The organism is Micromonospora sp. NPDC050397, from assembly GCF_044901685.1.
GTDB lineage: Bacteria > Actinomycetota > Actinomycetes > Mycobacteriales > Micromonosporaceae > Micromonospora_G.
Map to the genome: position 1 here is coordinate 1 of NZ_JBJDPS010000005.1, position 113526 is coordinate 113526.

At 70.5% G+C, this 113526-nt stretch carries 108 protein-coding genes, 3 tRNA genes, 1 rRNA gene, 2 pseudogenes and 1 riboswitch (1 of these 115 only partly in view); of the genes and pseudogenes, 69 read left to right on the forward strand and 45 right to left on the reverse strand.

The window, feature by feature from the left end:
- The 3 genes from ACI2K4_RS18840 to ACI2K4_RS18850 all read right to left on the reverse strand — a co-directional run.
- A 16S ribosomal RNA gene (locus tag ACI2K4_RS18840) occupies positions 1–1396 on the reverse strand; the annotation flags it as partial.
- A gap of 469 nt (positions 1397–1865) precedes the next feature.
- Complete coding sequence (locus ACI2K4_RS18845; RefSeq protein WP_404512993.1) at positions 1866–2165, reverse strand: SCO4848 family membrane protein; 300 nt, start codon at positions 2163–2165, stop codon at positions 1866–1868.
- Between the two features lie 105 nt (positions 2166–2270).
- The gene (locus ACI2K4_RS18850; protein ID WP_404512994.1) at positions 2271–2741 is read right to left on the reverse strand and encodes a hypothetical protein; all 471 of its coding nucleotides are present in this window, start codon (positions 2739–2741) and stop codon (positions 2271–2273) included.
- 251 nt (positions 2742–2992) lie between these two features.
- Here ACI2K4_RS18850 and rfbB point away from each other — a divergent pair, with 251 nt between their 5' ends.
- The 4 genes from rfbB (at position 2993) to ACI2K4_RS18870 (ending at position 7588) form a co-directional block, all read left to right on the forward strand.
- Complete coding sequence (gene rfbB, locus ACI2K4_RS18855) at positions 2993–3985, forward strand: dTDP-glucose 4,6-dehydratase (protein ID WP_404512995.1); 993 nt, start codon at positions 2993–2995, stop codon at positions 3983–3985.
- Between the two features lie 190 nt (positions 3986–4175).
- Entirely contained in the window at positions 4176–4379 is a 204-nt protein-coding gene (locus tag ACI2K4_RS18860) for a heavy-metal-associated domain-containing protein (protein WP_404512996.1), read from the forward strand.
- Positions 4380–4385: 6 nt separating this feature from the next.
- Positions 4386–5321 (forward strand): hypothetical protein, encoded by a 936-nt coding sequence (locus tag ACI2K4_RS18865; RefSeq protein ID WP_404512997.1) that lies wholly within the window; start codon positions 4386–4388, stop codon positions 5319–5321.
- Between the two features lie 11 nt (positions 5322–5332).
- Entirely contained in the window at positions 5333–7588 is a 2256-nt protein-coding gene (locus ACI2K4_RS18870) for a heavy metal translocating P-type ATPase (protein WP_404512998.1), read from the forward strand.
- A gap of 52 nt (positions 7589–7640) precedes the next feature.
- Here the strand turns inward: ACI2K4_RS18870 and ACI2K4_RS18875 are convergent, their stop codons facing one another.
- The 3 genes from ACI2K4_RS18875 to ACI2K4_RS18885 form a co-directional block, all read right to left on the reverse strand.
- Entirely contained in the window at positions 7641–9650 is a 2010-nt protein-coding gene (locus tag ACI2K4_RS18875) for a prolyl oligopeptidase family protein (protein WP_404512999.1), read from the reverse strand.
- A gap of 62 nt (positions 9651–9712) precedes the next feature.
- Positions 9713–11068 carry an FAD-dependent oxidoreductase gene (locus ACI2K4_RS18880; protein ID WP_404513000.1) on the reverse strand — a complete coding sequence of 452 codons (1356 nt, stop codon included), beginning with the start codon at positions 11066–11068 and terminating at the stop codon, positions 9713–9715.
- 7 nt (positions 11069–11075) lie between these two features.
- Positions 11076–11444: a TcmI family type II polyketide cyclase gene (locus ACI2K4_RS18885; protein WP_404513001.1), complete on the reverse strand. Its 369-nt coding sequence runs from the start codon at positions 11442–11444 to the stop codon at positions 11076–11078.
- Between the two features lie 505 nt (positions 11445–11949).
- Here ACI2K4_RS18885 and ACI2K4_RS18890 point away from each other — a divergent pair.
- Positions 11950–13170 carry a multidrug effflux MFS transporter gene (locus ACI2K4_RS18890; RefSeq protein WP_404513392.1) on the forward strand — a complete coding sequence of 407 codons (1221 nt, stop codon included), beginning with the start codon at positions 11950–11952 and terminating at the stop codon, positions 13168–13170.
- Positions 13171–13240: 70 nt separating this feature from the next.
- Here ACI2K4_RS18890 and ACI2K4_RS18895 read toward each other — a convergent pair whose 3' ends face one another.
- The 3 genes from ACI2K4_RS18895 to ACI2K4_RS18905 form a co-directional block, all read right to left on the reverse strand.
- Positions 13241–13855 (reverse strand): FMN reductase, encoded by a 615-nt coding sequence (locus ACI2K4_RS18895; protein WP_404513002.1) that lies wholly within the window; start codon positions 13853–13855, stop codon positions 13241–13243.
- Positions 13852–15045, reverse strand: coding sequence for an LLM class flavin-dependent oxidoreductase (locus ACI2K4_RS18900; protein WP_404513003.1), 1194 nt, complete (start codon positions 15043–15045; stop codon positions 13852–13854). Before ACI2K4_RS18900 ends, ACI2K4_RS18895 begins: the two co-directional genes overlap by 4 nt.
- A gap of 112 nt (positions 15046–15157) precedes the next feature.
- A complete protein-coding gene (locus tag ACI2K4_RS18905; RefSeq protein ID WP_404513004.1) occupies positions 15158–16120 on the reverse strand; it encodes an EamA family transporter in 963 nt (320 codons plus the stop codon).
- A gap of 30 nt (positions 16121–16150) precedes the next feature.
- Between ACI2K4_RS18905 and ACI2K4_RS18910 the strand changes: the two genes are divergently transcribed.
- Positions 16151–17119, forward strand: coding sequence for a LysR family transcriptional regulator (locus tag ACI2K4_RS18910; protein ID WP_404513005.1), 969 nt, complete (start codon positions 16151–16153; stop codon positions 17117–17119).
- Here the strand turns inward: ACI2K4_RS18910 and ACI2K4_RS18915 are convergent.
- Positions 17083–18018 (reverse strand): DUF6282 family protein, encoded by a 936-nt coding sequence (locus tag ACI2K4_RS18915; protein WP_404513006.1) that lies wholly within the window; start codon positions 18016–18018, stop codon positions 17083–17085. The two genes, ACI2K4_RS18910 and ACI2K4_RS18915, sit on opposite strands and share 37 nt — an antisense overlap.
- A 206-nt stretch (positions 18019–18224) precedes the next feature.
- Here ACI2K4_RS18915 and ACI2K4_RS18920 point away from each other — a divergent pair, with 206 nt between their 5' ends.
- From ACI2K4_RS18920 to ACI2K4_RS18935, 4 genes and pseudogenes are all read left to right on the forward strand, one after another.
- Positions 18225–19244, forward strand: coding sequence for an ABC transporter substrate-binding protein (locus ACI2K4_RS18920; protein ID WP_404513007.1), 1020 nt, complete (start codon positions 18225–18227; stop codon positions 19242–19244).
- 25 nt (positions 19245–19269) lie between these two features.
- Entirely contained in the window at positions 19270–20052 is a 783-nt protein-coding gene (locus ACI2K4_RS18925) for an ABC transporter permease (RefSeq protein WP_404513008.1), read from the forward strand.
- A 477-nt stretch (positions 20053–20529) separates the two neighbouring features.
- Positions 20530–21747 (forward strand): annotated as a pseudogene (gene rho, locus ACI2K4_RS18930) (transcription termination factor Rho); the annotation flags it as partial.
- Between the two features lie 135 nt (positions 21748–21882).
- Positions 21883–23097 carry a hypothetical protein gene (locus ACI2K4_RS18935; protein ID WP_404513009.1) on the forward strand — a complete coding sequence of 405 codons (1215 nt, stop codon included), beginning with the start codon at positions 21883–21885 and terminating at the stop codon, positions 23095–23097.
- Here ACI2K4_RS18935 and ACI2K4_RS18940 read toward each other — a convergent pair.
- The gene (locus tag ACI2K4_RS18940) at positions 23072–24106 is read right to left on the reverse strand and encodes a D-cysteine desulfhydrase family protein (RefSeq protein ID WP_404513010.1); all 1035 of its coding nucleotides are present in this window, start codon (positions 24104–24106) and stop codon (positions 23072–23074) included. The two genes, ACI2K4_RS18935 and ACI2K4_RS18940, sit on opposite strands and share 26 nt — an antisense overlap.
- 301 nt (positions 24107–24407) lie before the next feature.
- Here ACI2K4_RS18940 and ACI2K4_RS18945 point away from each other — a divergent pair, with 301 nt between their 5' ends.
- A complete protein-coding gene (locus tag ACI2K4_RS18945; protein ID WP_404513011.1) occupies positions 24408–25802 on the forward strand; it encodes a hypothetical protein in 1395 nt (464 codons plus the stop codon).
- Between the two features lie 39 nt (positions 25803–25841).
- Positions 25842–25985 carry a hypothetical protein gene (locus ACI2K4_RS18950; RefSeq protein ID WP_404513012.1) on the forward strand — a complete coding sequence of 48 codons (144 nt, stop codon included), beginning with the start codon at positions 25842–25844 and terminating at the stop codon, positions 25983–25985.
- A gap of 30 nt (positions 25986–26015) precedes the next feature.
- On the opposite strand, the gene ACI2K4_RS18955 is transcribed toward ACI2K4_RS18950, so the two are convergent.
- Positions 26016–26088 (reverse strand) — tRNA-Arg (locus ACI2K4_RS18955).
- 35 nt (positions 26089–26123) lie between these two features.
- Positions 26124–26214, reverse strand: a tRNA-Ser gene (locus ACI2K4_RS18960).
- A 170-nt stretch (positions 26215–26384) separates the two neighbouring features.
- On the opposite strand from ACI2K4_RS18960, the gene ACI2K4_RS18965 reads away from it, so the two are divergent.
- Complete coding sequence (locus tag ACI2K4_RS18965; protein ID WP_404513013.1) at positions 26385–27455, forward strand: hypothetical protein; 1071 nt, start codon at positions 26385–26387, stop codon at positions 27453–27455.
- Between the two features lie 5 nt (positions 27456–27460).
- Here ACI2K4_RS18965 and ACI2K4_RS18970 read toward each other — a convergent pair whose 3' ends face one another.
- Positions 27461–28231: a CPBP family intramembrane glutamic endopeptidase gene (locus ACI2K4_RS18970; protein ID WP_404513014.1), complete on the reverse strand. Its 771-nt coding sequence runs from the start codon at positions 28229–28231 to the stop codon at positions 27461–27463.
- 223 nt (positions 28232–28454) lie between these two features.
- Here ACI2K4_RS18970 and ACI2K4_RS18975 point away from each other — a divergent pair, with 223 nt between their 5' ends.
- Positions 28455–29570: a globin domain-containing protein gene (locus ACI2K4_RS18975; protein ID WP_404513015.1), complete on the forward strand. Its 1116-nt coding sequence runs from the start codon at positions 28455–28457 to the stop codon at positions 29568–29570.
- A 95-nt stretch (positions 29571–29665) separates the two neighbouring features.
- Here the strand turns inward: ACI2K4_RS18975 and ACI2K4_RS18980 are convergent, their stop codons facing one another.
- Positions 29666–31183 (reverse strand): peptide deformylase, encoded by a 1518-nt coding sequence (locus ACI2K4_RS18980; RefSeq protein ID WP_404513016.1) that lies wholly within the window; start codon positions 31181–31183, stop codon positions 29666–29668.
- 459 nt (positions 31184–31642) lie between these two features.
- Here ACI2K4_RS18980 and ACI2K4_RS18985 point away from each other — a divergent pair, with 459 nt between their 5' ends.
- Entirely contained in the window at positions 31643–32425 is a 783-nt protein-coding gene (locus ACI2K4_RS18985) for a hypothetical protein (protein WP_404513393.1), read from the forward strand.
- Between the two features lie 68 nt (positions 32426–32493).
- On the opposite strand, the gene ACI2K4_RS18990 is transcribed toward ACI2K4_RS18985, so the two are convergent.
- The gene (locus ACI2K4_RS18990; RefSeq protein ID WP_404513017.1) at positions 32494–34446 is read right to left on the reverse strand and encodes a hypothetical protein; all 1953 of its coding nucleotides are present in this window, start codon (positions 34444–34446) and stop codon (positions 32494–32496) included.
- Positions 34447–34662: 216 nt separating this feature from the next.
- On the opposite strand from ACI2K4_RS18990, the gene ACI2K4_RS18995 reads away from it, so the two are divergent.
- Positions 34663–35391, forward strand: coding sequence for a class I SAM-dependent methyltransferase (locus tag ACI2K4_RS18995; RefSeq protein ID WP_404513018.1), 729 nt, complete (start codon positions 34663–34665; stop codon positions 35389–35391).
- A gap of 147 nt (positions 35392–35538) precedes the next feature.
- Here ACI2K4_RS18995 and ACI2K4_RS19000 read toward each other — a convergent pair whose 3' ends face one another.
- The gene (locus tag ACI2K4_RS19000; RefSeq protein WP_404513019.1) at positions 35539–36078 is read right to left on the reverse strand and encodes a YbhB/YbcL family Raf kinase inhibitor-like protein; all 540 of its coding nucleotides are present in this window, start codon (positions 36076–36078) and stop codon (positions 35539–35541) included.
- Between the two features lie 481 nt (positions 36079–36559).
- Positions 36560–36699: riboswitch (cyclic di-AMP (ydaO/yuaA leader) on the forward strand.
- A 408-nt stretch (positions 36700–37107) separates the two neighbouring features.
- Between ACI2K4_RS19000 and ACI2K4_RS19005 the strand changes: the two genes are divergently transcribed.
- Together ACI2K4_RS19005 and ACI2K4_RS19010 are read left to right on the forward strand one after the other, a co-directional pair.
- Entirely contained in the window at positions 37108–37953 is an 846-nt protein-coding gene (locus tag ACI2K4_RS19005; RefSeq protein WP_404513020.1) for a C39 family peptidase, read from the forward strand.
- A 275-nt stretch (positions 37954–38228) separates the two neighbouring features.
- Positions 38229–38456, forward strand: a complete 228-nt coding sequence (locus ACI2K4_RS19010; protein WP_404513021.1) for a hypothetical protein — start codon at positions 38229–38231, stop codon at positions 38454–38456.
- A 42-nt stretch (positions 38457–38498) separates the two neighbouring features.
- On the opposite strand, the gene ACI2K4_RS19015 is transcribed toward ACI2K4_RS19010, so the two are convergent.
- Positions 38499–39698, reverse strand: a complete 1200-nt coding sequence (locus tag ACI2K4_RS19015; protein WP_404513022.1) for a serine hydrolase domain-containing protein — start codon at positions 39696–39698, stop codon at positions 38499–38501.
- 158 nt (positions 39699–39856) lie between these two features.
- Here ACI2K4_RS19015 and ACI2K4_RS19020 point away from each other — a divergent pair, with 158 nt between their 5' ends.
- Complete coding sequence (locus ACI2K4_RS19020) at positions 39857–40426, forward strand: hypothetical protein (protein WP_404513023.1); 570 nt, start codon at positions 39857–39859, stop codon at positions 40424–40426.
- 50 nt (positions 40427–40476) lie between these two features.
- Here ACI2K4_RS19020 and ACI2K4_RS19025 read toward each other — a convergent pair whose 3' ends face one another.
- Both ACI2K4_RS19025 and ACI2K4_RS19030 read right to left on the reverse strand, forming a co-directional pair.
- Positions 40477–41253 carry a GntR family transcriptional regulator gene (locus ACI2K4_RS19025; protein WP_404513024.1) on the reverse strand — a complete coding sequence of 259 codons (777 nt, stop codon included), beginning with the start codon at positions 41251–41253 and terminating at the stop codon, positions 40477–40479.
- Between the two features lie 913 nt (positions 41254–42166).
- Positions 42167–42255, reverse strand: a tRNA-Ser gene (locus tag ACI2K4_RS19030).
- A gap of 180 nt (positions 42256–42435) precedes the next feature.
- On the opposite strand from ACI2K4_RS19030, the gene ACI2K4_RS19035 reads away from it, so the two are divergent.
- The gene (locus ACI2K4_RS19035; RefSeq protein ID WP_404513025.1) at positions 42436–43413 is read left to right on the forward strand and encodes an NAD(P)H-quinone oxidoreductase; all 978 of its coding nucleotides are present in this window, start codon (positions 42436–42438) and stop codon (positions 43411–43413) included.
- A 4-nt stretch (positions 43414–43417) separates the two neighbouring features.
- Here ACI2K4_RS19035 and soxR read toward each other — a convergent pair whose 3' ends face one another.
- Positions 43418–43867, reverse strand: coding sequence for a redox-sensitive transcriptional activator SoxR (gene soxR, locus ACI2K4_RS19040; RefSeq protein ID WP_404513026.1), 450 nt, complete (start codon positions 43865–43867; stop codon positions 43418–43420).
- Between the two features lie 149 nt (positions 43868–44016).
- On the reverse strand, positions 44017–44724 hold the full coding sequence (locus ACI2K4_RS19045; protein WP_404513027.1) for a glycosyltransferase family 2 protein: 708 nt from the start codon (positions 44722–44724) through the stop codon (positions 44017–44019).
- 122 nt (positions 44725–44846) lie between these two features.
- Here ACI2K4_RS19045 and ACI2K4_RS19050 point away from each other — a divergent pair, with 122 nt between their 5' ends.
- Positions 44847–47189 (forward strand): hypothetical protein, encoded by a 2343-nt coding sequence (locus ACI2K4_RS19050; protein WP_404513028.1) that lies wholly within the window; start codon positions 44847–44849, stop codon positions 47187–47189.
- 126 nt (positions 47190–47315) lie between these two features.
- Here the strand turns inward: ACI2K4_RS19050 and ACI2K4_RS19055 are convergent, their stop codons facing one another.
- Both ACI2K4_RS19055 and ACI2K4_RS19060 read right to left on the reverse strand, forming a co-directional pair.
- Positions 47316–47813, reverse strand: coding sequence for a hypothetical protein (locus ACI2K4_RS19055; protein ID WP_404513029.1), 498 nt, complete (start codon positions 47811–47813; stop codon positions 47316–47318).
- A gap of 109 nt (positions 47814–47922) precedes the next feature.
- Positions 47923–49143 (reverse strand): thiolase family protein, encoded by a 1221-nt coding sequence (locus ACI2K4_RS19060; RefSeq protein WP_404513030.1) that lies wholly within the window; start codon positions 49141–49143, stop codon positions 47923–47925.
- An 85-nt stretch (positions 49144–49228) separates the two neighbouring features.
- Here ACI2K4_RS19060 and ACI2K4_RS19065 point away from each other — a divergent pair, with 85 nt between their 5' ends.
- Entirely contained in the window at positions 49229–49714 is a 486-nt protein-coding gene (locus ACI2K4_RS19065) for a PH domain-containing protein (protein ID WP_404513031.1), read from the forward strand.
- Positions 49715–49799: 85 nt separating this feature from the next.
- Here ACI2K4_RS19065 and ACI2K4_RS19070 read toward each other — a convergent pair whose 3' ends face one another.
- On the reverse strand, positions 49800–50717 hold the full coding sequence (locus ACI2K4_RS19070; protein ID WP_404513032.1) for a rhomboid family intramembrane serine protease: 918 nt from the start codon (positions 50715–50717) through the stop codon (positions 49800–49802).
- A 92-nt stretch (positions 50718–50809) separates the two neighbouring features.
- The gene (locus ACI2K4_RS19075; RefSeq protein ID WP_404513033.1) at positions 50810–51340 is read right to left on the reverse strand and encodes a peptidylprolyl isomerase; all 531 of its coding nucleotides are present in this window, start codon (positions 51338–51340) and stop codon (positions 50810–50812) included.
- Between the two features lie 162 nt (positions 51341–51502).
- On the opposite strand from ACI2K4_RS19075, the gene ACI2K4_RS19080 reads away from it, so the two are divergent.
- Positions 51503–52258 (forward strand): hypothetical protein, encoded by a 756-nt coding sequence (locus ACI2K4_RS19080; RefSeq protein WP_404513034.1) that lies wholly within the window; start codon positions 51503–51505, stop codon positions 52256–52258.
- Positions 52259–52288: 30 nt separating this feature from the next.
- Here ACI2K4_RS19080 and corA read toward each other — a convergent pair whose 3' ends face one another.
- Entirely contained in the window at positions 52289–53449 is a 1161-nt protein-coding gene (corA, locus tag ACI2K4_RS19085) for a magnesium/cobalt transporter CorA (RefSeq protein WP_404513035.1), read from the reverse strand.
- A gap of 366 nt (positions 53450–53815) precedes the next feature.
- Positions 53816–54916, reverse strand: coding sequence for a PLP-dependent aminotransferase family protein (locus ACI2K4_RS19090; RefSeq protein WP_404513036.1), 1101 nt, complete (start codon positions 54914–54916; stop codon positions 53816–53818).
- A gap of 223 nt (positions 54917–55139) precedes the next feature.
- On the opposite strand from ACI2K4_RS19090, the gene ACI2K4_RS19095 reads away from it, so the two are divergent.
- The 4 genes from ACI2K4_RS19095 to ACI2K4_RS19110 all read left to right on the forward strand — a co-directional run bounded on the left by ACI2K4_RS19095 (position 55140) and on the right by ACI2K4_RS19110 (position 58234).
- Complete coding sequence (locus ACI2K4_RS19095; protein WP_404513037.1) at positions 55140–55589, forward strand: NUDIX hydrolase; 450 nt, start codon at positions 55140–55142, stop codon at positions 55587–55589.
- 94 nt (positions 55590–55683) lie between these two features.
- Positions 55684–56457: a sugar phosphate nucleotidyltransferase gene (locus ACI2K4_RS19100; protein WP_404513038.1), complete on the forward strand. Its 774-nt coding sequence runs from the start codon at positions 55684–55686 to the stop codon at positions 56455–56457.
- A 9-nt stretch (positions 56458–56466) separates the two neighbouring features.
- Positions 56467–57534: an iron-containing alcohol dehydrogenase family protein gene (locus tag ACI2K4_RS19105; RefSeq protein ID WP_404513039.1), complete on the forward strand. Its 1068-nt coding sequence runs from the start codon at positions 56467–56469 to the stop codon at positions 57532–57534.
- Positions 57509–58234: a CDP-alcohol phosphatidyltransferase family protein gene (locus ACI2K4_RS19110; RefSeq protein ID WP_404513040.1), complete on the forward strand. Its 726-nt coding sequence runs from the start codon at positions 57509–57511 to the stop codon at positions 58232–58234. Before ACI2K4_RS19105 ends, ACI2K4_RS19110 begins: the two co-directional genes overlap by 26 nt.
- A gap of 52 nt (positions 58235–58286) precedes the next feature.
- On the opposite strand, the gene ACI2K4_RS19115 is transcribed toward ACI2K4_RS19110, so the two are convergent.
- Positions 58287–59459, reverse strand: coding sequence for a glycosyltransferase family 4 protein (locus ACI2K4_RS19115; protein WP_404513041.1), 1173 nt, complete (start codon positions 59457–59459; stop codon positions 58287–58289).
- Positions 59460–59484: 25 nt separating this feature from the next.
- Here ACI2K4_RS19115 and ACI2K4_RS19120 point away from each other — a divergent pair, with 25 nt between their 5' ends.
- The 3 genes from ACI2K4_RS19120 (at position 59485) to ACI2K4_RS19130 (ending at position 63148) form a co-directional block, all read left to right on the forward strand.
- Entirely contained in the window at positions 59485–60345 is an 861-nt protein-coding gene (locus ACI2K4_RS19120) for an Fpg/Nei family DNA glycosylase (protein WP_404513042.1), read from the forward strand.
- A 271-nt stretch (positions 60346–60616) separates the two neighbouring features.
- The gene (locus tag ACI2K4_RS19125) at positions 60617–62179 is read left to right on the forward strand and encodes a sugar transferase (RefSeq protein ID WP_404513043.1); all 1563 of its coding nucleotides are present in this window, start codon (positions 60617–60619) and stop codon (positions 62177–62179) included.
- Between the two features lie 54 nt (positions 62180–62233).
- Positions 62234–63148, forward strand: a complete 915-nt coding sequence (locus tag ACI2K4_RS19130; protein ID WP_404513044.1) for a LysR family transcriptional regulator — start codon at positions 62234–62236, stop codon at positions 63146–63148.
- Here the strand turns inward: ACI2K4_RS19130 and ACI2K4_RS19135 are convergent.
- Positions 63135–63887 carry an SDR family NAD(P)-dependent oxidoreductase gene (locus ACI2K4_RS19135; protein WP_404513045.1) on the reverse strand — a complete coding sequence of 251 codons (753 nt, stop codon included), beginning with the start codon at positions 63885–63887 and terminating at the stop codon, positions 63135–63137. The genes ACI2K4_RS19130 and ACI2K4_RS19135 overlap by 14 nt on opposite strands.
- Before the next feature lie 182 nt (positions 63888–64069).
- Between ACI2K4_RS19135 and ACI2K4_RS19140 the strand changes: the two genes are divergently transcribed.
- The 5 genes from ACI2K4_RS19140 to ACI2K4_RS19160 all read left to right on the forward strand — a co-directional run bounded on the left by ACI2K4_RS19140 (position 64070) and on the right by ACI2K4_RS19160 (position 68497).
- The gene (locus tag ACI2K4_RS19140) at positions 64070–65287 is read left to right on the forward strand and encodes a sensor histidine kinase (protein ID WP_404513046.1); all 1218 of its coding nucleotides are present in this window, start codon (positions 64070–64072) and stop codon (positions 65285–65287) included.
- A gap of 23 nt (positions 65288–65310) precedes the next feature.
- A complete protein-coding gene (locus ACI2K4_RS19145; protein WP_404513047.1) occupies positions 65311–66066 on the forward strand; it encodes a LytR/AlgR family response regulator transcription factor in 756 nt (251 codons plus the stop codon).
- An 11-nt stretch (positions 66067–66077) separates the two neighbouring features.
- A complete protein-coding gene (locus ACI2K4_RS19150) occupies positions 66078–66617 on the forward strand; it encodes a GNAT family N-acetyltransferase (protein WP_404513048.1) in 540 nt (179 codons plus the stop codon).
- A gap of 114 nt (positions 66618–66731) precedes the next feature.
- Entirely contained in the window at positions 66732–67409 is a 678-nt protein-coding gene (locus ACI2K4_RS19155) for a response regulator transcription factor (protein WP_404513049.1), read from the forward strand.
- The gene (locus ACI2K4_RS19160) at positions 67406–68497 is read left to right on the forward strand and encodes an ATP-binding protein (RefSeq protein ID WP_404513050.1); all 1092 of its coding nucleotides are present in this window, start codon (positions 67406–67408) and stop codon (positions 68495–68497) included. The genes ACI2K4_RS19155 and ACI2K4_RS19160 overlap by 4 nt, the downstream gene beginning before the upstream one ends.
- 163 nt (positions 68498–68660) lie before the next feature.
- On the opposite strand, the gene ACI2K4_RS19165 is transcribed toward ACI2K4_RS19160, so the two are convergent.
- Positions 68661–68867, reverse strand: a complete 207-nt coding sequence (locus ACI2K4_RS19165) for a hypothetical protein (RefSeq protein ID WP_404513051.1) — start codon at positions 68865–68867, stop codon at positions 68661–68663.
- A gap of 104 nt (positions 68868–68971) precedes the next feature.
- Here ACI2K4_RS19165 and ACI2K4_RS19170 point away from each other — a divergent pair, with 104 nt between their 5' ends.
- The 18 genes and pseudogenes from ACI2K4_RS19170 to ACI2K4_RS19255 all read left to right on the forward strand — a co-directional run bounded on the left by ACI2K4_RS19170 (position 68972) and on the right by ACI2K4_RS19255 (position 89081).
- Positions 68972–70822: a DUF4153 domain-containing protein gene (locus ACI2K4_RS19170; RefSeq protein ID WP_404513052.1), complete on the forward strand. Its 1851-nt coding sequence runs from the start codon at positions 68972–68974 to the stop codon at positions 70820–70822.
- A gap of 141 nt (positions 70823–70963) precedes the next feature.
- Positions 70964–71335, forward strand: a complete 372-nt coding sequence (locus tag ACI2K4_RS19175; protein ID WP_404513394.1) for a hypothetical protein — start codon at positions 70964–70966, stop codon at positions 71333–71335.
- Entirely contained in the window at positions 71336–72976 is a 1641-nt protein-coding gene (locus ACI2K4_RS19180) for a cation acetate symporter (protein ID WP_404513053.1), read from the forward strand.
- Between the two features lie 123 nt (positions 72977–73099).
- The gene (locus ACI2K4_RS19185; protein ID WP_404513054.1) at positions 73100–74110 is read left to right on the forward strand and encodes a hypothetical protein; all 1011 of its coding nucleotides are present in this window, start codon (positions 73100–73102) and stop codon (positions 74108–74110) included.
- A gap of 160 nt (positions 74111–74270) precedes the next feature.
- A complete protein-coding gene (locus ACI2K4_RS19190; RefSeq protein WP_404513395.1) occupies positions 74271–75029 on the forward strand; it encodes an ABC transporter ATP-binding protein in 759 nt (252 codons plus the stop codon).
- The gene (locus ACI2K4_RS19195; RefSeq protein WP_404513055.1) at positions 75020–76705 is read left to right on the forward strand and encodes an ABC transporter permease; all 1686 of its coding nucleotides are present in this window, start codon (positions 75020–75022) and stop codon (positions 76703–76705) included. Before ACI2K4_RS19190 ends, ACI2K4_RS19195 begins: the two co-directional genes overlap by 10 nt.
- Positions 76706–76754: 49 nt before the next feature.
- Positions 76755–77354, forward strand: a pseudogene (locus ACI2K4_RS19200) (flavin reductase family protein); the annotation flags it as partial.
- Positions 77355–77534: 180 nt separating this feature from the next.
- Entirely contained in the window at positions 77535–77894 is a 360-nt protein-coding gene (locus ACI2K4_RS19205; RefSeq protein WP_404513056.1) for a DUF485 domain-containing protein, read from the forward strand.
- Entirely contained in the window at positions 77894–79570 is a 1677-nt protein-coding gene (locus ACI2K4_RS19210) for a cation acetate symporter (RefSeq protein WP_404513057.1), read from the forward strand. Before ACI2K4_RS19205 ends, ACI2K4_RS19210 begins: the two co-directional genes overlap by 1 nt.
- 206 nt (positions 79571–79776) lie before the next feature.
- Positions 79777–80754, forward strand: a complete 978-nt coding sequence (locus ACI2K4_RS19215) for an NAD-dependent epimerase/dehydratase family protein (RefSeq protein ID WP_404513058.1) — start codon at positions 79777–79779, stop codon at positions 80752–80754.
- A 92-nt stretch (positions 80755–80846) separates the two neighbouring features.
- Positions 80847–82079 carry an LCP family protein gene (locus ACI2K4_RS19220; protein WP_404513059.1) on the forward strand — a complete coding sequence of 411 codons (1233 nt, stop codon included), beginning with the start codon at positions 80847–80849 and terminating at the stop codon, positions 82077–82079.
- Positions 82080–82436: 357 nt separating this feature from the next.
- Complete coding sequence (locus ACI2K4_RS19225) at positions 82437–83645, forward strand: LCP family protein (protein WP_404513060.1); 1209 nt, start codon at positions 82437–82439, stop codon at positions 83643–83645.
- A 290-nt stretch (positions 83646–83935) separates the two neighbouring features.
- Entirely contained in the window at positions 83936–84883 is a 948-nt protein-coding gene (locus tag ACI2K4_RS19230) for an LCP family protein (RefSeq protein WP_404513396.1), read from the forward strand.
- A gap of 54 nt (positions 84884–84937) precedes the next feature.
- The gene (locus ACI2K4_RS19235) at positions 84938–85273 is read left to right on the forward strand and encodes a rhodanese-like domain-containing protein (protein ID WP_404513061.1); all 336 of its coding nucleotides are present in this window, start codon (positions 84938–84940) and stop codon (positions 85271–85273) included.
- 1 nt (position 85274) lies between these two features.
- Positions 85275–86072 carry a glycerophosphodiester phosphodiesterase gene (locus ACI2K4_RS19240; RefSeq protein ID WP_404513062.1) on the forward strand — a complete coding sequence of 266 codons (798 nt, stop codon included), beginning with the start codon at positions 85275–85277 and terminating at the stop codon, positions 86070–86072.
- Positions 86073–86138: 66 nt separating this feature from the next.
- Positions 86139–87602, forward strand: coding sequence for an ATP-binding protein (locus ACI2K4_RS19245; RefSeq protein WP_404513063.1), 1464 nt, complete (start codon positions 86139–86141; stop codon positions 87600–87602).
- 74 nt (positions 87603–87676) lie between these two features.
- Positions 87677–88087 (forward strand): ATP-binding protein, encoded by a 411-nt coding sequence (locus ACI2K4_RS19250; protein WP_404513397.1) that lies wholly within the window; start codon positions 87677–87679, stop codon positions 88085–88087.
- A 67-nt stretch (positions 88088–88154) separates the two neighbouring features.
- A complete protein-coding gene (locus ACI2K4_RS19255; RefSeq protein ID WP_404513064.1) occupies positions 88155–89081 on the forward strand; it encodes a DUF5926 family protein in 927 nt (308 codons plus the stop codon).
- 40 nt (positions 89082–89121) lie between these two features.
- Here ACI2K4_RS19255 and ACI2K4_RS19260 read toward each other — a convergent pair whose 3' ends face one another.
- A complete protein-coding gene (locus ACI2K4_RS19260; RefSeq protein ID WP_404513065.1) occupies positions 89122–90378 on the reverse strand; it encodes an arginine deiminase in 1257 nt (418 codons plus the stop codon).
- Positions 90379–90537: 159 nt separating this feature from the next.
- Between ACI2K4_RS19260 and ACI2K4_RS19265 the strand changes: the two genes are divergently transcribed.
- The 5 genes from ACI2K4_RS19265 to pheA all read left to right on the forward strand — a co-directional run bounded on the left by ACI2K4_RS19265 (position 90538) and on the right by pheA (position 94022).
- Positions 90538–91272, forward strand: a complete 735-nt coding sequence (locus ACI2K4_RS19265) for a hypothetical protein (protein ID WP_404513066.1) — start codon at positions 90538–90540, stop codon at positions 91270–91272.
- Between the two features lie 183 nt (positions 91273–91455).
- Positions 91456–91917, forward strand: a complete 462-nt coding sequence (locus ACI2K4_RS19270) for a hypothetical protein (protein ID WP_404513067.1) — start codon at positions 91456–91458, stop codon at positions 91915–91917.
- Between the two features lie 75 nt (positions 91918–91992).
- Positions 91993–92382: an ACT domain-containing protein gene (locus ACI2K4_RS19275; protein ID WP_404513068.1), complete on the forward strand. Its 390-nt coding sequence runs from the start codon at positions 91993–91995 to the stop codon at positions 92380–92382.
- 85 nt (positions 92383–92467) lie between these two features.
- Positions 92468–93055, forward strand: coding sequence for a hypothetical protein (locus ACI2K4_RS19280; protein ID WP_404513069.1), 588 nt, complete (start codon positions 92468–92470; stop codon positions 93053–93055).
- A gap of 10 nt (positions 93056–93065) precedes the next feature.
- On the forward strand, positions 93066–94022 hold the full coding sequence (gene pheA, locus ACI2K4_RS19285) for a prephenate dehydratase (RefSeq protein ID WP_404513070.1): 957 nt from the start codon (positions 93066–93068) through the stop codon (positions 94020–94022).
- 115 nt (positions 94023–94137) lie between these two features.
- On the opposite strand, the gene ACI2K4_RS19290 is transcribed toward pheA, so the two are convergent.
- The 3 genes from ACI2K4_RS19290 to ACI2K4_RS19300 form a co-directional block, all read right to left on the reverse strand.
- A complete protein-coding gene (locus ACI2K4_RS19290) occupies positions 94138–94860 on the reverse strand; it encodes an AIM24 family protein (protein WP_404513071.1) in 723 nt (240 codons plus the stop codon).
- 84 nt (positions 94861–94944) lie between these two features.
- Positions 94945–95307 carry a metallopeptidase family protein gene (locus ACI2K4_RS19295; RefSeq protein ID WP_404513072.1) on the reverse strand — a complete coding sequence of 121 codons (363 nt, stop codon included), beginning with the start codon at positions 95305–95307 and terminating at the stop codon, positions 94945–94947.
- A gap of 151 nt (positions 95308–95458) precedes the next feature.
- Positions 95459–95890 carry an OsmC family protein gene (locus ACI2K4_RS19300; RefSeq protein WP_404513073.1) on the reverse strand — a complete coding sequence of 144 codons (432 nt, stop codon included), beginning with the start codon at positions 95888–95890 and terminating at the stop codon, positions 95459–95461.
- 147 nt (positions 95891–96037) lie between these two features.
- Between ACI2K4_RS19300 and ACI2K4_RS19305 the strand changes: the two genes are divergently transcribed.
- The 4 genes from ACI2K4_RS19305 to ACI2K4_RS19320 all read left to right on the forward strand — a co-directional run bounded on the left by ACI2K4_RS19305 (position 96038) and on the right by ACI2K4_RS19320 (position 100050).
- Entirely contained in the window at positions 96038–96808 is a 771-nt protein-coding gene (locus ACI2K4_RS19305) for a hypothetical protein (protein ID WP_404513074.1), read from the forward strand.
- A gap of 100 nt (positions 96809–96908) precedes the next feature.
- Entirely contained in the window at positions 96909–98168 is a 1260-nt protein-coding gene (gene serS, locus ACI2K4_RS19310) for a serine--tRNA ligase (protein ID WP_404513075.1), read from the forward strand.
- A gap of 221 nt (positions 98169–98389) precedes the next feature.
- A complete protein-coding gene (locus tag ACI2K4_RS19315) occupies positions 98390–99211 on the forward strand; it encodes an HAD family hydrolase (RefSeq protein ID WP_404513076.1) in 822 nt (273 codons plus the stop codon).
- Positions 99211–100050 (forward strand): HAD family hydrolase, encoded by an 840-nt coding sequence (locus ACI2K4_RS19320; protein WP_404513077.1) that lies wholly within the window; start codon positions 99211–99213, stop codon positions 100048–100050. Before ACI2K4_RS19315 ends, ACI2K4_RS19320 begins: the two co-directional genes overlap by 1 nt.
- Before the next feature lie 49 nt (positions 100051–100099).
- On the opposite strand, the gene ACI2K4_RS19325 is transcribed toward ACI2K4_RS19320, so the two are convergent.
- A complete protein-coding gene (locus ACI2K4_RS19325) occupies positions 100100–100714 on the reverse strand; it encodes a bacterial proteasome activator family protein (protein WP_404513078.1) in 615 nt (204 codons plus the stop codon).
- A gap of 61 nt (positions 100715–100775) precedes the next feature.
- Between ACI2K4_RS19325 and ACI2K4_RS19330 the strand changes: the two genes are divergently transcribed.
- Both ACI2K4_RS19330 and ACI2K4_RS19335 read left to right on the forward strand, forming a co-directional pair.
- Positions 100776–101618, forward strand: a complete 843-nt coding sequence (locus tag ACI2K4_RS19330) for an alpha/beta hydrolase family protein (RefSeq protein WP_404513079.1) — start codon at positions 100776–100778, stop codon at positions 101616–101618.
- A gap of 109 nt (positions 101619–101727) precedes the next feature.
- Positions 101728–102933 (forward strand): ABC transporter substrate-binding protein, encoded by a 1206-nt coding sequence (locus ACI2K4_RS19335; protein ID WP_404513080.1) that lies wholly within the window; start codon positions 101728–101730, stop codon positions 102931–102933.
- 90 nt (positions 102934–103023) lie between these two features.
- On the opposite strand, the gene ddaH is transcribed toward ACI2K4_RS19335, so the two are convergent.
- Positions 103024–103857, reverse strand: coding sequence for a dimethylargininase (ddaH, locus tag ACI2K4_RS19340; protein WP_404513081.1), 834 nt, complete (start codon positions 103855–103857; stop codon positions 103024–103026).
- A 59-nt stretch (positions 103858–103916) separates the two neighbouring features.
- Here ddaH and ACI2K4_RS19345 point away from each other — a divergent pair, with 59 nt between their 5' ends.
- Positions 103917–104381, forward strand: coding sequence for an Lrp/AsnC family transcriptional regulator (locus tag ACI2K4_RS19345; RefSeq protein WP_404513082.1), 465 nt, complete (start codon positions 103917–103919; stop codon positions 104379–104381).
- Between the two features lie 53 nt (positions 104382–104434).
- On the opposite strand, the gene ACI2K4_RS19350 is transcribed toward ACI2K4_RS19345, so the two are convergent.
- Positions 104435–104917, reverse strand: coding sequence for a hypothetical protein (locus ACI2K4_RS19350; protein ID WP_404513083.1), 483 nt, complete (start codon positions 104915–104917; stop codon positions 104435–104437).
- A 206-nt stretch (positions 104918–105123) separates the two neighbouring features.
- On the opposite strand from ACI2K4_RS19350, the gene ACI2K4_RS19355 reads away from it, so the two are divergent.
- Positions 105124–107163 carry a beta-propeller domain-containing protein gene (locus tag ACI2K4_RS19355; RefSeq protein WP_404513084.1) on the forward strand — a complete coding sequence of 680 codons (2040 nt, stop codon included), beginning with the start codon at positions 105124–105126 and terminating at the stop codon, positions 107161–107163.
- Between the two features lie 6 nt (positions 107164–107169).
- On the opposite strand, the gene ACI2K4_RS19360 is transcribed toward ACI2K4_RS19355, so the two are convergent.
- The 4 genes from ACI2K4_RS19360 to ACI2K4_RS19375 all read right to left on the reverse strand — a co-directional run bounded on the left by ACI2K4_RS19360 (position 107170) and on the right by ACI2K4_RS19375 (position 110023).
- Positions 107170–108330, reverse strand: coding sequence for a T3SS (YopN, CesT) and YbjN peptide-binding chaperone 1 (locus tag ACI2K4_RS19360; RefSeq protein ID WP_404513085.1), 1161 nt, complete (start codon positions 108328–108330; stop codon positions 107170–107172).
- Positions 108331–108502: 172 nt separating this feature from the next.
- Positions 108503–108691 carry a DUF397 domain-containing protein gene (locus ACI2K4_RS19365; protein ID WP_404513086.1) on the reverse strand — a complete coding sequence of 63 codons (189 nt, stop codon included), beginning with the start codon at positions 108689–108691 and terminating at the stop codon, positions 108503–108505.
- A 283-nt stretch (positions 108692–108974) separates the two neighbouring features.
- Complete coding sequence (locus tag ACI2K4_RS19370) at positions 108975–109172, reverse strand: DUF397 domain-containing protein (RefSeq protein WP_404513087.1); 198 nt, start codon at positions 109170–109172, stop codon at positions 108975–108977.
- On the reverse strand, positions 109169–110023 hold the full coding sequence (locus ACI2K4_RS19375) for a DUF5753 domain-containing protein (protein ID WP_404513088.1): 855 nt from the start codon (positions 110021–110023) through the stop codon (positions 109169–109171). Before ACI2K4_RS19375 ends, ACI2K4_RS19370 begins: the two co-directional genes overlap by 4 nt.
- Before the next feature lie 435 nt (positions 110024–110458).
- Here ACI2K4_RS19375 and ACI2K4_RS19380 point away from each other — a divergent pair, with 435 nt between their 5' ends.
- Both ACI2K4_RS19380 and ACI2K4_RS19385 read left to right on the forward strand, forming a co-directional pair.
- Positions 110459–110716, forward strand: coding sequence for a hypothetical protein (locus tag ACI2K4_RS19380; protein ID WP_404513089.1), 258 nt, complete (start codon positions 110459–110461; stop codon positions 110714–110716).
- On the forward strand, positions 110713–111021 hold the full coding sequence (locus tag ACI2K4_RS19385) for a hypothetical protein (protein ID WP_404513090.1): 309 nt from the start codon (positions 110713–110715) through the stop codon (positions 111019–111021). Before ACI2K4_RS19380 ends, ACI2K4_RS19385 begins: the two co-directional genes overlap by 4 nt.
- An 89-nt stretch (positions 111022–111110) precedes the next feature.
- On the opposite strand, the gene ACI2K4_RS19390 is transcribed toward ACI2K4_RS19385, so the two are convergent.
- From ACI2K4_RS19390 to ACI2K4_RS19400, 3 genes are read right to left on the reverse strand one after another with little or no spacing between them, the layout of a single operon-like run.
- Entirely contained in the window at positions 111111–111377 is a 267-nt protein-coding gene (locus tag ACI2K4_RS19390; RefSeq protein ID WP_404513398.1) for a DUF6457 domain-containing protein, read from the reverse strand.
- 46 nt (positions 111378–111423) lie between these two features.
- Positions 111424–112062 carry a molybdenum cofactor guanylyltransferase gene (locus tag ACI2K4_RS19395; RefSeq protein ID WP_404513399.1) on the reverse strand — a complete coding sequence of 213 codons (639 nt, stop codon included), beginning with the start codon at positions 112060–112062 and terminating at the stop codon, positions 111424–111426.
- Positions 112063–112105: 43 nt separating this feature from the next.
- On the reverse strand, positions 112106–113248 hold the full coding sequence (locus tag ACI2K4_RS19400; RefSeq protein WP_404513091.1) for a DUF4192 domain-containing protein: 1143 nt from the start codon (positions 113246–113248) through the stop codon (positions 112106–112108).
- Positions 113249–113404: 156 nt separating this feature from the next.
- Here ACI2K4_RS19400 and ACI2K4_RS19405 point away from each other — a divergent pair, with 156 nt between their 5' ends.
- On the forward strand, positions 113405–113526 hold the beginning of the coding sequence (locus ACI2K4_RS19405; RefSeq protein ID WP_404513092.1) for a fructosamine kinase family protein. The gene runs 769 nt beyond the window's last position; the window shows 122 of its 891 coding nt (coding positions 1–122); it begins with the start codon at positions 113405–113407; the stop codon falls past the right edge of the window.

A 113526-nucleotide genomic window follows, 5' to 3' on the forward strand; every position in this document is an offset into this window, starting at 1 on the left:
CCGACTTTCGTGACGTGACGGGCGGTGTGTACAAGGCCCGGGAACGTATTCACCGCAGCGTTGCTGATCTGCGATTACTAGCGACTCCGACTTCACGGGGTCGAGTTGCAGACCCCGATCCGAACTGAGACCGGCTTTTTGGGATTCGCTCCACCTCACGGTATCGCAGCCCATTGTACCGGCCATTGTAGCATGCGTGAAGCCCTGGACATAAGGGGCATGATGACTTGACGTCATCCCCACCTTCCTCCGAGTTGACCCCGGCAGTCTTCGATGAGTCCCCGCCATAACGCGCTGGCAACATCGAACGAGGGTTGCGCTCGTTGCGGGACTTAACCCAACATCTCACGACACGAGCTGACGACAGCCATGCACCACCTGTGAACGGCCCCGAAGGACCCGACATCTCTGCCGGATTTCCGCCCATGTCAAACCCAGGTAAGGTTCTTCGCGTTGCATCGAATTAATCCGCATGCTCCGCCGCTTGTGCGGGCCCCCGTCAATTCCTTTGAGTTTTAGCCTTGCGGCCGTACTCCCCAGGCGGGGCGCTTAATGCGTTAGCTGCGGCACAGAGAACCGGAGAGGCCCCCCACACCTAGCGCCCAACGTTTACAGCGTGGACTACCAGGGTATCTAATCCTGTTCGCTCCCCACGCTTTCGCTCCTCAGCGTCAGTATCGGCCCAGAGACCCGCCTTCGCCACCGGTGTTCCTCCTGATATCTGCGCATTTCACCGCTACACCAGGAATTCCAGTCTCCCCTACCGAACTCTAGCCTGCCCGTATCGGCTGCAAGCCCGCGGTTGAGCCGCGGGATTTCACAGTCGACGCGACAAGCCGCCTACGAGCTCTTTACGCCCAATAAATCCGGACAACGCTCGCACCCTACGTCTTACCGCGGCTGCTGGCACGTAGTTGGCCGGTGCTTCTTCTGCAGGTACCGTCACTCACGCTTCGTCCCTGCTGAAAGAGGTTTACAACCCGAAGGCCGTCATCCCTCACGCGGCGTCGCTGCATCAGGCTTTCGCCCATTGTGCAATATTCCCCACTGCTGCCTCCCGTAGGAGTCTGGGCCGTGTCTCAGTCCCAGTGTGGCCGGTCGCCCTCTCAGGCCGGCTACCCGTCGTCGCCTTGGTAGGCCATTACCCCACCAACAAGCTGATAGGCCGCGAGTCCATCCCAAGCCGAAAAAACTTTCCACCCCCCACCATGCGGCAGGAAGTCATATCCGGTATTAGCCCCCGTTTCCGAGGGTTATCCCAAAGCCTAGGGCAGGTTACTCACGTGTTACTCACCCGTTCGCCGCTCGAGTACCCCGAAGGGCCTTTCCGCTCGACTTGCATGTGTTAAGCACGCCGCCAGCGTTCGTCCTGAGCCAGGATCAAACTCTCCAACAAAAACTTGGAAAACCAATCCCGACAACAAAAAGTTGCCAAAGGAATCCAGACCAAACAGATCACAATAAAGCGACCAGCCGGCCCGGGGTAAAAATCATAATTGGCACTGGCTTATCAAGCACCCTGTTGAGTTCTCAAAGAACAACCACACACCAGACCACAAACCCCAACCAAGGGGCCCACAACCCGGGGCTTCATTCCCTTTATTCCGCGCCCTGCGTTCCCGCCCGGCGCTTTTACTACGTTACCCGGTCGTTTCCGCCGAGTCAAACCGGCGTTCCCGGTTTGTTTACTGCCACCCGACCGAACTGCGACCGGGCCCACTCTTACGCACACAGCAACTTACACCCTGCACGTTCGAGAGGATTTAGCGGGCCGTCCTACTCCCCCGGTGTTACCCGGCGGTTCCTGTCCGGTGCCCCGCTGACTTCGAAAAAGTTACCGGATGACCGGTTCAAAGCCAAATCGATCAAGGCAACTGGATATCGGACGGCCGTTCCCCGCTTGTCGACCCGGCCGTCGGGCGTACCCGGCGGGTGCTCCACCAGGCACGAATCCCCAGCACACCGACGGTGGTGCCGATCGCCAGGGAAGCCAGAACCAGGAACGCGTGAATCCACAGAAAGCCCGTGGGCGCTCCTTCGAGTACCTCACCGGACGCCCAGGAGCGCGGATCCCGCCAAATCGCCAGACCAAACCGGGGCCAGATGACCCACGTCCACACTCCGACTCCGGTCAAGAAGAGCGCCCAGCCTCGCGAAAGCCTCACGAGCGGCGAGTATGCCAGGTCAGGGGCGGTCCGGCGGAAGTCGAGGACCAGCCCGTACCGGCCCTCCGCTCGGACCCGTACCCGGAAATTGACCTGCCCCGGAACTCAGGCCCGTCTCCGGCGTGCCCGCGCCGACGCCGTCACCACCAGGGCTCCGAGCAGGAGCAGCAACACTCCGACCGCGAGCACCCAGCCGGAAGGCGCCAAGCGGTCACCGGTCACCGGCAGGTTCCCTCCGGATTTGCTCGGGCTGGGGGTCGGGGTGGAGGTGGGCGCGCCGGTCGGGCTCGCGCTGGGTGGGATCGGAAGCACCTCGAAGGTGACCCCGCCGGGTCCGAGGCTGTCGTCCGGGACCGGTGCCAGGCGGACGAGTGCCGGCCCGCCGGCCGCCACCTGCGTGGCCACCGAGATCCGCGCCACTGGCAGGTGGACCGGCGGAGCGTACGAGCCCGGTCGGTCGGCGCCGGCCGGACCGCCGGGCACGAGGATCACGGCTAGCGTCGCCCCGGCCAACACGATGGTGAGCGGACCCGGTCGAGTGCGCTTCGAGTGCCGGCTGCCCGAACGGACGACCATCGTGGTACCCCCTCCGCGACCTACGCCAGTACGGTCGGCGGGCGAGTCATCCCGCCGACGATCGCGGTGACCCGGGAGTTGTTCCCGTACGCCCACTTCCTCCGGGGACGTTAGCGAAGATTTATCTCGTATCAGGGCAAAATGCACGGACTGTACGGCGATCGTGAGCCTTACCGCCGCCGCTTTCCCACCGGCCGCTCGACCCGATCCACCTCGCTCTGGGCGTGAAACAGCGCTGTACCATGGCGCCCATGCGCTTACTGGTCACCGGCGGTGCGGGCTTCATCGGTTCGAACTTCGTTCGCCAGGCCCTCGACGCACTGGACTGTCAGGTCGATGTGTTGGACGCGCTCACCTACGCCGGTGACCGGAGCAGCCTGGCCGAGGTGGAAGACCGGATCAACTTCGTACACGGTTCGGTGACCGACGCGGCGACCGTGGACGACCTGGTACGCCAGGCCGACACCGTGGTCCACTTCGCGGCGGAGTCGCACAACGACAACTCGGTGATGGACCCGAGCCCGTTCGTGCAGACGAACCTGATCGGGACCTTCAACATCCTGGAGAGCGTGCGGCGGCACGACAAGCGGCTGCACCACATCTCCACCGACGAGGTCTTCGGCGACCTGGAGCTGGACGAGGACCGGCGGTTCACCGAGGAGAGCGCGTTCGACCCGTCGAGCCCCTACTCGTCGACCAAGGCCGGCTCGGACCTGATGGTGCGCGGCTGGATCCGTTCGTTCGGCGTACGGGCGACGATCTCGCACTGCTCCAACAACTACGGCCCGTTCCACCACATCGAGAAGTTCATTCCCCGGCAGATCACCAACGTGATCGACGGAATCCGCCCCAAGGTCTACGGCTCGGGCCAGAACGTCCGCGACTGGATCCACGTGCACGACCACAACACCGCGGTCAACGCGATTCTGGAGCGCGGCCGGATCGGGCAGACGTACCTGATCGGCGCGGAGTGCGAGCTGAACAACATCGTGGTGGTCCAGGAGATTCTCCGCCTGATGGGTCGCCCGGAGGACTGGTTCGACATGGTCGGTGACCGCCCCGGGCACGACCTGCGCTACGCGATCGACTCCAGCAAGCTCCAGGCCGAGCTGGGCTGGAAGCCGCAGTACCTGAACTTCCGCGACGGTCTCGCCCAGACCATCGAGTGGTACCAGCAGAACGAGAGCTGGTGGCGGCCGAAGAAGGAAGCCACCGAGGCGAAGTACCGCGAGATGGGTCGCTGACCCGAACCACGGAACCACGGAACGCGCTGCTCACCCCGGTGGGCGGCGCGTTTTCCGTACGCCCGGCGCGATGTCGTTGAAATCGGCCCGGCGGCATCCGTTGATACCCCTGGGGGGTAGGGGTATGGTGGTCGGAGTCAGGGTCGTGCCGTCCGGCCGACCCACACAAGCCACTCCAAGGGGAGCCACCGTGGAAACGACCTACCAGGTATCCGGAATGACCTGCGGCCACTGCGTCAACTCGGTCCAGACCGAGGTGGGCGCCCTGCCGGGCGTCAGCGAGGTCCGGGTCGACCTGGCCAGCGGCGCGGTGACCGTCAGCAGCGAGCAGCCGCTCGACGAGGCCGCCGTCCGCGCCGCGGTCGACGAGGCCGGCTACAACCTCGTCGGTTAGACGACGATGCGGACCGGATACAAGATCGGCGGCTACCTGGCCGGGCTGGCGGTGGTCTTCACCGCCGCCCTCGGCGTTGGCCAGGTGACCGGTGGTGGTCCGAAGCCGGAGGCCGCCACGGAGCGACCCGGCCATGGCCACGACGGTGCCGACACCGGTCGGAGCACTCCCGGGGCGCGGCCGGGTGGCCCGGTCCCCACCCGGCCGCCGGGCGGGCTCCAGGTCGCCCAGGACGGCTACCGGTTCGTCCCGCTCACCAGCACCCTGGTCACCGGGGCCACCGACGAGTTCTCGTTCCGGATCATCGGACCGGACGGCGCCCCGGTGACCGGCTACACGCCGACCCACGACAAGGACCTGCACCTGATCGTGGTGCGCCGCGACCTCACCGGTTTCCAGCACGTACACCCACGGATGGCCGGGGACGGGACCTGGTCGGTCCCGCTGAGCACCGAGGCGGCGGGACAGTTCCGGCTGATCGCCGACTTCCAGCCGCACGGTCTCGCCGAGAACGTCACGCTCGGCCTGGACGTACCCGCACCCGGGGACTACCGCCCGGTGCCGCTGCCCGCCCCGGCCCGGAGCGCGTCGGCCGGGGACGGCTACACCGTCACCCTCGACGGCGACCTCGAACCGGGTACGTCGTCCACGCTCACCCTGACCGTGAGCAGGTACGGCAGACCCGTCACCGACCTGGAGCCCTACCTCGCGGCGTACGGTCACCTGGTGGCGTTGCGCGACGGCGACCTGGCCTACCTGCACGTACACCCGGAGGGCGGGCCGGGCGACGGACAGACCCAGGCCGGCCCAGCGGTCACCTTCCAGGTCGAGGTGCCCAGTGCCGGGACCTACCGACTCTTCCTGGACTTCCAGCACCAGGGCACGGTGCGCACGGCCGAGTTCACCGTGCTCGCCGCCACCGCCGGCCAGACCCACGGTTGAGGAGATCAGCGATGACCACCGCCGGCCGCTCGTTACCCCGTTCCGCCGTACCGATCGAACTGACGATCGGGGGGATGACCTGTGCCTCCTGCGCATCCCGCATCGAAAAGAAGCTGAACCGACTCGACGGGGTGAGCGCGACCGTCAACTACGCCACCGAGAAGGCCAGCGTCACACTGACCGACGACACCGTCACCGTGGCGGAGTTGATCGCCACGGTGGAGAAGACCGGCTACACCGCCCAGGTGCCCCCACCGCCCAGGAGCTCCGGGCCGGGCGGGGACGCTCCGGAGCCGGTCGACGAGCTGCGCGCTCTGCGTACGCGATTGTGGGTTTCGTTGGTCCTGACCGTGCCGGTGATCGCACTGGCGATGGTGCCGGCGCTCCAGTTCACCTACTGGCAGTGGCTGTCGCTGACCCTGGCCGCCCCGGTCGTCGTCTACGGCGGCCTGCCCTTCCACCGGGCCGCCCTGGTCAACCTCAGGCACGGGGCGGCGACCATGGACACCCTGGTGTCGCTCGGCACCGCCGCCGCGTTCGGCTGGTCGCTCTGGGCACTCTTCCTCGGCACCGCCGGCACCCCCGGCATGGTCCACCCGTTCAGCTTCGACATCAGCCGCTCGGACGGCAGCGGCAACATCTACCTGGAGGCCGCCGCCGGGGTGACGCTGTTCATCCTCGCCGGCCGTTACTTCGAGGCCCGGTCCAAGCGCCGGGCCGGCGCGGCCCTACGGGCCCTGCTCGAACTCGGTGTACGTGACGTCGCGGTGCTGCGCGGCCCGACCGAGGTACGCGTACCGGTCGAACAACTCGCGGTCGGCGACCGGTTCGTGGTCCGGCCCGGCGAGAAGATCGCCACCGACGGGGTGGTCGAGGACGGCACCTCGGCGGTCGATGCGAGCCTGCTCACGGGTGAGTCGGTGCCGGTCGAGGTCGGGCCGGGTGATCCGGTCGTGGGAGCGACCGTGAACGCCGGCGGCCGGCTCGTGGTCCGGGCGACCCGGATCGGCTCGGAGACCCAGCTCGCCCAGATGGCGAAGCTGGTCGAGCAGGCGCAGACCGGCAAGGCGCAGGTGCAGCGGCTGGCCGACCGGATCTCCGGGGTCTTCGTGCCGATCGTGATCGCACTGGCGGTGGCGACGCTTGGCTACTGGATCGGCACCGGGCAGGGCACGACCGCGGCGTTCACCGCCGCTGTCGCCGTACTGATCATCGCCTGCCCGTGCGCGCTCGGCCTGGCGACGCCGACCGCGTTGCTGGTCGGCACCGGGCGCGGCGCGCAACTCGGAATCCTGATCAAGGGTCCGCAGGTGCTCGAGTCGACCCGCGCCGTCGACACGGTGCTGCTGGACAAGACCGGCACCGTCACCACCGGTCGGATGAGCCTGGTCGACGTTGTCGCCGTCGACGGCCAGCCGGTCGAGGAGGTGCTCCGGCTCGCGGGTGCGGTCGAGGCCGCCTCGGAACACCCGATCGCGCGGGCGATCGCCGCCGGTGCGGTCGATCGGGTCGGGGCGCTGCCGGCCGTGGCGAGCTTCGCCGGGCTCGGCGGGCTCGGCGTCACCGGTACGGTCGAGGGCCGGGAACTCGTCGTCGGGCGGGTACGTCTGCTCCACGACCGTGGCCTCGACCTGCCCGAATCGCTGGCTCTGGCGCGTACGGCGGCCGAGCGGGCCGGGCGTACGGCCGTCGCGGTGGCCTGGGACGGCCGGGTCCGGGCGGTCCTCGTGGTGGCGGACGTGGTCCGGCCGACCAGTGCCGAGGCGATCGCCACCCTGCGCCGGCTCGGCCTGACCCCGGTGCTGCTGACCGGGGACAACACCGGCGTCGCGAAGTCGGTGGCGGCCGAGGTGGGAATCGACGAGGTGATCGCCGAGGTGCTTCCGGCGGACAAGGTCGACGCGGTGAAGCGGCTCCAGGACCGGGGCCGGGTGGTGGCGATGGTGGGCGACGGGGTGAACGACGCCGCCGCGCTGGCCCAGGCCGACCTCGGGATCGCCATGGGCACCGGGACCGACGTGGCGATCGAGGCCGCCGACCTGACCCTGGTCCGGGACGACCTGGCAGCCGCGGCGGACGCGATCCGACTCTCCCGGCGTACCCTGCGGATCATCAAGGGCAACCTGTTCTGGGCCTTCGGTTACAACGTCGCCGCGCTGCCGCTGGCCGCCGCCGGCCTGCTCAACCCCATGATCGCGGGTGCCGCGATGGCATTCTCCTCGGTCTTCGTGGTCGCCAACAGCCTGCGCCTACGCGCCTTCCGCTGAGGTGTAAGGAAGGGCCCCTTATTAACGCTATGCGTTAATAAGGGGCCCTTCCTTACACAGCGGTGAGGCGGCGCCAGAGGAATTCCAGGATCAGCGCCCACTTGACCGCCCGCTGGGCGTTGTCCGCCGCCGCGCCGTGGCCGCCCTCGACGTTCTCGTAGTAGGAGACGTCGTGGCCGTACTCGCGCAGCAGCGCCACCATTTTCCGGGCGTGACCCGGATGCACCCGGTCGTCGCGGGTCGAGGTGACAAAGAGGACCGGCGGGTACGGCGGCGCCGCCCGTACGTTGTGGTACGGCGAGTACTCCCGCAGGAACGCCCAGTCGGCCTCCTGGTCCGGGTCGCCGTACTCGGCCATCCACGACGCCCCGGCCAGGAGCTTGTGATAGCGGCGCATGTCGAGCAGGGGAACCGTCGCGACGATCGCGCCGAACAGCTCCGGGTAGCGGGTGAGCATCACTCCCATCAGCAGGCCGCCGTTGCTGCCGCCCTCGATGCCCAACCGACCGCGCTCGGCGATCCCCCGGTCGATCAGGTCGGACGCCACCGCCGCGAAGTCCTCGTACGCCCGGGGTCGTTTCTCCCGCAGCGCGGCCAGGTGCCAGCGGGGACCGTACTCGCCACCGCCCCGGATGTTCGCCACGGCGTAGGTGCCGCCCCGGGCCAGCCAGCCCCGTCCGATGATCCCGTCGTAGCCGGGCGTCATCGACACCTCGAAGCCGCCGTACCCGGTGAGCAACGTCGGGCCGGTGCCACCGTCGGTCGGCCCGACCACGAAGTACGGCACCCGGGTGCCGTCGGCCGAGACGGCGAAGAACTGCCGGACCGACAGACCGGTCGGGTCGAAAAAGGACGGTGCCTGCTTGAGCGTGCTGATCGTGCCGCCGACCCGGCCGAGGCGCAGCGTCGCCGGTTGGAGGAAACCGTCGGTGACGAGCATGAACTCGTCGCTGTGCTCGGGGTTCGTGTCGAGTACGTCGGTGTGGTCGAGGCCGGGCGCCTGGTCGAGCACGGTCCGCTGCCAGCCGCCGTCACTCGGTGTGAGCACCTCCAGCCGTTGGCGTACGTCGTCGAGCACCGCCACAATCAGGTGGTTGCGGGTCCAGGCGTGGTACCTGAACGAGGTGGTGGGTCCGGGCTCGAAGACCGGGGTCAGCTCCCGGCCACCGGCGAGGAAGTCGTCGAACCTGCTGACCAGCACGGTCCCACCGGGGTAGGTGACGGCGCCGACGGCCCACTCCGAGCGGAGCCGGATCAGCAGCCACTCCCGGTGGACGTCGGTCCAGGCGTCGTCGGGCACCTCGATCCGGACCCGCTCGCCCGAACCGGTGAGCAGGAACTGCTCCGAACGGTAGAAGTCGATCATCCGGCTGACGAAGTCCCGCTCGAATCCCGGCGTCGGGTCGTGGCCCGCGCTGACCCCCACGTCGGTGACCTCGCCCTGGTAGACGATCTCCGCGTCATCCAGTGGCGTGCCTCGTCGCCACCGCTTGACCTGGCGGGGGTAACCGGAGTCGGTCAGTGACCCGGGACCGAAGTCGGTGCCGACGTAGACCTGGTCGACGTCGATCCAGTCGACGTCGCTCTTTGCCTCGGGCAGGGTGAACCCGTCCGTGACAAACGCTCGCTCGGCGAGGTCGAACTCGCGTACCACCACCGCGTCGGAGCCGCCCCGGGAGAGGCTGACCAGCGCCCGCCGGTAGTCGGGGCGGAGCAGGGACGCGCCCTGCCAGACCCAGTTCTCGTTCTCCTGCCGGGCCAGTTCGTCCAGGTCGAGCAGGATCTCCCAGTCCGGCTCCGACGCCCGGTACCGCTCCGGCGTGGTACGTCGCCAGAGCCCGCGCGGGTGCGCCGCGTCCTGCCACAGGTTGTGGAACAGCTCCCCGGACCAGCTCGGATAGGCGATCCGGTCCTTCGCGTCGAGCACCTCACGGAACTGGTCACGCCGCTGCGCGTACGTCTCGTCGACGGTGAGCCCGGCGAGCGTCTCCGCGTTCCGGTCCGCCACCCAGGCGGTGGCCTCGGTGCTGTCCAGGTCCTCTAGCCAGTTGAAGTCGGCCACCCGTCGTCCCCTCCCGCAGTCGGCGTCGGCCCGCCGCCGAAGGGAAGGGTAGGGGGTCCGGGTCAGTCGTGCGCCCCCCGTCGGGAGTAGATCTCGTCGACAAACCGGCGGCGCAGCGGCGGCACCCGGCTGGTCAGGCCGAAGTAACCACGGGCCGCCATCAGCGCGAGCCGACCGACGACGGGTCGGTAGAGCGGGTCGTCGCCGCTGGTGCCGTTGTTCGCGAGCGAGTCGGCGACCCGGGCGAAGCCATACGGCAGCATCTCCACCTCGTAGTCGGCGACCGCCTGCGGCAACGGCTTCTCCCCGGCGGCGACGGCGACGAGTTGACGGCAGAGCAGGGCGGCGTCCCGGAGCGCGGTGTTGGCGCCGACACCGCGACCGGGGGTCATGGTGTGGATGGCGTCGCCGATCAACGTGACGTTGCTCGACTGCCAGGGCGGGACCGGCTCGGAGGTCGCCACCTTGACCGGGATGCAACTGTGCGGGTCGCTCAGGGTGAACAGTTCGCGCAGGTGGGGGTGCCAGTTCGGGGTTAGGTCGAGGGCGAGCCGGACCAGTGCCTCGCCCCGCATCCGCATCACGTCCGGCGGGAACCGGTGGTGCGCGCTCCAGATGATCAGGTTGATGTAGTCGCGGGTGTTGTCGTAGAGCAGCCCGGGCCAGCGCTCGATCAGCGTCGCCTCGTTGCCGCCGACGCCCGCCTTCGGTACGCCGTACCGGTCCCAGTTGAACTCCATCACGTGCAGTACGCCCATCAGCCCGCCGGCGCCGAAGATCAGCGAGATGCCCTCGCGGATCTCGTCGGTGAGCAGTGACCGGGTGTGTTCGGTCAGCGGGATCTTGGTGGCGATGTTGATGCTGCCCGCGTCCTGGATCCGCGCGTGCGGCAGGTACTGCCGCCGGATGGCCGAGTGTGTTCCGTCGGCGGCCACCAGCAGGTCCCCGCTGACTTCGGTGCCGTCGGCGAAGAACGCCGTCACCCGACCGTTCGGGTTCTGCTCGTAGTGGGTGAAGGTCTTGTCGAAGTGGACGACGTCCTCCATGCCGGTCAACAGGACCTGCCGCAGCGTCATCCGGGAGACCGCCCGGTCGCTTTCGACCGGATCCGTCTCGGTCTCCGGCCGCAGCGGGAACGAGGCGGTCACGCGCATCTTCTCGGTGAGTACGTTGAAGTACCTCGGCGAGCGCGCGCAGGTGGCCATGTAGACCGCGAAGAGTTCCGGCGACAGGCACTCCCGCAGGGCCCGGTTACCGGTCGGCCCGACGCCGATCCGGTAACCGTGCAGACCGTCGCCGCGGGTGCGGTACCGCTCGTAGACCCGTACCGCGATGCCGGCGCGCCGCAGTCCGTGCGCCAGGCACATCCCGCCGGTGCCGGCGCCGATGATGATGACCTCCGGTGCGTTGGCGGACATCAGCTTGTCACTGACCGCTGCGCTGCACCGGCACCACCGCGTCCCAGGTGTAGAAGCACCGTGCCATGGCGTCGCGCGGCGACCGCCAGGTGGACAGGTACGGCGTGGTGCAGGTCGACAGCCGCTCGTTGAGCTGCACGAAGAGCGGGTGCGCCGCCGCCGCGGGCAGCCCCGCCGGACCGGCCCCGTCCAGTTCGACCAGGTGCAGGTAGAGGTCACCGAGGCTGTAGAGCGACCGGTGTCGCGCGCCGGTGATGGCGGGCAGTTCGGTCTGGTCCGACTCGGCGAAGATCTGCGCGATCCGCTCCTCGGCGCCCGGTCCCGTACGGTCCTCCGGGCCCGGTGCGATCCGGCCGACGATCAGTAGACGGTTCATGACGGTGCTCCCTCCGCTGACGCTGCGCCGACCGGCCCGGGTGTTGCGCTGCCGACCGGTCCGTTGCTCTGCCGACCGGTCCGGGTGCCGACCCGACGGCTGACGTCGATCACCTTGCGGGTCGGCGCGTCAACCCTTCGTCACCGTTCGTCTGCCCATGCGTTGCTCCGTTGACGGAACCCACCCGTCCGGCCGCGCGTTGCTCCGGCGACCAAACCCACCCGTCCGCGCGTTGCTCCGGCGACCAAACCCACCCGTCCGGTCCGGCCGTGTGAGATCCGGCACGCTTCGCGGTCGCGGGAATGCCTCCGGGACCGGCCCTCTTGTCGAGGTTGCCCGCACGGCCGCGCGGCTCCGTACGATCTCTGCGCCACAGACCCCGGAAAGGGGCCCCATGACCACGGTCGAACCACGGGTCGACGCCGCCGTCGCGGACGTAGGACCCAACGGACGAGACGTACCGCCCAAGGAGCTGGATGTAGCCGCGCACGGGCAGGACGGGCAACTGGACCGCCGCCAGCAGCGGCGGCTGGTGCTGGTGCTGGGCTCGCTGATCGCGGTGGGTCCGCTGACCATCGACATGTACCTGCCGGCGTTGCCCACCATCTCGGCACAGTTGCAGACCACGACGGCGCAGGTGCAGCTCACCCTCACCGGAACGCTCGCCGGGCTCGCCCTCGGGCAACTCCTGGTCGGGCCGCTCTCCGACGCGATCGGACGGCGCCGTCCGCTGCTCGCCGGCATGATTCTGCACGTGGTCGCGTCGGTGCTCTGCGTCGTCGCGCCGAACATCGCGGTGCTGGGCACGCTGCGCGTACTCCAGGGACTGGGTGCGGCGGCGGCCTCGGTGGTCGCCTTGGCGGTGGTCCGGGACCTGTTCAGCGGCTCGGCGGTGGCCCGGCTCTTCTCCCGGCTGATGCTGGTGATGGGGGTCGCCCCGGTGCTGGCGCCGACCCTCGGCGGTGGGCTGCTGCGCTGGACCGACTGGCGGGGCGTCTTCGTCGCGCTCGCGCTGTTCGGGCTGGCGCTGATCGCGGTGACCGTGTTCGGGCTCCGGGAGACCCTGCCAACGGAGCGTCGGCGCAACGGTGGTCTGGTCGGCACCCTCCGGGTGTACGGCGCACTGCTGCGCGACCGCACGTACGTCGGCCTGGCGCTGGTCGCGGGGCTGGCGATGGCGGCCCTGTTCGCGTACGTCTCCGGCTCGTCCTTCGTGTTCCAGGAGCAGTACGGGCTCAACGAGCAGGAGTTCGCCGTGGTCTTCGGCGCCGGTGCGGTTGGGCTGATCGGGGCCACCCAGTTGAACGTACGTCTGCTGCGCCGGTACACCCCGTTCCAGATCCTGCGTGGGGCGCTGGTCTGCGGCACCGTGCTCGGGCTCGGGCTGCTTGTTGTCGCGGCGACCGGATTCGCCGGGCTGCCCGGCGTACTGGTGCTGCTCTGGGCGGTGCTCGCCACCGCCGGGCTGGCGCTGCCGAACGCGCCCGCGCTCGCCATGGCCCGGCACGGGGAGGCGGCCGGCACGGCCGCCGCGCTGCTCGGTGCGGTGCAGTTCGGGGTCGGCGCGATCTCCGCGCCGCTGGTCGGTGTCTTCGGCACCGGCAGCACGGCGATGGCCCTGGTGATCGCGGCGGGCATGCTGGCGGCGGTGGTCGCGCTGGTCACGCTCACCCGTCCGGAGGAACTCTCCGACATCGACAACACCGCCCCGGCGGCGGCCCACTAACCGCTCTCGCTGTGTAAGGAAGGGCCTCTTATTAACGCATATGCGTTAATAAGGGGCCCTTCCTTACACATCAGTTGTCGGCGAGGAGCTCGGTGAAGGGGGTGGGGTTGGCGAAGGGGTCGGTGACGGTGGCCGGCTCGCGCTGGTCGATCTGGGCCGCGAGTTCACCGGCGGCGCGGTTGATTCGGTTCGCCAGTCCGCCCTGGACGGACTCGGTGCCCCAGTCCTCGGAGGCGGCGAAGACCCCGGTCGGGACCACCACCGCGTGCAGGTAGACGAACATCGGTCGGAGTGCGTGTTCGAGCGCCAGCGAGTGCCGGGCGGTGCCGCCGGTCGCCGCGACCAGGACGGGCTTGTCCACCAGAGCGGTGTCGTCGAGTACGTCGAAGAACGACTTGAACAGCCCGCTGTACGACGCGTTGAAGATCGGCGATACCGCGATCAGCCCGTCGGCGGCGGCGACACTGTCGATCGTCTCCCGCAGCCCGGCCGAGGGGAAGCCGGTGAGCATGTTGTTGACCAGGTCGTGCGCGTGGTCACGCAGCTCGATCACGCGTACGTCGAGTTGGCTGCCGCGCCGTCGCGCCTCCTGGGCGGTGGCGGCGGTTAGCCGGTCGGCCAGCAGTCGGGTGGACGACGGCTGGCTCAGCCCGGCCGAGACCACGACCAGCTTGCGCCGCTTCACCGCCCGGCCCCCGCCACCGTGCTGCCGCCGGCCGTTGATCCCGCCGTGCCGCTGTCGGCCGTTGATCCCGCCGTGCCGCTGTCGGCCGACGAGCCCGACGCCGCGTCGAGCAGGGCGGCGTCGCGGGCGGCCTTCAGGCTGGCGTGCGTCGGCGCGTCCGGTACGTGCGCCGGCCGGAGCGCGTCCAACTCCCTGCGCAGCACCGGAACCACCTCCTCGCCGAGCATGTCGAGCTGCTCCAGCACCGTCTTGAGCGGCAGCCCAGCGTGGTCCATCAGGAAGAGCTGACGCTGGTAGTCGCCGACGTGCTCGCGGAAGGTCATGGTCCGGTCGATCACCTGCTGCGGGCTGCCCACGGTGAGCGGGGTCTCCCGGGTGAAGTCCTCCAGCGACGGGCCGTGCCCGTAGACCGGCGCGTTGTCGAAGTACGGGCGGAACTCCCGGACCGCGTCCTGCGAGTTCTTCCGCATGAAGACCTGCCCGCCCAGACCGACGATCGCCTGGTCGGCCCGGCCATGGCCGTAGAACTCGAACCGCCTGCGGTAGAGCTCGATCATCCGCTGGGTGTGCTCCATCGGCCAGAAGATGTTGTTGTGGAAGAACCCGTCGCCGTAGTAGGCCGCCTGCTCGGCGATCTCCGGGCTGCGGATCGAGCCGTGCCACACGAACGGGGGCACCCCGTCGAGCGGGCGTGGCGTCGAGGTGAAGGACTGCAACGGCGTACGGAACTTGCCCTTCCAGTCGACCACGTCCTCCCGCCACAACCGGTGCAGCAGACCGTAGTTCTCGACCGCGAGCGGGATGCCGGCCCGGATGTCCTTGCCGAACCAGGGATACACCGGCCCGGTGTTGCCGCGCCCCATCATCAGGTCGACCCGGCCGTCGGCCAGGTGCTGGAGCATCGCGTAGTCCTCGGCGATCTTGACCGGGTCGTTGGTGGTGATCAACGTGGTGGCGGTCGAGAGCACGATCCGCTCGGTCCGGGCCGCGACATAGCCGAGCATCGTCGTCGGCGACGACGGTACGAACGGCGGGTTGTGGTGCTCGCCGGTGGCGAACACGTCCAGTCCCACCTCTTCGGCCTTCAGCGCGATCGTCACCATCGCCTTGATCCGCTCAGCCTCCGTGGCGGTTTGTCCCGTGGTGGGATCGGTGGTCACGTCACCGACGCTGAAGATCCCGAACTGCATGTCTGCTGCCCGCCTCGTCTCGACCGGAGTTTCTTCAAGTTTGAACTACACCCTGGAACCAGGCGTAGCCGCCCCCTATTCCGGTTCCCCGTGGCGGGTTGTCTACCCCCGCTCAGCCCACCTCCGGCACGGCGGCACGGGCCGGCGCCGCCCCGGCCACGGCCGGCAGCGGGGCGGACCGGGGCGGCCGGCGCAGCACCAGCGCCAGTCCGGCGAGGATGACCGCAGCGGCCAGGGCCTCGCCCGGCCCGACCCGCTCGCCGAGCAGCAGCCAGGACGCGGCCAGCCCGAAGACCGGCACCAGCAGACTGAACGGCGCCACCCGGGCCACCGAGTAGGTCGCGATCAGCCGGTTCCAGAGGCCGAAGCCGACCAGCGTGGAGACGTACGCGACGTAGGCCACGGCCAGGATGCCCCGCCAGGAGAGCCCGGTGATCGCGTCGAGCACAACACCGGGTCCGTCGACCACACCGGCGAGACCGAGCAGCGGGATCGGCGGCACCAGGCTGGACCAGACCAGCAGTGACAATGGTCGGGTCTCACCGCTGGCGCGTACCACCACGTTCGCCACCGCCCAGCTCGCGGCGGCGAAGAGGGTGAGCGCGAAGCCGACGACGGTGGCGTGGCCGCCGCCGTCCAGCGCGAGCATCGCGATCCCGACCGAGCCGACGAGTACGCCGGCAAGCTGCCAACCCCCCGGCCGCTCCCGCAGCAGCGCCGCCGCGAGCAGCACCGACACCAGGGCCTGCGCCTGCAACACCAGCGAGGCGAGGCCGGCGGGCATGCCCGCGTCCATCGCGGTGAAGAGCACCCCGAATTTCAGTACGCCGAGCACGAGCCCGTAACCGACCACGTAACGCAGCCGGGCGGTCGGACGGGGCACGAGCAGGACCAGCGGTACGGCCGCGACGACGAACCGGAGCGCGGTCAGCACCAGCGGCGGCAGGTCACGCAGTCCGATGTCGATGACAACGAAGTTCACGCCCCAGATGGCGGCGACGAGCAGGGCCTGGAACCGGTGGGTCAGCTTCACCGGGTAACCGTCCCCCGGCGTGACTATGAAGGTCCAGTTCATTGTTCTTAAGCGTCGTTGTAGCGTGGCTTCATGGATTTGGACGTACGGCGGCTGCGGGTCCTGCACGAGGTGGCCCTGCGGGGCGGGGTGACCGCCGCCGCCAACGCGCTGCACGTCACCCCGTCGGCGGTCTCGCAACAACTCGTACAGCTCTCCCGGGAAGCCGGCTGCGAACTCGTCGAGCGATCCGGACGCGGGGTGGTCCTCACCGCCGCCGGACAGGTGCTCGCCGCGCACGCCGAACGGATCCTGCACGCGGTGGAACACGCCGTGGCCGGTCTGGCCAGCCTGCGGCAGCGGGTGGACGGCACCGTACGGGTGGCCGCGTTCCCCTCGGCGGCCGGTGCCCTGGTCGCCCCGGCGGCGGCGCGGGCCATGGCCGAACACCCCGACCTGGACGTACGGATCATCGAGGCGGAGGACCAGCAGAGCCAGCTCGACCTCCGCTCGGCCACCATCGACGTCGCCGTGCTCCAGGAGTACGACCACGTGCCGGCGAACCGGTTCGACGAGCTCGAACGGCACCCGATCAGCACCGACCCGATGCACCTGGTCACGCCGACCGGCTGGGGTCGGGCCACCCGGCGGCTGGCCGACCTGCACGACGTGCCCTGGGTGGCGAGCGCGGAACACACCCCGTGCGGCCGATCCACCCTGCGCGCCTGTCATCTCGCCGGGTTCGAGCCGGACATCCGCCACCGGGCCGTGGACTTCGCCCTCACCCTCGACATCGTCGCGGCCGGGCTGGGCGCCGCGCTCGTACCCGGGCTGGCGCTGCGGAACGTGCCGGCGGGAGTGGACGTACGCCCGCTCGACGAACCGGTCACCGGTCGGCAGATCTTCGCGGTGACCCGTACCCGGGGTCCCGGGCCGCTGCGTCCGGCGATCGACGCGCTGCTCCGGGCGCTGGCCGCCACCCCACTGCCCGCGCCCACCTCGGCGACGCCCGGACCGCTCGCCGGTCAGTCCTCCCCGGTGGTCGAGGGGGCGGCCAGGTAGCGCGAGTTGGTGACCGCCATCGTGCGTACCTGGTCGGCGCCGAACCCGGCGTCGAGCAGCCGGTCGGCGAAGAGCGCGATGCCGTCCTCGACCGGTGGGTTGAACGGCTGTCCCAGGTCGCTGGAGAGCACCGAGTGCTCGGGCCCGACCGCCGCGATGTTGTCGAACAGCTCCTGCCAGCCCACCTTGCCGGTGTACGCCGTGGTGAAGCAGCGTTCCAGCAGCACGCCCAGGGCCGCCAGCTCCCGCTGGCGTGACACCGGCAGCCGCTGGCTGGTGAACTCCGGGTGGGTGACGACGATCCGGCGTACGCCCTCCTGCCTCGCGGCCTCGACCACGGCGAGGATCTCCGCGCCGGCCAGGTGCCCGGTGGCGAGGACGAGGTCGTGCGCGGCGATGACCCGCAGCACCTGACGCACCCGGTCGAGGACCCGGCCCGCCCGGTCCAGCACGTCGACCGGCTCGACCTCGATCCCCCGGGCGGCCAGGTCGTCCTGCACCGCGCGCCACATCGGCGGGGTGGCACCGGGCGGGTCGTGCGCGGCGGACTCGCGTTGGTTGCGGGCGTCCACGGTGGGCAGCCAGACGATCCTCGCCCCCTGCCGCCCGGCGATCTCGACGGCGGCGGGGTTGATGCCACCCATCGTGCCGTTCAGGGCGACCGCACCGAGTACGTCGACCCCCGGCACCACCTTCCGCACCACGCTGGCACGCTCGGCGGTGGCCACGTAGTGGGACTTGAGGACAAATCCGGCCAGCCCCACGGTGGCGAACCGCCGGGCCAGTTCGAGATCGTCGACGCGGCGCTCGATGACGTCCGGTGCGACGTGCACGTGCGTGTCGTACGCCCCGGTGACCAGTGCGCGGGCACTGGCCGACGGGACGGGGTGGTCGGGCATGGCGCTCCTCCGGCCGACGTACGGGCCCCTATTCCATCGCGCCAAGACCATGATGGACAACAATGTTCTGCCCGTGACATAAGACATATTCGTCCTCTACGATCGCGCACAGGACGTCTCGGACTGATCGATGACGGACAACTGCTGATTCCCGTACGCCCACGCGTCCGTCGGCGCGTACCGGCTCGGCGGAACGGGGGAGAGCGATGGTCGGGCGTACGCGTCTGCTGGCAACATCCCTGCTGGTCATGGCCCTGACCGGCGTTGCCGGCTGCGGCGGGGAGAGCGGACCGGAGGGTGCGGAATCCGGCCGGGCCCCGGACCGGGTCACGTACATGACCGCCTTCGGCGCGGTGGGGCGCGACGCCTTTGCCTGGGTGGCGCGAGAGAAGGGTTACTTCGCCGAGGCCGGTCTGGAGGTGGAGATCAAGGAGGGCGCGGGAAACGTCACCAACCTGACCGCGCTCCGCTCGCAGCAGGCGCAGTTCGCCGCCCTCGACTTCACCGGCGCGGTGATCCAGGCGGGCAAGGGCGAATTCACGGACTGGCGCGCGGTGGCCGCCATCCACCAGCAGACCCTGGTCTCGATCATGACGACGAAGGACACCGGGATCACCACCCCGAAGGACCTGGAGGGTCGGACCGTCGCGGCGGCCTCGGGCTCGGTCAACCAACTCCTCTTCCCGGCGTACGCCCGACTGGCCGGGTTCGACCCGAACCGGGTCACCTTCCAGAACGCCCAGACGACCGCGCTCAACGGGCTGATGGCCGGTCGCAAGGTCGACGCTCTCGGCACCTTCCTGCTCAGCCGGAGCGCGCTGGAGACGGCCGCGAAGAAGGAGGTGGTCGTGCTCCCGTACAGCGACTACCTGGCCAACCTCTTCGGCAACGCCATCATCACCACGCCGGCCCTGTTGGAGCGGGATCCCGACCTGGTCAAGCGGTTCACCGGCGCGGCGCTCAAGGGGCTGCGCCACAGCGTCGAGCACCCCGAGGAGGCGGCCGGCATCCTCAACCGGGTCAAGCCCACGTACCCGGTGGCGGCCGGCGTGGCTGAGATCAAGGCGATGACCTCGGCGGTCACCCCGGCCGCCGGTGGGCGGATCGGCACGATGAACCGGGAACGGGTGGCCCAGACGATCGCCGTACTGGCCGAGTCCGGGCTCGTCCCGGCCGGGCTGACACCCGAGGCGGTGGTCGACTTCGGCATCGTCGAACAGTCCTGACCGCGGATCGGGGGCGGGGATCAAGATGAGTGGGTCGGGACTCCGGTGGGGCGGGCTGGTGTCGGGCGCGCTGCTTCCGTTGCTGGGCGCGCTGCTCGCGATCGCCCTCTGGTGGGGGACCGTCGCGGTGTTCGACGTCGACCCCTTCTTCCTGCCCGCACCGCCGGACGTGGTCGAGGCGTTCCTCCGGCTGCCCGACTACCTGCTCCGGGCCACCTGGGTGACCATGCTGGAGGCGGTGATCGGCTTCGGCATCGCCACGCTGGGCGGGCTCGCCGTCGCCCTCCTGCTGGCCGCGAGCCGGGTGGTCGAGCGGATGACCCTGCCCCTGTTGGCCGCGACAAACGCCGTACCGAAGGTCGCCCTGGCCCCGCTGCTGCTGGTCTGGATGGGGTTCGGCAGCGAGCCCAAGATCGTCATGGTGGTGCTGGTCTGCTTCTTCCCGATCGTGCTGTCGACCATGGCCGGCCTCACCTCGACCCCGGTCGAACTGCACGAACTCGCCCGTTCGCTCTCCGCCTCGCGCTGGGGCACCTTCGTCAAGTTCCGGCTGCCCTGGGCGTTGCCCCAGGTTTTTGTCGGCCTCAAGGTGGCCATCTCGCTCGCCATCATCGGCGCGGTGATCGGCGAGGTGGTCAACCCCGACCGTGGCCTCGGTGCGGTCATCGTCAGCTCCGGGACCACCGCCGACACACCGCTGGCCTTCGCCGCCCTGGCCCTGCTCGCGATCCTCGGCGCCGGACTGTTCTATCTGGTGGTCGCGGTCGAGCGGCTGACGGTACCGTGGGCCGGAGAGGTCACCGCCTGAGCCGGGCGGGCACGAGCCGAGACCGGGGCGCCCACGCCGGAAACTCGGCAAAGGGTTGCCATCCGCAGGTCGATCGCGCTACGTTGAGCCCAGCTACCCCATCAACGCGTCGGTGGTCAAGCCCGACCGGGAAGCACAAACCACACTTTCCCGCACGATTCTCCGTGCACACCGGCATACCGCGTTAAGCCGGCCGGCAACGCCGGACTCAGCGTCACCACACCAAAGGGGACATTCCCGTCGCGGAAGACATCCCCCGTTCCGCTGTACGTCGGCGACCGACGCCGACCAGCACCGCCCGCCCGTACCGAGCCGTGACGCTCGAACTGGCCGCCGTCGATCCGTCCCGGGTCGGCGAGCGGGGGCACGGCGACCCAACCATCTCCAGGGAGAAAGATGCCTCCTACCCAACCGCTGGTGGACCAGCGGACAAGCAGCACCCGCCGAACCCGACGCCCGTCCGGGCCGGTCGGCAAGCGGACCACCGCCCGGGCGACACACGACCGGACGCCCGCTCCCGAGGGTCCGGCCGATCCACTGGTACGCGACGAAACGGCCGTACCCGTCTCCGGGGTGCTCGACGTCAGGGAGAACCGCGCGTTCATCCGTACCTCCGGTTACCTTCCCGGCCCGGACGACGTGTACGTCTCACCCGCGCAGCTACGGGAGTACGGCCTGCGCCGGGGGGACGTGGTCACCGGCACCGCTCGGGCCAGCCGGGACTCGGACCAGCGGCGGGAGCCTCGGCACGGCCTGGTCCGGCTGGACACGGTCAACGGGACCGACCCCCGGCAGGCCCGGCGTCGACCGGACTTCCAGCAGCTCACGCCCCTCTACCCGCAGGAGCGGTTGTTTCTGGAAACCGAGCCGCACCTGCTCACCACCCGGGTGATCGACCTGGTGATGCCGATCGGCAAGGGCCAGCGGGCGCTGATCGTGTCACCGCCCAAGGCTGGCAAGACCATGGTCGTGCAGGCGGTGGTGAACGCGATCAGCCGGAACAACCCGGAGTGCCACATCATGCTGCTACTGGTGGACGAGCGCCCCGAAGAGGTGACCGACATGCAGCGCTCGGTACGCGGTGAGGTGATCGCCTCGACCTTCGACCGTCCGCCACAGGAGCACACCGCCCTCGCGGAACTGGCCATCGAGCGGGCCAAGCGACTGGTCGAACAGGGCCGGGACGTGGTGGTGGTGCTGGACTCGCTGACCCGGCTGGCGCGCGCGTACAACCTGATGGCCCCGTCGAACGGACGGAGCATGTCCGGTGGTGTCGACTCGACCGCGCTCTACCCGCCGAAGCGGTTCCTCGGTGCCGCGCGCAACATCGAGAACGGCGGTTCGCTGACCATCATCGCGACCGCGCTGGTCGACACCGGGTCACTGATGGACACGGTCATCTTCGAGGAGTTCAAGAGCACCGGCAACGCCGAGCTGCGGTTGGACCGGAAGATCGCCGAAAAGCGGATCTTCCCCGCGGTGGACGTGCAGGCGTCCGGGACCCGGATGGAAGAGGTTCTGCTGGCGCCCGACGAGGCGGCCGTCGTCGCCAGGCTGCGCCGGGCGCTCTCCGGGCAGGGCCCGCAACAGTCGATCGAGTACCTGCTCGACCACCTCCGGCGCAGCCGCAGCAACGTCGAGTTCCTGACCCGGGTCGCCACGGCCGGTTCGTCCAGGCACGGCACCGCCCGTTGATAGATCGATAAACTTGACTATGTTGAAACGGTTCGATACGTTGCGCGAGCGGTAGGAAAACCCTTTCCACGCTCGGTGTACCCCGTCCGCACACCGGGCGGATCCGGTCATCGAGACACAGGTCAGGGAGGACCAATGACGCTCACCACCACCCGTACGCCGGTCGGGGTCCGACCCCGACGGCGCTGGCCACGGCGGGGTCTGGCCACCGCGGTCGTCGCGGTCGTGGCCGTCGCCGGCGCGGCGACCGGCCCAGCGCCCGCCTCGGCCGCCACCTTCGTCGACGCGGGCAGCGGCTGCGGCAGTGGTTCGTACCAGGCCGAGGCGGTGCAGAACGGTGGCACCTGGACCGCCCGCAACGGCGGCAGCACGGTCTACACCGGCAGCGACATGCGCTCCGCGATGCAGGCCGCCGTCAACAGCCTCACCTCCGGACGTACCTCGAAACAGCGGGTGGTGGTCCGGGGTTCCGGGTCGATGAACGCCGGGTCCCGGCTCTCGCTGCCGAGCTACACCGTGCTGGACGTCTGCGGCACGATCAACGTGACCGGGTCGGGCTCCGGCGACCAGGCGCCGGTCTACGCCCGGGGCGCCACCGACATCGAGGTGCAACACCTCACCCTCACCGGGTCGCCGCAGTACGGGATCTTCATGCGCAACGTCAACAACCTGATCCTCGGCCAGATCGACATGCGGCTCTCCGCCGGCCTGGGCGTCCGGATCGACAACCACGGCGGCGACCGGGCGGTGAAGGTCCGCAACATCAGGATCGACAACGTGTACGTGCAGGGCACCAGCAGCCAGGGCGTGGAGACGTACGGGGTGGACGGGCTGACCGTCGGCACCGTCACCGCCCGGAACACCGGTGAGTCCGGACTGCTGCTCAACGACACGATCAACGCCACCGTCGGCACCGTCGACGCGGAGAACGCCGGCACCGGCACCGGGTACGCGGCGTTCCGGATGGCCAACCGCAACGGCCGGGTCGGCAGCTCCTACCCGACGAACATCCGGGTCGGAAACGTGGTGGCCCGGGGCGGTGGACGCGGGATCTTCTGCGTCTCGGAGAGCGGCGGCGCGGTGATCGACCGGGTCACCATCTCGAACACCGGCAACAACTCGATCCTGCTCGAGAACTGCTACAACGTGACCATCGCGGCCCAGTCCGGCACGGTCAGCGGCGGCGGTGAGGTACGGGTCGCCGCGCGTACGGAGTTTCCGATCTCCTCCGGTATCACCCTGCAGAACCTGACCGTCAGCAACACCAACATCACCCAGAACCCCTGCGGAGGCAGCAACAACGTGATCCGCAACGTCACCCGGGTCAATTCGACACTGAACTGGTGCTGAGCGGCTCGTCGTCCCGGGGCGGGTAGTGGAGCAGGCCCTGCCCGGCCCGGGTCACGGCGGACGCGTGACCGAACAGCCCCGGCAGGCCCCCGGTGTGCAGGAAGACGGTACGCGTACCCGGGTCGATCTCGCCGTCGCGTACGGCGGCGACCAGACCGGCCATCGCCCGCCCGGTGTAGATCGGGTCCAGCACCACCCCGGTGCTGCGCGCGGTCAGCTCCATCGCGCTGGCGGACGCCTCGGTGAGCTGGCTGTAGCCGGCTCCGACCTGGTCGTACCGGATCCGGAGCTGGTCCGGGCGGACCTCGGCCCGACCGAGCTGGCCGACCAGCGCGGCGACCGCCGTGGCCGGCTCGGCCAGGGCCCCGGTCTGCACGCCGAGCACCCGGGACGGCCCGAGCGAGGCGACGAGCCCGGCCATGGTGCCGCCGGAACCCAGCGCGACCACGACGAGTTCGAGGTCCGGCACCTGGTCCAGCAGTTCCTCGCCACCGCGCAGATAGCCGTACGCACCGGCCGCGTTCGAGCCGCCGAACGGGATCAGCACCGGACGGGCGCCGTCCCGGCGCAACCGGTCGACCACCCGCTCGACCACGTCGGCGAAGCGCTCGTCGTCCACGTCGCCGGCCCAGTGCGCCTCGGCGCCGAAGAGACCGTCCAGGGCGACGTTGCCGGAGCTCGTCTCCCCGGGCGCGCCGCGCAGGACGAGCACCACCCGCAGCCCCAGCCGGGCGCCGGCCGCGGCGGTGAGGCGGGCGTGGTTGCTCTGCGGCGCACCGGTGGTGACGAGGGTGTCCGCGCCGGCCGCCAGGGCGGCACCGACCGTCCATTCGACCTTGCGGACCTTGTTGCCGCCCCCGCCGAGGCCGCCGAGGTCGTCCCGCTTGATCCGGAGCGCGTCCCGGTCGAGTCCGATCGCCTCCGCCAGGCGGGGAGCGGACTCGACCGGGGTGGGCCAGCTTCCGAGCGTCACCTGCTGGTCCGGCGCCACTACCGGTCCGTCTGCCATCGGGATTCCTTCCGCCGTACGGGGTGGTTGCCGCCCCGACGATCCCGCAGCCGCCGAACCTCCTGGCAACCAGGGGTGGGGGTCAGCGGCGGTTCGGCAGTGCCCGGGCGACCCGTCACGCTCTCCACGTGAATCTTGGCACTTGTCGAGATGGAGCATGATCCTCACTAAACGTGTGCTCTATTCACATAAGCCCGCCTTGACCTGATGGTCACCGTACCGTGACTTTCAGTGGCTGCACCGACGCAGCCCGCGCGCCCCTGGTTGGTGCGAACGTGTCCTGTGAAAGGCGGGAAGCGTGATGCCCAGGTTCCAACGGAGAAAAAGGGACTTCACCGAGCCCAGAGCGTCGACAAGGCGAGGCTCCCGATCACTGCTGACCGACAGTCTGCTGGCCGGCGGCCTGCTCGCCGGGGCGGCCGGACTGATCGGCGTCGCCCCGCTCGCCACCGCCGGCACACCCGCCGGTACGGCGATGGAAGCGATCGCAATGGCCGCTCCCGCTGACGAGACCGACGGGGGCGGCTCGGACCACTCCTGGCACGACGGGCGTGACGAGGTGAAGTTCGTACCGTGTGAGAGCGGGGAACTCGTCGGCGCGATCGCGGAGGCGAACGCCAACGGTGGCGGCAACCTCCGACTCGCGCCGAAGTGCACCTACACCCTCACCGGGTACGGGGAGAACCAGGCCGAGGGCGACCGGACCGGCCTGCCGGAGATCTGGCAGCCGATCGTCATCGAGGGCTCGGGGGCCACCATCACCCGGGACGCGAACGCGCCCGAGTTCCGCTTCTTCACCGTGCGCGCCGGCGGGGACCTGCACCTGAGCGACGTCACCCTGACCAACGGACGCGCCGGCTCCGGCGGCGGCATCCGGATCGACCACGACGGCACCGCCGTGGTCGAGCACGCCACCATCACCGGAAACGCCGCCGTCGCGCCCGACGGGAGTGGCGGCGGGATCTTCAACGACGGCCACCTGACCCTCACCGAGAGCAAGCTCAGTGACAACCACGCCACCGGCCCCTCGGGCAAGGGCGGCGGCATGCTCAACGGTGGGGTGCTGGCGGTTAAGTGGACCGAGTTCACCAAGAACAGCGCCAACGAGTTCGGCGGCGGGTTCGCCAACTTCCAAGGCGCGGCTGACCTCAGCGAGAGCACCTTCGCCCACAACCGGGCCGGCGACGGCGGCGGCATCGCCAGCGTCGCGGCACGTACCAAGGTCTGGACCATCAAGGTCACCGACAACACCGCCAACACCGGCGGCGGCGTCGCCAACAAGGACGCCACCATCACCCTCCGGGACGCGACCATCGACCACAACACCTCCACGGTTGCCGGCGGCGGCGTCTCCACCATCCAGGGTCTGCTGACCCTCGACGACAGCACCGTCGCGGCCAACACCACGGGTGGGGACGGTGCCGGCATCTTCAGCGAGCGGTCGAACCTGCTCGTCCGCACGAGTGAGAGCAGCCGCAACAAGGCGGTCGGCCTCCACTCGAAGGGCGGCGGCCTCTCCGCTACCGGCGGAGACGTGCGTCTGTTCAGGAGCAAGGTGATCGAGAACGACGCGACCGAGCAGGCCGGCGGCGTCTTCACGCCGGACGGCGTGGTGAAGGTCGACGACGAGACCGTGATCGCCGGCAACCACCCGTGCGGGGGTCTCCGGGAAGAGGGCGACGACTGCGTCGCCTGACCTGGTCCACACCGCGTACAGGAGCAGGGCACCCGTCGGGTGCCCTGCTCGTCGCCGACGCCGCACCGTCCCCGGGCCGGCACCCTGGCCGGTGCCCTGGTCGCCGACCCGGACGACGGCTCGAACGACACCTGCTCGATCAACACCTGGACGACGACTCGAACAAAAAAACAGGGAAGATGACCAATTGGTCATCTTCCCTGTTCGAGAAGGTGCGCCCGAAGGGACTCGAACCCCTAACCTTCTGATCCGTAGTCAGATGCTCTATCCGTTGAGCTACGGGCGCAGGTGCTCGATCAGCATACACACACCGATCTCGCGCGGAGACTCCGGGATTCGAACCCGGGAGGGGCTTTAAGACCCCAACCGCATTAGCAGTGCGGCGCCATAGACCAGACTAGGCGAAGTCTCCCCGGTGGCCCAGCAGACCACCGCCGACCGAGAATACAGGTCTCCCACCGGGCGGGGCAAAGCGAGTATCCCGCGAGCCGTCGGGCGGCACGCCGTACTGCGGTGGGGGCTGGTCCGGCCCGCCGCTTCACGGGAGGTGAACCTCGATGAAGCGGACTAGGCTCGCTTGGCATGGAGGAGCAGCCGCCCACCGAACCGACGCCCGGCCGCCGCCGCCCGCAGGCGAAGTCGGCGCCGCGCTCCCGTACCCCGAAGGCAGCCTTCACCCCGCCGGCACCGCCGCCGTCGCCGGAGACGCCGCCGGGCCACCCGCCCACGCCCCGGACCGCACCTGCCGTCCTGTTCCAACCGCCGCCGGAAAGCCCGCCCACTGGTGCGGAACCCGTCGCCGAGGCGGCAGCCGCGCCGGAGCCCGAGCCGACCACGGCGAGCCCACCGGCAAAGGCGACAAAGGCGGCCACCCCGAGAAAGACGGCCACCCCGAAGAAGGCGACGGCGAAGAAGGCCGCCGCAACCGGGAGGACAACGGCCAGAAAGGCCGGTACGGAAACACCGGCACCACCCCAGACGGGAGCGCAGGAGCAACCGGACCCGGTCCCCGCCCGGCAGCCGATTGTCGCTCGGCTTCTCGATCATCCCGGGTTCACCCCCGAACTGCTCGCCCTCGCCGCCGTCGACAGCGTTGGTCCGGCCGCCGAGTCCTGGGTCCGGCGGACCCGGGCCAGCTACCCGACCGCTACCGCCGACGGGTTGGCCCGGTTGGCGACCAGGCGGTTCGTCCGGCTGGCGGGTGCGGGTGGCGCGGCCTCGGCCGCCGCCGGTCTGCTCGCACCGCTCACCGAACTGGCGGCCGTCTCCTGGGCCCAGGCCGCCCTGGTCCTGCATCTCGCGGCGGCCTACGGGCAGGATCCGACGGACCGGGAGCGCGCGGTGGACCTGCTGGTGCTGACCCGGGTGCACCCGGACGACCAGAGCGCTCGTGCCGCCCTCACCGCCGCGTCGGAGGCCACCCCGGACGGCGACGGCGGCGCCCCGCACCGGATCGCCGAGCTGGGCTGGCGGCTCGCCGCACCGCTGGCCGCGCAGGCCGGCGGCTGGCTCGCGCTGCGGCTGGCCGCCCGGCTGCTACCCGGTGCGGCGGTGCTCGCCGCCGCTTCGCGGGACTCGACCGCCGCCGAGCGCTTGGCCGCCCGGGCGATCGCGCACTACGGCCCCGCGAAGATCCGCGCCAGCAGGTCTTAGGAGCCTTACAGCCAGTCGAACCAGCTTCGGGGCAGTGCGGCGTAGCCGACGAAGGCGACCACGTCGAGCAGCGTGTGGGCGACCACCAGCGGCAGCACCCGCTTTGTCTTCAGGAAGACAAGGCTGAAGAGGACCCCCATGATCGCGTTGCCGACAAAGGCGCCGAAGCCCTGGTAGAGGTGGTACGAGCCGCGCAGCAGCGCGCTCGCCGCGATCACCGTTCCGATCCGCCAGCCGAGTTCGCGCAGCCGGGTCATCAGGTAACCGACCACCACGATCTCCTCCAGGATCGCGTTCTGGGCGGCGGCCAGCACCAGCACCGGGACCGCCCACCAGATGTCCGGCAGGTTGGCCGGGACGACACTGGCGTTGATCCCGAGCTGGGCGGCGACGAAGAACAGCCCGATGCCGGGCAGTCCGATCAACGCGGCCAGCGCCGCTCCCAGGCCGAGGTCCGAGCCCGGCCGGCGGGCGTCGAGCCCGAGCGTGCCTCGCGCGTCGCCCCGGTCCCGGTTGAGCAGATGTACGGCGAGCAGCACCGGCACCAGCGCGAACAGGATGTTCAGCAGTTGGTACGTGAGGTCGAGCCAGGGTCGGGCCGACTGGGAGGCGTTGAGCGTCGCGGTCTGCTGGGAGAGCGGCCGGTCGGCGGTGAGCCGGCCGATGATGTTCACCGCCGCGTAGACCGCGGACTGGCCCAGGGAGACGCCGAGGACCAGCAACACCTCGGTGCCGAGCGTCCGGCGCGACACCGGCCTGGCGAGATCAACCGTCACCCGACCACTCTGCCTCAAGCCGCCACCGCGCGACCGCCCTGGCGAGCCGAAATCTTGCGGCCAGACCGGCTGATCCGATCATCGATCCGTACCCGATCGCACAATCTGTGCGACCAACATCCACGGAGAGTGTCCATCCTGATCGAGACGGACAGCCCAATCGTCCCGCCATCCGATCAGCTCGTACGTGCGCCGGACGCACGTCGTCATCGAGAAGGGCGCAATGGACAACCTGGCGCAGGTGTTGAAGGAGAGCTGGACCCTGGTCGAGGAGGACCGGGACAAGATCGCCGGACATTTCTACGCCCGCCTCTTCCTCTCCAACCCACGGCTGCGAGATCTGTTCCCGATCCAGATGGACGGGCAGCGGGACCGGCTGCTGGAGGCGGTCATCACGTCGATGCAGACGCTCGACGATCCGGAGCGGTTCGACGACTACCTACGCGGCCTGGGTCGCGATCACCGGAAGTACCACGTCGACCCGGACCACTACGCGCTCGTCGGCGAGGCGCTCATGGTGGCCCTGCGCGCCGCCGGGGCCGAGCAGTGGACGATCGAGTACGACCAGGCGTGGCGGGACGCGTACGCCCTGATCGCGGAGAAGATGATCGCGGGAGCGGCCGACGACCCGAACCCCCCGTTCTGGCACGCCGAGGTGTTGACCCACGAGCGGCGGGGGCGGGACGTGGCGGTCTTCACCTGTCGCCCGCTCCAGTATCCCCTGCCCTACCGCGCCGGCCAGTACGTCAGCATCGAGGCCCCCCGCTACCAGCCGAGGCTCTGGCGGACGTACTCGATCGCGAACGCGCCGACCGAGGAGAACGTGCTCGAGTTCCATGTCCGGGCGGCGGGCGCCGGCTGGGTCTCCAGCACGCTGGTTCGCAAGATCAAGCCGGGCGACCTGCTCCGTCTCGCCGCGCCGATGGGTTCGATGACGCTGGACCGCAAGTCGAACCGGGACATCCTCTGCGTGGCGGCCGGGGTGGGCCTGGCCCCGATCAAAGCTTTGGTGGAGGAGTTGACCCTCTACAACCGCACCCGTTGGGTGCACGTCTTCTTCGGCGGCCACAGCCAGGACGAGTTGTACGGCCTGACCGAGTTGTACGAGATCGCCGCCCGCCACCCCTGGCTCTCGATCCTGCCCTCGTGCAGCGCCGACGACGCCTTCACGGGTGAACGCGGCGACCTGGCCGAGGTGCTCGCCCGCTACGGGCCCTGGACCACCCACGACTGCTTTGTCTCCGGCTCGGCTCCGCTGGTCCGCTCGATCCTGCGCACCCTCGCCCAGCACGAGGTGCCCCCGGCCAACATCCGCTACGACACCTTCGGCGACCTGTAACCAACACCGCGCCACCCCCGATCCAAGCCCCTCCCCCCCAGCCGGGTATCGGGCCCTGCCGGCAGGGCCCGATACCCGGCCCCCTTTTTCCCGGCTCAGTACCGCCAGGGGGTGCCGGTTTCCCGGTACTCCTCCACCGGGACGAGGGGGATGCTCGGGTCCATCCGGTCGATGTAGAGCTTGCCTTCCAGGTGGTCGATCTCGTGCGCCACCAGCCGGGCCATGGCGAACTCGAACGAGGTGATCGCCCGACCGCCGTCCCAGCGGGCGTGTTCGACGTCGATCCGGAGCGGGCGGGCCACCAGGCCGCGCTGGTCGAAGAAGGAGAGGCAGCCCTCGTACTGCTCATCGGTGTCGCGGGCGGCGTCGACCACCCGGGGGTTGAGCAGTACGACCGGGTCAGCCTCCCGGTCCGGTGGCCGGACCACCGCCGCCGCCCAGGGAATCCCGAGCTGCGGGGCGGCGAGACCCACGCCCTTGCTGAACGGGTGCAGTTCGTCCAGGCGGTGCAGCGCCGCCCGTAGCTGGAACAGCACGTCGCGGGCGGTGGCCTCGTCCTGGGGCAGTTCGAACAGCCGGGCCGGCTGGCGCAGCAGCGCGGCGCCCCGTTGCACGATCCCGGCGGCGCGCATCCGGTCACTGGCCCGCAGTTCGGGCTCGGCACCGGTTGTCGCCTGCTGGGCCCGGTAGCGCCACTCCAGCCGGTAGCGGGCGTTGAGCGGCGGTTCCTCGGTCGACCAGTCGTAGATCGCCCGGCCGTCGGCGTCGTGCCGGACCAACGGCGTACGCAGTGGGCCCTCCTCGGCCGAGAGGGTGGTCTCCACCCCCCACACCTGCGGGTCCAGGTCGAGCGGGAGGTTCAGCCGGACGGCGAGGTGCCGGGTGGGCAGCCGGACGGCCCGCTGGAACCAGTGCCCCCACTTCTCCTCGCCCACGGTGTACGCGTACTCGATGGTGACCCGTTCGCCGGGGTAGAGCGGGAAGCGGCCGTTGGCGTTCTCGAACAGGAGCCAGACCTCTTTGAACGCGTCCCGGTCGTGCTTCTTCCGCCAGTCCATCGGTTCGGGGTTCTCCTCGTCGCCGCAGACCGCCTGGAGGTCGAGCTCGGCGAAGGTGAGGGGGTGTTCCCGGTGGTGCCGGTTGGACCGCCCCGGGTCGCTGGGGTAGCGGTCGACGGCGACCCGGACCAGGTAGCGGGTGACCGGTTCGGTGCCGGCGTTGTAGAGCGCACGGCGGATCACGCACCGGTACGCCTTGTCCTCGTAGGTGAGGGTGGCGGTCTCCTGCTCCACGATGAGCCCGGTCCCCGGGGGGAACCACTGCTCGGGTACGGGCGGATCCCGGTGGGCGATCAGGTTCGACCGGGCGTGCCGGAGTTCGTCGTACTCCTGGAAGCGTTGCCAGATGGCGCCGGACGCGCTGAGTACGGCCTCGGCGCGGCGGGCGAAATCCTCGGTCGGCCGGTGGCGGCGGCCTTCCACGTGACTGACGTATGAGGGGTCGAACCCCATCCGGGCGGCGAGCTGCTTCTTGGTCATGCCCCGCTCGACCCGCCGTTTGGATAGTTCGGCCGCGAACGAGTCGGCAGCCCGTTCGATGGGCGAGGTGGTCATCAGGTTCCTAAGGGGCCGGGAATCTCAGTCTGCTGGCCGACCCAGTCAACGGGGCAGGAGTGCCGCGTTAACGACATTTGGCTTGACAATTCTTTCATCATCATCGATCCTCGCCCAGCCCGTACCGCCTGCTCAGGCCGCTTCCAGCCCCCCTCACCGGTCACTCCCGGTTAACCGTCAGGGGGACCGGGTACCCCCGCCTCGACCACGTTGGGTGATCTCGGTCGGCATTGGTGACGAACGGCCTCCGGCACCTCCTGCTGTGGTTAGGCTTGCCTTAGTGCTAACGTGGCGTCGGTACGGCGACCGGAGGGCGGGTGCGGTGACAGCGGAGATACGACGGCTGACCCAGCCGCGCTCGCTCGTTGACCCGAGGGCTCTCCCGATCGGGACGAGCACGCCCGGAGCCGCGTACACCATCACGTCGTGCCAGATTGGTCACATTCGGTGACCGCCGTGATCACCGGGCGGGCGTACGCCGCCGCCCCGCTCGCGCCACTGAACGCGACGCTGCGCACCATGTTCGGCACCGACGACCTGCCCGGCCTGGTCCCCGGACTGATCGTGGAGGACGATCGGGGCTGGCTCCCGGCCAGCGAGCTGATCAGCGGCGACCGGCTGCCCGAACTGCTCGCCGCGGCACGACGCTCCTGGCAGGCCACCCCGCACGCCGCCGCCGCACTGCTCTGGAAGGCGTACACCTACTGGTTGGCCCTGCCGACGGTGGTCGGCTGGGCGTCCGCCCGCCGGGTGCCCCTGGTGCGCGCGTCGGACGTACTGATCCGGGTCGACACCGACCGGGCGGCGATCACCCTCGGACTGCGCCGCGGCACCACGATCGCGGTGCTCCCCACCGACCCGCTGGCGCTGGCCGGGCTCCCCGAGGTGCGGGTCCTCGCCGACGAGGCGGAACTCCTCACCGCGCTGCGCGAATCGATGCTCGACGAACACCTCACCCCGTTGCTGGACGCGATCCTCGCCCAGGTCCGGATCGGTGCTCGTACGATGATGGGCTCGGTCGCCTCGGGCGTCTCGTACGGCATCCTGCGGGCCGCCGACGGACTGCCCGGCACCTCGGCCGAGAACGTCGGGACGCTGCTCGCCGCGCTCGACCTCGCCGACCTGGTGGACCTGGTGCCCGGACCAAACGGTGAGCCGACCGTGCAGCGCAAGACCTGCTGCCTCGCCTTCACCCTGCCCCAGCCGCGCATCTGCAAAGGCTGCTGCATCCGCTCCAGCTGAGGTGTAAGGAAGGGCCCCTTGTTAACGCATAGCGTTAACAAGGGGCCCTTCCTTACCTGTGGGAGGGTTCAGGTGGTCAGCAGGGGGCGTACGTCCCAGATCCACACCCCGCCGGTCAGCGTCGGCTCGATGCCGGTCAGGGCGACCATGCCGGCCCGTAACGCGTCGGCGCGTCTCTGCGGGGCGAGCACCACCACACCTGCCCGCCACGAGCGCAGGTCGGTGAGGGCTTCGGTACGCCGCCGTTGGTCGACCCGGGGCACGGTGCCGGTCCGGGCAATCGCGTCGAAGAACCGGCTGGTCGGCGTCGGTGGCGCGGAGAAGAGCGCCACCCTTCCCTCGGGTCGCCCCGGCCGGGTGTCCGGCCCGAGAAAGTAGCCTCGGGCCAGCGGCAGGTCCAGTCCGGTCTCGGCGGACCACCGCAACGGGTCCGGATAGGTCGACGCGGGCAGCGGCAGGGCCACCAGACTCCGCCCGCCGGCGACGTACTGCCGCCAGGTGCCGGCGGTGACAAACGCCGGGGTGGGCGGGAGCCGCTCGACCGGGACCGGCAGCGGTGTGATCGGCAGCAGTGCCATCACGAGGACGGTCCCGGTGGCGAACCGGACCCCGGTGCGGTCGTGGCCGGGAACGTGGGCATCGTTCACGCGGGCATCGTTCACGCGGGCATCGTTCACGCGGGCATCGTTCACACGGGCATCGGACACACGGGCATCGGACACGCGGGCGACCGGATCGGCCGCCGCCGGGTGCCCACGGGCGAGTTCGGCCGCCCGGGCGCAGCCGAGCGCCAGCAGCAGGCCGATGATCGGAACGATCGCCAGGGCCCACCTGGTCGGCACGGCCGAGTCGAGCAGTGGGACGTCCTCCAGCACCGCCCAGACCGACGGAATGCCGGTGTCCCGTCCGCGCCAGTGGATCCTCGGGCCGAGCGACATGACCGCGAAGAGGAGGCCGGCGGCGGCCAGGCCGAGCACGACCGCGGATCGGCGTAGCCACCACACCAGGGCCACCACGAGTACGACCAGCGGCCAGCCGAGGTACGCGTTCTGCTCGCTCGCGTTCTGCGCCAGCCGAGCGGCGGTCGACCGGTCCCCGGCCAGCGACTGCCCCGGGAAGGTGACGTACGAGGCGAGGTCGGCGCCGTACGCCCGGATCGAGCGGGGCAGCCCGGAGTAGGACTGTGGTCCGAAGAGCTGGACGTAGAGCGGGTATCCGAGCAGGATCAGCGCCACCCCGGCGGCGAGCCCCAGACCGGCCAGGAACGTCCCGGCCGCGTACCGAAGCTCGGGCCGGCGGGCCACCACGACCGCCAGCACGACGCCGAGGCCGACCGCGGTCATCAGCAGGATCTCCAGGTTGATCAGACCCTGCCAGACGATCAGCAGCCCGAGCAGCAGGCCGTTGCGGGGCCAGCGGCCCGGCTCGCGCAGCCGCAGCACCCGCCAGACGATCAGCGGAACCATGAACTGACCGACGATGTTCGGGTGGCCGTTCGCGTGCGAGACCATCGCCGGCGCGTACGCGCAGAACAGCGCGCCGACCCAGGCCGCCCCTCGGTGGCGGACCAGGTGCCGGGAGAGCACGAGGTACCAGGTCGTGGCCGTGGCGAGGAGCGCCAACGTGAGGAAGACGTTGAAGGCGATCCTGGGTCCGCAGAGGAGGGTCACCGGCGCCAGCGGGACCGAGACCCCGAGTACGGAGGTGTTCGCCATGATGTTCAGACCGTCCGGCACGTTCATCCGGTCGGACCAGAACGGGTAGTCGCCCCGGCTGACCACCCGCGCCCCGTGCGCCAGCATCCACTCGAAGAACGCCTGGTCAGCCTCGTTCTCCCGAACCCCGGAGCCGGGCCGGAGCCAGAGTCCGGCGGTGATCCAGACGGTCAGTCCGAAGTAGCTCAGCAGCGCGGCGACGTCCGCCAGCGGACCACGCCGGAAGCGGTGTGGTGGCGTGGGCGTGGGCGTCTCCGGCGTGGGCTCCTTCGGTGGACCGGTGGCACGAAGATGAGAGGTAGTCATGTCTGTTCGGAGGGTAGCGAAGGCTAGCGGACGGCCGGGCTCGATCACCAGGATCCGCGTCTTCCATGCCCAAACGTCCGGAAGCCGGACGGTACGGATCGACGTAACAATCCGTTCGTGCCACGCCGATGCCTCAATTTCCCTACGGTCGTCCTAGATGGTTCACTCTGTCGGTCCAGGGTGCAGGTCGAGTTTCAGATCGCGAGGAATCGACGCATGGCAGAAATCACTGGGGATCAACGGGTCCAATCCGAGGTACTCGAAGGTCTCGCGACCGCCGTGAACCACCGCAGATGGTTCGTTGAGCTGGCGATGCCGTACCTGGGTGACAACCCGATCGAGATCGGCAGCGGTCTCGGCGACTACGTGCTCGAGTGGGCACCGCACTTCCCCCGGTTCACCGCCACCGAGGCCGACCCCGACCGGCTGGTGGCGCTCAAGGACCGACTCTCCGCCGAGTCCAACGTCGAGGTACGGCAGATGCTGCTCCCGCAGCCCGAGCCGGAGCACGGCGACTACAGCGCGGCTGTCTCGTACAACGTGCTGGAGCACATCGAGGACCACGTCGGCGCGCTGCGGAGCATGTCCGATCTGGTCCGTCCGGGCGGGGCGATCGTCCTCATCGTCCCGGCGTTCCAGTTCGCGATGGGCCCGGCGGACATCGCCACCGGGCACGTCCGGCGCTACACGAAGAAGACGATGCGGGCGGCGCTGACCGAGGCGGGCCTGACCATCGAGCGGTTGCACTACGCGAACGCGCTGGGTCTGATCGGTTACTACATGGCGACCAACGTCTTCCGGCTGATGCCGAAGGAGGGCCCGATGGTCAAGGTGTACGACACCCTGGTGTTGCCGGTGACCAAGGCCGCCGAGCAGATCGTCCGCCCCCCGTTCGGGCAGTCGGTCTTCGCCGTCGCCCGGGTCCCCGGCGAACCGACCGCCTGACCCGACCGCTCCATCCGACCGCTCCATCCGACCACTCGGCTGGACCGCCTGACCCGACTTCGGGTTGCGCTCAGCGGCCGGCACCGACACCGTCTACCCGTCCCCGGTGTCGGCGACGGCCGCTCACTGCGTGTCTGTCCCCCGGGTTCAGCCCTTGACCTGGTACGTGGGGCGGATCACCGCGCGGGCGAGGGTGTGGAAGGTCAGGTTGAAGCCGACGTACGCCGGGCTGGCGTCCGGGGTGACGTCGAGCTTCTCCACGTCGAGGGCGTGTACGGCGAAGAGGTAGCGGTGCGGCCGGTCACCGGCCGGCGGCGCGGCCCCGCCGTACTCCTGGGTGCCGTAGTCGTTGCGTACCGCGAACGCGCCTCCGCCGGTGGCTCCGGCCTTGCCGGCGCCCCGGGGCAACTGGGTGACCGAGGCGGGGATGTTCACCAGCACCCAGTGCCAGAATCCGCTGGTGGTCGGCGCGTCCGGGTCGTAGCAGGTGACCACGAAGCTGCGCGTCTCCGCCGGGAAACCGGACCAGGCGAGCTGCGGTGACTGGTCGTTGCCGCCGACGCTGGGGTGCGTGAACTCGGCGTCCAACGGCTCACCGTCGCGTACGTCGTCGCTGGTGACGGTGAACGCGGGCACCGGCGGAAGCACGTCGTACGGGTCCGGCGGAATCGCTCGGTCGAGGTTCATCGGGAAGTCCTTCCAGTGATCGGGTGACTCGGAGTCTTTCTACCCTGCCCCGGCCCACCTACGGCTGCCGGTGCCGAAAGACGTACGGACATCGGCGGGCGCGGGCTTCGCCCGAGCGGTCCGTTCGACCTGGTCCGATCGGCCCACGCGAGGTGGCACGGTTGGTCGGAAGCGGCCCGGAAATCGGCCGGACTGCCGCCGAGGTGGCGTCCAGCCCACTCCAAGGGTCGGGGCGTGCGGACCGCCGAGCGGGAAATGCGACATCGTGCGCCGGGTCGGCAAAAGGCGGTACGACCATGGACAGCAAAATCACCCAGGGTGTCGACAAATACTTTCCGTGATCATACAGCGACCATCACAAATCGAGGAAAGTAGCGGCGTTGGTCACGGTTTTCGCAGGCCAAGCGGGCTTGGCAAGAACATGAACGGACCAGTAACGTCAGCCCGTCTGGTCCGGCCATTAGTCACCGCGGGTGACACCGGAACAGACCCGCTGAGTCGTAACTGTTACGAGCCGGGGACCCACAGTAGTTTTGGGGTGAATCCGCGAGACATTCGCGGTAGGGCGAGCTTCCCGTCCGAATCCGTCAGCTAACCCGGTAGGCGGTATCGGAAGGAGAACATGCTCCGTGCAGCGCAGTATCTGCCGTGGCCCCTCCCTCGGCCACGTCCCCCGTCACCTGCTCAGGTCCGCCCGCGCGCAGGCGCGGCCGAAGACGCTGGATCACTAGGCCACCCGCGTACGACCGTCGACGCGAGCATCGCGAACGGTCGGTGACACGAGTACGCGCGACCGGCAGGTGGACGGAAACGTACGGCACTGATTTGTCGTACGCCCTCATCCGGTAACGCATTCCACCGCGCAAGGCGGTGGCGGATCAGCACGCCCTGATCCGGCAGCCCGGGTTGGCGGCCGATGCCGCCGGACCTCGCGCGCACTCGTCACGCGACCGGCCCCGGCAGAGACCCCACGCCATCCCGAATCATGTGCCCCCGATCGCAGATCGGCACATCTGCGGAGGAAATCGAATGAAGCATCGTCAGCAACTGCGACTGCGTCGCATCGTGACCGCCAGCCCGTACCGGGTCAGCGTTGTCTCCGCCGCGGTCCTCGCGGTGGGTCTGACCACCGGCATCCTGCTCACCCAGGGCCACGAGTCGGCCCTGCCGGACACCTCGGCCGTGGCCGTCTCCGAGAAGCTCGGCGGCCAGGCCGCCGGCGAGATCGCGCCCAGCCTCACCACCCCCACCCCGGATGCCCCGGCCCCGGTCGCCACCTCGGCCGCGCCGAGCCCCACGCAGTCGGCCCCGGCCGCCGCCAAGAAGGCCACACCGACCGCGGTCAAGGCGGTCAAGAAGGCACCGCCGGCCGCGAAGACGCTCGACTACGACTACGAGGCGCAGATCAACGGCTGGTACTGCGGCCCGGCGGCGACCCGGATCGCCCTGACCGCCCGGGACAAGACGCCGAGCCAGGACGCGGTCGCCTCGGCCCTGGGCACCACGATGAACGGCACCAACTCGGCCGACGACACCACCCGGGGCCTGAACAGCCTGGCCAAGACGAACTTCTACTCGAGCACCTTCATCCCGGGCACGCCGTCGCCGGCTCAGATGGACCGGCTCCAGGCCGATGTCGTGCACGCGATCAGCAGCGGGTACGCGGTGGTGGCGAACATCGTCGGCTCGGCGACCGATGTCGACGGCGGGTGGCACGCGTACGACGGGGGCCACTACCTGACCGTCGTCGGCTACCGCGACAACGGGCGGACCGTGCAGATCGCCGACCCGGCGTTTGTCAACGGGGTCAGCTCCTACTGGATGAGCACCATCGACCTGGCCAACTGGATGGCCAGCCGGGGCTACTCAGCCTGATCCTTCCTCCCCCCTGGCCCCGGGTGCCGACCGAACCGGTCGGTGCCCGGGGCTGCCCGTACCAGCGGGACGATGGCGGCGGTGCCACAACCATCCACGGACGTGCGCGTTGACACTGTCGTGACCATGGCCCGCGCCGACCAGGCGGACACCGAAGACCGTTGGGTCGGGGCGGCAGTCCGCGCCCCCGGTCGCCACCACGAGTCGGTCGCCGTGCGCCCGTACATCGAACGAAGGGTTCTGGTGATGGCCGTGCCGTGTCAGGTGTTGACCCCGTGAGCCGCGTCGACGAGCCGCTGACCCGCGCGGGGATCTGGGAGGCGGCGGCGATGACCATCGCCCAGCACGAGGACCGGGGTACGTCGTACGCCCCCGGCACCTGCGCCTGTTGCACCCCGGACGGCTGTGCGCAACTGCGCTGGGCGATGGACGTGCGCGCCGGGCGGGACCCGGAGTATCCGATGGGCGCCCCGGTCCCGCCCGACCTCAAGTCGCTCGGCTAGCGTGCCGGGTCGCTCGGCCAGCGTGCCGACCGGCCACGGTGGTCACTCCTCGGACGCCCCGACCGCGAGCCTGGCGAACTCGTCCATCCCGCCGTTCCACATAAAGTCCGAGGTCTGGCTCAACCCGATGGCGATCAGCCCCTGGTTCGGGTCGTTGAACCAGGTCGTGCCGTAGCCGCCGTCCCAGCCGTAGCGTCCGGGCACCGGCGAGACCGCGTCCGGCTCGACCGCGACCGCCATGCCCAGCCCCCAGCCCTTTCCCGACAGCAGGACACCGCCACCGGTGATCTGCTCACCGGTCAGGTGGTTCCTGGTCATCAGCTCGACCGACTCCGCCGACAGCAGTCGCTCGCCCCGGTGGACCCCCTTGTCCAGCAACAGCCGGGCGAAGGCGAGGTAGTCGTCGGCGGTCGACAGCAGCCCGGCGGAGCCGGACGGGAAGACGGGCGGGCTGGCCCACTCGCTCGGCGTGGAGACCGTACGCGACTCCAGCTTGCCGCTGGCGAAGTCGGTCATGTAGTAGCTGGGCAGCCGGCGGGTGTATTCGGCGGGCAGCCAGAACCCGGTCTCGGTCATGCCGAGCGGGTCGAAGATCCTGGCCCGGAAGAAGTCCCCGAGCGGCTGGCCGGCGGCCCGTGCCACCAGCACCCCCAACACCAGCGTCCCGACGTTGTACTGCCAGCGCTCGCCGGGCTGGCAGATCAGCGGCAGGGCGCCGAACTGCTTGATCCACTCGTCCGGGTCGTGCGGCGTACGCGGATCCGGCGCCCCCAGGACGAGCTGCCGCTCCTGTGCCGCGTGAACGATCGGGAAGGGCGGGTCGAAGGTCGGTTCGAGGATGACGCCGGAGCCCATCCGGAAGGTCAGCAGGTCCTCGACCACGATCTGACGGTCGGCCGGCACGGTCTCGTCGAGCGGCCCGTCGATCGACTTGAGCACCTGTCGGTCGGCCAACTCGGGCAACAGCCGGTCGACCGGCTCGGCCAGACTCAGCCGACCGTCCTCGACCAGCATCATCGTCGCGACGGCGAGGACTGGCTTGGTCATCGACGCGATCCGGAAGATGGTGTCGCGACGCATCGGCTCGGTGCGGTCGAAGTCGGTGAAGCCGATCGGATCGACCCGTACGTCGTCGCCCTTGGCCAGGAGGGTGACCAGACCGGGCAGCTCGCCCCGGTCGACCCGGTCGGCCATGGCGTCGTGCAGCCGGTCGACCCCGGCCTGCGTCAGTTCGCGTGTCATCTCGCAACCTCCGATGCGTACGGTCTCGCCTAGGGTCGAACCAGGGTCCGACAGATCGACATGCACTGCGATCCATTCTGGCCCGCCGACACCGAGTGTCGATACGTCCGACACCTTCTGTTTGACCGGCTCGCCGCTCCCCGCCTAGCCTCTGCCGCGTGTGGGGCATCCCGGACTACCGCCCGTACCCGCTGAACAGTGTCGAAGAGCTGGTCAACCGGCACGGCGGGGAGCTGGCCGCCCTGGTCGGCCGCAGACTCGACCGGACCTGGGGCCTGTCGTACGTCTGCGACGGTCGCCTCTGCCCGACGCTTCCGCTGGTCCTGGACTTCTCCGGCCGCCACCTGGAAATCACCTTCGAGGGTTGGGACCGGCTTTACCTCTCCTGGGACCAGCTCGACCTCGACACCGTGCCGGACGAGGACTCCCAGGACGATCCGGAGCTTGAGGTGGCGTGGCGCGAACTGGACCTGCCCGAGCTGCGGCGGCTGACCGGTGCCCGGATGCGGGAGGTACGCGTACTCCAGAACGATTTTTGCTTCGAGGGTGTCGACGGGCGACGGATCGAGGCGTGGGTGCTCGGCGGGCTGGAGTTCGTCTTCGAGCCGTCCGGCGCGGCGCTACAACTCTTCAACTCGCTGAACGAGCTGTCACTCGGCTACGAAGGCCCCAACTCGGGCTCCTGGCAGCGAACGGCACTCACCTTTTCGGGTTTCGGCACTTCCTGATCCGGATCGCTCGCGCGAATAATCCGGCGCGACGAACCCGGCCGGACGCGTCAGGTGAGATCGATCCAGTACCCCAGCTCGACCCGATCGGCCGGGATGACGATGTCCGCGACCTCGACCACTCGGTCACCCGCGTACGTCTGTCGGGCCAGCGTCATCACGGGAGTGCCACCCGGGATGTGGAGGGTCCGCACCTCGTCCGCCACCGGCATCCGCGACCGCACCCGCTCCCGGATGCCTGTGATGACCACACCCAGGCTGTGGAGCTGGGCGGTGTTGCCACCCGGCCACGGCTCGTTGTCCGGATTCGCGACCGGTGTGCCGGCCACCATGTCGAGCAGCAGGCACGATGTGGACATCTGCTGCGCGACACCGTCCGCGTGGAATACGAAGCGGCGCTCCAGCAGCATCGTCCCGGCCGGCACCCCGAACTGGTCGGCGGTGGTGATGTCGGCGGGCACCTCGGAGAACGCCTTGTCCAACCGGTACTCGTTCCACCTCACGCCTTGGTCGACGGTGAACGACGTCTCGGGTGGTCGATCGCCGCGTATCTGGTCCAGCTCACGGCGGTACCGCTCGGAGCCCAGTCGGCGGACGGGTAGCGCCGGTCTGACGAAGGTCCCGCGTCCCATCTCCGTGACGGCCAGGCCCTGGGAACGGAGCAGGGCGATGGCTTCGCGGGCGGTGCCGCGTGACACGTCGAACTCGGCCATGATGGCCGTCTCCGACGGCAGGATCGACCCGGCCGGGATTGCACCGGACATGATCCGGTGGCGCAGTTCGTCGGCGACCCGTCGATATCGAGGCCGCTCGTGCGGGGTAGGCACGCTCGTCACCGTACCTTCGATCAACGCGGTTCGGATGTTCGCCATCTCCTTCTAAGCCAGCCTATCTAGACGGGCAGTCTATACAGGTGCAACTTCCTGTTGAGCGGCCAGCACGGAGCGTTGATCTAGGGGTAGGTGACCCTGTGCTGGCCGCCGTACCCAATCGACGGAGGTAGTAGGCATGAACAGCACCCGCCGCAAGTACTTCTTCGGCCCACCCCTGGGCCCGCCCCCGGCGGCTTCTTCCACCCCAGCACCCGCTCCGGAGCCGGCGCTGGCGGTCGACCAGCCCCGCCGGGAACTGGTCTCGGCGGTTGTGGGACGCACGGCGGTCGACGGACCACGGGGGGCCACTTCCCGGCGGGCACCGGTTAACGGTGGGCGGTGGCGGTCGTGACCTCTGCAGTGGAAACCGTGCGGCGGGCATTGAGGATCAAGGCACGCCACGACAACGGCGCACGGTGCGAGAAGTGCACGGACCAGGGTGCCCCGACCTCAACTGGTCGCAGGCCCTGACCAAGGCCGGTGAGTGGTGATGGTCGTACTGCGCGGCAAGGAACTACGCGGACTGCGGGCCGCACCCAAACCATCGTGGTTGCGTGGCCGAGTACGTGGCCCTCGCCGCCGTGGAACGGGCCTTGGTAGCCGCGGGTCTTGGGCGATTAGCCGTCAGGACAAGCCTCTGACCCCGGCCGCGATCTGGTGGGCGGCGGCCCGGACCCTGCTCGGGCACAGCGAGGGACGGACCTGTCCGCAGTGCCGGCCGGACGGGTGCGATCAGCTCGACTGGGCGCTGCGGCAGCGGGCGGGCGGCAGGGCGGTGTCGGCGGCGCCGGTCCTGCAAGCTGGCGCGGTGCCGAGTTGACAGATGATTCGACAATCCCGAAGCCGGAGCATGCGCGTGCGGGTGAGGCGGAGGGTGTGGGATTCGAACCCACGAAGAAGATCGCTCCCCTTACCGGTTTTCAAGACCAGCGCCATCGGCCACTAGGCGAACCCTCCTTGGCCCCGGTCGCCGAGCCCGGCGGACCGCTGCCGCCGCCTAGTCTGCCATGAACCGGACGGTCCCGGATGTCACGGCCGGGACCATGTGCTGCCCTCGATGCGATCATGCGACCCGCGTCGATGAAGTCGGAACCCGGCAGGACTGGACATGCGGGCAGGTTTCGCCAGACTGGAACGATGATGGCGATCACTATCCCGGAGCCGGGTGGGCCCGAGGCGCTGATCTGGGCCGATGTGCCCGACCCCGAGTTGAGCCCGGGTGAGGTGCTGGTCGACGTACGCGCCACCGCGGTCAACCGCGCCGACGTACTGCAACGACAGGGGAACTACGCGCCGCCGAAGGGCGCGTCTCCGTACCCGGGGTTGGAATGCTCCGGGGTGATCAGCGCGACCGCCCCCGACGTGACCGGGTGGCGCGTCGGCCAGGAAGTCTGCGCCCTGTTGACCGGCGGTGGCTACGCACAGCGGGTGGCGGTGCCGGCCGGACAGTTGCTGCCGGTGCCCACCCCGGTCGGGCTGGTCGACGCGGCGTGCCTGCCCGAGGTCGCCTGCACGGTCTGGTCGAACCTGGTGCAGGTGGCGCGCTTGGGCATGGGCGAGACGCTGCTCGTGCACGGTGGCGGCAGCGGCATCGGCACCTTCGCGATCCAGCTCGGCGTCGCGCTCGGCGCCAACGTGATCGTGACCGCGCGCGCCGGAAAGCACGAGCCGTTGCGCAAGCTGGGCGCGTCGCATGTGGTCGACTATCGCGAGCAGGACTTTGTCGAGGAGGTCAAGAGCTTCACCGACGGGCACGGCGCCGACGTCATCCTGGACATCATGGGCGGTTCCTACCTCACCCGGAACGTACAGGCGCTCGCCACCCACGGCCGGATCGTGGTGATCGGCCTCCAGGGCGGTCGCAAGGGTGAGCTGAACCTGAACGCGCTGCTGATGAAGCGTGGAACCATCCACGGCACGGTGCTCCGGGGCCGGTCCAACAACGAAAAGGCCGCGATCGTACGGGGCGTGCGCGAGGAGATCTGGCCCCTGGTCGAGTCGGGCGCGATCCGCCCGGTGGTGGACCGGCGGCTGCCGATCACCGCGGCGGCGCAGGCGCACCGGCTGTTGGAGGAGAGCAACCACCTGGGCAAGTTGCTGTTGACCGTGGAGTGAGCGGTTACGGCTTCCCGGCGCCACGCAACATCAGGCGGGCGCCGGGCCCCTCGGTGGCCAGCTCGTCGCCCGGGTTGTTGAGCGTGCAGCGCTGCAACGACAGGCAGCCACAGCCGATGCAGTTGTCCAGGTCGTCACGGAGTTTGGTGAGCATCCGGATCCGCTCGTCCAGCCGCCCCTGCCAGCCGGCCGAGAGCCGGGTCCAGTCGGCGGTGGTCGGGGTGCGCGACTCCGGCAACGAGTCGAGCGCCTCCCGGATCTCGTCCAGCGAGATGCCGACCTGCTGCGAGATCCGGATGAACGCCACCCGGCGCAGCTCGCTGCGCTCGTACCGGCGTTGGTTGCCGCCCGTGCGTCCGGCTCGGATCAGGCCGAGTCGTTCGTAGTAGCGCAGTGCCGACGGGGCGACCCCGGACCGGGCGGCAAGTTCGCCGATCGTCAGTCCCTCCTGCATGTCGCCCCCCTCGACTTGAAGTCAACTTCAAGTCGCAGGTTATCCGCGTGACAGCCGCATCGACAACCGCGATGACGACGGTCGAGCTGCCCGTGGCACTGACGTCGGGCGGGCGCCGGTCCGGTTTCAGGCCGGAATCCCGCCGGGGATCAGCGGGGGCCTGGAGTGACGCTGCGGCGTCGGGCGCGCTCGCGACCGAGGATCCAGATCGCCTCGACGCCGTCCTTCCAGGTGATCTTCTTGCCCTCCTCGCGACCCCGGGCACGGTAGCTGATCGGCACCTCGTAGGGCCGGATCCGGCGACGGAGCAGCTTGCCGGTGACCTCGGCCTCCATGCCGAAGCCGCGCGACCGCACGTCGAGCGAGCGGTAGAGCGCCACCGGCAGCAGCTTGAAGCAGGTCTCAAGATCGCCAATGTACGAGTTGAAAAGTACATTGGCGGCCGTGGTGACCGCTTTGTTGCCCATGACGTACCAGAAGCTGTAGGCGCTGTGGCTGCCAAAGGTCCGATTTCCGTAGACAACCGTGGCCCGGCCGTCGAGTACGGGATCGAGCAGCTTCGGAATGTCCTGCGGGTCGTATTCGAGATCGGCGTCGAGCATGACCATGTACTCGCCCTCGGCATGGTCGACAGCGGTCCTGATGGCGGCGCCCTTACCGGCGTTGCGAGGGTGGGTGATCACCCGCAGCCGGCTATCGTCGGCACGACCGAGGATTTCGGCGGTGCCGTCGCGGCTGCCATCGTCGACCACCAGCAACTCGATCTCGCACGGGTAGTCGACCGCCAGTGCCTGTTTGAGGGCATCCGCGATGCGTTCTTCCTCGTTGAAGACCGGCATGAGGATCGAAAGCTTCACGGGAATCTCCACGGTGCGGACGACGGATCGGCCTTAGCCTAGCTGGTCCGACTGGGTGGTAGAGGCCGGCGCAGGCGCGGCGGGGTCCGCCCCGGTCAGCCGGGTGGTGTTTACTTCCCGCCATGCCGGCTCCAGCATCCGCGCTCCTGGTGGTACCGACCGTCGGATACCTGCTCCTGCTGTACGCGCTCCGACCGGATCCGGGCACCACCATCGGCCCCCGTCGGCTGGCCGCCGTCCGGGCCGCGCTGGCCACCGGTGGGTACGCGGTGCTCGCCGTCGAGCTGCTCGGCGCGATCGAGGCGCTCGCGCTGCCGGCGATCTCGCTCGCCTGGCTGGTCTTCCTGCTCGCCGCGCTCGCCCTGGCCGGCTGGCGACGGGGGCGTGACCGGCGGCGGCGGATGCCCCGGGGGCAGGCGACGTACCAGCCGTCCGACCGGCAGCCGGCACGATCGCGGGCACGGGCGATGGCACGCGCGGCGTCCGCCTCGGCGGGCGCCACCTGGCGTACGGCGAGCCGGGGCGAACGGCTGCTGGCCGGTACGGTCACCGGCCTGCTCCTGATCGATCTGCTCGTCGCGATCCTGGCCGAGCCGAACAACTTCGATTCGCAGACGTACCACCTGCCGAAGATCGAGCACTGGGTGGCCCAGGGCTCGCTGGAGTTCTGGCCCACCGCGATCCACCGGCAGGTCACCATTCCGCCCGGTGCCGAATACCTGCTGCTGCACCTGCGCCTGTTCACCGGCGGCGACGGGCTCTACAACCTGGTCCAGTGGCTCGCCGGGGTGGCCTGCCTGTTGCTCGCCGCCCGGATCACGAAGCAGCTCGGTGGTGGCCGGCGGGCCCAGTTGCTCACCGCGTTCCTGGTCGGCACCACCCCGATGGTGCTGCTCCAGGCCACCAGCACCCAGACCGACCTGGTCACCGCGGCCTGGGTGGGCTGCCTGGCGACCCTCGTCCTGGACGGGCTGGCCCGGCGCGCCGACGCCGGCTCGGTGCTCGCGCTCGGTACGGCGACCGGGCTGGTCGCGATCACCAAGACCAGCGGACTGCTCGGCGCCGGCCCGCTGCTCGTCCTCTGGGGCCTGGCGCAACTCCGCCTGGCTGTAAGGAAGGGCCCCTTGTTAACGCATAGCGTTAACAAGGGGCCCTTCCTTACAGCGGTGGGGCGGACCGGGCTCGGGTCGGTGGTCGTTCTGCTGGTCGCGGCCGTCGTGACCGGACCGTTCCTGTTCCGGGTGACGGCCGAGTTCGGCAACCCGCTGGGGCCGCCCCGGCTGCGCGAGTCCATCCCGATGCAGCGGCACGACCCCGGATCGATCCTGGTAAACGCGCTACGGATCGGGCAGACCGCACTGGACACGCCGCTCAGCGCGCTGCGGGACACCTCGGCCGGGGCGGTCGGCAGCGCACCGGCCGACGCGGTGGTGGGGGTGGCCGGGCTGGTCGGGGTGGATCCGCAGGACCGGGCCACCACGTTCGGCCAGACCCGCTTCCCGGTCCAGTCCTGGTATCCGGACGAGGACCGGGTCGCCTTCCCGATCGCCGGGGCGCTGGCCCTGCTCGGTGTGCTGTTCGCCCTGTTCCGGCCGCGCCTGCTCGGTCCGGCGCAGCCGGGTCCGGCTCGGGCGTACGCGGCCACGGTGGCGGTGACCCTGCTGCTGCACGCCAGCATGATCAAGTGGCAGCCCTGGGGGAACCGGTTGCTGCTCTACGCGCTGGTGATGGCCGTACCGCTGGCCGGGCTCTGGCTGGACTCGATGTTCCGGCGACGCGCCGCAGCAGCCGGAACTGAAGCCGGGGCCGGGGACGGGGCCGGGGACGGGGCCAGGGCCGGGGACAGCGACGAGGACGGGGCCGGGGCCGGGGCCGAGATCAAAGGCGGGGCCGACGCCGGAGCGCGGGGCGGGAGCGGAGCGCGGGGCGGAGGGCGCCGGGTCGCGGTCGTCGTGGCAGTGGCCCTGCTCGCCGGCTCCGCGCTGGCCGGAACGCTCGCCGTCTCGTACGGCTTCCCGCGTCGGCTGGTCGGCGCCGGCTCGGTCTTCACCACCTCGGACTGGGACACCCGGTTCCTGCGCCGCCCGACCTGGGCGGCCGAGTTCCGCTGGGCCGCCGAGCGGGTACGCGACAGCGACGCGCGACGGGTCGGCCTGGTGCAGCAGAACGACAACTGGGAATACCCCTGGTGGCTGCTCCTACGCGACGGCGACAGCGACGGCGACGGCGACGGCAACGGCAACGGCAACGGGAAGGGCGACGGGACCGGGGACCGCGCGGACGGCCGGCGGGAGATCGTGGCGCTCCAGTCAGTGCTGCCCGATCGTCCCCCGGCGGACCCGGCCAGCGTGGACGCGATCGTCTGCACCGGGAACCAGACCGTCTGCACCCGGCTGGTGCCGGCCGGCTGGCAGGTCGAGTTCCGGGGTTACGTCGGCGTCGCGCTACCGCCCGCCGCACGCTGAGCGGTCGACCCGTCGGGGGACCGGCGTGGTGAGTCCGATTCAGGCTGAGTGCCGACCCCGCCGGAGACCGGGAGACCGGGACGCCGGGAGACCGGGACGCCGGGAGACCGGGACATCGGGTCAGGCTCAGACGGCGACGACTGGACGCAACGACGGTCGGCGGGCTTCCTTCGGGCTGGCCGCGACCCGTGCTCCGGGTACGCCGGCGCCCTGGAACACCTGGTCGAGCAGTACGCCGAGCTGCGTCACCGGCTGGCGTCGACCGGCTCTGATCAGGTAACGCTCGCGGACGCCGTCGACGGCGGTCGCCGCGAACTCGACGGCCGGCAGTTTGGGGTCCGGTGCCCAGGTGACGTTGTTGAGGTGCCGGAGTTCGGTGTTGAGGTGCAGGCTCAGCCGCTGCAACAGGCGGCTCTGCTGGGTGACCACCAGCCGGTGGCTGGTGAGCAGGATCAGGTAGCCACCGGGGACCGGGGCGTCCGGCCGGGTGCAGCGGGTGACCAGCACGGTTGCATCGTCGGCGGCGACACAGCGGCGGAAGATCGGCAGGTGTCGGCTCAGGACCGGTGCGGCCAGCCCCGCCTCCGCCGCGGCCGGCAGGAACGTTCGGAAGAAGAGGTCCATGCGGTGCTCAACGAAGCGTCAGCGCGATCTGACTCGGCGTACGTATGGATGAATATGAAATTACAGAAGTTCCATGGCGGCAAGTCCACACTCGCCTGACCGGGATCGACTAGAGCAGTTCCACGATGGTGGCGTTCGCCATCCCACCGCCCTCACACATCGTCTGCAGGCCGTACCGGATGCCGTTGTCCCGCATGTGGTGCAGCATCGTGGTCATGATCCGGGCGCCGGAGCCACCGAGCGGATGCCCGAGCGCGATCGCGCCACCGCGCGGGTTGAGCCGCTCCGGATCGGCCTCGGTCTCGGCGAGCCAGGCCAGCGGCACCGGCGCGAACGCCTCGTTGACCTCGTAGACGCCAATTTCCTCGATGCCCAGCCCGGCCCGACGCAACGCCTTTGCCGTGGCCGGGATCGGTCCGGTCAGCATCGTCACCGGGTCGTCGGCGGCGACGACCGCGGTGTGGATCCGGGCCAGCGGGCGCAGCCCGTGCTCACGGGCCCACTCCGAACTGGTCACGGCCAGGGCGGCGGCACCGTCGGAGATCTGGGACGCCGAGCCGGCGGTGACCACCCCGTCGGCCCGGAACGGGGTGGCGAGTTCGGCCAGCCGCGCCAGGCTGGTGTCCCGGCGGATGCCCTCGTCGGCGCTGACCTTGCCACCGTCGGCCACCGGCACCGCCGTGATCTCCGCGTCGAACGCGCCGGAGTCCTGGGCTGCCGCCGCCTTTTCGTGGCTGGCCAGGGCGAACTCGTCGAGCCGCGGCCGGGACAGGCCCCACCGCTCGGCCATCAACTCGGCACCGACGCCCTGGCTGAACGGCACCGGCTCGTCGGCGGCGAAGCCACGCACCCCGCGATACCGGGCCCGCACCTGGTCGCCGTAGGGCAGCCCGTCCCGGCCCGGACCGGCGGGCGGCGCCTGGACATCACTGCCGGTCGGCACCTGGACGCTGCTACCCATCGGCACCCGGGTCATCGACTCGACCCCACCGGCCACCACCAGTTCCGCCTGGCCGGCGATGACCGAGGCGGCGGCGAAGTGCAGCGCCTGCTGGCTCGACCCACACTGTCGGTCGAGCGTGGTGCCGGGCACCGACTCCGGCCAGCCCGCCCCGAGTACGGCGTTGCGGCCCACGTTCCACGCCTGCTCACCGACCTGGGAGACGCAGCCCCAGATGACGTCGTCGACATCCTCCGGGTCGAGGCCGGTCCGTTCGGCCAGGGACCGCAACACGTACGCGGAGAGGTCGACCGGGTGCACGGTGGCCAACCCACCCCGGCGTCGACCGACCGGGGTACGTACCGCTCCGACGATGACCGCGTCTCTCATCCGAACTCCCCGGTAACTTAGCCTCCCTGCGATCGTACGCGGGCAGCGTCCGTACCCCGAGCGAGCGGGCTGGCATCCTGGATCGATGAACCCCGACCAGAGCGCACAGCCGGATCAGAGCGAGGACCCGTCCCGCTGGCGGGTGCGGCCGGCGCTGCCCGTACTCAAGCTCACCGGGGCGGTGCTCCTGGTCGCACTGGGCCTGCTGCTCGGTGCTGGGGATCCGGTGCCGATCGGCGCGACCGTGCTGGCCGCCGCCGTACTGCTCGGCTGGGCGGTCCGCGACCTGGTGGCGCCGGTACGGCTCACGGTCGACCCGACCGGGGTGACCGTGGTCCGAGGTTTTGCCGGCCGTCGACACCTCGACTGGGGCCGGATCGAGCGGATCGTGGTGGACGACCGGCCGCGACTCGGTCTGCGTACCCGGACCCTGGAACTCGACGCGGGTGACTCGCTGCACTTCTTCAGCCGGCACGACCTGGACGCCGAGCCGGGCGAGGTGGCGGAGATCCTGCGGGCGGCGAAGTTCCGCTCCGGCATCCACCACGCCGACCGCCCGGATCAGCGGTAGCGCGGAGCTCACCCCGACCAGCGGTAACGCGGAGGCCCCCGACCAGCGGGAGCGGCGGGCGCGCCTCCCACCGCTGCCGGACGGGTCAGCCGACCAGCAGCAGGGCGGTCCGCACCAGGGTCAGCCCGACCAGGGCGGCCACCAGCACGGCGCTGCCCGCGGCCTGGAAGACCGACCGGCGCATCCGGGGTGCGTAGGCGAGCACCAGCGCCATCAGCGCGCCGAACACCAGCCCGCCGAGGTGGCCGGCGATGGAGATGCCCGGCACGGCGAAGGTGAAGACCAGGTTGACCACGAGGACCGGCACCACCGCGGAGGTGTCCCGGCCCAGTCGCCGCATGATGATGAAGAGCGCGGCGAAGAGCCCGAAGATCGCGGTCGAGGCGCCGACGGTCTGCGCGTTGGGCGCGGAGAAGAGGTACGCGGCCACGTTGCCGCCGAGGCCGGCGACCAGGTAAAGGGCGAGGAAGCGCAGTGGCCCGAGAGTCGCCTCCAGGGTCCGGCCGAGCATCCAGAGCGCCCACATGTTCAGCAGCAGGTGCACGATGCCGTAGTGCAGGAACATGGCGGTGAAGAGCCGGTAGTACTCCCCGGCGGCCACCCCGTGCACGGGACCGAAGTTGACGTACGGCGCGTAGCCGAGGACCGAGCCCCACCGGGTGAGCGGGGTGCCACCACCCAACAGACCGCCGAGGCCGGAACCACCGGCCAGTGAGTCGCCGCCACCGGCCAGCGCCACCGAGATCAGCATCACCAGCACGTTGATGCCGATCAGGGTCCGGGTTACGTAACCGGCACGGCCGGCGGCACCGCCGCCGAAGGCGGTACGCGCCGGCCGGACACTGCGGCGGCCCTCCGCGACACACTCGGGGCACTGGTGCCCGACCGACGCCTCGCGCATGCAGTCCGGGCAGATCGGCCGGTCACACCGGGTGCACCGGACCCAGGTCTCCCGACCGGGGTGGCGGTAGCAGACCGGCGTGGTCGGGGGCGACTCGCTCACGCGGTCACCTCACTGCGCTCCGTCGACACCCGCCACCTCGCTGCACTCAGGGCGCTTGCACTCATGCAGCAAAAGGGTACCTCGGAGGGTGATCAGGCGCCGATGCGCTCGATCTGGACCCGCTCGATCACCACGTCCTGGCGCGGCCGGTCGGCCGGGTCGGTCGGGGTGTTCGCGATCGAGTCGACGACCTTGACCGAGTCCTCGTCCGCCACCTGGCCGAAGATGGTGTGCCGGTTGTTCAGGTGCGGGGTCGGGCCGACGGTGATGAAGAACTGCGAGCCGTTGGTGCCCGGCCCGGCGTTCGCCATGGCCAGCAGGTACGGCCGGTCGAAGCGCAGCTCGGGGTGGAACTCGTCACCGAAGTTGTAGCCCGGGCCGCCCCGGCCGGTGCCGGTCGGGTCACCCATCTGGACCATGAAGCCGCTGATCACGCGGTGCGAGATGGTGCCGTCGTAGTACGGGCCGCTTCCCGGTTGTCCGGTGCGCGGGTCGGTGTACGCCTTCGTGCCCTCGGCGAGCTCGACGAAGTTGGCCACCGTCTTCGGCGCGTGGTTCGGGAAAAGTTCGAGCCGGATCGGACCGGCGTTGGTGTGCAGGGTGGCGTAAATGGCCTCGGCCATCGGGTACTCCTCGATCGTCGTGGACCCGCCGGCCGGAGGGACGCAGGCCGGCAGGCACGGGTCAGTTTCCATGCGGATCCTCCCATGTGCCCGTTCCGGCCGTGCGGAGGCACCCAAAGGTGCAGGATGGCGAGGTAACAACACCCGAGGAGGTGGGGACCGGTGTTTGGTTTCGGGCGCCGCAGGTCACACGGCCAACTCGTCCGCGTCGAGCTGGGCGAGAGCTTCGGTCACTTCAGGCAGGCCGCCGGACACGCCGCGGAGGGCGTCGGCGCCCGGGTCGGCCCACGGGTACGGGCGGCCAGGGAACACCTCTCGCCCACCGCCGCCAGGGTCGCGCAGACGGCCTCCCACGGTTGGGAGGTGACCAGGACAGCGGTCGTGCCACTCGCGATCGCGGCCGTGGCCAACGCCCGCCAGACGGGCACCACCTCCGGTCAAAAAGGGTTCAAGAGCGTAACGGGGTCGAAGAAGATGAAGTTGGTCATGCCAAAGAACAAGCGGAAGTCGACCAGGGGTCGTCGACGCTGGTCGATCCTGACCGGGGTGCTCGCGGCGGGCGCGGTGGCCGGAGCCATCGGCGCGGTGGCGATGCGCCGCCGGCAGCAGGAGCCGTGGGAGGCGTACGAGCCAGCCCGGTCGACGGAGATCGCACGCGAGGACGGCCGGGCCGGCAACCGGATCGCCGATACGTCCACCGGCACCGGCCCGACCGCTGGCGGGCCGGCGGCGAGCGCCTCGAAGCCGAAGCCGGTCACCATCGAGAAGGTGCGGGACCGGGCGGCCACCGCCGGCGAGAAGGTCGCCAGCACCACCGGGGCGGTCGCCGACAACGCCAAGTCGACCGCGAAGGCCGCGGCGAAGCAGGACGGACTGCTCGGCACCGGGAGCACCTCGGCGGGGAACAGCCGAGGCTAGGCCCAGCCGCAGGTCAGAGCCAGCCGCAGGTCAGAGCCAGCCGTTGCGCCGGAACCAGCGGTACAGCAGCAGCGAGAAGCCCACCATCACGGCGAGCACCCCCGGGTAGCCGTACCGCCACTGGGTCTCCGGCATGAAGGTGAAGTTCATGCCGTAGATGCCGGCGATGGCGGTCCAGACGGCGGCGATACCGGCCCAGGCCGCGATCTTGCGCATGTCGTTGTTCTGGTCGACGGTCACCTGTGCCAGCCGCGCCTGGAGGATCGAGTTGAGCAGGTCGTCGTAGGAGTTGACCTGCTCGACCGTACGGGTCAGGTGGTCCTGGACGTCCCGGAAGTAGCGCCGGATCTCCTTGGGCACGTCCCGGTTGACGTTTCCCGTCAAGGTCATCAGCGGGCGTTGCAGCGGCACCACGGCGCGCTTGAACTCGACCAGCTCACGCTTCATCTGGTAGATCCGCTGGATCCGGCCGTGCGCCTTGAGCGAGAACACCTGGGCCTCCAGCGTGTCCAGGTCGGCCTCGACCTGGTCGGCCACCTCCAGGTAGAGGTCGACCACCCGGTCGGTGACCGCGTACGCCACCGCCCACGGCCCCTGCTCCAGCAGCTCCTTCTTGCCCTCCAGATCGGCCCGGACGGCGGAGAGCCGGCAGGCGTCGCCGTGCCGCACGCTGACCACGAACCGGGGGCCGATGAAGAGCATCACCTGACCGGTCTCGACCACCTCGGAGGTCTCGGTCAGCTCGCCGTGCTCGACGTAGCGGGCGGTACGCAGCACCAGGAAGCTGACGTCGCCGAAGCGCTCCAGTTTCGGCCGCTGTTCAGCCTTGACCGCGTCCTCGACCGCCAGCTCGTGCAGCCCGTACGTCTCGGCGATGCCGGCCATCTCGGCCTCGCCCGGCTCGTGCAGGCCGAGCCAGACAAACGCGTCCGACCCGCTGTCACCGGCGTGCTCCTCGGCGGCGGCGAGGGCGGAGGCGAAGTCCCAGTCGCCGGGCTGGCGCACCCCGCCGACGTAGAGCCCGCAGTCGACCACCCCGGTCCGGGGCGCGCCCGCCGGTACTGTCGCCGGGTGACCGGGCTCGGCGTTGAGCATCCGGCCCATCGCCCGTACCGGTGCGATCCAGGAGCGGGGCCGGACCCGGGCCCGCCCGTCATTACCCGCCCGGTCCTGATCGAGTCGCTCTGCCATGGTGGCCCGCCCCCCTCCGTCGTGTCGGTTCGCGGCTTTGCAGATTACGCCGCGAGCCGCCCCGTGCCGACCTGGCCAGAGAGTTCGGCGCCGGGTGGACCGACCGCGTCGGGGGGTAGAGTGCGGTCGGCCCACCCGGCGCCTTTGGGGGCGGGGGGCTATGCATTTGGAGGCCGTCGCGATGACCAGGCCGGACCGGCAAAGAGCTTGTCTGGCCGATAGCCGGGTCGGAAACGCGACAGGCGCTCGCAGCATTGTGAGCCGTTTGCCGGTCCGACGGGAGCCCCGGACCGGCAACGACGACCTTTTGTCGGATATCTGACAGTTTTGCGCTGAGTTAGGGACTGCCCGCTCGGTGCGGACCGCTCACTCCTGGCCGCGTACGGCGTCGACCGCCTCGGCGAGCCGGCGTACGCCCTCGCCGATCTGGTCGACCGTGACCGCCGAGTAGGCCAGCCGCAGCGCGTGGCGCCCGCCCTCGATCAGGAAGTCGCTGCCCTTGACCACCGCGACACCACGCTCGGCGGCGGCCGGCGCCAACCGGTCGACCAGCACGTCCGGCGGCAGCTCGATCCAGAGGAAGTAGCCACCGTCCGGCTCGTAGAAGCGCACCCCCGGGATCCGCTCGCGCAGCGCCTCGGCCAGCACCTGGGACCGCTCGCGCAGCGCCGTGCTGACCGTCGCGATCGAGCGGTCGATGTCGCCGGAGACGCAGAACTGGTAGACCGTCGCCTGTGCGAACATGCCGGGCGAGATGTACAGGTTGGTCGCCTTCTTGGCGATCTCGGCGATCAGGGCGGCCGGACCGACCAGGTAACCGACCCGGACGCCGGGGCAGACCGTCTTGGTGAAGCTCGACGCGTGCACCACCACGCCGTGCTCGTCGAGGGAGAGCATCGAGGGAAGCTGCTCGCCCCGGAACCGGATGTCCGCGTACGGGTCGTCCTCGAAGATCGTGAAGCCGTACTCGGCCGCGAGGGCGAGCAGCGCCCGCCGCTTCTCCAGCGAGAGGGTCACCCCGGCCGGGTTCTGGTAGTTCGGGATGATGTGCGCGAGCTTCGGGCGTATCCCCGACTCCAGCAGCTTGCCGAGTTCCTCGGTGTCGACGCCGTCCGGGTGGATGGTCACCGAGTGCAGGTCGCTGCCCTGCTGTTGCAGGTTGAGCAGAGTCCGGTCGTAGGTCGGCCGCTCCACCACCACCGCGTCGCCGGGCTGGACCAGGTGCTCGAAGAGGAACGCGTCGGCCTGCAACGAACCGTTGGTGACCAGCACCTGGTCCACCGCCACGCCGTGCTTCTTGGCGATCCACTCCCGCAACGGGGGGTAACCCAGCGACGTACCGTAGGCGGTGACGCCGGCCGGGTCCGCGTCCAGCGCGCGTACGGCCGCGGCCTTCAGCCCTTCGATATCGATGATGTCCAGCGACGGCGCGCCACGGGCAAAGGAGATCAGCTGCTCGGCAGTCATGACTACCCAGCGTACGGGTGACCCCGCCCGCCACGGCGGCGGCACGACGATGTCCGAATCCTGGAAGGCAAGGCGTCAACGGGTTCGGAACCCACGTCCGGAGCAGGGCAGGACGGTCGGCGCGGCACACGTCCGGGCCGGGGCGCCCGGGTGCTCCGCGAGGCGGCCGGCGTACCCGGAAAGGCCCTGTTCAGGACGGACATCCGGTGGTTAGTCTCGACCCGTGCCCACCGCCCCCCTCAGGTGTGCCGGAGCGCTGATCGTCGACGACGACGGTCGGATCTTCTTCCAGCGCCGGTCCCCGCAACGCAAGCTCTTCCCCGACACCTGGGACATCGTGGGTGGCCACGTCGAACCGGGCGAGGGGATCGAGGACGCGTTGTACCGGGAGGTGACCGAGGAGACCGGCTGGACGGTCTCGATCGTGCTCGGGCTGGTCGGCGAGTACACCTACACCCCGGCCGACGGGCTGACCCGGGTGGAGACCGACTTCCTGGTCCGGGTCGACGGTGAGCTGGCCCGGCCCCGGCTCGAAGCGGGCAAGCACACCGAGTTCCGCTGGCTGGGCGAGCACGAGGTCGGGGTGCTGGACGAGCACCGGGACGTCAACGACGGGCTGATCCGGCGGATCGCCGAGGACGGCTTCGCCGTACTGCGCGCGATCGGTCTCTGACCCCGGACGGGTGCCCGCTGCGGCTGGAAACCGCCGTTCTGTCCCCCGGGGCTATCCTCCGTTCGGTAGTCATTGACTGGAGGAGGATCTCGCGATGATCGGTTTGGTGCTCGCCGCAGGGGCGGGGCGCAGGTTGCGCCCGTACACCGACACCCTGCCCAAGGCACTCATCCCGGTCGACGGCGGGACGACGATCCTCGACATCGCGTTGCACAACCTCGCCGAGGTCGGGCTGACCGAGGTGGTCGTCGTGGTCGGTTACCGGGCCATCGAGGTCGAGGACCGCAAGGCGGCGCTGGAGCGGCGACACGGGGTCACCCTCACCCTGGTGCACAACGACAAGGCCGAGGAGTGGAACAACGCGTACTCGCTCTGGCTGGCCCGGGAGCAGTTCGCCGAGGGCGCGCTCCTGGTCAACGGGGACACCGTGCACCCGGTCAGCGTGGAGCGGACCCTGCTGGCCCAGCGTGGTCCGGGCATCCTGCTCGCGATCGACGACGTCAAGAAGCTGGCCGACGAGGAGATGAAGACCATCTTCGACGCCGACGGCCGACTGACGAAGATCACCAAGCTGATGGACCCGGCGGACGCGTACGGGGAGTACATCGGCGCCACCCTGATCGAGCCCTCCGCCGCCCCGGCCCTGGCCGACGCGCTGGAGGCGACCTGGCGCCGGGACCCGAACCTCTACTACGAGGACGGCTACCAGGAGTACGCGAACCGGGGCGGCGAGGTGCGCGGCGCGGCCATCGGCGACCTGGACTGGGTGGAGGTCGACAACCTGGCCGACCTGACCCGGGCCCGGGAGATCACCAGTTGGCAGTGGGCGCCGCAGGACAGCACCCCGGCCCCGAGCTCGGACAGTTAGGGGAGACGCGTGCCCCTACTGGCCCGTACGGTCAACACCCCCCTGTTCATCGAGGTACGTCGCGGCGCGGTCGCGGACCTCGGACCGCTCCTCGCCGACCAGCGGATCTCCGCCGGGGGTGACGTGGCGGTGGTGGTCGGCCCGGGACAGGGCGAGCGGATCGTCGAGATGATCCGTCCCACCCTCGGCTCCGCCGACGTCTTCACCGTCAGCGGCGGCACCCTGGACGCCGCCCTCGAACTGGGCGACAAGCTCCGCGCCCGCTCGTACGACGCGGTCGTCGGCATCGGCGGCGGCAAGACCATAGACACCGCCAAGTACGCCGCCACCCGCTACGCCATCCCGATGGTGAGCGTCGCCACCAGCCTGGCCAACGACGGCATCGCCTCACCGGTCGCCTCGCTCGACCACGAGGGTGGGCGCGGCTCCTACGGGGTGCACATCCCGATCGCGATCGTGGTCGACCTCGACTTCGTGGAGAACGGGCCGGACCGGCAGACCCAGGCCGGCATCGGCGACGCGGTCAGCAACATCGGCGCGGTGGCGGACTGGGAACTGGCCCACCGGGTACGCGCCGAGCCGATCGACGGGCTCGCCGTGACGCTGGCGCGTACCGGGGCCGAGGCGCTGGTCAACCACCCCGGCACGCTCACCGACGACGGCTTCCTCACCACTCTCGCCGAGGCGCTGATCCTCGGCGGCATCTCGATGGCGGTCTGCGGGTCGAGCCGGCCGGCGAGCGGCGGCTGCCACGAGATCTCCCACGCCATCGACCTGCTCTACCCGGGCACCGGCTCGCACGGCGAGCAGGTCGGTCTCGGCGCCCTCTTCTGTGCCTTCCTGCGCGACGACCCGGAGCGCTTCGGCCAGCTCGTCCGGTGCCTGCACCGGCACGGGCTCTCCACCACCCCGGCCGCACTGGGCCTGACCGACGACCAGTTCGTCGCGGCGGTGGTGCACGCTCCGCGCACCCGGCCGGACCGCTACACCATCCTGGAACACCTCAACCTGACCCCGGAGGAGATCCGTGGCCGGCTGGCAGACTACGCCGATGCACTCCACGACCACCTCCGCTGAGCCGTCCCGACCGACCGCCGCCGACTTCTACCGGGTGAACCGGGGCGGCGGCCTGTTCAGCGAGGCGCTCAGCCAACGGCTGGGGGCCGCCTTCGCGCTGGCGGGGCACCGGCTCGGGTTGAGCCCGACCGCGCTGACCCTGGGCAACCTGGTGCTCGGGCTGGCCGCCTCGGTCGCCGTGGTGGCGCTCGCCGGGCCGGTCGCCGACGGAGACGTACCGGCCTGGGTGGTCGGGCTGGTCGCGCTCGTCGGCTGGCAGGTGGCGTACGCCCTGGACTGCGCCGACGGGCAGCTCGCGCGGGTGACCGGGCGGGGCAGCCCGGCCGGCGCCCGGGTGGACATCCTCGCCGACGTGGCGGCCCAGATCGCCCTGGTCACCGCGCTCGGGGCGACGGCGGTGGCGCAGCGGCCGAGCACCCCGGTCTGGCTCGTCGCGGTGTTCGCCGGCACCTGGATGGTCAACCTGGTCACCTCGGTGATGCAGGCCGGGCCGAACCACGCCAGCATGGTCACCTCGACCAGCCTCCCGGTCCGGGTGGCCAAGCTGATCCGCGACTACGGCGCGGTGATCTTCGTGGCGGCCCTGGTTCTCATCCTCGCGCCGGCCGCCACGATCTGGCTCATCACCGCCTTCACCGTGGTCAACGGCGGCTTCCTGCTGGCCAGCATCGCCTTCTCCGCCCGCGCCACCCTCCGCTGAGGGGTAAGGAAGGGCCCCTTGTTAACGCTATGCGTTAACAAGGGGCCCTTCCTTACCTGCGGGCGAGGGAGTGGTAGGTGGCCAGGAGTTGGCTGGTCACCACTTCGGGGCGGAAGGTCTGGTCGTAGCGGGCCCGGGCCAGCGGGGCCAGGATGGGGGCGGCGACACGGGCGGTGGGCAGGGCGGCGGCCAGGGCGACCGGGTCCGGCGGCACCACCCAGCCGGCGGCGCTGCCCGGGTGGTCCATGCCGACCAGGTACGGCACCCCGCCGAGCGCCGTACCGAGCACCGGTCGGCCCGCCGCCAGCGCCTCGATCACCACCGTCGGCAGCACGTCGTGCCAGGTGGGTACGGCAATCACAACGGCGGTCGAACGTACGGCTGCCCAGACCCCGGGTCGGTCCAGCGGTCCGAGGTACTCGACGTCGGAGCGCTCCCGGGCGGCCTGCTCGGCGAGCGGGCGCAACTCGCCGTCACCGGCGATCCGGAGCGGGCCGAGCGAGCCCTCCGGGTGCCGCCGCCAGGCGTCGAGCAGCAGGCCGAGCCCCTTCTCGGGCGAGAGCCGGCCGTAGAAGAGGAAGCCGTCGCCCAGCGGTGCCGGCTCACCGGGGTCGGGAATCGCGTTCGGCTTGATCACGATCCGATCGTCCGGAATGCCGTACTCGCGCAAATGGTCGGCGACGGCCGAGGTGAGCGCGACAAACCGGTCGACCGAGCGCCAGGTCGGCCGGTGTACGGCGAGCGTGGTCGCCATCAGCGCGCTCTGCGCCCGGGAGCCCCGGTAGCAGCGGTGCACGATCGCGGGCACCCCGAGCGCCCGTCCCCGGCAGTCGTGACAGATCCCGCCGTCCCGGAAATAGAGTCCGGAGGAACAGACCTGTCGGTAGTTGTGCACCGTCTGCACCACCGGCACGCCGTGCCGGTGCGCGGTCCGCACCACCCAGGGCGACAGCAACGGGTACGGATTGTGCAGATGCAGGACATCCGGCCGATGCGTCTCGATCAGCCGGCTCAGCTCCCGCTGGGCCTGCGGTGCGTAGATCGGCGAAACCGGCAGCAGCGCCTTCGCGCCTTTCGACATCGCCGGGATCTCGTCGGAGCTGCGCAGGAACGGCAGCACCTCGACCCCGGCGGCGGTGAGCTGGGAAATCTCCAGATCGACCATGGTGTTCTCGCCGGACGGCTGGGCTTCGCGGTACCGGTTGTGCGCAACGACCACCTTCACGCGAGTAGAGGCTACCGTTAGTGACGTGCCCGAACTGCCTGAGGTAGAGGCGCTCGGTGCCTACCTGCGTGAGCGCGCGGTCGGCCGCCGGGTGGAGCGGCTGGAGGTCGCCGCCATCAGCGCCCTGAAGACGTACGACCCGCCGCCGAGTGATGCCGTCGGTCGGCCGGTGACCGGTGCCGGTCGTCACGGCAAGTGGCTCGACGTCCGGTTCGACGGCGGCCTGCACCTGGTGGTGCACCTCGCCCGCGCCGGCTGGCTGCACTACCGGGAGGCGTTTCCCTCCACCCTCCCGCTCAAGCCCGGCAAGGGCCCGATCGCCGTACGGGTCCGCCTCGACGACAGCTCCGGCTTCGACCTGACCGAGGCGGGGACCCAGAAGAAGCTGGCGGCGTACCTGGTCGGTGATCCGGCCCAGGTGCCCGGGGTGGCCCGGCTCGGCCCGGACCCGCTCACCGCCGACCTGCCGCTGTTCAGCCAACGGCTGCGGTCCCGGCGTGGACAGGTCAAGGGTGTCCTCACCGATCAGGAGATCCTGGCCGGGATCGGCAACGCGTACTCGGACGAGATCCTGCACACGGCCCGTCTCTCCCCGTTCGCGATCACCGACCGGCTGGACGACGGCCAACTCTCCGCGCTGCACCTCGCGACCCGACAGGTGCTCGGCGACGCGGTGGCCCGGTCGGTGGGGCAGCGGGCCGCCGAGCTGAAGGGCGAGAAGCGGTCCGGCCTGCGGGTGCACGGCCGTACCGGACTTCCCTGTCCGGTCTGTGGCGACACTGTGCGTGAGGTCTCGTTCGCGGATTCGAGTCTGCAGTACTGTCCGAGTTGCCGGACCGGTGGCAAGCCCCTCGCCGATCGCCGACTATCCCGACTTGTGCGTTAGGTGACCAACAATTGGCTGTGGGTAGAAACCGCCCGGGTGGAGATGAAATCTCCTTCGGACAGATCTGGCGAGAGCGCCATCCATCGGTATAGTGACCCGGTCCGAGGCTCTTTTCGCGCAGAGCCGGGTCGCACTCACCTCACCTTGGTGAGGCGTATTGTCCCTCCGGTCGACGCCCCTACCGGGGCCAGCGTGGGAGACTGAGACGGTGGGCGACCCGAGCCCTTTCGGCGATTGGGCGGCACGTGTCACACGGGAGGACGTAGGTGAGGTGACGACAAGCCTCCAGCGCCCGGTAACTGGCACTGGCCGGAATGGCCCGGTACGACACGTCGACAGCTTCGAAATCCAGCTGCCGACGACACCGCCGACGAATGGCGTACCCCGTTCCGCCTGGGCCAAGGTCAGCCGGCGGGTCTCCCGGTGGCACCGCCCGTACACGTTGATCCTGCTCCTCCTGGACTTTGCCGCGGCGGCCCTGGGAAGTTGGATCTCAATCCAGCGGTTCGAGAAGGCCACCGCCGGCTTCAACGACGCGGACGTGGACGCCACCTGGTTCCACACGGTGACCTATCTGCTGCTGCCGCTCGGCTGGTTGCTGGTGCTCTGGGGCAACCGTGCCTATGACCGGCGTTATCTCGGCATCGGCACGGAAGAGTTCAAACGGGTCGTCCGGGCCGGCGTGGTCGTCGCGGCGAGCGTCTCGTTCCTCGCCTTCACCACCGTCACCAATTTGTCCCGCCTCTCCGTCGGCACCGCGTTGGTCGGCGCGCTGGTATTTATTCTGATCTTCCGGCTGCTGGCCCGTTCCGTGCTGCACACGATGCGTCGCCGCAGTGGCCACGCTGCGCACCGGATGGTGCTGGTCGGCACGCTGCCGGAAGCGCTCGAGGTCTACACCGCGGTCACCCGCAGCCCGAGCGCCGGCCTGATCCCGGTCGCCATTCACCTCACCGACGGTTACGCCGCCGCCCGGGGGATCGAGACGCCGGTGCCGCTCTACGCCGGACGCGACGTGCTGTCGCTGGTCCGCGAGGTGGGCGGCGACACCATCGCGGTCTGCGGCTCGGCGAGTTGGGAGCCGGGCGAACTGCGCCGGCTCGCCTGGCAACTGGAGGGCTCCGGCATCGACCTGGTGGTCGCCCCGCAGCTCACCGACATCGCCGGGCCCCGGGTGCACATCCGGCCGATCGAGGGCCTGCCGCTGCTGCACGTGGAGGAGCCCACGCTCTCCGGTCCGGCGTTGCTGGCCAAGAACCTGCTCGACCGGGCCGCGGCCGGACTCGGGCTGCTGGTGCTCTCCCCGCTCTTTGTCGCGATCGCGCTCGCGATCCGGATCTCCGATCCCGGCCCGGTCTTCTTCCGGCAACCCCGGGTCGGGCACGAGGGACGGACCTTCCGGGTCTGGAAGTTCCGCACCATGTACGTCGACGCCGAGGACCGCCTCGCCGGACTGGTCGACCAGAACGAGACCGACGGCATGCTCTTCAAGATCAAGGAGGACCCCCGGGTCTTCCCCGTCGGCCGGTTCCTGCGCGCCAGCTCGCTCGACGAGCTGCCTCAGTTGATCAACGTACTCAAGGGCGAGATGTCCCTGGTGGGTCCGCGTCCGCTCCCCGCCGACGACGGCGACTTCCTCGGCGACGTACGGCGCCGACTGCTGGTCCGTCCCGGTATGACCGGACTGTGGCAGGTCTCCGGTCGCTCGGACCTCTCCTGGGACGAAGCGGTCCGGCTGGACCTCTACTACGTCGACAACTGGTCGTTGGCGTACGACCTCAGCATCCTCTGGCGCACCATCGGGGTCGTACTGGCCCGCAAGGGCGCCTACTGAGCGCGGCTCGGCTTCGCCTCGTCGGGGGGCCGACCCGAGCAGTACCTTTCGGGTATGGATCGGCTTGAGACCCGGGAACTCGTCTACTTCGTCGCGGTCGCCGAGTGCCTGCACTTCGGTCGTGCGGCGGAGCGGCTGGGCATCGCCCAGCCGCCACTGTCGCGGGCGATCAGCAGGCTCGAACGCCGGATGGGGGTCCTGCTGTTCGAGCGGACCAGTCGACGGGTCGGCCTGACCAGGGCCGGTGAGGTGTTCCTGGCCGAGAGCCGCAGGGCGCTCGCCGCACTGGACGGCGCGGTGCGGCGTACCCAGCAGGCGGCCCGGCCGGAGCGGCTGGTCGTCGCCGCCCCGTCCGGTACCGGCGCGGGCCTGCTGGCCCAGGTGCTGGAGGCGTACCGGGAGGAACCCGGTTCGGTGCCGGTGGAGGTGCTGTTCACCACCGACGCCACGGCCGCCCTGCGCGACGGTACGGCCGACCTGGCGCTGATGTGCGGCAACGACGATCTCGACGGTCTGGACACCGTCGACCTCCTCGACGAGGCCCCGGTCGCGCTCCTCCCCGCCGGCCACCCACTCGCCGGACGCGACAGCCTGACCATCGGCGAAGTGCGCGGTACGGGCCGGTTCCGCGAGCAGTCCCCGCCGGTCGGGCTGGGCGAGTTGGTCGACCGGGTGGCGCTCGGGGAACTGGTGGTGGTGCTCGGGGAGAGCGCGACCGCTCGGCTCGGACCGAACGTCGTCGCCGTCCCGGTGGTCGACGCACCGGGCAACCGGCTCGTGCTGGCCTGGCCGCACGCCAGCACGATGGCCGGGCGCGACCGGTTCGTCCGCAGGGCGGCGGCGGTGGTGACGGGGACACCGGAGATCCGGCGGACGCTCGGGGTCGAGGCCGGTCGGGTACCCGTACCACGGCTACCGGGCGGACGCACCGGTCGTGGCCACGTCCGGTCGGCGGTCAGATCTGGTTGATGCCGCCGTCCACGAGCAGTTCGATGCCGGTGATGTAGCTGCTCTCGGCCGAGGCGAGGAAGAGGGCCGCCGCAGCCTGTTCGGCCGCCGTGGAGGTACGTCCGAGCGGCACCGGCGCGGCCACCATCGCCCGGAACTCCTCCGGGGTGAGACCTTCCGGCGTGGCGGCCACCAGGGCCGGCGTCTCGGTCGCGCCCGGTGCGATGGCGTTGACCCGGATGCCCCGGTGCCTCAGTTCGTTGGCCCAGGTCCGGGTCAACGAGCGGATCGCCGCCTTCGACGCGGCGTAGACGCCGACCCCGGCCGTGCCCCGGCCGGCCGTGGTGGAGGTGGCGAGGATGACCGACGCCTGGTCGTTCAGCAACGGCAGGGCCTTCTGCACGGTGAACAGCGAACTGCGTACGTTGATCCGGGTGCTCTCCTCGTAGTGCTCCTCGGTCACCTCCGCCAGCGGGCTGAAGGTGGTGCGACCCGCGTTCGCGAAGAGCACGTCGATCCGGCGCTCGTCGGCGGCGACCGTCGCGAAGAGGCGGTCGAGGTCGGCCAGGTTCGTGACGTCGCCCCGTACCCCGGTGGCGCGGTGCGCACCGATCTCCGTGACCGCCCGGTCCAGTTCCTCCTTGCCCCGTCCGATGAGATAGACGTACGCACCCTCCTCGGCGAACCGCTGGGCGGAGGCGAATCCGATCCCCTTGCTCGCTCCCGTCACCACCGCGACCTTGCCGTCGAGCTGACCCATTTTTTGATCTCCCACTGATTCGCGTTCCGGGACGCGGGCGTCGGCTGACTCACCCGCTTCCCAGCGCACCTCATGCGAGCTGCGCAAACAATGATCAATCCGTACGAATCAATACCCTGGGTGTATCGATCGGGGCGGTGGGCGCGGAACTCGGAGGCGGCCGGCGCCAGTAGGTTGTCCACGTGGGGCCGAACCTCTCTGCTGTGCTCGCGATCGTCGCGCTGGTGAGCGCGCTCGGCGCCGCCCTGTTCGCGGTGGTACGACTGCGTGCCCGGCGCGGTATCGCCACCGCGACCCAACTGGCCACGTACGACGTGCTGCACACTGCCGGGCTCGCGGCCGAGCCGCTGCGGGCCGGTCTGGGGCCGGCGAGCGCGGCGAAGGCGGTACGGCACCTGCGCGCCCTGGTCGGCGCCGCCGGTCTGGCGCTGGTGGACGACACCGAGGTACTGGCGATCGACGGTCGGGGCGGACACCACGGCGCCCAGTTCGTCACGGCGGCGGAACGGGCGATCGGAGCGAACCGGTCGACCGTGCTCGGCGAGTCCGAGTTGCAGTGCGACCGGGTCGACTGCCCGGTACGGGGGGCGGTGGTCGCGCCGCTGACCGGCTCGGACGGGAACGCCGTCGGGGTGCTGGTGGCGATCGCGGACGGCCAGCCGGCGCCGGGTCTGGTCCAGGCCACGTTGGAGACCGCGCACTGGGCGAGCGCCCAGCTCGCACTCGCCGAGCTCGACTCGTCCCGGGAACGGCTGGCCCGAGCGGAGGTACGCGCACTGCGGGCGCAGATCAGCCCGCACTTCATCTACAACGCGTTGACCGCGATCGGCTCGTTCGTCCGTACCGACCCGGAGCGTGCCCGGGAGCTGATCCTGGAGTTCGCCGAGTTCACCCGCTACTCGTTCCGGGCGCACGGCGAGTTCACCACGCTGGCCGAGGAGTTGCGCTCGATCGATCGTTACCTGACCATCGAGCGGGCCCGGTTCGGTGACCGGCTCCAGGTGCGGTTGCAGATCGCACCCGAGGTGCTGCCGGTCACCCTGCCGTTCCTCTGCCTGCAACCGCTGGTGGAGAACGCCGTACGGCACGGTCTGTCCCGTAAGCCGGGACTGGGGATGGTGAGCATCGAGGCCCGTGACGCCGGTGCCGAGTGCCACATCACGGTGGAGGACGACGGGGTCGGCATGGACCCGGCGGTGCTCGCCGCCGGGATCGCCGAGGCAGCACGGGACAGCTCGGACGACGCCGGACAGCACGTCGGGCTATCCAATGTGGATGAACGACTCCGGTCGGCGTTCGGGGACGGCTTCGGCCTGGTCGTCGAGACCGGGCTCGGATCGGGTACGAAGGTGAGCATGCGGGTGCCGAAGTTCCACCGGCACGTACGGGTGAGCACGTGACCGGGTTGGAGGGAGGAGGGGGTGTGAACGGCTTCCTGCGGGTGTTGGCGGTGGACGACGAGCCACCGGCGCTGGACGAACTCGCGTACCACCTGCGGGCCGACCCCCGGGTGGCCCGGCTGCACACCGCGAGCGACGCCACCGAGGCGCTGCGTGTGCTCCGGGACGCCGACGTGGACGTGGTCTTCCTCGACATCCGGATGCCCGGCCTGGACGGGATGGAGCTGGCCCGGGTGCTGCGCCGGTTCGCCCGCCCGCCCGCGATCGTCTTTGTCACCGCGTACGACGACGGCGCGGTGGACGCGTTCGACCTCGGGGTGACCGACTACGTACGCAAACCGGTGCGGGCCGAACGGCTGGCCGAGTCGCTGCGCCGGGTGATCGGTGCCCGGGTGGTGCCGACCCATCCCGCCGCGCTGGCCCGCGCCGAGGAGGACCCGACGATCCCGGTCGAGCTGGCCGGTACGACCCGGATGCTGCCCCGCTCGGCGGTGCGCTGGGTGGAGGCGCAGGGCGACTACGCCCGGCTCTACACCTCGGACGCGTCGCACCTGGTCCGGGTCCCGCTGGCCACCCTCGCCGAGCGCTGGGCGGACGCCGGATTCGTCCGGATCCACCGCTCGTACCTGGTGCAACTGCGCCTCATCGCCGAACTCCGGCTGGCAAACTCCGGGTACGTGGTGGTGGTCGACGGCACGGAGTTGCCGGTCAGCCGCCGGCACACCAGGGAGCTGAAGGACAAGCTGGTCCGCGCGGCAAAACAGGACTGGAACCGTTAGGACGGGTTTCCGTGGAGGTTGGCGGGCGGGTACGGATCGAGCCCTGGTCGGAGGGGGACCTCGACCTGCTGCGCCGGATCAACGTACCGGCGATGAAGGCGCACCTGGGCGGGACCGAGAGCGAGGAGAAGGTGCTCGCCCGGCACCGGCGCTACGTCGACATCGGCGGTACGGGAAGCGGGCAGATGTTCCGGATCGTCCTGCTGCCGGCGGCGGACGGTGGCCCCGCCGAGCCCGAGGCGGTCGGCAGCGTCGGCTACTGGACCCGGGTCTGGCAGGACGAGCCGGTGTACGAGATGGGCTGGAGCGTGCTGCCGGCGTACCAGGGCAGGGGTGTCGCCGCGGCGGCGGCCGGGGCTGCGGTCTCCCGCGCGCGGGCGGCGGGCGTCCATCCACACCTGCACGCCTTCCCGTCCGTGGTCAACGGCGCCTCGAACGCGATCTGCCGCAAGCTCGGCTTCCGCTTTGTCGCCGAAGTCGACTTCGAGTACCCGCCCGGCAGCATGATCCGCTCCAACGACTGGTGTCTGGAGCTGGCCCCGACCGGCTGACCCGCCGGCCCCACCTCGGGTGCCGAGAGTTATCCACAGGGGCGGCTCTTTCTCCACAGGTTATTCACAACCTGCCCCACCCCTCTCCATTCCGCGTCCCTAGAGTCGGAGGACATGAAGGAACGTCGGGTCCTGGTGGTCGAGGACGAGCGGACCATCGCCGAGTCGGTCGCGGCACGGCTGAGGGCCGAAGGCTTCGCCGTGGACCTCGCGGCTGACGGGCCGAGCGCGGTCGAGTCGGTCCGGCTGAACCCACCGGACCTGGTGGTGCTGGACGTGATGCTGCCGGGCTTCGACGGGCTGGAGGTCTGCCGACGGATCCAGGCGGACCGGCCGGTGCCCGTACTCATGCTGACCGCCCGCGACGACGAGACCGACCTGCTGGTCGGTCTGGCGGTCGGTGCCGACGACTACCTCACCAAGCCGTTCTCGCTGCGTGAACTGGCCGCCCGGGTGCACGCGCTGCTGCGCCGGGTGGACCGAGCGGCGAGCATCGGGCAGCAGATCCTCCGGTTCGGCGACCTGGAGATCAACCAGGCCGAGCGCCGGGTCCGCCGGGCCGGGATCGAGGCGCACCTCACCCCCACCGAGTTCGACCTGCTGGTCCACCTCGCCGGCCGACCCCGGACCGTGTTGCCCCGGGAGCGGCTGCTGACCGACGTCTGGGGGTGGGCCGACGGGTCCGGGACCCGGACGGTGGACAGTCACATCAAGGCCCTCCGCCGTAAGCTCGGCGCCGACCTGATCCGCACCGTGCACGGCGTCGGCTACGCGCTGGAGGTACAGCCATGAACGAGGCGATCTGGGCGTGGATCAACCGGGGACTGGACCTGCTGCCCCGCCCGCTGGACCCGGTCCGGTCGATCAAGGTCAAGCTCGGCATCCTGCTGGTCGCCTCCGGTGCGTCCGGACTGGCCTTCTTCTGGATCGGCATCGGCTGGATCCCGCCGTGGACCTCGGTGACCGCGATCTTCCTCGCCCTGCTCACCTCGCAGGTGCTCGCGCACGGCATGACCTCGCCGCTGCGCGAGATGACGGCGGCGGCGCGGGCGATGGCCCGGGGCGACTACACCCGTCGGGTCCGGTCCACCTCCCGGGACGAGGTCGGCGAGCTGGCGATCGCGTTCAACCAGATGGCGGCCGAGCTGGCCGAGGCGGACCGGCAGCGGCGCGAGCTGATCGCGAACGTCTCGCACGAGCTGCGTACGCCGATCACCGCGCTCCAGGGCGTACTGGAAAACATCGTGGACGGGATCGCCGAGCCGGAGCCGGCCACCCTGCGCACCGCCCTGGCCCAGACCGAACGTCTCGGCCACCTGGTCGCCGACCTGCTCGACCTCTCCCGGCTGGACGCCGGGGTGGTGCCGCTGCGCCGGGTCGACATCGACGTGGCGGACTTCCTGGACGAAGCGGTACGGCAGGCCGCCGTCAGCGCGAGCGGCGCCGGCCGGACGGTCGAGTTCCAGGTACGTCAACCGGCCGCGCCACTACACATCAAGGCCGACCCGTGGCGGCTGCACCAGGTCTTCGCGAACCTGCTCGACAACGCGGCCCGGCACAGTCCGGCGGGCGGCAATGTACTCGTGATCGCCGAACAGCGGGCCGATCGGCTCACCGTCGAGGTGACCGACGAGGGCGAGGGGATACCGGTGAGCGAGCGGTCCCGGGTCTTCGAGCGCTTCACCCGTGGCGAGCGGGCCGGTGACGGTGGCACCGGACTCGGCTTGGCGATCGCCCGCTGGGTGGTGGAGTTGCACGGCGGCAACATCACCGTCGCCGATCCGGCACCGACCGGCGGCGGCCGTCGGGCCACCGGTTGCCGGATCAGGGTCGACCTGCCACTCGGGCTGCCCAGGGTGGCGTTGGCGACGGCTGCCTGAGCCGACCAACAACGCTCCCGCCGCCCTCGGTCCGCCACCCGGCCAGCACCCGGCAGCGCTCGTCGTCACCTCGCAACGGCCGTCAGCGCCGTGTTTCCATCGGAGGCAAGCATGACCGCCCGTCCACCGTCCGACCTGTCTTCCGGCACCACACCGGTGCCGGTTAGTGAGCCGACGGCCGTACCGGCATCCGCTCCCGCAACCGCCACCACCCCGCCGCCCGCCTCCGCAACCGCCGCCACGGTCCCACCGGCATCGGGATCGGGATCGGGATCGGGAGGAGCGTCTCCGGCATCGGCGCCACCGGCAGCGGCACCGGCGCCAGCACCAGCACCAGCGCCAGCGCCAGCACCAGCGCCAGCATCTGCACCGTCAGTGGCGGCGGCAGCGGCGGCTACTTCACCGTCGGCCGCTGCGGCACCGTCGGCGGCGGGGCCGGCAGGGCGTCCACCGCTCGCGCGGCAACCGTCAGCGGTGCCGACACAATGGACGATGCCGGCCCGGCCGCCGCTCGCACCCGCGCCGCCGTCGATATGGCGGCGACGCTGGCCCGGACCAGCGGCCGGCGCGTCACCGGTGGTGCTCACCCTGATCGCCGTCGCGGCGGTGATCGCCGCCGCCAGCATTCCGTTGGACCGGGGCGGCGTCGGCTGGCTGGTCAGCACCGTCGCCGGCACAGCGGCACTCGGCACGGCGATCCGCTGGCGGACCGGTACCCGGTCGACCGCCAGCACCCCGACAACAGCGAGCGACCCGGCAACGGCGAGCACCGTCACAACGGCGAGCGACCCGACAACGGCCAGCACCGTCACAACGGCGAGCAACCCGACAACGGCCAGCAAGCCGACGGCCGACGACCGGCAGGTCGCCGACGTTGCGGCGAGCGTGGACACCTCCGACGCCGGACCGACCACCGGCCGCCCAGCCGGCAGCGGCAACCCGGATCCGGGGACAGCCACTGGCAAAGACCAGGTACGGTCCGGCGCCACGGGGGCGCCGGACCGTACCGGAGCGCTCGAACCCGTACGGCTGCCCCAAGCCCGACCCGGTCTCGACCGGGTGCTCTGGGCGGCGGCGACGGTGGCGCTGGTCAGCGTCGGCACGTTCCGGGCCGCCGGCTGGCTCTTCACGCTCTGCCTGCTCGCGGCGGCGGTGACCGGATGCCTCACGGCGTTCAGCGGAAAGAGCCTGCCCGGCATCTTCTTCTCCGTCCTGCTCGCGCCCGCCGCGGTCTTCCGGTCCCGGCGCTGGGCGGCCAGCGGGATTCGGCAGGCCGATCGGACGGGGCAGACGGGGTTCGGCCGGGGCCTCGCCACCGCGGCCGTCTCGATCGCGCTGCTGGTCGTCTTCGGCGCGCTGTTCGCCTCGGCGGACGCGGTCTTCGCCAACCTGCTCGACGCGCTCCTGCCCGAACTGTCGGTGGCCACGGTGTTCCGCTGGATCTTCGTCGGGGGCACGGTCGGGGCGGGACTGCTCGGAGCGGCGTACGTCCTGAGTTCACCGCCGGACCTGAGCGGTCTGGAGCGGGCTTCCCGACACCGGTTGCGGCGGATGGAATGGGCGGTGCCGGTGGCCCTGCTCGACCTGCTCTTCGCCGCGTTCGTGCTGGTGCAGCTCACCACCCTGTTCGGCGGCTCGGAGCACGTCCTGGAGACCGCCGGGCTCACCTATGCCGAGCACGCGCGCAGCGGCTTCTGGCAACTGCTCGCGGTCACCCTGCTCACCCTGCTGGTGATCGGCGGCGCGGCCCGGTGGGCACCCCGCGACACTCCCGCGCAACGGCTGCTGGTCCAGCTCCTGCTCGGCGCACTCGCCCTGTTCAGCCTGGTGGTGGTCGCCTCCGCGCTCTACCGCATGAACATCTACACCCAGGCGTACGGCGCCACCCGGCTCCGACTGCTGGTTGCCGTCTGTGAACTGTGGCTGGGGGCGGTGTTCGTACTGATCCTGGTGGCCGGCGTACGGCTGCGGGCGACCTGGCTGCCCCGACTGGTGCTGGGTGCGGCGGTGCTCGCCCTGCTCGGGCTGGCCGTGGCGAACCCGGACCGGTTGATCGCCGACCGGAACGTGGACCGGTTCTTCCAGACCGAGAGACTGGACCTCGGGTACGTCTCTGGGCTCTCCGCCGACGCCGTACCCGCGCTCGACCGGCTGCCCGACCCGCAGCGCGACTGCGCGCTCCGGGAGATTGCCCAGCACCTCTCCGACCATCCCGACGACTGGCGTGGTGCCAACCTGGGCCGCTACACCGCCTGGCAACTGCTCCTGGACGACCCGGTCACCGGCCCCGGCCAGCACTACGGAACCTGCCCCACCTCACGCTGAAAGGTTAGGAAGGGCCCCTAGTACAACCGAATGCGATAACTAGGGGCCCTTCCTTACCCCGCACTTGACAATCGGCGGCGGGGAGTGAGACTGCCGGGTGTGGCCGCTTTCGTCGATCCGTCCCCCGATCCGGCGGCACCGCTGGGTGCACGGCGGTCCCGGATCGTGCTGGCCGAGGTGTCCCGGCGTGGTCCGGGTCCGGAACGGACCCGGACCGAGCTGACCCAGCAGACCCGGGTCGGCGAGGCGCTGGTACGCGGACTCGTACGCGCACAGCTCGCGCTCGCCCTGCGACTGTCCCTGGTGGTGGCGATCGGACTCGGCGGCCTGCCGTTGATGTTCGCGATCGCCCCGGCCGCCGGTGAGGTGAAGCTGTTCGGGGTGAACCTGCCCTGGTTGCTGCTCGGGGTCGGCGCGTTCCCGTTCCTGGTCGCGGTCGGCTGGGCGTACGTGCGGTTGGCCGAGCGTAACGAGCAGGACTTCACCGACCTGATCCAGCGACCGGAGCGCTGAGTGGAGAATCCGTACCTGGTCCCGGCGATCGTCGCGGTCACCCTGATCACGGTCGCGATCGGGTTCTACGGGCTGAAGCTGGCCCGGACCACCTCGGACTTCCTGGTCGCGTCGCGTACGGTCAGCCCGAACTGGAACGCGGCGGCGATCGGCGGCGAGTACCTGTCGGCGGCCTCCTTCCTCGGCATCGCCGGGCTGATCCTGAAGTACGGCGTGGACGTGCTCTGGTACCCGGTCGGTTTTGCCGCCGGTTACCTGGCCCTGCTGCTCTTCGTGGCCGCCCCGCTGCGCCGGTCCGGCGCGTTCACCCTGCCCGACTTCTGCGAGGTCCGGCTCGGCTCGCGCTGGCTGCGCAAGCTCGCCACCCTCTTCGTGATCTTCATCGGCTGGCTCTACCTGGTGCCGCAGTTCCAGGGCGCCGGGCTGACCCTGACCACGGTGGCCGGCGGCCCGTACGAACTCGGTGCGCTGCTGGTGGGGGCGGTGGTGACGACAAACGTGGCGCTCGGCGGGATGCGCGCGGTCACCTTCGTGCAGGCGTTCCAGTACTGGCTGAAGCTGACCGCGCTGGCCGTACCGGTGATCTTCCTGGCGTTGCAGTGGCAGTCGGACGGCCGTCCGGCGGTCACGCCGCCGGACGGGCCGACGTTCCGGACCGCGATCACCGTCGTGGTCGAGGAGCCGGCGACCCTCACCCTGCCCGACGGCGAGACCCGGGCGGTACGCCCCGGCGACGAGCTGACCTTCGCCGCCGGTGACCCGGTGCCACGGGTGTCCGGGGTGATCACCGACGGGCCGGACTGGCTGCTGCCGAGTGCGGCGGGGAGTCAGGACCGGGACCTGTTCGCGACGTACTCGCTGATCCTGGCGACCTTTCTCGGCACGATGGGACTGCCGCACGTACTCGTGCGGTTCTACACCAACCCCGACGGCGCCGCCGCCCGCCGGACCACCCTCGTGGTCCTCGCCCTGGTCGGCATGTTCTACCTGCTCCCCACCCTGTACGGCGTGCTCGGTCGGGTCTACACCCCGCAGTTGCTGCTGACCGGGCAGACCGACGCGGTGGTGGTGCTCCTTCCCAGCGCCGCGCTCGGGGGCGGCCTGACCGGTCAACTGCTCGCCGCACTGGTCGCGGCGGGCGCCTTCGCGGCGTTCCTCTCCACCTCGTCCGGCCTGCTCACCAGTGTCGCCGGGGTGATCTCCACCGACGTGCTCGGCCGGGGCTCGGTACGCGACTTCCGGCTGGCCACCCTGGTCGCCGGGGTGGTGCCACTGGTGCTGGCGCTGAACGTCTCGGGACTCGACGTGTCGCAGGTGGTGGGGCTGGCGTTCGCGGTCGCCGCGTCGAGCTTCTGCCCGCTGCTGGTGCTCGGCATCTGGTGGCGGGGACTGACCGACCTCGGCGCGGCGGCGGGCATCCTGGCCGGCGGCGGAGCCTCGATCCTGGCGGTCCTGGTCACCGTGGTCGGGCCGCCGCTCGCCGGGTGGCCGGCGACCCTGATCGCCCAGCCGGCCGCGTGGACCGTGCCGCTGGCCTTCACCGTCATGGTCGCGGTCTCGATGGCGACCCGTCGCCGGGCCCCGGTCGACGTCGGCGCCACCATGCTCCGCCTGCACGCCCCCGAGGCACTGCGCCTGTAGCCGACGACCGGCTCGTAGTGATCTAGGTATCACCCGGACCGACTCATGATCAAAAACGCCCGGTCCTGCAATAACCTCGGCTCGCACCGCACCCTCCACCCACACCGCCCGCAGGGAGTTCGCGTGTCGGCACTGCTACGACGGGCGCTCGGCGTCCACGTCGATCCCGGCGAGGGTGACCCGGTCGCGCGCCGCCTGTCGGCAGCCGCCGCCCGCCGTGACTGGCCGGCGGTACGGGAGATGTTCGACGGGATCACCGACCCCGACGACAGGTCGTTCTACACGCACGTGGTCGGCGTCGTACCGGGCGTGGAGAAGTGGCTCACGGCCGTGATCCGCGACGAGCCGTACGACGCGACGGCGCTGCTGCTCTACGGCTACCGGATGACCATCCTCGCCTGGAAAGCCAGGAGCAGCGCGGGTGCCGAACATGTCACCAGGGAGGGCTGGAGGAAGTTCTTCGAGCGCCTCCAGATCGCCGAGGAGGCACTCGACCAGGTGGTCCTCAAGGACCCGGACAACGTCACCGCCTGGTACACGATGATGATCACCAGCCGTGGGCTGCAGTTCGGCGTGGCCGAGACCCGCCGACGCTTCGACGAGGTCGTCTCCCGCCACCCGGGCCACCTGCGGGCACACCAGCAGCTACTCCAACAGCTCTGCGTCAAGTGGAGCGGCTCGCACGAGGCCATGTACGCGTTCGCCCGCGAGTCGATGAACCGGGCACCCGCCGGCAGCCCGCTGGGCAGCCTGGTCGCGATGGCGCACCTCGAATACTGGTTGCGCACCTCCGGTCGCACCGGGCGGCTCGACTTCCGCCTCAACACCCGCCACTTCCGCACCCCGAAGGTCCGGGACGAACTGCGCGAGGCGCTCGACCGCAGCGTGCGGCACCCGGACTACCAGCGGCGTCCCGGCTGGGCACGGGTGCACAACGAGTTCGCCACGGCCCTGGTCCTGGCCGGCGAGCACGCCACGGCAGCCGAACAGTTCCGGACGATCGGGCCCCACCTCACCGACGTGCCCTGGGTCTACCTCACCGCCGTGGTGCCGTGGCAGCTCTCCTCGCGGGGCTACCGGAGCCTCACGTACCTGCTCAGCGCCTTCGACCGTCAGTCAGGGCCAGGCCGGTGAGCTGACAGCCGTCGGTCGCCACGACCGTACGAGCGTTTTGTCCTCCGGAGCCGCTGATCGACCGGACCACCGAGGCAACCGAGATTCCGTACGGGCACAGTGACAGATCGGCACGGCACGGGCACGATTCGGCGCTCCGAGCGACTACCGTCAAGGGATGATCGGGGCTGAGCATGCCGCTCTCGCGCTGCGCGGGCTGGGCAAGCGGTTCGATGCCAAAGTCGCCGTGGCCAGGGTGGATCTCGAAGTGCCGGCGGGTTCGTTCTACGGCCTGCTCGGGCCGAACGGCGCCGGGAAGACCACCACGTTGTCGATGGCGGTCGGCCTGCTCCGACCCGACACGGGCGGGGCCTGGGTGCTCGGCCACGATGTCTGGTCCGACCCGGTACGCGCCAAGCAACTGCTCGGTGTGCTGCCCGACGGGGTACGCCTGTTCGACCGGCTCAGCGGGGCCGAGTTGCTGGCGTACCACGGGCTGCTCCGGGGCATGGAGCGGACGGTGGTGGACCAACGCGCGGGCGAGTTGCTGGACGTACTGGCGCTGGCGGACGCGGGCCGGACCCTGGTGGTGGACTACTCCGCCGGGATGAAGAAGAAGATCGGCCTGGCCTGCGCGTTGCTGCACGGGCCACGCCTGCTCGTCCTCGACGAGCCGTTCGAGGCGGTCGACCCGGTCTCCGCCGCGCTGATCCGGGACATCCTCCAGCGGTACGTCGCCGGTGGCGGCACCGTCGTCTTCTCCAGTCACGTGATGGAGGTGGTCGAGCGGCTCTGCAGCCACGTCGCGATCCTCGCCGAGGGCACCATAAAACGGGTCGGCACCCTCGCCCAGGTGCGCGGCGACCGCTCGCTGGAGGAGGTCTTCGTCGAGGTGGTCGGTGGTCGTACGGCCACCGGGGAGGAACTGGCGTGGCTCTGAGCCCGCAGGGCGCGGTCACCGGCATCCATCCCGTCTCGCCCCGGCACTTCGTCCGGCTCAAGCTGCGCATGATGGCGAACAGTTTCCGGGGCCAGGGCTGGCGGATCGCGCTCTTCGTCAGCGGCGTCCTGATCGGAGGATGGTTCGCCGCCTCGGGCTTCACCCTGCTCGCCCTGCCCGGCCTGGTGGGCAGCCGGGAGATGGCCGGCATCGCCGGTGCCTTCGGCGGCGCGCTGCTGGTGGTGGGGTGGCTGCTGTTGCCGCTGATCTTCTTCGGGGTGGACGAGACGCTGGACCCGGCCCGGTTCGCCCTGCTCCCGCTCTCCCGGCGCACCCTGCTCAGCGGGCTGCTCGCCGCCGCGCTGGTCGGGGTGCCGGCGGGCGCCGCCCTGCTCGCCACCGCCGGCCTGGTGCTCAGCGGCTGGGCGCTGGGCGGTTGGGGTGCGGCGGTCGTGGCCGCGCTGGGGATCGTCGCCGGCCTGCTGCTCTGCGTCACCGCGAGCCGGGCGGTGACCAGCGCTTTTGCCAACATGCTCCGGTCCCGCAAGGTCCGCGACCTGGCCGCGATCCTGCTCGCGGTCTGCGCCGCCCTGCTCGGCCCACTCCAGGTGGCGGTGCTGAGCGGGGTCGGACGGGCGGACTGGGACCAACTCGCCGGGATCGCCCGGGTGTTGAGCTGGACCCCGGTCGCGGCGCCGTACACGATCGGTCTGGACGTGGCCGAGGGCCGGGCCTGGGCGGTCCCGGTCAAGCTCCTGATCACCGCCGTCACCATCGCGGCGCTGCTGCGCTGGTGGTCGGCCTCGCTGGAGTCGGCGATGCTCGGCACGGCCAACGCCGATCAGACGGCGCAGGCGCGGGGGCCCTCGGCGCGGGCCACGTCGACCAGTGCCCAGCTCTTCCCCCGGGTGCTCGGCTGGCTGCCGCGCGACCGGTACGGCGCGCTGGTCGCCCGGGAGGCCCGTTACTGGTGGCGGGACACCCGGCGACGGGCCAGCCTGATCACCTTCTCGGTGGTCGGCATCTTCGTGCCGGTCACGGTGAACCTGGGCAGCGAGGGGCTGACCTCCGACACCAGCGGTCTGACCGCGTCCCCGGTGGTGGTGAGCCTGTCAATGATCTTTGTCGGCGTGGTCGCGGCGATCACCCCGGCGAACCAGTTCGGCTGGGACGGCAGCGCGTACGCGGCGAACGTGATCGCCGGGGTGCCCGGTCGGCAGGAGCTGCGGGCCCGGGTGGTGGCGTTCTCGCTCTACGTCGTCCCGCTGCTGGTGGTGATCGCGGTGATCCTGGCGTTCTTCCGCCGTGAGCCGGGCTGGATCGGAGTGCTCGCCGGGTCGCTCTTCGCCGCGTACGGCAGCGGGCTGGCGGTCACCCTGTACGTCTCGATCCTCAGCCCGTACGCGCTGCCGGAGAGCACCAACCCGTTTGCCATGAACAGTGGCGCCGGGGTGGCGAAGAGCGTACAGGTGCTGTTGGCGATGGTGATCGGTTCGGTGCTGGCGCTGCCGATGGTGGTCGCCACCGCGTTGCTCGGCGACGTCTGGCTCTGGCTGGCGCTCCCCGCCGGACTGGGGTACGGCCTCGGCGCGCTGGCGCTCGGCATCCGCCTGGCCGGCGACGTGCTGGACCGGCGGATGCCCGAACTGCTGGTCGCGATCACCCCGCGCCGCTGACCGGCGACAATGGGCCGGTGAGCGGAATCGAGATCATCATGGCCGGCTGCGGGTGTTTCACGTGAATCCAGAACCGGGTGCCCGGATCCACGACAGCGACCCGTTCGCCACCCCGGACGCAGACCGGTCGCCGCTGCGCCGCGTACGTGGCCGGCTGGCATCGCCGGTCACCCTCTGGACGGCCGGCGGCGCGAGCATGCGTACGCCCGGCGGTGGGAACGTGAGCGCGCCCGGCGGGGGCGGGCACGCGGCACCGGCGGGATTGACCGTCTCGTCGACCGTGGTTGTCGACGGCGAGCCGGGACGGGTGCTCGGCCTGGTGGACGAGGAGTCGGACTTCTGGACGGCCGCGTCGGCCACCGGCCGGTTCGCGGTCGCCGTTCTCGGCCCGGCACACCGACAGCTCGCCGACCGGTTCGCCGGCCTCTTTCCCGCGCCCGGCGGTCTCTTCGCCACCGGCGAGTGGACCGACACCGGGTACGGGCCGGTGCCCGCCGACGCCGGGGCCTGGATCGGCTGCCGCCTCGACGCCTCCCGGGAGTACGGCTGGTCACTGCTGGTGGAGGCGACCGTCGAGCTGGTCGAGCTGGTCGGCGAGAGCGTGCCGATGGTGTACCACCGGGGGCGTTACCGGGGGCTGACCGACTGAGACCGGAGCGGCCGGTAGTCGTACCGTCGCCGATCAGCGGCGTGACCGGGGTCACTGGGCGCAGCCAGTAGCCCGTTCGGCGCAGCCGACCGCCGCCCCCACCGCAGGTGCTTCCCGGCAGGTCGGCCGCCTCCTTACGGTGCGCGAAATCCCCCACACCTGCGAAGGTGGTGACTCCCCATGTCCACGGATGCTCCCGCACCGGCGAGCGCGCCGGATCGGTACGTCGCAGTACAACAAACGGACGAGTTCAGCGGGCTCCGCAAGGCGCTGCGCAGCTTCGTCTTCCCGATGACGGTGGCGTTCTTCCTCTGGTACGCCCTCTACGTGATCCTCTCCGCGTACGCACGCGGCTTCATGAGCACCAAGCTCTTCGGCAGCAACATCAACGTGGCCCTGCTCTTCGGGCTGCTCCAGTTCGTCTCCACGTTCGTGATCGCGTGGCTCTACTCCCGGTACGCCGACCGCAAGCTCGACCCGGTCGCCGACCGCATCCGGGAGGAGCTGGACAACGGGACCGACAAGGGGGATGAGTCCTGATGGAAGCCCTGTTCGCCGCGGCGGCACCCACCGACAGCACCGCCCGTACGCTCACCATCACGCTCTTCCTGGTCTTCGTCGCGGCCACCCTCGGCATCACCATCTGGGCCAGCCGGCAGACCAAGACCGCCACCGACTTCTACGCCGGTGGCCGCTCGTTCTCCGGCTTCCAGAACGGCATGGCGATCGGCGGCGACTACATGTCGGCCGCCTCGTTCCTGGGCATCGCCGGCATCATCGCGCTGTACGGCTACGACGGCTTCCTCTACTCGATCGGCTTCCTGGTCGCCTGGCTGGTGGCGTTGCTCCTGGTGGCCGAACTGCTGCGTAACTCGGGCCGTTACACGATGGCGGACGTGCTGGCGTTCCGGATGCGGCAGCGGCCGGTCCGGACGGCGGCGGCGGTCTCCACCATCACGGTGTCGATCTTCTACCTGCTGGCCCAGATGGTCGGCGCGGGCGCGCTGGTCGCGCTCCTGCTGGGCATCCGGCCGGGGACCACGTTCCTGGGCATGGACGCCGACGCCGCCAAGATCGCCACCATCATCCTGGTCGGCGCCCTCATGATCATCTACGTCACCGTGGGCGGCATGAAGGGCACCACGTACGTCCAGATCGTCAAGGCGTTCCTGCTGATGACCGGCGCGCTGGTGATGACCCTGCTGGTGCTGGCGCACTACAAGTTCAACCTCTCCGCGCTGCTCGGCGACGCGGCGGCGACCTCCGGCAAGGGGGACGCGTTCCTCGAACCCGGCCTGCGGTACGGCGTCGAGGTGGCCGGCAACGCCACCCAGACCTTCTACAACAAGGTCGACCTGCTCTCGCTCGGCATCGCCCTGGTGCTCGGCACCGCCGGTCTGCCGCACATCCTGATCCGTTTCTACACCGTGCCGACCGCCAAGGCGGCCCGTAAGAGCGTGCTCTGGGCGATCGGCATCATCGGCACCTTCTACCTGTTCACCCTGGCCCTTGGCTTCGGCGCGGCGGCCCTGGTGGGCGGGGAGGCGATCACCGCGCAGGACAAGGCCGGCAACACCGCCGCGCCGCAGCTCGCGCAGGCCCTCGGCGCCGACTTCCTCGGCGGCGACCTGGGCGGGGCCACCCTGCTCGCGATCATCGCCGCGGTCGCCTTCGCCACCATCCTGGCCGTGGTCGCCGGCCTCACCCTGGCGTCGTCGTCGAGCCTGGCGCACGACTTCTACGCCAACGTGATCAAGCGTGGTGAGGCGTCGGAGCGGCAGGAGGTACGGGTCGCCCGGATCTCGGCGTTCGTGATCGGCGCGATCTCGATCGCGCTGTCGATCTTCGCGCAGAACCTGAACGTCGCGTTCCTGGTGGCGTTGGCCTTCGCGGTCGCCGCCTCCGGCAACCTCCCGGCCATCCTGTACAGCCTGTTCTGGAAGCGGTTCAACACTTCCGGTGCGGTCTGGGCGATCTACGGCGGTCTGCTCAGCGCCGTACTGCTGGTGTTCTTCTCGCCGGTGGTCTCCGGGGCGCCGACCTCGATGTTCCCGGACCAGGACTGGCAGTGGTTCCCGCTCTCCAACCCGGGCATCATCTCCATCCCGCTCGGCTTCCTGGCCGGTTGGGTCGGCACGATCGTCTCGAAGGAGACCGACGAGGAGAAGTACGCCGAGCTTGAGGTACGGGCGCTGACCGGACACGGCGCGCACTGACCCCGGCTCGGTTGACGTACGACCGGTGTCCCGATCGGGGCCGGACGACCGCGCGGTCGTCCGGCCCCGAATCGCTTCTCACCGACACTCCAGTTCGGTCACGCGGTGCGACGGGTCGGCAACCGGGCGGTACGAGTGGGGCGGGAGTGGACAACGCCGCCCACCCAACACCCTTGGGAGATCGGCGTACTGGGTAGGCTGGCACCATGGTGGTAGCCCAGCGATTCGGAGAAGGTCACCGCATCCTCGTCACCGGAGGCGCCGGCTTCGTCCCGTCTCACCTGGTCGACGCGCTGATCGCCCGTGGCTGCACGGTGGTGGCGGTGGACAACTTTGTCACCGGGTCGAAGGAGAACGTCGCCCACCTGATCGACCACCCGCGCTTCACCCTCGTCGAGGCCGACGTCTCCGAGGGGCTGCCCGAGCACCACCCGGCCGTCGCCGCGCGTTTCGACGCGATCATGCATCTCGCCTCCCCGGCGAGTCCGACCGACTTCGCCTCGCTGCCGATCGAGATCCTGCGGGTCGGCTCGATCGCCACCCTGCACCTGCTCGACCGGGCCGTGGCGGACCGGGCCCGGTTCGTCATGGCCTCGACCTCCGAGGCGTACGGCGACCCGAAGGAACACCCGCAGACCGAGTCCTACTGGGGCAACGTCAACCCGGTCGGCATTCGCAGCGTCTACGACGAGGCCAAGCGCTTCGCCGAGGCCGCCACCATGGCGTACCACCGCTTCCACGGCCTGGACGCGGGAATCGTCCGGATCTTCAACACGTACGGGCCACGGATGCGGCCGGACGACGGTCGGGCCATCCCCACCTTCATCACCCAGGCGCTGCGCGGCGAGCCGATCACCGTACACGGCACCGGCGCCCAGACCCGTTCGATCTGTTACGTGGACGACCTGGTCCGGGGCATCCTGCTGCTGCTCGACTCGACCGAGACCGGTCCGATCAACTGCGGCACCGAGCACGAGGTTTCGATGCGGGAGCTGGCCGAACTGATCGTGTCGCTGACCGGCAGCAAGTCCTCGGTCACCTATGTCGACCGGACGGCGGACGATCCGGAGATGCGCCGGCCCGACCTCACCCTGGCGCACGACCGGCTCGGCTACACGCCCTCGGTCGCCCCGGAGGAGGGGCTCCGCCGCACGATCGAGCACTTCGGCCACCGCCTCGGCTGATCCGCCGCGTCGTACGGTAATTCGGGGCGAATTACGCCGTTTCGGCGGTTGCTGACGGGCGACCCTTGGCTCGGCTACGTACCCTGGGGCACATGTCAGCCAGTGCGTCCACCGGCCCCTCGTCCGCCAACGTCTATCCCAGATCGAGCGGCGGCAGCTCCGGACGTGCCACCGTGCCGGGCTCCGACTCCGCCGGCTTCCGCCCGGCCCGGGGCAGCGCGGCCCCCGGCCAGACCCGCAGGTACGGCAGCCCGGCCGGACCGGGTGGTCCCGGTGGCCCGGGTGGTCCCGGTACGCCCGGCGGCCCGTCGCGCCAGGGTCCCCGGCCACGCTGGGGCCGGATCGCGCTGGTGGCCGGCGCGGCGCTGCTCGTCCTGGGACTGGTCGCCGCCGGCGGCGCCTGGCTGTACGTCCGCGGGCTCGATGACGATCTGGCCCGTACCGACCCGTTCTCCCAGCTCACCGGCGACCGGCCGAAGTCGGTCAGCGGCGCGCTGAACATCCTGCTGGTCGGCAGCGACTCACGGGACCCGGACGCGCCGGTGGACCGGTCGAGCCAGTGGCGGGCGGACACGATCATCGTGATGCACATTCCGGCCGACCACAAGGAGGCGTACCTCGTCTCCCTCCCGCGTGACCTCTACGTGCCGATCCCGGACGGGGCCGGGGCGGACTGCGCCAGCGGCGAGCGCGGAAAAATCAACGGCGCGTTCGCGTTCGGCGGCCTGCCGCTGGCCGTACGCACCGTCGAGTGCGCCACCGACGTACGGATCGACCATGTGATGGCCATCGACTTCGGCGGCTTCAAGGAGGTCACCGACGCACTGGGCGGGGTCGACCTGACCGTCGAGCGGAGCATCACCTCCATCCACAAGCCGTTCCGCAAGTTCAACAAGGGCGTCAACCACATGAACGGCACCGAGGCGCTCGACTGGATCCGGCAGCGCAAGCAGTTCCCCGACGGCGACTTCGCGCGCATGCGCCACCAGCAGGAGTTCCTGCGGGCGTTGATGGACAAGGCGGTCAGCTCGGGGACCCTGACCAACCCGGCGAAACTGAACTCCTTCCTCAAGTCCGTCACCGCCGCCGTCACGGTGGACGAGGGTTTCTCCCTGGTGGACATGGCGGTCGAGTTCCGCAACCTGCGCGGCGAGAACCTGAAGTTCTTCACCAGCCCGCACCTGGGCAGCGACACCATCAACGGGGAATCGGTGGTGGTTTCGGACCGGGAGAAGGCGCTGGCGATGTACCAGGCGATGGCGGCGGACAAGATGGCCGACTGGGCCGCGACGACAGAGAAGCCGGCCAGCCCGCCGGCCAACTGATGGCGCAGTCGGCGCCAATGGCCCGACCGTTGACAATTACCACGGGTATCGACTCACTCCAATACCCATTGTGACCACAGCACTCCGACCAGGCCGGAATCCACGCCCCGGCGGTCGGCCCCGATCCGAGAGTGAGTTGACCAACCCGGACGGTGAGCAGCGCCGTTACCGTCCCACCACGCATTGTTTCGCGCAGGTGGTCGACGGCGGTGCAATCGTTGTCGTCGTCCGATCAGGACCCCGGGTCAGTAGCGCGATCGCTGACACGACACATGCTTGAAACGTGCAAAGCTCGCCAGATCCCAATTGTTTCCGTACAGTTGGCTCGCCCCCGTCGATCCGCGCCCTGGAGCGAGAATGCCGGTTCAGACCCGCCGACGTCCCCCGTCGTCGGACCCGACCGTGACGCCGACCCGCAGCGAGAACACCTACGGTTCCGCCAGCAAGACCGGCGGCACCGGCAAGCGCGCCCGGCGCAAGGACCCACTCTGGGCCCGACTCACCCTGATCATGGGTGCCGTGCTGATGGTGAGCAGCGGCGTCGCGATCGTCGGCAGCAAGGCCCTGATCAGCCAGGCCACCAGCAGCATCGAGCAGGAGAACCTGCTCGGCGGGGCGGGCAAGACGGAGGCCGAGGGCGGCAAGGACCTCAAGGGTCCGATCGACATGCTCCTGCTCGGGGTCGACGTCCGTGGGTCGTGGGACCCGGAGGACGTCCGCGCGGACACCATCATCGTGCTGCACATTCCGGCCAGCCACGACCAGGCGTACCTGGTCTCGCTGCCCCGGGACACCGAGGTCCAGGTGCCGGCGAACAAGCGGGCGAACTGGAACGGTGGCACGGCCAAAATCAACAGCGCGTTCGAGATCGGGGCCCGCAACGGGGGCGGCTGGGCCGGCGGCGCGCAGCAGATGGCGGCCACGATCAAGAAGCTCACCGGGATCAGCTTCGACGGCGCCGCGATCATCGACTTCGGCGGCTTCCGTAAGGTCATCGACGCGCTCGGTTCGGTGCGCCTCTGCGTGGACCAGCAGGTCGAGTCGTACCACATGAAGCTGGTCGACGGTAAGCCGATGTGGAACGCGGACGCCAAAAAGACCGGCAAGCCGATGAAGCCGGTGGTGCACAAGGTCGGCTGCAAGGAGATGGAGGGCTGGGAGGCGCTGGACTACTCCCGCCAGCGCTACGGCCTGAAGAACGGCGACTACGACCGGCAGCAGCACCAGCAGCAGCTCATCAAGGCGATGGCGAAGAAGGCGATGCAGGACGGGGCGGCCACCAACCCGCTCAAGCTCAACAGCCTGATGAAGGCGGCCGGCGAGACGCTCGTCCTGGACACCGGCTCGGCAAACGTGCCGGACTTCGTCTTCACGCTGCGCGGCGTCGCCGCCAACGACATGGTGATGCTCCGCACCAACGACGGCTCCTTCAACTCCACCACGGAGGGCGCGGAGGAGCGCGAGCAGCTCAAGCCGATCAGCCTGGAGATGTTCAAGGCGGTCAAGGAGGACCGGCTCGCCGAGTTCGTCGCGGCGAACCCGAGCGTGGTCTCCACCAAGAAATAGCTCCACCAGAAGTAGCTCCACCACGAAGTGGGCAGAGCGGGCAACAAGACGGCCGGGCAACGCTACAAAGGCCGCCGAACGGGTAGGCCGGATTCAGGCCGGACGTGGGAAATCCTCACGCGGCAGGGGTCTGGGAGGCTGCCACGTTCAGGAGTAAGCGGGTCAACCCGGCCAAGTCGGGACGCTCGGCAAACAAGACCGATCCACCGTCGGATTCGGCCGTCGGCCGGTCGAAGCCCGTACGCCGTGGTGCCCGATGGCCGAAAATCCTGCTCGGTGTCGGGATCGCCCTGGTACTGATCGCCCTGGCCGCCGGTCTCGGGCTCCAGGGCGTGACCAAGCGGTACGACCACAGCGTGGCCAAGGAGCTGCTCCTCGACCCGGGGTCGCGGCGGGACCGCCCCTCGACCAACGGTCCGCTCAACTATCTCCTGGTCGGTTCGGACCGGCGAAACGCCGCCGAACAGTCGGACCAGCGGGCGGACACCATCCTGATCGCCCACATACCGGTCGGGTTGGACCGGGCCTACCTGATCTCCGTACCCCGGGACCTGCTGGTGGAGATCCCACCCTCGCCCTCGAACGCGTACGGCGGGGGCTCCGACAAGATCAACTCCGCGTTCCACTTCGGCGGGGGCGGACAGCCCGGCGCGCGCCTGCTCTCCGCGACCCTGACCCAGGTCACCGGTCTGCGGTTCGACGGCGCCGCGTTGATCGACTTCTCCGGGTTCCGCAAGGTGATCGACCTGCTCGGCGGCGTACGCATGTGCGTCGACACCCAGGTCCGGTCGATCCACACCAACAACGTCTTCACCCCCGGATGTCAGGAGATGGACGGCGCCCGCGCGTTGGACTTCGCCCGGCAGCGCTATGACCTGCCCGGCGGCGACTTCGACCGGCAGCGGCACCAACAGCAGTTGCTTCGGGCGATCATGGACAAGGCCAGCGCGGGCGACCTGCGGACAAACCCCATCAAACTCGACCAGGTGATCCGGGCGGTGGGAGCCTCGTTCACCGTCGACACCAACGGCATGCCAACCGAGGACCTGCTCTTCTCCCTGCGCGGGCTGCGCTCGGACGGGATGAAGGGGATCCAGGTGCCGTCGCGGTCGGAGATGATCGGCGAGACCTCGTACGTGGTGCTCGACGAGGGCGCGACCGGCCTGTTCCAGTCGCTCCGCAGCCCCGACATGGATAATTGGGTGCAAGCTAACCCAAAATGGGTCAACACCCTATAAGGCCTACAGCGCCCAACTTCGCCGGACCGCAGGCGGGGCTCTAGGCTGGTTGCCGTGAACGGATCAAGAGTGCCCGCGGTCTCCGCGACCGAGGTCGGCGACGACGTGTACCTGCTCGACGTGCGCGAGCCCGACGAGTGGGAGGCCGGCCACGCCCCCGGCGCCCATCACCTGCCGATGATGGAGGTGCCGGCCCGCCTCGCCGAACTCCCCACCGACCAGGACGTGGTCGTCGTCTGCCGCTCCGGCGGACGCTCCGGCCAGGTGGTCTCCTACCTGCTCGGCAACGGCTGGGACAACGTACGCAACCTGGACGGCGGGATGCAGGACTGGGCGGCGGCCGGTCGTCCCCTGGAGAGCGAGAACGGGCAGCCGGCCCGCGTGATCTGAGATGACCGCACCCCTGGTCTTCGCACATCGCGGCTCCTCGGCCGCGTTGCCGGAACACACCCTCGCCGCGTACCTGCGCGCGCTCGACGAGGGTGCTGACGGACTGGAGTGCGACGTCCGGCTGACCCGCGACGGGCACCTGGTCTGCGTGCACGACCGGCGGCTGGACCGCACCAGCAACGGCCGGGGACGGGTGAGCGCCCGTACCCTGGCCGAGCTGGACCAACTCGACTTCGGCTCCTGGCACAGCGCCTCGGCCGGCGAGGACCTGCCGACCGACGTACCGGCCGACCCGAACCGGACCCGGCTGCTCACCCTCGACGGGCTGTTGCGCGCGGTCCGCGCCGCCGGCCGCCCGGTCGAACTGCTGATCGAAACAAAACACCCGACCCGGTACGGGGCCGACGTCGAGCGCCGCCTGGTCGAGTTGCTCCGCCAACACGGACTGGCCGAACGTGGACCGGACGACCTGGTCCGGGTGACCGTGATGTCCTTCTCCACACTGGCCGTACGCCGAATCCGTGATCTGGCCCCGCAACTGCCCACGGTGCTGCTGCTGGAGGTGCTGCCGCCCTGGCTGCGGGCGGGCCGGTTGCCCTTCGGCACCCAGATCGCCGGGCCCGGCATCGGGCTGGTCCGGGCACGTCCGAGGCTGGTGCCGGCGCTGCGCGAGGCCGGTAACCGGGTCTACGTCTGGACCGTCAACGAGCCGGCCGATCTCGACCTGCTGCTGGAGGCCGGGGTGGACGGCGTCATCACCGATCGTCCGGCGCTGATCCTGGACCGACTGGGTCGCTGAACGCACCCCCCTCGGCGCGGGGACCCGGTACTGCCCAAAGCCGATGCGAGGAGGCAGACTCGGGTCATGCCGGAGCGTCCCGATTACCCCGCCCTCATCGCCGGCCACACCGTGATCATCGAAATGATCAACTCGGGCGATGCCGCGCTGCCGGTCCTCAGCCACCTGCTCCGGGTATCCCAGCGGTCGCTCGGCGCGGCCGGCATGGCCTTCGTCGAGTACGGCCCGGCCCGGGGCAGGATCATCGCCGCCTCCGGAAGCGCCGAGTGGGCGCTCGGTCGGGCGGTGCCGCTGGACGACCCGGCCACCGGACGGCTGCGTACCGGCGCCCGGGTGCAGGAGATGCGGGTCGACGCGCTCTCCTGGGAGCTCGCCCGCCAGCCCGACGGCTCCGACCTGCGGCGGATGGCGGTCGCCCGGGCCGAGATCGGCGGCGTGATGATCGGCAGCCTGCACGCGTTCTACCCGGACGGCGGCGAGGACAACTGCACGGCCGAACACCGCGCCCTGCTGACCTACGTCGCCTCCTGCGTCGCGCACATGTACGGCGACCAGACCGGCCTGCCGATCCACGGGGACGCGGCGGTTCTCGCCGCGCTCGCCGACGGGCTGGCCGTCACCGATCGGGACGGTCTGGTCCGGCTCTGGAACCCGGCCGCGACCCAGATCACCGGTCGCGGCGCCGACCAGGTGCTCAACCGGCCGCTACCGATCCCGCTGCCGCCGCCCGGCCAGGTGCTCGACCACCGGCTGCCGGACGGGCGCTGGATCAAGATCACCTCGGGCGAGCTGCCCGGCGCGATCGCGCTCCGCGTGGTCACCTTCCGCGACATCACCGACCAGTTCCGGGTCGACCAGGAGACCGACCTCTTCGTCGCGGTCACCAGCCACGAACTCCGTACCCCGGTGACGGTGATCAAGGGGTACGCCGACACCCTCACCGACCACTGGGACTCGCTGTCCGAACCCGACCGGCGCCAGGCCGCCCGGGTGATCGGTCAACGGGCCGGCGAACTCGCCCGCCTGGTCGACCGGCTGCTCTCGGCGGCAACCGACGCCGGCCCGGTCGGTGGCGCTCCGCCCGTACCCTTCGACCTGGTCGAGGCACTGCGGGCGGCGGTCGCCGACCTGCCCGCGCACCTGCGCCGCCGGTTGGTCCTCGCGCTGCCGGCGGACCTGCCCAAGGCGCTCGGCGACCGGGCCAGCCTGGCCACCGTGCTGACCGAACTGGCCACCAACTCCGACAAGTACTCGCCCGCCGATTCCCCGGTGGAGCTGCGCGCCGACGCCGACCGGCGCACGGTGGCGTTCCGGGTCAGCGACCGGGGCGTCGGAATCCGACCCGAGCATGTGGAGCGTGCGTTCGAACGGTTCTGGCAGGGCGAGTCCGGCGACCGACGGCGCTACCCGGGCGCCGGACTCGGGCTCTATCTCGTCCGTCGGATCGTGGAGCGGCAAAATGGATGGGTTTCCCTGCGTCCCCGGCCCGGGGGCGGTACCGTCGCAGAGGTGCGGCTGCCCCGAGGGTGAGCCGCGCCAATGGATCCGGCGGTGTCCGAGGAGGCACGTCCGTGGCAACGGGGATCGCTGAACGCTCGTGGTGCGTGGTGGTCCCGCACGAGGCGAGCGGCGCACGGACAGCCCGCCAACGGCTGGCCACCGAGCTTTCCGGGGTCATCCCGGCGGCACTGCTCGCCGATGTGGTGGCCGTCCTGGCCGAACTCGTCGGCAACGCGGTCCGGCACGCCGATCCGCTGCCCGGTGGGGTGGTCCGGGTGGCCTGGCGACTGCGACCCGGCCCGGACTCGCACGTGGTCGGCATCCGGGTGACCGATGGCGGCGCGGCCACCTCGCCCCGGGTCAGGCCGGTCGGGCTGGACGCCGTGGACGGGCGTGGCCTGCACATCGTGACCGCGCTGGCGACCCAGTGGGGGGTCGAACGGGACGGGCTCGGCCAGAGCGTCTGGGCCGAACTCGCCACCCCCGCCGACCAGCGCCTGGTCGCGCTGCACTGAGCGGATTCAGGTCCCGGAGGGCCGACCGGCCCGGTGCCGGCGTGGGAATCATCTAGGCTGTCTCGCCGTGAGCAAGCGTCGAAAGCAGACCCGGTCCATGGCCGAAGCCAGTTCGAGCAGCGCCGTCGCCGGCGGCCAGCGACCGGCGCGCGAGAAGCGGGAAAAGGTCCGGGACGTCTTCGTGCCCCGGCCGTTCGAAGGGCTCGCCGACGAGGCCGAGTGGATCGCCCTGCGCGAGCTCGTGCCGGCCGCCTCCGCGCCGCTGCGCCTGCACCCGGACCTGGTCGAGAAGTACGGCGACCGGTCGGTGACGCTCTCCACCGTGCTGCCGATGGCCTGGCCGGCGATGACCAAGCCGGACGGGCGGGTCTTCATCGGTCTGCAACGCCACGACCAGTCCGGTGACGTCTCCCGGGATCTCGCGGTCGCCCTGCTGGCCGCCCTGGAGGCCGAGCCGGGACAGCAGGTGATGGTGCCGCCGCTGCCCGGTGTCGGTCCCCGGTTGCAGGACCTGCTGGCGACCGACCGGCTCGACATCACCATGCACGAGGGTTTCGACTACTGGCTGGACGCCGACGCGACCGACGACCCGAACGTGCAGTCCTCGCTCGAGCGGGCGAACGCCTCGATCTACCCGACCGTGCGGCTGGCGGCGGCGCCGGCCGCGTACTGGACCCAGGTGCCGGAGAAGAGTCACGTACGTTGGGTCCTGCCCGACGACGAGGACGCCGCGCTCGACGCGCTCTCCCGGCTGAGTGCGGCCGGCGAGCTGACGCTCGGCGAGGGCACCCGGTTCGCCGGCATGTTCCGGGCACACGGGCGGCTCGTACCGGTCTGGGACCTGCCCCGCGCGCCCGAGGCGGGCGAGTGGGAGACCCCGTTGGCCGACTTCGCCAAGCGGTACGCCGCCGCGCTCGCCGACCCGGCACCGCTGGACGGCGCCGCCCGTCGGGCCCGCCAGGGGCTCGTGGGACGCCAGCTCACCCTGCGCTGAGCCGGGGCGGTGGCGCTCCGCCGAGTCGCACCGCCACCACTCAGCCTGCGCTGAGCCGGGGCGGTGTGGCCGGCACCGGCGCCGGTTCGCGGACCAGCGGATCGCGGACCAGCGGGCAGGACATGCACCGGGGTCCGCCCCGACCGGAACCGAGTTCGGAGCCGGCGATCCGGATCACCTCGACACCGGCTCGTTCGAGCTGCGCGTTTGTTTCCACGTTGCGCTCGTACGCGACGCAGAGCCGGGGCGCGATGGCCAGCGCGTTGTTGCCGTCGTCCCACTGTTCGCGTTCGGCGGTGACCGGGTCGAGGCCGGTGTCGATGACCCGCAGCACGTCCAGGTCCATCGCGTCGGCGGCGGCCCGTAGGAACGGCGCCGGCCCGTCGACCTGCGGCTCGCCGTCCGGGCCGGCGACCACGGTGTACGCGGTCAGGGTGTCGGCGACGTTGGCGTACATCAGCACCAGGTCGACGTCGACCATCGTGCAAATGGTGTCCAGGTGCATGGTGGCGCGCTCCTGAGCGATCGGCACCACCAGGATGGTGTGCGCCAACCGGGCCTCGAAGACCCGGCGGGCCAGCCGCTCGGCCCCGGCCGGGGTGGTCCGCTCGCCGACCCCGACCGCTATCACCCCGGGGGCGAGCAGCAGGACGTCGCCACCCTCGATCCGTTCGAGTCCGGGTTGGTAGACAAAGGGGGTGCCGCCGAAGCGGGGGTGGTGTCGGTAGATCGCGTCGGTCAGCGAGGTCTCCCGCTGCCGGGCGGGCATCGTGAGACTTGTCACTGCGGCGTGGTCACGGATCCAGGTGGATGAATCCCGGGTGAAGAGAAGGTTCGGCAACGGGTCGATGACAAACTCGTGCCGGTCGAGCAACGTGTAGACCAACCCGCCGGGACGGTCCCAACTCGTACGGAGTTCCTCGTGCGCCAGCCCGCTGACGAGTACGTCGGCGAGCGCGGCCGGATCGAGGTACGTCAGGTGGTCCGCCACCCGTCGCCGGAGGGTCTCGCCCAGCCTCGGGTCGCCCAACACCTGTTCGGTCAGTTCGGCTCGGGCGTCCGGCAGCGCCAGTGTCTCGGCCAGCAGGTTCGCCAGGTAGAGCACCTCCACGCCGCGCGCCGCGAGCGCCGCCGCGAAGGCGTCGTGCTCCTCCTGGGCCCGGCCGACCCACGGGATCGCGTCGAACAGGAGCGAGCCGTTGTTCCGTGGCGTGAGCCGGGCCAGTTCGCCTCCGGGCCGGTGCAGCAGCACGGTACGAAGTTGGCCTACCTCGCTGTCGACGAAGTGTGTCACCATCGAAGCGTAGGGCAGGACTTGTCACCATCCGGGAAAACGGGCTGGGGGTGAATGTGGCATTCATCCATACTCACTCAGCGGTTCGTCTTGCAGAACCACCCGTGTGGCCACGTACGGTAGTGAAGACATAACCCGAGGGACCTTTTGCCGGAGGTCACGATGACTGTGTTTCCTGCGCGCCGCGCGGTACCCGCCGCCCGTGCCCTACCCGCACCGCCGTCCGGACCGTCCGGGACACTCGAGACCGTCCGTCCCACCCCATTGGACTGGGCCCGTCGCCGTCGCGCCGAGCGCGAGGCACGTCGGGTCGAGGCGGCCGGTGCCCGCGCGCTCAACCAGCTCGACCACCTCGGCCCTTCCTGGCACGTGATCGACTTTCCCCGGGCCGACCACTCGACGCACCCGCTCGACCTGGACCGGGCCGCCCGTGACGACCGCGCCAGCTTCCTCGCCATCGGACCCAGTGGACTCTTCGCGGTCACCATCGCCGACCACGGCCGGGCCCGCGTGATGATCGCCGGGGACGTGGTGCAGATCAACGGCAAGCGCCCAACGTACGTCGCCGAGGCGCGTCGCGACGCCAAGCGCGCGAGCAAGGCGCTCTCCACCGCGGTCGGCCACGCCATCCCGGTCACCCCGGTGCTCACCTTCGTCGGCTCGGGCGTGATCAGCGTCTACGGCTTGCCGAAGGAGTGTCTGGTCGCGACCCACCGCGAACTGGACCGCCTCCTGGTGGCCGGCGGCAGCCGGATCAGTGCCGCCACCGCCGAGAAACTCTCCCAGGTCGCTCAGGCGCCTTCCACCTGGTTGAACGGCCCCTACCGGTCGGCCGCCGACTACCGCTGGTACGACGGCGGCCGAACGGCCGCTGACAAGCGGGCCGGCCACCGGTAACGTCACGAGCCAACGTCACCTATCGGGGCGGGCGTCCGCTTCGTCCCCGTGCGACACCGCTCCACCCTGCCCGGGTTGGCGCGGTGTCGTGGCTCGCCGTCGCGACGCCCCCACCCGGGGTAGTACCGATTCGTCGCGGATCGGCTAGCGTAGGTGCGGTTGGTGGAGTGCATAGGAGGCGCGGTGGCCCACGTCGAACTCTCACTCACGGAGGCGTACGTACCGCGCGGCAACGACACCTCACCGGGTCACGAGTCCGACAGCTTCGCCCACTGGTCCGCCAGCGTCTCCCGGGCGGCCGAGCCGTGCCTGCTCATCGACCCCCGTGCCACCATCGGGGCGATCTCCGCCTCCTGCTGCACCCTGCTCGGTCTGAGCGAGCCGACCGAGGTGGTCGGCCAACCACTGCTCGGCGGCGAACTCCGCCTGCTCGACTTCACAGCGGCCCGGAGCGAGCTGACCGACCAGGAGGCCGAAAAGATCCCGCCACTGCTCGCCCTCAGCTCCGGGCGGCTCGCCCGTGGCCTGCTCCGGGTCCAGACCGGCGCCACCCCGGCCACTGACACCACCGTCGACGCGATCTCCACGCCACTGCTGGTCGGTGGCGCCGTCGCCGGCTCCCTCACATTCCTCGCCAAGGTCTGACCGCCCCGCCCGCTGTGGCGCTCGCCGCACACCGAGGAGTTGGGTGGTCACCCCGGCTCGCCGTAAGGTGCCCTCATGTTGGATATCGCTCTGCTCCCGGAGGAGTACGCGGTGTGCCGGCTACCGGCCGGCTCGACGCTCCCGGCCGGCCTGCTGAGCGGTTCGGCGGATTCCGGCGTCATGTCGGTGACCTGGACCGCTGACGAGGTGTCGATCATCTGCCGGACCGACCGGGTGCCCGACGGCGCCACGGTCGAGACCCCGTGGCGCTGCCTGCGGGTGGCCGGCCCGCTCGACCTGGCGCTGACCGGAATCCTCGCCTCGCTGGTCGTGCCGCTGGCCGACGCCCGGGTCAACATCTTCGCCTTCTCCACGTACGACACCGACTATCTGATGGTGCCGGCGGTACGGCTCGCCGAGGCCCTGGCCACCCTGACCCAGGCCGGGCACCGCGTCTCCGCCTGAGCATCTATCCGGGCGACGGCGGTTGGCCCTACCATGGGCTCGGTCAACTGATCGGCCACTCCGTCTCGGCTCAAGGAATCGGCCCGTGCTCCGCGCACCACTTTCGCGTACCGCAGTGGCCCGCCGGCTCGTCGCCAGCGGCCTGCTGCTCGGTTCCCTCGCCCTGGCCGGCTGTGGCACCCCGCCCGAGCTCCGGGACCCGCCGGGCAGCCAACTCCCGTCGCCGGCCACCGCCTCCGCCACACCGACCACCACCGACGCACCCGGCGTCCCGATCACGCCCGCGCGCACCCCGAGCCCCACCCCCGGCTTCGACGAGAGCACCGCGGTCGCCTGCCAGGGCCGCCCGACCGGTGACCAGGTGGTGGCCCTGCTGCGCCGCTCGTCCGACCTGATCCCGCGTGATGTCAAGGTGGACGTGCCGGCTCCCGGGCCGCTCTGCGCCGGGGACTGGCAGTACACCGTGCTCCAGGTGACCGGCCGGGAACCCCTCCAGGTGGTCAGCAGGGGACCGGCGACGTCGCTGACGCTGGTGACCGCCGGCACCGACGTGTGCAGCATCCCGGTGCGTACGGCGGCGCCGGCCGGTATCCGTACCGCCGCCTGTGAGTCGCCGCCGATGGTGCCGCCGCCCGGCGGGTACACCACGCCGACGCCGACCACCGGTGCGTAGGCTGGGCGACATGCCCGGCATACCGCCCACCCGGTTCGTCTACCTCGGTCCCGAAGGCACCTTCGCCGAGCAGGCGTTGCGCACCATCCCCGCCGCCGAGCGGGGCAGCCGTACGCCGGCCCGCAGCGTGCCGGAGGCCCTGGACGCGGTCCGGCTCGACGACGCCGACGCGGCGCTGGTGCCGCTGGAGAACTCGATCGGCGGCGCGGTCGGGGTGACCTTCGACGAGATCGTCGACGGCGCTCCCCTGATGATCGCTCGCGAGGTGGTGTTGCCGGTCGAGTTCGTCCTGGCCGCCCGCCCCGGTCGGTCGCTGGACGAGATCCGCACGGTGGCCGCGCACCCGCAGGCGTCCACCCAGTGCCGGGGCTGGTTGCGGGAGCACCTACCCGACGCCACCGTGGTCGACGTGCTCTCCAACGGCGCCGCGGCCGGTGCCGCCGCCTCCGGCGAGCAGGACGCGGCGATCTGCGCGCCGATCGGGGTGGCCCGGCACCGGCTGACCACACTGGCCGAGAAGATCGCCGACCACGGCGACGCGGTGACCCGGTTCGTGCTGGTCACCCGGCCCAGCTCGCCACCGCCGCCGACCGGGGACGACGTGACCTCGCTGGCAGTCTTCATCGCCCACGACCGGGTCGGCGCGCTGCTCGCGGTGCTGATGGAGCTGGCCGTACGAGGGGTGAACCTGACCCGGATCGAGTCCCGCCCGACCGGCGAGGCGCTCGGCCGCTACGTCTTCTTCCTCGACTGCACCGGGCACGTCGGCGACGACCGGGTCGGCGAGGCGCTGCGCGGGCTGCGCCGGATCTGCGCCGACGTACGTTTCCTCGGGTCCTACCCCCGGCACCGCTGGGGGGTGACCCCGCACGAGCGACCGGTGCCGGCGCCCCCCGGTCTCTCCGACGCGGACTATGCCGACGCGACCGCCTGGCTGGCCCGGCTCCGGGCCGGCGAGCTGAGCTGACCGGGTCACCGGTCACCCCGGCGACCGCCCGATCGCGCCGCCCGCCGGCTCGTCGGGGTGACTGCCGGCCGGTCGGGGTGACCGGTCCGGGCCACCTCGACCGGCACCGCCGCGATCAGCTCAACAGGCCGCCGAGCAGGCCGCCCTGCTGCTCCTGCTGGCCGCTGCCCTGGACCGGCGGCTCCTCGGACGGCTGGACCACCACGAAGCCCTGTCCGGCGAAGCTCATCGTGAAGGCCTCGCCGGTACGCCGACCGAGCAGGGTGCCGAGCCCGAGCTGCTCGGCCCGGTGGTAACCGGTCTGGAGGCTCGCCGACCAGCAGACCGCCGCCTGCGGGTCGACGTACGTGGGCTGGTCGACGTTGAGCACCACCGGGGTGCCCTTGGTCGTGATCGCGATCCGGCCGTAACCGCTGAAGACGCAGTTGAACAGGCCGGACGAGGAGGCCATGCCGGCTCCGCCGACCATCTTGATGTCGTACTGGAGGGTCGAGTCGAAGGCCAGCACGCTGGAGCCGTTGATCGACAGCGCGTCGCCCGGCTCCAGGTCGATCAGGTGCACGTCACTGGCGTAGTCGGCGAGGAAGACGTCACCCTGGCCGACGACCTTCATCAGCGGCACGCCCTCGCCGGTGAGCTTCTGCTTGAGGAACTTGCCGATGCCACCGGAGCCGAGCGCCTGGAACTGCACCTGCCCCTGGTACGCGACCATCGAGCCGGCGCGGGCCATCGCCTCGCCGTTCAGCTCGATCTTCAGCATCTTCGAGTTCTGCAGCCGCATGCCGGGCTGGGCGGACTCCTTCTCCAGGTTCTCCGCGGAGAACAGCGCGCTGCGCATGGGTGTTCCTCCTGCTAGGGGTTCTTGCCCGAGCTGCCACGGGACGTTGCCGAGGATAGGCAACGGGAGCAAGAACGCCTCGGCTCAGCCCCAGCCGAGCGCGTGCAGCCGCGCGTCGTCGATCCCGAAGTGGTGGGCGATCTCGTGCACGACGGTGATGGCGATCTCGTCGATCACCTCGTCGTCGTTCTGGCAGATGCGCAGGATCGGGCGCCGGTAGATGAAGATCCGGTCCGGCAGGACACCCGCGTAGTCCCAGCCTCGGCTGGTCAGGGCGTGGCCCTCGTAGAGCCCGAGCAGCTCCGGACCCCCGGCGGGCGACTCGTCCTCCACCAGGATCACCACGTTGCTCATCAGACGGAGCAACTCCGCGGGCACCTCGTCCAGTGCCTCGCCGACCAGTTCCTCGAAGCGCTCGCGGCTCATCTCGACCGGCACGCTCACCATTGTGCCCGATTCGCGGGCGCACGACCGGTCCCCGGAGACCGTACGGAAGAGCGCGGTGCCCCGGCCACCGTAGCGCCGGTCGTGGGCCGGACGCGTACGGGAGAGGCCGCGAACACCGCGCTCAGTGGAACGGTAGGGCGATCCGCCCGGGTCAGGAGGAGAGGGTGGCGACCAGGGAGATCTCGGCACCCGGGGAGAGCAACCGGGAAATCGGGCAGTTTGCCTTCGCACCCTCGGCGAGCTTCTGGAACTCGGCCTCGTCGATCCCCGGCACATCGCCGACGGTCTCGAGGTCGATCCGGGTGACCGAGAAGCCACCGTCGGTCTTGTCCAGGTGGACCTTGGCGGTGGTCTCCACCGAGGTCGGGGTGAAGCCGGCGTCGGCCAGCCCCTTCGAGAAGGCCATCGAGAAGCAGCCGGCGTGAGCCGCGCCGATCAGCTCCTCGGGGTTGGTCCCCTCGCCCTCCTGGAACCGGGACTTGAATGAGTAGTTCCCCTCGAGCCCGCCGTTGCCGGTGCGGACCGTGCCGGAACCTTCGGTCAGATTGCCCTGCCAGCGGGCGGATGCGCTACGGATTGGCATGACCACGACGCTAGCCGAAAGCGGCCGGCGAAGCGACGGAGAGGGGTGGACCCGCCGCCGAGCGCGCCGCCCCTCACGTGACCCGGGCTGGTCAGGAAGCTGTGTCATGATGCGGCGAGGACCGCGCTACCCGGAAAGGGCTCGGCCATGGCCCAGGAGTACCCGATTCCCCGGCAGGATCAACGGTCGGACGGCGTCGCCATGGTGGAGTGGGGCGACCAGGCCGAGACCGGGCGGCCCGGCGGCCGGGGCGACCTGCTGACCCGACTGGCCCGCGACGCCCGGCTGGTGCCGGTGGTCGGCGGTCTGGGCGCGGTCGCCGCGTTCGCCTCCCTGGTCGGCGAGTGGACCGTCACCCGGGTGCCCGGTGCCGGCGCGGACGGCCTGCCGGCGGGGCGGGTGCCGGCCGGCATCGCCGAGGTGGGCAACTTCGGGACCGCGCACCTGGTGGGGGTCTCCGGCGTCGTCTGCTGCCTGGCACTGGTCCTCTTCGGCTCCCCCGGCAGCCGACGCAACGCGCGCGTACTCGGGTTGGCCATCTCCGGTGCGCTGCTCGCCGTACTCGTCGCCGCGACGCTGACCATGGACGACACCGCCCGGCTGGGGCTCTACGCGACCGACCCCAACCTGCGCATCGAGTACGGGCGCGGCCTGGTGACGGCGTACGTCGCCACCGGGCTGCTCGGACTCGCACTGCTGCTGGCCGGGCGGGTGGGCGTACCCGTGCCGGTGGAGGACCGGCCGGCGGCCGGCGCGACCGACGGTCCGGAGCCGGCCGGGGTCGAACCGGAGAGCCCCTTCTCCTGGCGTCGGCAGGGCACCGGCGATCCGGACGACGACCTGGACGAGGGCCCGCGTGACCTGACGGTCGGGCCGACCGCCCCGTTCGCCAGCCCGGAGCCGCCCGACCCCCGCTGACGTCGCCGACCGGCGGGGCCGGGGCGGGGCGACCCGGTGGGCCCGCCCGGGGCGATATCGCGGTGACCGCCCGGTGCCGCTGCCGGTAGGCTCACTTCCCGTGATTGACCTGCGTCTGCTTCGCGACGAACCGGAAACCGTCCGTGCCAGCCAGCGTGCCCGTAGCGAGTCCGAGTCTCTCGTCGACGACCTGCTGCACGCCGACGAGCGGCGGCGGGCCGAGGTCGGGCGGTTCGAGGCGCTGCGGGCCGAGCAGAAGCAGCTCGGCAAGCAGATGCCTCGGGCTACCGGTGACGAGCGGACCGCGCTGTTGGCGCGTACCAAGGAGCTCTCGGCCGAGGTGAAGGCGGCCGAGGCGGCCGTCACCGACGCCGAGGCGGCGCTGCGCCGGGCGCAGTTCGCGGTCCCGAACGTGGTCGAGCAGGGCGCCCCGCCCGGCGGCGAGGACGACTACGTCGTGCTGCGCGAGGTCGGCGAGCGGCCGGTGATCGAGAACCCGCGCGACCACCTCGAGATCGGTGAGGCGTTGCGGGCGATCGACGTCGAGCGCGGCGCCAAGGTCTCGGGCAGCCGGTTCTACTACCTGACCGGGGTCGGCGCGCTGCTCCAGCTCGGTCTGCTGCAACTGGCCGTCGCCCAGGCGGTGGAGTACGGCTTCATCCCGGCGATCACCCCCGCGCTGGTCAAGCCGGAGTCGATGGAGGGCACCGGCTTCCTCGGCGCGCACGCCAGCGAGGTCTACCGGCTCGAAGCGGACGACATCTTCCTGGTCGGCACGAGCGAGGTGCCGCTGGCGGCGTACCACTCGCAGGAGATCCTGAAGCTGGACGACGAGCCGCTGCGCTACGCAGGCTGGTCGTCGTGTTTCCGCCGAGAGGCCGGCTCGTACGGCAAGGACACCCGGGGGATCATGCGGGTGCACCAGTTCGACAAGGTCGAGATGTTCTCCTACTGCCGGCCGGAGCAGGCGCACGACGAGCACCTGCGGCTGCTGGCCTGGGAGGAGGAGATGCTCGCCAAGGTCGAGATCCCGTACCGGGTGATCGACGTGGCAGCGGGCGACCTCGGCTCCAGCGCGGCACGCAAGTACGACTGCGAGGCGTGGGTGCCGTCGCAGGGGCGCTACCGGGAGGTCACCTCGACCTCGAACTGCACCACCTTCCAGGCCCGCCGGCTCAACGTCCGGTACCGGGACGAGGAGGGCAAGCCGCAGTTCGCCGCCACGCTCAACGGCACGCTGGCGACCACCCGTTGGCTCGTACCGATCCTGGAGAACCACCAGCAACCGGACGGATCGGTACGAGTTCCCAAGGCGCTCCAGCCGTACCTCGGCGGCCGGGACGTGCTCGAACCGAGCTGACCGCCGGCCCCACCCCAGCGCCACGACCGACGACCGGCCGCCCGATCGACCAGGGCGGCCGGTCGTCGGTGTTCCCGGCGCCGGTCCGCAGTATTAGTCCGGAAGTCATGGGCACGTCGCACCGAGTGAGATACGTTTGCTCCCCCGCCGTCGCGGACAGCCCCGGACTGGACGAATCCCACCAGCTCGGAAGGGCTGGAGGAGGCGGGCGAGGAGGAATCATGCCCCGACCCGGACTGCCCAAGCTGATCGCCACCGACCTGGACGGCACCCTGGTGCGCAGCGACGACACCGTCTCGGCCTTCACCCACGAGGTGCTCGACCGGGTGCGCGCCGCCGGCATCCCGGTGGTCGGTGCCACCGGTCGTGGGCCGCGCCTGGCCGAGTTGAGCCGCAACGACATCCGCGCGGCGGACTTCCTGGTGATGGCCGGGGGCGGTTGGGTGGTCGACCAGACCGACCCGCTCGGGCCGGTGGTGCTGCGGGAGGAGCGACTTCCCGGCACGGTGCTGACTGAACTGCTGGCCGCACTGGAGGCGGGCGTCGGCCCGCTGACCGTGATGGTGGAGGCGCTGGACACCCAGGACGCCCCGCTCTGGGGTGACTTCGACCCGACCTGGCCGTACCCGGACCGGTTCGAGGCCCGGCCCCGGATCGACTGCTGCTCGACCGACGTGATCAAGGCGTTCGCCCGTACCCCGGACCACGACGTCGACGCGCTGCTCGACGCGGCCCGGCGGATCGTACCGCCGGAGCAGGCCACGGTGACCCAGGCCGGACTCGGCTTCATCGAGATCTGCCCGCCCGGGGTGGACAAGGCGACCGGGCTGGCCGTCGTCGCCGACCGGCTCGGGGTCGACCCGGCCGAGGTGCTGGTCTTCGGCGACATGCCGAACGACCTGCCGATGTTCGAGTGGGCCGGCTGGGGCCGGGTGGCCGTCAGCAACGCGCACCCGAGCGTACGGTCGATCGCGGACGAGGTCACGTTGCGCAACGACGACGACGGGGTCGCGGTCTACCTGGACCGACTACTGTCCCGTTGATGGATCAACTGCCCCGGCTCGTCGCCACCGATCTCGACGGCACCCTGGTACGCGAGGACCGGGCGGTCAGCGCCCGTACGGCCGACGCGCTGGCCCGAGCCACGGCGGCGGGGACCCGGGTGGTGCTGGTGACCGGTCGACCGATCCGTTGGCTGGCCGGGGTGTACGAGCAACTGCACGCGCCCGTACCGGCGATCTGCGCCAACGGCGCGGTGGTCTACGACCCGGTCGAGGACGTGGTGCTGCGCGCCGACCCGCTCGCCCCGGAACTGCTTGCCGAGGTCGCCCGGCGGCTGCGGGCCGAGGTTCCCGGGGTACGGCTGGCGGTCGAGATCACCGACGGGCGGCAGATGCGGCACGAGGCCGACTGGCCACTGCGTTGGGAGGTCGGTGACCCGGCCGTACGGCGCATCACCTCGCCCGAGGAGCTCTTCTCCGTACCGGCGGTCAAGCTGCTCGCCCGCGCCGGCACCCAGGACCCGGACGTCTTCGTACGGGTGGTGGCGGGGGCGCTGGCCGGGATGGCCGAGGCAACCCACTCGTCGTCGTCGGGACTGGTGGAGATCTCCGCCGCCGGGGTGACCAAGGCGGCCGGGCTGGCGTGGCTCTGCGCTCGCGACGGTGTGCGGGCCGACCAGGTGGTGGCGTTCGGCGACATGCCGAACGACCTGCCGATGCTCGCCTGGGCGGGTCACGCGGTGGCGGTGGCCAACGCGCATCCGGCCGTGCTCGAAGTCGCTGACGTGGTGACCCTCAGCAACGAGGAGGACGGCGTGGCCGCCTACCTGGAGGACCTGCTCCGGTCGGTCGAGCCACCGGCACCGGTCTCCGGCCCGTAGCCCGCGCGGGCGGCCGGCGGGTTTCCGCCGCCGCCCGTACCGGTGGCGGTCAGAGGTACTGGCCGGTGTTCGGGTTCTCGCCCGGCTGACCGGCGCCCGGGATGCCCGGGATCATGCCGGCGCCCTGGGGGCCGATCGGGAGGGCCGGACGGCCGCCGCGCATCTGCTCCAGTTGCAGCCTGGCCGCCATCTGCTGGGCCACCAGCGCGGCCTGGATGCCGTGGAACAGCCCCTCCAGCCAGCCGACGAGCTGGGCCTGGGCGATCCGCAGCTCGGCCTCGCTGGGCGTGACGCCCTCCTCGAACGGCAGCGAGAGGCGTTCTAGCTCCTCGCGCAGTTCGGGGGCGAGACCGTCCTCCAGCTCGACGATCGACCGCTGGTGGATCTCCCGGAGGCGGTGCCGGCTCGCCTCGTCCAGCGGGGCGGCCTTGACCTCCTCCAGCAACTGCTTGATCATGCTGCCGATGCGCATCACCTTGGCCGGCTGCTCGATCAGGCTGCCCGGGTCCTCACCCTGCTTGTCACCACCGACCGGCACGGTGCCGACCGGCTGACCGTCCGGGCCGACCACCACCACGGTGCCGGGCCGGCCGGCCTCCGGGCGACTCGACTCGTCGTTCTGCTTCTCGGGGCGCGAGTTCTCGGGGCGCGAGGCATCCGTCATTACCCCATTTTCGCGCAGTGCGCGTACCTGCCGCCGCCCGGTACCGGGATACCGTCTGGCCGTGTACCCCGATCCCCGAGCGGTTCTCACGCGTACCGCGCCCGCACCCGACTCCACGGTCCGCTACGGCGACGGACCCGAACACCTGGCCGACGTACGGCTTCCCGCGCCCGTCGACGGCCCGCCCCGCCCCCTGGTGGTGGTGATCCACGGCGGCTTCTGGCGGGCCGAGTACGACCGAGGCCACACCTCACCGCTCGCCGCCGACCTCGCCTCGCGGGGCTATCCGGTGGCACAACTGGAGTACCGGCGCACCGGGCAGGTGGACGGCGGCTGGCCGGGCACCCTCGACGACGTACTGACCGGGGTGGCGGCACTGCCGGACCTGGTCGAGCCGCTGCTCTCCGGCACCGGCAGCAGCTCCGGCAGGGGCAGCGGGCGGCCGGGGCCGATTCTGCTCGGGCACTCGGCGGGTGGGCAGCTCGCGCTGCACTGCGCCCGTCACCTGCCGGGTCGGGTGGGTGGCGTACTCGCGCTGGCGCCGGTCAGCGACCTGGCCGAGGCGTACCGGCTCGACCTCGACGGTGGGGCGGTGGCCGCACTGCTCGGCGGCGGGCCGGACGAGTTCCCGGGCCGGTACGCGGTGGCCGACCCGTTCCACGCTGCCGTGGAATCGTCCGGCTCTGATCGATCATCGCAAGTGGCAGAATACTCACCCACTGTGATTCTGCACGGGGCACTCGACGCACAGGTGCCGGTCGGGATGAGCCGTCGGTACGCCGCCGTGGCCGGATCCAATTGCCGGCTGATCGAGCTGCCTGAGTGCGAGCATTTCGGGCTCATCGATCCCGAATCACCCGCCTGGCACACGGTCACCGACGCACTACTTTCGCTTCATCGGTGACGTCTCATTCCGTGAACAGATGATCGACTGACATTGACTCAGCGTCGTCAAACCGGTAAAACGCGGAGGGGCTGTGGGTCGCCCATTGACGTTCGGGGAGGAACAACCTGTGTCGCAGATGGACCGCAGGCAGGCACTCAAACTCTTTGCCGCACTCGGCGGCACGGGGCTGGCCGCCGCGTGTAGTACCGACACCGGGACGGAGGCGGCTGACGGTGGACCGGTCAGCGACCAGCCGATCCGGATCGGTCTGATGGCGCCACAGGCCGGTGGCTACAAGCCGATCGGCGACGAGATCGCAAAGGGCTTCCAGCTCTTTCTCGACCTGAATGACGGGCGGCTGGGGGGCCACCCGGTCGAGCTGCTCCGGGCCGACGAGGGCGAGACGGCGCAGACCGGCAAGGCCGCCCTGGACGGGCTGCTCAAGCAGAACGTGCTCGCCCTGACCGGGGTGGTGAACTCCTCGGTCATGCTCGGCATCCGGGACGCGGTCGAGCAGGCCAAGGTGCCACTGGTCGGCTCGAACGCCTCACCCTCCTCACTGCAGAGCGTCGTCTACATCTGGCGCACCTCGTACGTCAACGACGAGCCGGGCCGCGCGCTCGCACCGTACGTGGCGGAAAGGGTGACCCGGGGGCAGAAAATCGCCATTATCGCCCCGGACGGACAGAGTGGCCAGGATGCGGTGGCCGGCTTCCGGGAGGGATTCCCGGCCTCCGATCCCCGAATCTCGGCGCCGGTGCTCTGGACCGAATTCTCCGCCAATCCCGGCAAGGGCGCTTTCTCCGCCAAGATCGAACAACTGCAGGACCGGAACCCGCACGCGATCTTCTGCTTCTACGCCGGTGCCGCCGCGGTGGAGTTCCTCAAGCAACTGCGCGCTTCCGGTTACCGGGGGGCGATCTACGCGCCCGGGTTCCTCACCGAGGGCACGGTGCTCGACCAACTCAAGCCGGAAGAGGCGGAAGGAATCATCACCGCTCTCAACTACTCCGCCGACCTGAACAACTCGGCCAACCGGCGGTTCGCCTCGGCGTTCCGCAAGGCACACGGCGCCTCGCCGACGACGTACGCGATGGCCTCCTACGACGCGGCGCAGGTGTTGAACAAGGCGATCCGGCTCGCCGGGACGCGCCCGAACCCGCAGCAGGTGAACCTGGCGCTCGGCAAGGTGGGGCAGATCGACAGCCCGCGCGGGCCGTGGCAGTTCAACCAGCCCCGTACGCCGCAGCAGAAGTGGTACCTGCGCAAGGTCCAGCGGGACGGTCAACTCCTGTCGAACGTACTGGTCAACGAGCTGGCGACGCTCGGATAGTCGCACCGGCGGGCGGGGAGACCGCGACGCGGCTCCCCGCCCGAGAACGGCTCAGGCCGGCGAGAACGGCTCAGTGACGGCCAGACCGACTCAGTGACGCAGTTCGGCGATGCAGCACTTGACGCTGCCGCCGCCCTTCTTCAGCTCGCCCAACTCGACCGGCACCGGAACGTAACCGGCCGCCGCGATCCGGCTGGCCAGCCCGGTGGCCTCGCTGTTGAGCACCACGTGCCGACCGTCGCCGACCAGGTTCAGGCCGAAGGCGAGCGCGTCCGCCTCGTCGGCGAGCACGGCGTCCGGGAAGAGTTGGGCCAGCACCTGTTGGGAGGCGGCCGAGAAGGCGCCCGGGTAGTAGACGACGTTCCGGTCGTCGAGCGCGGCCAGCGCGGTGTCGAGGTGGTAGAAGCGCGGGTCGACCAGGCGCAGTGAGACCACCGGGCGGCCCAGCGTCTCCTGCGCCTCGGCGTGTGCGGAGACCTCGGTACGGAAGCCGTACCCGGCCAGGATCGTCCCGCCGTTCGCCTCCGGCAGGTACGCGAAGTCACCCTCGCCCTCGTTGGTCACCGTCGGGGCGACGTACCGCCAGCCCTGGGCCTCGTAGAAGGCACGGTGCAGGGCCGCCTCGGCGGTCCGCTGCTCGTACCGGAAGCGGGCGCCGTAGACGGTGCCGTCGACCACGAAGGCGCCGTTGGCCGCGAACACCATGTCCGGCAGGCCGGGTTCCGGCTGTAGCACGTGCACGGTGTGGCCGAGGCCGAGCAGGGTCTCCCGCATCCGGTCCCACTGCTTCACGGCCAACTCGACGTCGACCGGCGCGGTGGGATCCATCCACGGGTTGATCACGTACTGCACGCCGAAGTACTCGGGCGCGCACAGGAGATATGTCCGCTTTCGCGGGATCCGCCGCTGGTTCACGGATACCAAGGGTAGGTACCCTGGACCTGCACAAACAGCCGGATCTGTTGCTTGCAAGAGGCGGAACGTTGCAGATAGACGAGATAGATCAGCGAATCATTGCGTCCCTCGTCGCGGACGCGCGCCAGTCGTACGCGGAGATCGGCAGCCGGGTCTCGCTCTCCGCGCCGGCGGTCAAGCGTCGGGTGGACCGGCTGCGGGCCGGCGGGGTGATCCGCGCCTTCACCGCCGTGGTGGACCCGGCGGCGGTGGGCTGGACCACCGAGGCGTTCGTCGAGCTCTTCTGCACCGGCCGGACCACTCCCGCGCAGCTCACGGTGGCGACCCGGCGGCACCCGGAGGTGGTCGGCGCGTACACCGTCTCCGGCGAGGCGGACGCCCTGGTCCACCTCCGCGCCGCCGACATCACCCACCTGGAGCAGGCGCTCGAACGGCTCCGCGCGGAACCGTTCGTCACCTCGACCAGGAGCATGATCGTGCTGTCCCGGCTGGTCGACTCGCCCACCGTGATCCCCGCACCGACGGCCGGCTGACCTCCACGAACCCGTCGTCCCGCCCGCCCGGGGCCGCCGCCGCACGCACCCGGTCAGCGCGGACCGGGCGTCGCGTCGCTGCCACCCCAGCTCAGACCGCCGAGTCCGGCCGCCCGATGGAAGCCGGGATGTTCGCGTACGTCCGCGCAGATCTCCTCGTCCGGGCCGACCGCGCCGCAGAAGAGCGGTTCGATGTGGTTCCAGGTGTCGGCCCGGGAGAGCAGCGGCGCGTGCACGCCGACCTCGGGACGGAGCACGCTGAGCCCCTCGGCGTAGCTGACCGCGTGTGCCCGCGCCTCGTCCAGGTTCGCCGCCGGAAAGGTCAGGTGCAGCGTGTAGCGGGTGTGGGTGGCCTGCTCCGGCCAGGTCGGGCCGGACTGCCGGGGGAACTGCGGAGGACGCTTCAGGGCGTGCGCCACGGCCGCCCGGACCGGCTCGGAGACGTCCGCTCCGTCAAGTACGGCAAACAGGTCCGCCTCCCGCTCGGGTTGGGCATAGTGGGGCTTGTGCCAGTGTGGCGAGCGGTTGTCGATCACCAATACCTCCCGGTACGCGCGCGGTAGCGTCCTATGTCGATATTTCTCGTGAAACAGGGTGACGAAGCAGTCACAGAGAGCATGCATGGGATTTCTCCTGGATGCAACGCCGCAAATCGGGATGGACCGCTAGACCCTCCTTGATCGACCAAGTTCGGATCACCGGCAAGTGGAACGCGAGCCGGGGTTCGTGCGTCGTACCGGCCATGACTCGCAGGCGTACACCCCGTCCCGCGCTTGTCGTCGCCGGCTGCGCGCTGCTCACCACGCTCGCCCTGGTCGCCGGCAGCACCTCGGCACCGGAACGGCACGAGCCGAGACCGGATCCCGGTGTGCCGGCCGGCGGCATGCGACTCGTCGCCTTCGACTCGTGCGCGGAGGCGCTGACCGGGCTCAGGTCGGCCGCGAAGGCGTACGTCGGGCCCTGGGGTCTCGGGGGTGACGTCGTCCCCATGCTGGACGCGGCGGGCGGTGCGGGCCGGTCGGCGGCCCAGCGGGCGGCACCCGCCGGGGCGGCGCCGCCACCGGCCGCGCCCGAGGCAGCCGCCGACGCGGCGGCGGGTTACTCCGGCACCAACACGCACGAGGCCGGCGTGGACGAACCCGACCTGGTCAAGACCGACGGCCGTCGGATCGTCACGGTCAACGGCGGAATCCTGTACGTGATCGACCCGGTCAGCCGGCAGCGGACCGGCCGGCTCGAACTGTTCCCGCCCGACGACCCGGGCCGGTGGAGCGAGAGCAACCTGCTGTTGCACGGCGACCGGGCACTGGTCCTGGTACGCGACGGCTGGGGCGGCGTGGCGACGCCGGCCGTCGGTCGACCCGCGATCGTGCCCGGAACCGGCGAACTGCCACCCTCGCCGGACACGGTCAGCGGCCCACGGCTGATCCTGGTCGACCTGACCGGTGCGCCCCGGGTCATCGCCCAGTACCGCACCGACGGCTCCCTGGTGGACGCGAGGCAGGTGGGCGCCACCGTACGGATCGTGGTCCGCTCCGCGCCGCGCCTGGTCTTCCCGTACCGGGAGACCGGCAGCGACGACGACCGGATCGCCGCCAACCGCGACATCATCGACCGGGCGCCGACCGAAGCCTGGCTTCCCCGCTACGAGATCACCACCGGCGGCACCACCCGGACCGGGCAGGTCGGCTGCGACCGGCTGGTCCGCCCGGCGCACTACTCCGGTGCGTCGATGGTTACCCTGCTCAACTTCGACCTCGGCGCCCCCACCCTGGACGACGCCGCCCCGCTCGCGGTCGTCGCGGACGGCGACACCGTCTACAGCACCGGATCCCGGCTCTACCTCACCAACGACCAGCGGTGGCGGTTCGCGGGGAGGGAAGACATCGGTGGCTTCGCTCCACAGGAGAGGGACGAGGTCACCGAGATCTACCAGTTCGACACCGCCGGCTCGGGCCCGGCGCGGTACCTCACCGCCACCACCGTCGAGGGCTGGCTGATCAATCAGTACGCGATGTCGGAGTGGAACGGCCACCTCCGCGTCGCCACCACCACCGGCCAGATCCGGGGCGGGGACCGGGACTCCAGTTCGACCGTGTACGTGCTGCGGGCGGACGGCCGCACACTGACCGAGACCGGCCGGGTGACCGGTCTGGGCAAGGGAGAGCGGATCTACGCCGTACGGTTCGCCGCCGGCACCGGGTACGTCGTCACCTTCCGCCAGACCGACCCGCTGTACACGGTGGACCTGACCCGTCCGGAGGCGCCGAGGGTCACCGGCGAGCTGAAGATCACCGGATACTCGGCGTACCTGCATCCGATCGAGGAGGGTCGGCTGCTCGGAATCGGTCAGGAGGCCGACGGACAGGGCGTCACCCAGGGGACCCAGCTTTCGCTGTTCGACGTCTCCGACCTCAGCCGGCCCCAGCGGCTGGCCCAGCACCTGATCCGGCAGGGCCACTCGGAGGCCGAATCCGACCCGCACGCCTTCCTCTACTGGCCGGCACAGCGGCTGGTCGTGGTGCCGCTGACCGAGTACGGCACGGCCCGGACCAGGCCAGGCCAGCTTCCCACCCAGGGTGCGCTGACGCTGCGGCTGACCGAGCGCGGCTTCACCCCGACGGGTCAGATCGAGCACACCTCGAAGGCCGGTCCGGAACGGAACGGCATGATCCGACGGTCGCTGGTGGTCGGCGACACGCTCTGGACCGTCTCGGACGCCGGTCTGATGGCCACCCGCCTCTCCACCATGGACAGCGCCGGCTGGGTCGAGCTGTCCTAGCCCGGCTCAGAGGTACATGCCGGTACGGTGTTCGCCGGTCTCCCGGTTGGTCGGCTTGTCGCCCTCGCCGAAGAAGCGCTTGCCGCCGAACTCGCCGTGCAGCCGGTCGTCCAACTCGTCGGCGAGACCCGTCATCACCTGGACCGCCAGCATCAGGTGGGTGGCCTGGAAGTTCCGGCCGAAGACCGGGATGGAGGCCCAGACGGTGTCGTTGGTGCAGTAGAGCCGACCGATCGGCATCCGGTTGGTCAGCTCGGAGAGCTTGACGTAGAGCTGCTCGGTCGGCTCGATCTCGGTGAGAACCGGCGAGAAGACGTCGACCAGTGGCGGGTTGTCGCGGACCCGGACGAAGACCATCGCCGAGCCGGCCCGGATGTTGATGTCGCCGTCCGAGTCAACCTGCAACTGGTCCGAAGTGGACTTCATCATGGTCGAGACGACCGTGCGCACCCGCTCCTCCAGCGGGATCACGTCGTCGCCGGCCGCCTGGGCGGCCCTAGCGGCGGCCAGCGCCTCGGCCAGGTCGGCCTCGGTGCCGCCGGACTCGGACTCGGAGTCGGTATCGGCGGTCAGCGCGGCGCGGGCCGTACCGAGTGGCTCCACGGCGATCGGTTCCTCGTCGGCGTCCTGCGTCAGGTAGACCAGGAACGCCGGGTGCGGCGCGCCGTACACGTCGCGCAGTGTGCGTACGACGGTGGTGGCGAGGCGGCTCGCCTCCGACGTACCGCTGCGGAGCCCGAAATGCGGCCCGGACCCCTCGATCACACCGGGCGGCGACCAGCCGAGCGCGACCATCTCGGCGACGGCGCCCCGGTTGAGCCGGAAGCCCTCGGGCAGCGCGGCGTTACCGACCGCGCGGGCGCCGATCCGGCCCTCGGCACCGATCTCGATGCTGACCGAGTAGATGGCGTCACCAGTGCCGGAGGCGGTGGGGTCGAGGGTGACCTCCAGTTGCGCACCGGGCGGCAGCGTACGCAGGGCAACGGCGAGCGCACGGGCGAACTCCTGCCATGCCTCGGTCACCTTGGCCTGAAGGTCCGCCGTGCTGGGCTCGTCGAGCAGGATCGACTCGTGCTGGACCGGCCAGGCGTCGCCGGCCAGCGGGGAACCGTTCGAGGCAGGCTCGGCCGCGTCCGACCCGGCCGCCGAGGGGTGCTCTGCGTTCATGATCGCCTCCGTCCGTCAGGCACACACCCTACCCAGCGCAACAGCCGCGCGGCACAGTGCCGACCCGCATCGGACACTCCCGGCGCTCGTGGTCCAGAGGCGCCGCCAGTGCCGGTACTGGACACAGCGACGCCCCCGCACCGGTCCAGGCGCGGAGGGCGGGTGAGATCTGCTAGCGGCGCTTGGCCAAACCGACGAACGCCTGCCACGCGTCCGGGCCGAAGGAGAGGACCGGACCGGACCGGTCCTTGCTGTCCCGTACGAGGACACGGGCGGTAAGGTTGTCGGCCACCTCTACGCAATTCCCCTGATTTCCGCTGCTGCGAGTGCTCTTACGCCACACAGGGGCCGGGTCAGTCATGATCGGTGATCGCCTTCGCTGTGAGGTCTTTGGACAGGTGCACCGACAGGGCCAACCCGGTGACGATCTCCCACGCTACTTCCAGCCGATCCAGGTCCGCGCCTTCCACCATCAGCCGTCCCCGCAACTGGTCATCGACGTAGCCCGTCCGCCCCTTCCCGGGAAGCGTGGCGAGAACGAATGCACCGGAAAGGCCAGCACTACGAGCACAACCAGGATCTGCACCTCCGGCACCCAGCGACGCCCCCGCGCCGGGGTGGGCACGGAGGGCGGGTGACGGTTATCAGCGCTGCTTGGCGAACCCGACGAACGCCCGCCAGGCAGCGGGGGCAATCGCCAACATTTCGCCCTCGCGGTCCTTCGTGTCTCGGACGAGCACAACGTCTGCGAGGTTGTCGGCGACCTCTACGCAGTCACCGTTACCACTGCCGCTGCTGCGGCTGCTCTTACGCCAAACGGCCTGGGAGAAATCCACGGTCACCCTTCCTTCTTCAACGCGTCTCGCGCCTTCATGATGAGCGCACGAGATTCCTCAGGGCTTGCGGCTGCCGCCCGCAGATGGTCGAACGCAAGGGTATACCGCGCGACCTCCGACTCTCGCTCGACGTGCAGGTCGCCCGTCAATGCCTCCGCGAAGACGATCGTCGGATGTTCCGGGAAGCGCATCACCGTGAACGCACCGTTAAGGCCGGGATGCCACACGACGGACTGCGGCAAGACCTGCACCGTCACGCCCTGCTCCGGCGTCGCGAGCCGGTCAAGCTGCTCAGCCAACACCGCAGGGCCGCCGATAGGGCGACGTAGGAGCGACTCGTCGAGAACCACCCAAAGGTCGAGGCCGTAACCGGTCATCCGACCCTGCCTCGCCATCCGGGCATCGACCAGTCGGTCAACCTCCTCCGGCGACTGCCACCTCGGGTCGCTCGCAAAGATCGCGCGTGCGTACTCGGGTGTCTGAAGTAGACCGGTGATCGCACCCCACGACCAGGTATGCAGCACCTGCGCCTCTGCCTCAAAGGCGACAAACGTGCTCAGGTTGTCCGTGATCACGTCTCGGTATTTGTGCCACCAGCCACGCTCACGCCCAGCTCGGGCGAGTTGCCAGTACTGCTCACGAAGGGCCGGCTCCACACCGTAGAGATCGAGCATCAGGAACAAGTCACCACGCCCGACGCCACTTTGTGCCAGCTCGATACGACTGACCTTGCCCTGGGAGCAACCAAGCTCCGCCGCAACCGCCTCGGCGGAGAGGTTCGCCGCGAGCCGTAGCGCTCGCAGTCGCAGGCCGAGCTGCCTGGCGCGAACGTTGGTCGTCCACTTCTCCGATGCCATACCGGGAGTCAACACGATGGATCAGTAAGGATCAAGCTACAGACCGTTGCGCCACCTTCGATGCATGATGCAATATGGAGACATCGAGGAATTGATGCATGCGAGATGGTGATGCGAATCCTCCACCGTCGCGGGCAACGAGGTAGGGAGTCGATATGAGACATCGGAAGCAGGAGTCGTCGCCGCCGGGCCAACAACACCGCCGTGTCTGGCGCGGCTTCCGCCGATACTGCGTGTGTGGTCTGCGCTGGCCGTGTCTCGACCGGGGAACGCCCCCAAAGGGCGCACGCTTGTATGGCACCGACCCGACACGGCGCCCCGCATGGGCCGATGAGCGGACGGTGAACCTGGGACCGATGCTCACGTTCGGCCAGCGTGTGGCCTACCGCGTGCCCCGGAACAGAGGCCGGAATGCTCGGTGATTCGCTCGTTGAGGTGGGCGACGTGATCCACGCGGAGAAGGACGACTATCGCCGGACCTGTGTGCCCGCCTATCAGGACAACATGGGTGACCTTCATTTGCGGGTGACGCAGGTACCGATCGACGCGGGGGTGTACGACACCGAGTGGGTCACCGTGCGCGGGATCGAGAAGCCGACGGGTAAGCCCGAGCTGCCCGAGGCGGTGTACGTGATTCGTCGGCGGGTCCTGACGGAGATCGAACGGCCCGCGCCGACGGGACCGGACTGGTGATCGAGCCGAAGCCGGTCGCGACCCGGCAAATTCACCTACCGCTGCGCCCCGTCTGGTGCTGCCGGCTCTGCGCCCAGCCGTGGCCGTGCGCCGACGCCCGGCTCGACCTGACCGTGAGCTTCCGACACCAACGGGTCGCGTTGATGCTCTACCTCGCGACGCAGTTCGTGGACGCCATCTCCGACCTGCACGTCTACGACGCCGCCCTCGGTCCACCACCGGACGTACGGGCCATCTTCGAACGCATCATGTGCTGGGCGCCGCCGGACCGTTCCACACCTCAGGTCGGGGGCCACGAAGCCTGACCCCGGACCGGCCCCGCCCTGGGCACGCGTCGTCTTCCCCCGTGGACGACGCCCCAGGGCGGGCCTCTCTACCGGCGGGGCGGCCCGGGTCAGGCGGCGTTGTCGGAGGCGGCGGGGCCGTCCGGTGGCGGCCAGGAGCGGGCAAGCGCCGCGAGCCGTTCGGCGGCCTGTGCCGGGTCCGCGCCGCGCCCGACCGCGATCCCCAACAGGTACGCCGTGACCGGCGCACCCGGACGCAGCACCTGGTGTGCGACATCCCGGGCGAGGTCGAGCACCACCGGGACGTCGGCCATGGAAGGGTCCAGCCCCAGCTCGGCGCAGGCCGTGCCCACCCAGTCGTCGAGGGTCCCCATCAGCCGGTCACCGTGATCCGGTCGGTCGGCGTGACCTGGTCGGAAATCCTCATCGTGTCGTCCACTCCTCGGCTCGGCGTACGTCGTCGTCAGTGTCGCAGTCGAACCACGGCGGCGGCCCCGATCCGGGCCACTGGATCTCGATCACGGTCAGTTCCGCGACCATGGCCCGGATCGACGCGCCGGCCAGTGTTCCGTCGCGCCGTTGCGCGAGGCGGTCGAGCGCGGCGGTCAGCGCGTCGAACCGCCAGACGCCGCAGAGCAGTTGTCGCCGCCCGTCGTCGTCCCGGTAGAGGACCCCGTCGGCCGTCGACCCGGCGAGTCGACCGGTCAGCAGGGCGACGGCTTCGGCGGTCAGCAACGGCAGGTCGGCGGCGAGCAGCGCGACGAACTCCGGCAGCTCGGGCCGATCGCCGCTGGCATCGACAGGGTCACCGGCTGGTCCCCGGGTATTGCCGGCGAGCATGGCGAGGCCGGCGGCGGTCGCGGCCACCGGTCCACCGCCCGGCGGGTCCTCGCGGGTGACCAGCACTCCGGGCGGCAGGTCGACGGCCGGGCCGACGACCACCCGTGGCGTCGCGAGGGCAACCGCCGTGAGCACCCGGTCCCGCATCGGGCGACCGGCCACCGGGACCGCCGGCTTGTCCACACCGCCCATGCGTCGGGCCGCACCACCGGTGAGCACCACCGCCGCCAGTCCACCCATCGGCCAACCGTAGCCGTATCCGCGCTCAGCCGGCGTTGCGGCGGGACGGTCGCCAGTCCCGGCGCGGTGCCCGGGAGCGGCGTGGTCGGGCGGCCCGCGCGTTCGGCGTGCCCGGTCCGGCTCGGCGCGGATCGGTGGTCCGTCGGCCCCGGCGACCACGCCGGACGGGCGACACCCAGCTCTCGTCCAGCGCCGACGGTGGCAGGCCACCGTTGAGCACGTCGGCCATGAGCTGCGCCATCGAGTAGCCGGGGTCGTCGGCGAGGGCCCGCTCCACCGCCACCGCCGCCAACGCGCCGTTCCCCCTGCGCCAGGCCGCGAAGGCGAGCAGGCCACCGGGCGCCGCCGCCAGCCCCGGCTCGGCCCGACGCAGCACGTCCGTCCAGAGCGCCGTCTGCCAGTCGTCCGGACCGATCCGCTCCCACGCGTGGTCGCGTACGTCCAGGTGGGTGAGGAGAACGGTCAGCCAGGCCACCTCGTCGTCGCGTAGCCGCGCCCGCGCGCGGTGCCGTCCCTCGGCGATGCGGACCGCCGCCAGCCCGGCGGAGCGGATCGCACGGATGCCGGTGGGATCGCTCGCCGGGGCGCCGGCCAGCAGGTCGAGCAGGCGCTGCCGGGCACGTACGGTGGCCTGACTCATCGCCTCGCGATCCGCGCCCTCGACCGGGGCGACCTGCCGGCTCAGCGCGGCCCGGTCGGGCAGCGCCACGTGACCGGCGAAGGTCGCGGCGGCGGCGACCGTGCTGGCGGCCGGGTCGAACGGCGTCCCCTCGGGCGGGCAGCAGCGGGGCTCCGCACACCGGTAGGACCAGTAACGGCCCTCGGTCACCCGCAGCGCGTCGAAGATCATCAGGCCCGAGCGCTGGACCACCGCCTCCATCCGGTCGACCGCTGGCGTGACGCGCTGGGCCGGGCCGTACCCGATGATGGTGACCGCCTGCGCGCCCTGCCGGCGGATCACCGCGGCCAGGTATTCGACCGCCTCGCGGAGCCGGGCCGGGTCCCCCGGCTCGGGCAGGTCACCCCGGGCGACAAAGACGATCCGGGTGTCCCGCATCGCGAGCAGCACCAGACTGTCGGCGGGATGGAACCCGAGCAGGTAGGGAACCGCGGAGAGCAAATCGGCGGTCGAGCGTACGGTGAGCTGCGGCGGATCGGTCGGGGTCATGCCCGGAGCCTGGCCCGGCGGGTGGTGTGATCGCCATGCCTCCCGCCAGCCCTGTGGACGACACGAGGTTATCCACAGGTACGGAAGGTAGTTTCCCTGCTCAGCCTCGCGACACCGGTACGGCATCCGGCCGAACCCGCGCGGTACGTTGCGCGGATGGACCTGGCGTACCTGCGGGCGCACCCACAGCACCTGCCCACCTTCCTCACCCACCAACGGATCAGGGAGACGCCGGTCGCGGGTGGCGACATCTGTGACGCCCGTCGGTTGACCCTGGA

Excerpts from the sequence above, each read along its gene's own strand:
- ACI2K4_RS18850 (WP_404512994.1), bottom strand. The coding sequence starts at position 2,741 with ATGGTCGTCCGTTCGGGCAGCCGGCACTCGAAGCGCACTCGACCGGGT.
- rfbB (WP_404512995.1), top strand. The coding sequence starts at position 2,993 with ATGCGCTTACTGGTCACCGGCGGTGCGGGCTTCATCGGTTCGAACTTC.
- ACI2K4_RS18865 (WP_404512997.1), top strand. The coding sequence starts at position 4,386 with ATGCGGACCGGATACAAGATCGGCGGCTACCTGGCCGGGCTGGCGGTG.
- ACI2K4_RS18870 (WP_404512998.1), top strand. The coding sequence starts at position 5,333 with ATGACCACCGCCGGCCGCTCGTTACCCCGTTCCGCCGTACCGATCGAA.
- ACI2K4_RS18880 (WP_404513000.1), bottom strand. The coding sequence starts at position 11,068 with ATGTCCGCCAACGCACCGGAGGTCATCATCATCGGCGCCGGCACCGGC.
- ACI2K4_RS18885 (WP_404513001.1), bottom strand. The coding sequence starts at position 11,444 with ATGAACCGTCTACTGATCGTCGGCCGGATCGCACCGGGCCCGGAGGAC.
- ACI2K4_RS18900 (WP_404513003.1), bottom strand. The coding sequence starts at position 15,045 with ATGCAGTTCGGGATCTTCAGCGTCGGTGACGTGACCACCGATCCCACC.
- ACI2K4_RS18905 (WP_404513004.1), bottom strand. The coding sequence starts at position 16,120 with ATGAACTGGACCTTCATAGTCACGCCGGGGGACGGTTACCCGGTGAAG.
- ACI2K4_RS18910 (WP_404513005.1), top strand. The coding sequence starts at position 16,151 with ATGGATTTGGACGTACGGCGGCTGCGGGTCCTGCACGAGGTGGCCCTG.
- ACI2K4_RS18915 (WP_404513006.1), bottom strand. The coding sequence starts at position 18,018 with ATGCCCGACCACCCCGTCCCGTCGGCCAGTGCCCGCGCACTGGTCACC.
- ACI2K4_RS18920 (WP_404513007.1), top strand. The coding sequence starts at position 18,225 with ATGGTCGGGCGTACGCGTCTGCTGGCAACATCCCTGCTGGTCATGGCC.
- ACI2K4_RS18925 (WP_404513008.1), top strand. The coding sequence starts at position 19,270 with ATGAGTGGGTCGGGACTCCGGTGGGGCGGGCTGGTGTCGGGCGCGCTG.
- ACI2K4_RS18935 (WP_404513009.1), top strand. The coding sequence starts at position 21,883 with ATGACGCTCACCACCACCCGTACGCCGGTCGGGGTCCGACCCCGACGG.
- ACI2K4_RS18940 (WP_404513010.1), bottom strand. The coding sequence starts at position 24,106 with ATGGCAGACGGACCGGTAGTGGCGCCGGACCAGCAGGTGACGCTCGGA.
- ACI2K4_RS18945 (WP_404513011.1), top strand. The coding sequence starts at position 24,408 with ATGCCCAGGTTCCAACGGAGAAAAAGGGACTTCACCGAGCCCAGAGCG.
- ACI2K4_RS18965 (WP_404513013.1), top strand. The coding sequence starts at position 26,385 with ATGGAGGAGCAGCCGCCCACCGAACCGACGCCCGGCCGCCGCCGCCCG.
- ACI2K4_RS18975 (WP_404513015.1), top strand. The coding sequence starts at position 28,455 with ATGGACAACCTGGCGCAGGTGTTGAAGGAGAGCTGGACCCTGGTCGAG.
- ACI2K4_RS18980 (WP_404513016.1), bottom strand. The coding sequence starts at position 31,183 with ATGACCACCTCGCCCATCGAACGGGCTGCCGACTCGTTCGCGGCCGAA.
- ACI2K4_RS18990 (WP_404513017.1), bottom strand. The coding sequence starts at position 34,446 with ATGACTACCTCTCATCTTCGTGCCACCGGTCCACCGAAGGAGCCCACG.
- ACI2K4_RS18995 (WP_404513018.1), top strand. The coding sequence starts at position 34,663 with ATGGCAGAAATCACTGGGGATCAACGGGTCCAATCCGAGGTACTCGAA.
- ACI2K4_RS19000 (WP_404513019.1), bottom strand. The coding sequence starts at position 36,078 with ATGAACCTCGACCGAGCGATTCCGCCGGACCCGTACGACGTGCTTCCG.
- ACI2K4_RS19005 (WP_404513020.1), top strand. The coding sequence starts at position 37,108 with ATGAAGCATCGTCAGCAACTGCGACTGCGTCGCATCGTGACCGCCAGC.
- ACI2K4_RS19015 (WP_404513022.1), bottom strand. The coding sequence starts at position 39,698 with ATGACACGCGAACTGACGCAGGCCGGGGTCGACCGGCTGCACGACGCC.
- ACI2K4_RS19035 (WP_404513025.1), top strand. The coding sequence starts at position 42,436 with ATGATGGCGATCACTATCCCGGAGCCGGGTGGGCCCGAGGCGCTGATC.
- soxR (WP_404513026.1), bottom strand. The coding sequence starts at position 43,867 with ATGCAGGAGGGACTGACGATCGGCGAACTTGCCGCCCGGTCCGGGGTC.
- ACI2K4_RS19050 (WP_404513028.1), top strand. The coding sequence starts at position 44,847 with ATGCCGGCTCCAGCATCCGCGCTCCTGGTGGTACCGACCGTCGGATAC.
- ACI2K4_RS19055 (WP_404513029.1), bottom strand. The coding sequence starts at position 47,813 with ATGGACCTCTTCTTCCGAACGTTCCTGCCGGCCGCGGCGGAGGCGGGG.
- ACI2K4_RS19060 (WP_404513030.1), bottom strand. The coding sequence starts at position 49,143 with ATGAGAGACGCGGTCATCGTCGGAGCGGTACGTACCCCGGTCGGTCGA.
- ACI2K4_RS19065 (WP_404513031.1), top strand. The coding sequence starts at position 49,229 with ATGAACCCCGACCAGAGCGCACAGCCGGATCAGAGCGAGGACCCGTCC.
- ACI2K4_RS19075 (WP_404513033.1), bottom strand. The coding sequence starts at position 51,340 with ATGGCCGAGGCCATTTACGCCACCCTGCACACCAACGCCGGTCCGATC.
- corA (WP_404513035.1), bottom strand. The coding sequence starts at position 53,449 with ATGGCAGAGCGACTCGATCAGGACCGGGCGGGTAATGACGGGCGGGCC.
- ACI2K4_RS19090 (WP_404513036.1), bottom strand. The coding sequence starts at position 54,916 with ATGACTGCCGAGCAGCTGATCTCCTTTGCCCGTGGCGCGCCGTCGCTG.
- ACI2K4_RS19100 (WP_404513038.1), top strand. The coding sequence starts at position 55,684 with ATGATCGGTTTGGTGCTCGCCGCAGGGGCGGGGCGCAGGTTGCGCCCG.
- ACI2K4_RS19110 (WP_404513040.1), top strand. The coding sequence starts at position 57,509 with ATGCACTCCACGACCACCTCCGCTGAGCCGTCCCGACCGACCGCCGCC.
- ACI2K4_RS19130 (WP_404513044.1), top strand. The coding sequence starts at position 62,234 with ATGGATCGGCTTGAGACCCGGGAACTCGTCTACTTCGTCGCGGTCGCC.
- ACI2K4_RS19135 (WP_404513045.1), bottom strand. The coding sequence starts at position 63,887 with ATGGGTCAGCTCGACGGCAAGGTCGCGGTGGTGACGGGAGCGAGCAAG.
- ACI2K4_RS19155 (WP_404513049.1), top strand. The coding sequence starts at position 66,732 with ATGAAGGAACGTCGGGTCCTGGTGGTCGAGGACGAGCGGACCATCGCC.
- ACI2K4_RS19160 (WP_404513050.1), top strand. The coding sequence starts at position 67,406 with ATGAACGAGGCGATCTGGGCGTGGATCAACCGGGGACTGGACCTGCTG.
- ACI2K4_RS19205 (WP_404513056.1), top strand. The coding sequence starts at position 77,535 with ATGTCCACGGATGCTCCCGCACCGGCGAGCGCGCCGGATCGGTACGTC.
- ACI2K4_RS19210 (WP_404513057.1), top strand. The coding sequence starts at position 77,894 with ATGGAAGCCCTGTTCGCCGCGGCGGCACCCACCGACAGCACCGCCCGT.
- ACI2K4_RS19215 (WP_404513058.1), top strand. The coding sequence starts at position 79,777 with ATGGTGGTAGCCCAGCGATTCGGAGAAGGTCACCGCATCCTCGTCACC.
- ACI2K4_RS19220 (WP_404513059.1), top strand. The coding sequence starts at position 80,847 with ATGTCAGCCAGTGCGTCCACCGGCCCCTCGTCCGCCAACGTCTATCCC.
- ACI2K4_RS19225 (WP_404513060.1), top strand. The coding sequence starts at position 82,437 with ATGCCGGTTCAGACCCGCCGACGTCCCCCGTCGTCGGACCCGACCGTG.
- ACI2K4_RS19240 (WP_404513062.1), top strand. The coding sequence starts at position 85,275 with ATGACCGCACCCCTGGTCTTCGCACATCGCGGCTCCTCGGCCGCGTTG.
- ACI2K4_RS19245 (WP_404513063.1), top strand. The coding sequence starts at position 86,139 with ATGCCGGAGCGTCCCGATTACCCCGCCCTCATCGCCGGCCACACCGTG.
- ACI2K4_RS19260 (WP_404513065.1), bottom strand. The coding sequence starts at position 90,378 with ATGGTGACACACTTCGTCGACAGCGAGGTAGGCCAACTTCGTACCGTG.
- ACI2K4_RS19265 (WP_404513066.1), top strand. The coding sequence starts at position 90,538 with ATGACTGTGTTTCCTGCGCGCCGCGCGGTACCCGCCGCCCGTGCCCTA.
- ACI2K4_RS19275 (WP_404513068.1), top strand. The coding sequence starts at position 91,993 with ATGTTGGATATCGCTCTGCTCCCGGAGGAGTACGCGGTGTGCCGGCTA.
- pheA (WP_404513070.1), top strand. The coding sequence starts at position 93,066 with ATGCCCGGCATACCGCCCACCCGGTTCGTCTACCTCGGTCCCGAAGGC.
- ACI2K4_RS19290 (WP_404513071.1), bottom strand. The coding sequence starts at position 94,860 with ATGCGCAGCGCGCTGTTCTCCGCGGAGAACCTGGAGAAGGAGTCCGCC.
- ACI2K4_RS19295 (WP_404513072.1), bottom strand. The coding sequence starts at position 95,307 with ATGGTGAGCGTGCCGGTCGAGATGAGCCGCGAGCGCTTCGAGGAACTG.
- ACI2K4_RS19300 (WP_404513073.1), bottom strand. The coding sequence starts at position 95,890 with ATGCCAATCCGTAGCGCATCCGCCCGCTGGCAGGGCAATCTGACCGAA.
- ACI2K4_RS19305 (WP_404513074.1), top strand. The coding sequence starts at position 96,038 with ATGGCCCAGGAGTACCCGATTCCCCGGCAGGATCAACGGTCGGACGGC.
- ACI2K4_RS19315 (WP_404513076.1), top strand. The coding sequence starts at position 98,390 with ATGCCCCGACCCGGACTGCCCAAGCTGATCGCCACCGACCTGGACGGC.
- ACI2K4_RS19320 (WP_404513077.1), top strand. The coding sequence starts at position 99,211 with ATGGATCAACTGCCCCGGCTCGTCGCCACCGATCTCGACGGCACCCTG.
- ACI2K4_RS19325 (WP_404513078.1), bottom strand. The coding sequence starts at position 100,714 with ATGACGGATGCCTCGCGCCCCGAGAACTCGCGCCCCGAGAAGCAGAAC.
- ACI2K4_RS19355 (WP_404513084.1), top strand. The coding sequence starts at position 105,124 with ATGACTCGCAGGCGTACACCCCGTCCCGCGCTTGTCGTCGCCGGCTGC.
- ACI2K4_RS19360 (WP_404513085.1), bottom strand. The coding sequence starts at position 108,330 with ATGAACGCAGAGCACCCCTCGGCGGCCGGGTCGGACGCGGCCGAGCCT.
- ACI2K4_RS19365 (WP_404513086.1), bottom strand. The coding sequence starts at position 108,691 with ATGACTGACCCGGCCCCTGTGTGGCGTAAGAGCACTCGCAGCAGCGGA.
- ACI2K4_RS19375 (WP_404513088.1), bottom strand. The coding sequence starts at position 110,023 with ATGGCATCGGAGAAGTGGACGACCAACGTTCGCGCCAGGCAGCTCGGC.
- ACI2K4_RS19400 (WP_404513091.1), bottom strand. The coding sequence starts at position 113,248 with ATGACCCCGACCGATCCGCCGCAGCTCACCGTACGCTCGACCGCCGAT.